91 protein-coding genes, 1 tRNA gene and 1 pseudogene (1 of these 93 running past the window's edge) are annotated in these 100,834 nt (G+C 67.5%); 56 read left to right on the top strand and 37 right to left on the bottom strand.

Annotated elements, in window-relative coordinates:
* Positions 1-75: 75 nt before the first annotated feature.
* The 4 genes from ACJH71_RS19730 to ACJH71_RS19715 all read right to left on the bottom strand — a co-directional run bounded on the left by ACJH71_RS19730 (position 76) and on the right by ACJH71_RS19715 (position 3,573).
* On the bottom strand, positions 76-549 hold the full coding sequence (locus ACJH71_RS19730) for a hypothetical protein (RefSeq protein ID WP_406759666.1): 474 nt from the start codon (positions 547-549) through the stop codon (positions 76-78).
* A gap of 2 nt (positions 550-551) precedes the next feature.
* Positions 552-2,435 (bottom strand): glycohydrolase toxin TNT-related protein, encoded by a 1,884-nt coding sequence (locus ACJH71_RS19725; protein WP_406759675.1) that lies wholly within the window; start codon positions 2,433-2,435, stop codon positions 552-554.
* Positions 2,417-2,731 (bottom strand): DUF2563 family protein, encoded by a 315-nt coding sequence (locus ACJH71_RS19720; protein WP_406759665.1) that lies wholly within the window; start codon positions 2,729-2,731, stop codon positions 2,417-2,419. Before ACJH71_RS19720 ends, ACJH71_RS19725 begins: the two co-directional genes overlap by 19 nt.
* 116 nt (positions 2,732-2,847) lie before the next feature.
* On the bottom strand, positions 2,848-3,573 hold the full coding sequence (locus ACJH71_RS19715) for an acetoacetate decarboxylase family protein (protein WP_406759664.1): 726 nt from the start codon (positions 3,571-3,573) through the stop codon (positions 2,848-2,850).
* A 42-nt stretch (positions 3,574-3,615) separates the two neighbouring features.
* Here ACJH71_RS19715 and ACJH71_RS19710 point away from each other — a divergent pair, with 42 nt between their 5' ends.
* Entirely contained in the window at positions 3,616-4,833 is a 1,218-nt protein-coding gene (locus ACJH71_RS19710) for a cytochrome P450 (protein WP_406759674.1), read from the top strand.
* 21 nt (positions 4,834-4,854) lie between these two features.
* On the opposite strand, the gene ACJH71_RS19705 is transcribed toward ACJH71_RS19710, so the two are convergent.
* From ACJH71_RS19705 to ACJH71_RS19695, 3 genes are all read right to left on the bottom strand, one after another.
* Positions 4,855-5,730, bottom strand: coding sequence for a hypothetical protein (locus ACJH71_RS19705; RefSeq protein ID WP_406759663.1), 876 nt, complete (start codon positions 5,728-5,730; stop codon positions 4,855-4,857).
* An 80-nt stretch (positions 5,731-5,810) separates the two neighbouring features.
* Entirely contained in the window at positions 5,811-6,815 is a 1,005-nt protein-coding gene (locus ACJH71_RS19700; RefSeq protein ID WP_406759662.1) for an NAD-dependent epimerase/dehydratase family protein, read from the bottom strand.
* Positions 6,815-7,615, bottom strand: coding sequence for a crotonase/enoyl-CoA hydratase family protein (locus tag ACJH71_RS19695; RefSeq protein WP_406759661.1), 801 nt, complete (start codon positions 7,613-7,615; stop codon positions 6,815-6,817). Before ACJH71_RS19695 ends, ACJH71_RS19700 begins: the two co-directional genes overlap by 1 nt.
* A 69-nt stretch (positions 7,616-7,684) precedes the next feature.
* On the opposite strand from ACJH71_RS19695, the gene ACJH71_RS19690 reads away from it, so the two are divergent.
* Positions 7,685-9,337 (top strand): acyl-CoA synthetase, encoded by a 1,653-nt coding sequence (locus tag ACJH71_RS19690; RefSeq protein WP_406759660.1) that lies wholly within the window; start codon positions 7,685-7,687, stop codon positions 9,335-9,337.
* Between the two features lie 62 nt (positions 9,338-9,399).
* A complete protein-coding gene (locus tag ACJH71_RS19685) occupies positions 9,400-10,815 on the top strand; it encodes a WS/DGAT/MGAT family O-acyltransferase (RefSeq protein ID WP_406759659.1) in 1,416 nt (471 codons plus the stop codon).
* Positions 10,816-10,818: 3 nt separating this feature from the next.
* On the opposite strand, the gene ACJH71_RS19680 is transcribed toward ACJH71_RS19685, so the two are convergent.
* Positions 10,819-12,372: a succinic semialdehyde dehydrogenase gene (locus ACJH71_RS19680; protein WP_406759658.1), complete on the bottom strand. Its 1,554-nt coding sequence runs from the start codon at positions 12,370-12,372 to the stop codon at positions 10,819-10,821.
* Positions 12,373-12,414: 42 nt separating this feature from the next.
* A complete protein-coding gene (locus ACJH71_RS19675; RefSeq protein ID WP_406759673.1) occupies positions 12,415-13,164 on the bottom strand; it encodes a hypothetical protein in 750 nt (249 codons plus the stop codon).
* 160 nt (positions 13,165-13,324) lie between these two features.
* Between ACJH71_RS19675 and ACJH71_RS19670 the strand changes: the two genes are divergently transcribed.
* Positions 13,325-13,759 carry a DUF6636 domain-containing protein gene (locus ACJH71_RS19670; RefSeq protein ID WP_406759657.1) on the top strand — a complete coding sequence of 145 codons (435 nt, stop codon included), beginning with the start codon at positions 13,325-13,327 and terminating at the stop codon, positions 13,757-13,759.
* A 52-nt stretch (positions 13,760-13,811) separates the two neighbouring features.
* The gene (locus ACJH71_RS19665; RefSeq protein WP_406759656.1) at positions 13,812-14,306 is read left to right on the top strand and encodes an RICIN domain-containing protein; all 495 of its coding nucleotides are present in this window, start codon (positions 13,812-13,814) and stop codon (positions 14,304-14,306) included.
* Between the two features lie 28 nt (positions 14,307-14,334).
* On the opposite strand, the gene fadD17 is transcribed toward ACJH71_RS19665, so the two are convergent.
* On the bottom strand, positions 14,335-15,852 hold the full coding sequence (gene fadD17 / locus ACJH71_RS19660; RefSeq protein ID WP_406759655.1) for a long-chain-fatty-acid--CoA ligase FadD17: 1,518 nt from the start codon (positions 15,850-15,852) through the stop codon (positions 14,335-14,337).
* A 29-nt stretch (positions 15,853-15,881) separates the two neighbouring features.
* Between fadD17 and ACJH71_RS19655 the strand changes: the two genes are divergently transcribed.
* Positions 15,882-16,391, top strand: coding sequence for a nuclear transport factor 2 family protein (locus tag ACJH71_RS19655; RefSeq protein ID WP_406759654.1), 510 nt, complete (start codon positions 15,882-15,884; stop codon positions 16,389-16,391).
* A gap of 8 nt (positions 16,392-16,399) precedes the next feature.
* Here the strand turns inward: ACJH71_RS19655 and ACJH71_RS19650 are convergent, their stop codons facing one another.
* The gene (locus ACJH71_RS19650; protein WP_406759653.1) at positions 16,400-17,497 is read right to left on the bottom strand and encodes an acyl-CoA dehydrogenase family protein; all 1,098 of its coding nucleotides are present in this window, start codon (positions 17,495-17,497) and stop codon (positions 16,400-16,402) included.
* A 34-nt stretch (positions 17,498-17,531) separates the two neighbouring features.
* Complete coding sequence (locus ACJH71_RS19645) at positions 17,532-18,710, bottom strand: acyl-CoA dehydrogenase family protein (protein WP_406759652.1); 1,179 nt, start codon at positions 18,708-18,710, stop codon at positions 17,532-17,534.
* Positions 18,711-18,903: 193 nt separating this feature from the next.
* Between ACJH71_RS19645 and ACJH71_RS19640 the strand changes: the two genes are divergently transcribed.
* The 13 genes from ACJH71_RS19640 to ACJH71_RS19580 all read left to right on the top strand — a co-directional run bounded on the left by ACJH71_RS19640 (position 18,904) and on the right by ACJH71_RS19580 (position 31,157).
* A complete protein-coding gene (locus ACJH71_RS19640; RefSeq protein ID WP_024442226.1) occupies positions 18,904-19,098 on the top strand; it encodes a ferredoxin in 195 nt (64 codons plus the stop codon).
* A 79-nt stretch (positions 19,099-19,177) separates the two neighbouring features.
* Positions 19,178-20,089 (top strand): 3-oxoacyl-ACP reductase, encoded by a 912-nt coding sequence (locus ACJH71_RS19635; RefSeq protein ID WP_406759651.1) that lies wholly within the window; start codon positions 19,178-19,180, stop codon positions 20,087-20,089.
* A gap of 240 nt (positions 20,090-20,329) precedes the next feature.
* The gene (locus ACJH71_RS19630; RefSeq protein ID WP_046286802.1) at positions 20,330-21,094 is read left to right on the top strand and encodes an ABC transporter permease; all 765 of its coding nucleotides are present in this window, start codon (positions 20,330-20,332) and stop codon (positions 21,092-21,094) included.
* A complete protein-coding gene (locus tag ACJH71_RS19625) occupies positions 21,091-21,933 on the top strand; it encodes an MlaE family ABC transporter permease (RefSeq protein WP_406759650.1) in 843 nt (280 codons plus the stop codon). Before ACJH71_RS19630 ends, ACJH71_RS19625 begins: the two co-directional genes overlap by 4 nt.
* 12 nt (positions 21,934-21,945) lie before the next feature.
* On the top strand, positions 21,946-23,145 hold the full coding sequence (locus tag ACJH71_RS19620; protein WP_406759649.1) for an MCE family protein: 1,200 nt from the start codon (positions 21,946-21,948) through the stop codon (positions 23,143-23,145).
* Positions 23,145-24,182, top strand: a complete 1,038-nt coding sequence (locus ACJH71_RS19615) for a virulence factor Mce family protein (protein WP_406759648.1) — start codon at positions 23,145-23,147, stop codon at positions 24,180-24,182. Before ACJH71_RS19620 ends, ACJH71_RS19615 begins: the two co-directional genes overlap by 1 nt.
* Positions 24,142-25,227, top strand: a complete 1,086-nt coding sequence (locus ACJH71_RS19610) for a virulence factor Mce family protein (protein ID WP_406759647.1) — start codon at positions 24,142-24,144, stop codon at positions 25,225-25,227. Before ACJH71_RS19615 ends, ACJH71_RS19610 begins: the two co-directional genes overlap by 41 nt.
* A complete protein-coding gene (locus ACJH71_RS19605; protein ID WP_406759646.1) occupies positions 25,224-26,558 on the top strand; it encodes an MCE family protein in 1,335 nt (444 codons plus the stop codon). Before ACJH71_RS19610 ends, ACJH71_RS19605 begins: the two co-directional genes overlap by 4 nt.
* Positions 26,555-27,742, top strand: coding sequence for an MCE family protein (locus ACJH71_RS19600; RefSeq protein ID WP_406759645.1), 1,188 nt, complete (start codon positions 26,555-26,557; stop codon positions 27,740-27,742). The genes ACJH71_RS19605 and ACJH71_RS19600 overlap by 4 nt, the downstream gene beginning before the upstream one ends.
* Before the next feature lie 6 nt (positions 27,743-27,748).
* On the top strand, positions 27,749-29,446 hold the full coding sequence (locus tag ACJH71_RS19595; RefSeq protein ID WP_406759644.1) for an MCE family protein: 1,698 nt from the start codon (positions 27,749-27,751) through the stop codon (positions 29,444-29,446).
* The gene (locus ACJH71_RS19590; protein ID WP_406759643.1) at positions 29,443-30,114 is read left to right on the top strand and encodes a mammalian cell entry protein; all 672 of its coding nucleotides are present in this window, start codon (positions 29,443-29,445) and stop codon (positions 30,112-30,114) included. Before ACJH71_RS19595 ends, ACJH71_RS19590 begins: the two co-directional genes overlap by 4 nt.
* Positions 30,093-30,599 (top strand): mammalian cell entry protein, encoded by a 507-nt coding sequence (locus ACJH71_RS19585; protein WP_406759642.1) that lies wholly within the window; start codon positions 30,093-30,095, stop codon positions 30,597-30,599. Before ACJH71_RS19590 ends, ACJH71_RS19585 begins: the two co-directional genes overlap by 22 nt.
* 18 nt (positions 30,600-30,617) lie before the next feature.
* The gene (locus tag ACJH71_RS19580; protein WP_406759641.1) at positions 30,618-31,157 is read left to right on the top strand and encodes a hypothetical protein; all 540 of its coding nucleotides are present in this window, start codon (positions 30,618-30,620) and stop codon (positions 31,155-31,157) included.
* 56 nt (positions 31,158-31,213) lie between these two features.
* On the opposite strand, the gene ACJH71_RS19575 is transcribed toward ACJH71_RS19580, so the two are convergent.
* The gene (locus ACJH71_RS19575; RefSeq protein ID WP_406759640.1) at positions 31,214-32,698 is read right to left on the bottom strand and encodes a trehalose-6-phosphate synthase; all 1,485 of its coding nucleotides are present in this window, start codon (positions 32,696-32,698) and stop codon (positions 31,214-31,216) included.
* A complete protein-coding gene (locus ACJH71_RS19570) occupies positions 32,699-32,872 on the bottom strand; it encodes a hypothetical protein (protein WP_109403096.1) in 174 nt (57 codons plus the stop codon).
* Between the two features lie 99 nt (positions 32,873-32,971).
* Between ACJH71_RS19570 and ACJH71_RS19565 the strand changes: the two genes are divergently transcribed.
* The gene (locus tag ACJH71_RS19565; protein WP_406759639.1) at positions 32,972-33,904 is read left to right on the top strand and encodes an enoyl-CoA hydratase; all 933 of its coding nucleotides are present in this window, start codon (positions 32,972-32,974) and stop codon (positions 33,902-33,904) included.
* Positions 33,905-33,995: 91 nt separating this feature from the next.
* Complete coding sequence (locus ACJH71_RS19560) at positions 33,996-34,817, top strand: SDR family oxidoreductase (RefSeq protein WP_406759638.1); 822 nt, start codon at positions 33,996-33,998, stop codon at positions 34,815-34,817.
* 6 nt (positions 34,818-34,823) lie between these two features.
* Here ACJH71_RS19560 and ACJH71_RS19555 read toward each other — a convergent pair whose 3' ends face one another.
* Positions 34,824-35,699, bottom strand: coding sequence for an NAD(P)-dependent oxidoreductase (locus ACJH71_RS19555; RefSeq protein ID WP_406759672.1), 876 nt, complete (start codon positions 35,697-35,699; stop codon positions 34,824-34,826).
* A gap of 61 nt (positions 35,700-35,760) precedes the next feature.
* Between ACJH71_RS19555 and ACJH71_RS19550 the strand changes: the two genes are divergently transcribed.
* The 3 genes from ACJH71_RS19550 to ACJH71_RS19540 all read left to right on the top strand — a co-directional run bounded on the left by ACJH71_RS19550 (position 35,761) and on the right by ACJH71_RS19540 (position 38,637).
* Entirely contained in the window at positions 35,761-36,615 is an 855-nt protein-coding gene (locus tag ACJH71_RS19550) for an SDR family oxidoreductase (RefSeq protein ID WP_406759637.1), read from the top strand.
* 205 nt (positions 36,616-36,820) lie between these two features.
* Positions 36,821-37,408, top strand: a complete 588-nt coding sequence (locus ACJH71_RS19545) for a TetR/AcrR family transcriptional regulator (RefSeq protein ID WP_406759636.1) — start codon at positions 36,821-36,823, stop codon at positions 37,406-37,408.
* Positions 37,405-38,637, top strand: coding sequence for an NADH:flavin oxidoreductase (locus tag ACJH71_RS19540; protein ID WP_406759635.1), 1,233 nt, complete (start codon positions 37,405-37,407; stop codon positions 38,635-38,637). Before ACJH71_RS19545 ends, ACJH71_RS19540 begins: the two co-directional genes overlap by 4 nt.
* Before the next feature lie 90 nt (positions 38,638-38,727).
* Here ACJH71_RS19540 and ACJH71_RS19535 read toward each other — a convergent pair whose 3' ends face one another.
* Positions 38,728-40,401, bottom strand: coding sequence for a flavin-containing monooxygenase (locus ACJH71_RS19535; protein ID WP_406759634.1), 1,674 nt, complete (start codon positions 40,399-40,401; stop codon positions 38,728-38,730).
* A gap of 100 nt (positions 40,402-40,501) precedes the next feature.
* Between ACJH71_RS19535 and ACJH71_RS19530 the strand changes: the two genes are divergently transcribed.
* Complete coding sequence (locus ACJH71_RS19530) at positions 40,502-41,278, top strand: SDR family oxidoreductase (protein WP_406759633.1); 777 nt, start codon at positions 40,502-40,504, stop codon at positions 41,276-41,278.
* A gap of 23 nt (positions 41,279-41,301) precedes the next feature.
* Positions 41,302-42,123 carry an IclR family transcriptional regulator gene (locus ACJH71_RS19525; RefSeq protein ID WP_406759632.1) on the top strand — a complete coding sequence of 274 codons (822 nt, stop codon included), beginning with the start codon at positions 41,302-41,304 and terminating at the stop codon, positions 42,121-42,123.
* Positions 42,124-42,128: 5 nt separating this feature from the next.
* On the opposite strand, the gene ACJH71_RS19520 is transcribed toward ACJH71_RS19525, so the two are convergent.
* The gene (locus ACJH71_RS19520) at positions 42,129-43,220 is read right to left on the bottom strand and encodes an acyl-CoA dehydrogenase family protein (RefSeq protein WP_406759631.1); all 1,092 of its coding nucleotides are present in this window, start codon (positions 43,218-43,220) and stop codon (positions 42,129-42,131) included.
* Positions 43,221-43,289: 69 nt separating this feature from the next.
* Here ACJH71_RS19520 and ACJH71_RS19515 point away from each other — a divergent pair, with 69 nt between their 5' ends.
* Complete coding sequence (locus ACJH71_RS19515; protein ID WP_406759630.1) at positions 43,290-44,156, top strand: hypothetical protein; 867 nt, start codon at positions 43,290-43,292, stop codon at positions 44,154-44,156.
* Here the strand turns inward: ACJH71_RS19515 and ACJH71_RS19510 are convergent.
* Positions 44,073-45,524 carry a wax ester/triacylglycerol synthase family O-acyltransferase gene (locus tag ACJH71_RS19510; protein ID WP_406759629.1) on the bottom strand — a complete coding sequence of 484 codons (1,452 nt, stop codon included), beginning with the start codon at positions 45,522-45,524 and terminating at the stop codon, positions 44,073-44,075. The two genes, ACJH71_RS19515 and ACJH71_RS19510, sit on opposite strands and share 84 nt — an antisense overlap.
* A gap of 134 nt (positions 45,525-45,658) precedes the next feature.
* On the opposite strand from ACJH71_RS19510, the gene ACJH71_RS19505 reads away from it, so the two are divergent.
* Genes ACJH71_RS19505 through ACJH71_RS19490 form a run of 4 tightly spaced genes read left to right on the top strand, consistent with a single transcriptional unit; the run spans position 45,659 to position 49,141 of the window.
* A complete protein-coding gene (locus tag ACJH71_RS19505) occupies positions 45,659-46,624 on the top strand; it encodes an alpha/beta hydrolase (RefSeq protein ID WP_406759628.1) in 966 nt (321 codons plus the stop codon).
* Positions 46,615-47,469, top strand: coding sequence for an SDR family NAD(P)-dependent oxidoreductase (locus ACJH71_RS19500; protein ID WP_406759627.1), 855 nt, complete (start codon positions 46,615-46,617; stop codon positions 47,467-47,469). The genes ACJH71_RS19505 and ACJH71_RS19500 overlap by 10 nt, the downstream gene beginning before the upstream one ends.
* Positions 47,469-48,224 carry a glucose 1-dehydrogenase gene (locus ACJH71_RS19495; RefSeq protein WP_406759626.1) on the top strand — a complete coding sequence of 252 codons (756 nt, stop codon included), beginning with the start codon at positions 47,469-47,471 and terminating at the stop codon, positions 48,222-48,224. The genes ACJH71_RS19500 and ACJH71_RS19495 overlap by 1 nt, the downstream gene beginning before the upstream one ends.
* Positions 48,225-48,280: 56 nt before the next feature.
* Positions 48,281-49,141, top strand: a complete 861-nt coding sequence (locus tag ACJH71_RS19490; RefSeq protein ID WP_406759625.1) for an alpha/beta fold hydrolase — start codon at positions 48,281-48,283, stop codon at positions 49,139-49,141.
* A 35-nt stretch (positions 49,142-49,176) separates the two neighbouring features.
* Here the strand turns inward: ACJH71_RS19490 and ACJH71_RS19485 are convergent, their stop codons facing one another.
* Positions 49,177-50,430 (bottom strand): hypothetical protein, encoded by a 1,254-nt coding sequence (locus tag ACJH71_RS19485; protein WP_406759624.1) that lies wholly within the window; start codon positions 50,428-50,430, stop codon positions 49,177-49,179.
* A gap of 428 nt (positions 50,431-50,858) precedes the next feature.
* Here ACJH71_RS19485 and ACJH71_RS19480 point away from each other — a divergent pair.
* Positions 50,859-50,934: transfer RNA gene (locus tag ACJH71_RS19480), tRNA-Thr, on the top strand.
* A gap of 46 nt (positions 50,935-50,980) precedes the next feature.
* A pseudogene (locus ACJH71_RS19475) lies at positions 50,981-51,387 on the top strand (HNH endonuclease).
* Between the two features lie 47 nt (positions 51,388-51,434).
* Here ACJH71_RS19475 and ACJH71_RS19470 read toward each other — a convergent pair.
* On the bottom strand, positions 51,435-52,178 hold the full coding sequence (locus tag ACJH71_RS19470) for a hypothetical protein (protein WP_406759623.1): 744 nt from the start codon (positions 52,176-52,178) through the stop codon (positions 51,435-51,437).
* A gap of 108 nt (positions 52,179-52,286) precedes the next feature.
* Between ACJH71_RS19470 and ACJH71_RS19465 the strand changes: the two genes are divergently transcribed.
* Both ACJH71_RS19465 and ACJH71_RS19460 read left to right on the top strand, forming a co-directional pair.
* The gene (locus ACJH71_RS19465; RefSeq protein ID WP_406759622.1) at positions 52,287-53,006 is read left to right on the top strand and encodes a response regulator transcription factor; all 720 of its coding nucleotides are present in this window, start codon (positions 52,287-52,289) and stop codon (positions 53,004-53,006) included.
* Between the two features lie 63 nt (positions 53,007-53,069).
* Positions 53,070-54,533 carry a sensor histidine kinase gene (locus ACJH71_RS19460; RefSeq protein ID WP_406759621.1) on the top strand — a complete coding sequence of 488 codons (1,464 nt, stop codon included), beginning with the start codon at positions 53,070-53,072 and terminating at the stop codon, positions 54,531-54,533.
* A 3-nt stretch (positions 54,534-54,536) separates the two neighbouring features.
* On the opposite strand, the gene ACJH71_RS19455 is transcribed toward ACJH71_RS19460, so the two are convergent.
* On the bottom strand, positions 54,537-54,941 hold the full coding sequence (locus ACJH71_RS19455; RefSeq protein WP_406759620.1) for an HIT family protein: 405 nt from the start codon (positions 54,939-54,941) through the stop codon (positions 54,537-54,539).
* Positions 54,942-55,091: 150 nt separating this feature from the next.
* Between ACJH71_RS19455 and ACJH71_RS19450 the strand changes: the two genes are divergently transcribed.
* Positions 55,092-55,583 carry a YceI family protein gene (locus ACJH71_RS19450; RefSeq protein WP_406759619.1) on the top strand — a complete coding sequence of 164 codons (492 nt, stop codon included), beginning with the start codon at positions 55,092-55,094 and terminating at the stop codon, positions 55,581-55,583.
* Between the two features lie 74 nt (positions 55,584-55,657).
* Here ACJH71_RS19450 and ACJH71_RS19445 read toward each other — a convergent pair whose 3' ends face one another.
* The 10 genes from ACJH71_RS19445 to ACJH71_RS19400 form a co-directional block, all read right to left on the bottom strand.
* Positions 55,658-56,785 carry an NDMA-dependent alcohol dehydrogenase gene (locus tag ACJH71_RS19445; RefSeq protein WP_406759618.1) on the bottom strand — a complete coding sequence of 376 codons (1,128 nt, stop codon included), beginning with the start codon at positions 56,783-56,785 and terminating at the stop codon, positions 55,658-55,660.
* A 143-nt stretch (positions 56,786-56,928) separates the two neighbouring features.
* Positions 56,929-58,170 carry a cytochrome P450 gene (locus ACJH71_RS19440; protein WP_406759617.1) on the bottom strand — a complete coding sequence of 414 codons (1,242 nt, stop codon included), beginning with the start codon at positions 58,168-58,170 and terminating at the stop codon, positions 56,929-56,931.
* 78 nt (positions 58,171-58,248) lie between these two features.
* On the bottom strand, positions 58,249-58,989 hold the full coding sequence (locus tag ACJH71_RS19435; protein WP_406759616.1) for a glucose 1-dehydrogenase: 741 nt from the start codon (positions 58,987-58,989) through the stop codon (positions 58,249-58,251).
* A 47-nt stretch (positions 58,990-59,036) separates the two neighbouring features.
* Positions 59,037-60,119, bottom strand: coding sequence for a diacylglycerol kinase (locus tag ACJH71_RS19430; protein WP_406759615.1), 1,083 nt, complete (start codon positions 60,117-60,119; stop codon positions 59,037-59,039).
* Positions 60,120-60,144: 25 nt separating this feature from the next.
* The gene (locus ACJH71_RS19425; RefSeq protein ID WP_406759614.1) at positions 60,145-60,690 is read right to left on the bottom strand and encodes a nuclear transport factor 2 family protein; all 546 of its coding nucleotides are present in this window, start codon (positions 60,688-60,690) and stop codon (positions 60,145-60,147) included.
* A gap of 3 nt (positions 60,691-60,693) precedes the next feature.
* Entirely contained in the window at positions 60,694-60,903 is a 210-nt protein-coding gene (locus ACJH71_RS19420; protein WP_406759613.1) for a ferredoxin, read from the bottom strand.
* 19 nt (positions 60,904-60,922) lie between these two features.
* Complete coding sequence (locus tag ACJH71_RS19415) at positions 60,923-62,278, bottom strand: cytochrome P450 (RefSeq protein ID WP_406759612.1); 1,356 nt, start codon at positions 62,276-62,278, stop codon at positions 60,923-60,925.
* Entirely contained in the window at positions 62,275-63,102 is an 828-nt protein-coding gene (locus ACJH71_RS19410; protein WP_406759611.1) for an SDR family oxidoreductase, read from the bottom strand. Before ACJH71_RS19410 ends, ACJH71_RS19415 begins: the two co-directional genes overlap by 4 nt.
* Positions 63,103-64,320, bottom strand: a complete 1,218-nt coding sequence (locus tag ACJH71_RS19405) for a cytochrome P450 (RefSeq protein ID WP_406759610.1) — start codon at positions 64,318-64,320, stop codon at positions 63,103-63,105.
* Positions 64,317-64,910 carry a TetR family transcriptional regulator gene (locus ACJH71_RS19400; protein WP_406759671.1) on the bottom strand — a complete coding sequence of 198 codons (594 nt, stop codon included), beginning with the start codon at positions 64,908-64,910 and terminating at the stop codon, positions 64,317-64,319. Before ACJH71_RS19400 ends, ACJH71_RS19405 begins: the two co-directional genes overlap by 4 nt.
* Positions 64,911-65,136: 226 nt before the next feature.
* On the opposite strand from ACJH71_RS19400, the gene ACJH71_RS19395 reads away from it, so the two are divergent.
* The 8 genes from ACJH71_RS19395 to ACJH71_RS19360 all read left to right on the top strand — a co-directional run bounded on the left by ACJH71_RS19395 (position 65,137) and on the right by ACJH71_RS19360 (position 80,573).
* A complete protein-coding gene (locus tag ACJH71_RS19395) occupies positions 65,137-66,606 on the top strand; it encodes an aldehyde dehydrogenase (protein ID WP_406759609.1) in 1,470 nt (489 codons plus the stop codon).
* Between the two features lie 31 nt (positions 66,607-66,637).
* Positions 66,638-67,390, top strand: coding sequence for an SDR family oxidoreductase (locus ACJH71_RS19390; protein ID WP_406759608.1), 753 nt, complete (start codon positions 66,638-66,640; stop codon positions 67,388-67,390).
* Positions 67,387-68,277, top strand: a complete 891-nt coding sequence (locus ACJH71_RS19385) for an NAD(P)-dependent oxidoreductase (RefSeq protein WP_406759607.1) — start codon at positions 67,387-67,389, stop codon at positions 68,275-68,277. The genes ACJH71_RS19390 and ACJH71_RS19385 overlap by 4 nt, the downstream gene beginning before the upstream one ends.
* Complete coding sequence (locus ACJH71_RS19380; RefSeq protein ID WP_046286453.1) at positions 68,277-68,702, top strand: carboxymuconolactone decarboxylase family protein; 426 nt, start codon at positions 68,277-68,279, stop codon at positions 68,700-68,702. Before ACJH71_RS19385 ends, ACJH71_RS19380 begins: the two co-directional genes overlap by 1 nt.
* The gene (locus ACJH71_RS19375) at positions 68,699-69,574 is read left to right on the top strand and encodes an SDR family NAD(P)-dependent oxidoreductase (RefSeq protein WP_406759606.1); all 876 of its coding nucleotides are present in this window, start codon (positions 68,699-68,701) and stop codon (positions 69,572-69,574) included. The genes ACJH71_RS19380 and ACJH71_RS19375 overlap by 4 nt, the downstream gene beginning before the upstream one ends.
* A gap of 679 nt (positions 69,575-70,253) precedes the next feature.
* Complete coding sequence (locus ACJH71_RS19370) at positions 70,254-78,548, top strand: PE family protein (protein WP_406759605.1); 8,295 nt, start codon at positions 70,254-70,256, stop codon at positions 78,546-78,548.
* A 129-nt stretch (positions 78,549-78,677) separates the two neighbouring features.
* Entirely contained in the window at positions 78,678-79,946 is a 1,269-nt protein-coding gene (gene purD, locus ACJH71_RS19365; protein ID WP_406759604.1) for a phosphoribosylamine--glycine ligase, read from the top strand.
* Between the two features lie 30 nt (positions 79,947-79,976).
* A complete protein-coding gene (locus tag ACJH71_RS19360; protein ID WP_406759603.1) occupies positions 79,977-80,573 on the top strand; it encodes a hypothetical protein in 597 nt (198 codons plus the stop codon).
* Positions 80,574-80,591: 18 nt separating this feature from the next.
* Here the strand turns inward: ACJH71_RS19360 and ACJH71_RS19355 are convergent, their stop codons facing one another.
* Complete coding sequence (locus ACJH71_RS19355; protein ID WP_406759602.1) at positions 80,592-82,364, bottom strand: hypothetical protein; 1,773 nt, start codon at positions 82,362-82,364, stop codon at positions 80,592-80,594.
* A 261-nt stretch (positions 82,365-82,625) separates the two neighbouring features.
* Positions 82,626-83,468 (bottom strand): alpha/beta hydrolase-fold protein, encoded by an 843-nt coding sequence (locus ACJH71_RS19350; RefSeq protein WP_406759601.1) that lies wholly within the window; start codon positions 83,466-83,468, stop codon positions 82,626-82,628.
* A 78-nt stretch (positions 83,469-83,546) separates the two neighbouring features.
* Between ACJH71_RS19350 and ACJH71_RS19345 the strand changes: the two genes are divergently transcribed.
* From ACJH71_RS19345 to pntB, 3 genes are all read left to right on the top strand, one after another.
* The gene (locus ACJH71_RS19345) at positions 83,547-84,164 is read left to right on the top strand and encodes a TetR/AcrR family transcriptional regulator (RefSeq protein ID WP_406759670.1); all 618 of its coding nucleotides are present in this window, start codon (positions 83,547-83,549) and stop codon (positions 84,162-84,164) included.
* Positions 84,165-84,302: 138 nt separating this feature from the next.
* Positions 84,303-85,826 (top strand): Re/Si-specific NAD(P)(+) transhydrogenase subunit alpha, encoded by a 1,524-nt coding sequence (locus tag ACJH71_RS19340; protein WP_406759600.1) that lies wholly within the window; start codon positions 84,303-84,305, stop codon positions 85,824-85,826.
* Positions 85,827-85,861: 35 nt separating this feature from the next.
* Entirely contained in the window at positions 85,862-87,283 is a 1,422-nt protein-coding gene (gene pntB / locus ACJH71_RS19335) for a Re/Si-specific NAD(P)(+) transhydrogenase subunit beta (protein WP_406759599.1), read from the top strand.
* Between the two features lie 54 nt (positions 87,284-87,337).
* On the opposite strand, the gene ACJH71_RS19330 is transcribed toward pntB, so the two are convergent.
* Positions 87,338-88,009, bottom strand: coding sequence for a TetR/AcrR family transcriptional regulator (locus ACJH71_RS19330; protein WP_406759598.1), 672 nt, complete (start codon positions 88,007-88,009; stop codon positions 87,338-87,340).
* Between the two features lie 78 nt (positions 88,010-88,087).
* On the opposite strand from ACJH71_RS19330, the gene ACJH71_RS19325 reads away from it, so the two are divergent.
* Genes ACJH71_RS19325 through ACJH71_RS19315 form a run of 3 tightly spaced genes read left to right on the top strand, consistent with a single transcriptional unit; the run spans position 88,088 to position 91,323 of the window.
* A complete protein-coding gene (locus tag ACJH71_RS19325) occupies positions 88,088-88,669 on the top strand; it encodes a hypothetical protein (RefSeq protein WP_406759597.1) in 582 nt (193 codons plus the stop codon).
* 6 nt (positions 88,670-88,675) lie between these two features.
* The gene (gene purB / locus ACJH71_RS19320) at positions 88,676-90,094 is read left to right on the top strand and encodes an adenylosuccinate lyase (protein WP_406759596.1); all 1,419 of its coding nucleotides are present in this window, start codon (positions 88,676-88,678) and stop codon (positions 90,092-90,094) included.
* A gap of 5 nt (positions 90,095-90,099) precedes the next feature.
* Positions 90,100-91,323: a cytochrome P450 gene (locus ACJH71_RS19315; RefSeq protein WP_406759595.1), complete on the top strand. Its 1,224-nt coding sequence runs from the start codon at positions 90,100-90,102 to the stop codon at positions 91,321-91,323.
* 42 nt (positions 91,324-91,365) lie between these two features.
* Here ACJH71_RS19315 and ACJH71_RS19310 read toward each other — a convergent pair whose 3' ends face one another.
* Together ACJH71_RS19310 and ACJH71_RS19305 are read right to left on the bottom strand one after the other, a co-directional pair.
* Entirely contained in the window at positions 91,366-92,223 is an 858-nt protein-coding gene (locus tag ACJH71_RS19310) for a type IV toxin-antitoxin system AbiEi family antitoxin domain-containing protein (RefSeq protein WP_406759594.1), read from the bottom strand.
* Positions 92,224-92,273: 50 nt separating this feature from the next.
* Positions 92,274-92,909: a hypothetical protein gene (locus ACJH71_RS19305; protein ID WP_406759593.1), complete on the bottom strand. Its 636-nt coding sequence runs from the start codon at positions 92,907-92,909 to the stop codon at positions 92,274-92,276.
* Positions 92,910-92,949: 40 nt separating this feature from the next.
* Here ACJH71_RS19305 and ACJH71_RS19300 point away from each other — a divergent pair, with 40 nt between their 5' ends.
* The 6 genes from ACJH71_RS19300 to ACJH71_RS19275 all read left to right on the top strand — a co-directional run bounded on the left by ACJH71_RS19300 (position 92,950) and on the right by ACJH71_RS19275 (position 100,252).
* On the top strand, positions 92,950-93,846 hold the full coding sequence (locus ACJH71_RS19300; protein ID WP_406759592.1) for a phosphoribosylaminoimidazolesuccinocarboxamide synthase: 897 nt from the start codon (positions 92,950-92,952) through the stop codon (positions 93,844-93,846).
* Positions 93,843-95,960: a S9 family peptidase gene (locus tag ACJH71_RS19295; RefSeq protein WP_406759591.1), complete on the top strand. Its 2,118-nt coding sequence runs from the start codon at positions 93,843-93,845 to the stop codon at positions 95,958-95,960. The genes ACJH71_RS19300 and ACJH71_RS19295 overlap by 4 nt, the downstream gene beginning before the upstream one ends.
* A 10-nt stretch (positions 95,961-95,970) precedes the next feature.
* Positions 95,971-96,459, top strand: coding sequence for a glutathione peroxidase (locus ACJH71_RS19290; protein WP_406759590.1), 489 nt, complete (start codon positions 95,971-95,973; stop codon positions 96,457-96,459).
* Positions 96,459-97,802 carry a DUF2254 domain-containing protein gene (locus ACJH71_RS19285; protein WP_406759589.1) on the top strand — a complete coding sequence of 448 codons (1,344 nt, stop codon included), beginning with the start codon at positions 96,459-96,461 and terminating at the stop codon, positions 97,800-97,802. The genes ACJH71_RS19290 and ACJH71_RS19285 overlap by 1 nt, the downstream gene beginning before the upstream one ends.
* Positions 97,803-97,863: 61 nt before the next feature.
* Complete coding sequence (locus ACJH71_RS19280) at positions 97,864-98,577, top strand: DUF2334 domain-containing protein (protein WP_406759588.1); 714 nt, start codon at positions 97,864-97,866, stop codon at positions 98,575-98,577.
* Between the two features lie 19 nt (positions 98,578-98,596).
* Positions 98,597-100,252, top strand: coding sequence for an FAD-binding dehydrogenase (locus tag ACJH71_RS19275; RefSeq protein WP_406759587.1), 1,656 nt, complete (start codon positions 98,597-98,599; stop codon positions 100,250-100,252).
* Positions 100,253-100,342: 90 nt separating this feature from the next.
* On the opposite strand, the gene ACJH71_RS19270 is transcribed toward ACJH71_RS19275, so the two are convergent.
* Positions 100,343-100,834, bottom strand: the 3' portion of a protein-coding gene (locus tag ACJH71_RS19270) for an MBL fold metallo-hydrolase (RefSeq protein WP_406759586.1). It continues 147 nt past the right edge of the window; only the last 492 of its 639 coding nucleotides appear in the window; the start codon falls outside the window, past its right edge — the gene reads right to left on this strand; its stop codon occupies positions 100,343-100,345.

Below are 100,834 nucleotides of genomic sequence, written 5' to 3'. Positions count from 1 at the left end.
ATCGGCAACACTCCGCGATCGGCAAGATTCCGCCCATCACCAGGTTGACCAACCTGCCTGGGCAGTACAGCTAGGTCAGGCGATGCCCTCACTTACGAGCTGCTCGACCTCATCTACGGACCTAGTCATTAGATGACTGAAAATCGTTGCATTCACTACGGATAATATGGCGCGGTCGCCGTTCGAACGGATTTCATAGCCGCGATCGACGCGGGTGACTTTGATCCCGGGAGCGTAACCCAGGCGATAGAGGTCTGTTCCCAAAGGCCCGGAGGCAAGGCTTGGGCGCGCTGCTGTTCCCCAATCCCAGATCAGGTACTTCTCCGCCAGATCGAGGCTCGAGAATCGAGCGTCGCCGTCCGTTCGCTTACCGCGATCGTCGACTATGTCCGTTACCCACCAGGGACTCTCGTTGCGGAGATGGACCGAATAGCCGTTGGACTTGAATGCGATATGACAGTCGTCGCAAGTAGTCGAAATCGATACGTCTCCGCCGCTGAACATCGGAGCCCAGCGTTGCCAGTGTTGGATCAGACGCGAGAAATCCATGACTACTTTTGCCTCCTGAGGAATCCCGACCGGATCAGCTCTTCGACGCTGCCGGTATCTCCGAACTCATCGATTATTCGAAATTGTGTCCCACCGCCGGGTTGGTGGAACCATGGTGCGGTTTGCGACTGCTCGATATGCCAACCGGGTGGCAGGGCGGTGGGATCGTTGACGACATATCGCAGGTAGGGCATCGTCGCGCTTTCCGGCGGGAGTGACAACTCGGCAAAGGGCGTACCTTCCGGAGCCATGTAACCGCCGTATTCAGATCCGAATCGCCCGAGCTCGGTTCCCGCGGTCAAGTCGGCGTCGGGGATGACGGTGCCCGGTATTGCGTACGGCTTGCTGGCCAGGCTGTCGTCAGGGTAGATCAAGCGGCCGGCGGAGTCGGTGAATTGTGGTCCCGGTTCGATGGGGTGGTAGCCCTCGAACAAGGGTGAATCAGTTGGTAATGGATGTACCTCGGTTGCTGGGGCCGGCACGTGTGGCCCGCTGTGTGGGACGTGTTCGTGCGTAAGCACCGCTGGGCCTTGATCGGCAGTCGTCAGCGGCGGCGGAATGTGGTCGCCACCGGTGGTAACCGGAGCGTGCGCACCCGAGTGGTGGATGGCGAGATCGTCGGCGGCGGCCTGCGCGCGGATTTCGGCCTGGGTGATCGCGCGCGGCAGCACGTTGTCGGCGCTCAGTCCGACAGCGGTACCGCCGCTGGTTTCGAGGGCTTCGCGGGCGAACAGGGACCGCATGCCTTGCCAGCCGGCTTCTACGCCGGCCTTGCCGGCGGTGACCGCGGGCCCGGCGCCCACCGCGGTGAAGATGACGTTCTGCAGCAGCGCGTCGTCGGGGGTGACGCGGCCCGGGTCGAGGAACCGGGAGCCGGCCAGCTTGCCGTCCTGATAGCTGAAGTAGGCGCCACTGCCGGCGTCGGCGCCTTGGTCGTAGACCTCGCCGGTGCCGTTTTTGAGGGTGCCGGTCACCACCATCTTTTGGCCCTCGAGGGTGTAGGCGAATGACACGGCGCCGCCGGGACCCAGGTGCACCGAGGCGGGATCGATGGTCGAGTAGTCGGGGATCTTGCCCAGGTCATCGAGGGCATCGGCGAGGTTCTTCTTCAATGCCGGCAGCTGCGTCATCGCCTCCTGGGCCGCGTCGCTGCCCGCACCCTGCTGGTACGCCTTGGCCGTGGCGTCGTCGAGGGCTTTTTGGGCGGCCCGGACCCGGGCCATTGCATCGAGCACCGCCTGGTCGTTGGCGCGCAACAGCTCCTCGAACGCGAACTGGTCGCCCGGCGTGCTCGGGGCGGGACTGAGGGGGCCACCCAGCGGTGCGCTGGCGTAGCCGTGGGAGAGCAGCTTGGTTGTCGAAACCTGAAGTATTCCGGCGTAGTCGTCGCGGAGCTTCTCGATCTGATGCAAGATGCCGGCGGTGTCGTCGATCGCGACCTGTTCCAACTCGGCGGTATCGAGGTGCGCCTGCTGGTACATGCCGATGCGGTTGTCGATGTCTTGCAGCTGGATCTCCAGCGCATGGATCTTCCCGGCCGCGGACTTCTGGGCCTCGGCCAGCGCGGCGGCGATCATTTCCAGGTCGGTGCCGATAGCCGTGAGCTGGGTTTGCTGCAGGTGCAAGGTGTCGGTGGCGCGTTGCACTTCCGCCGAGTCGTTGATCGGGTGCTCGCCGTTCTCCCGGTTCCAGGCCGCCTGGAAGCGTTGGCGGGCTTGGGCGAACGCCGCGCTGGACTCGGCGGTACACGCGCCGGCGTTGTGGAAGGCCTGCGCGAGTTCGTCGACAGCGGCCGGGTTACCGCTTCGCAGGGTGTTGTTGACCTGCCACGGGTCGCCGCCCGCGGCATCGATGAGCAGCGGCAGGCTTATGTAGCGGAGTTGCACCACACTGCACGAAGTTCGGCCGCGTTGTGCTGATCCATACCGATAAATGCCCGCCGGGCGTGATGTGCCTTGTCGGCGACATCGGCCAAGACGCGGCGTTGATCGTTGAGGGTTGTGACGTGGTCGCTATGGCGGGTCGAGATCGCCTGGTGGAAGGCGTCGGCGGCGCCGAAACTGCCGAAGATTCCCGCCGCCACCGCAGTCTGGTCCAACGACGCCGCGCCCGCCTGGGCGTGGTCCGCAGCGCTGTGAGAATGGGTTGCCCCGTCCTTCAGCATCGCCGGATCGACGAACATCGTGACTCCTTTACTGCGTCAGCTGGGAATCAACGTTGACAGCCGGTCGTGCGGGCGTCAATTCACCGAGGAGAATGGCCGAAGTTCGTGGATCAGCCCCGGCCGTGCTTGGACGGTTAGCTGCCGATCACCTGCGCGTCGCCGAAGGTCATCTCGACCCGGCCCACGGTCGACGACATCATCGGCCGCTTGGGCAGACCCAGCGCGGCCAGCTCGCGGGCGTAAGGGTGGGTGCCCAGCCGCAGCGTGGTACCGCCGAGCGACCCGCGCACTTTCGAAATTCGCATCTCCCAAGGCACTTGGCGGGTAACGCCGTCGAGGTGGCTGAATGCTTGCAGCACCCGGGGCTTGGACGTGAACAGCCCCGGAACCGGCAGCCCGCGACCGAATTCCATGGTAGCGATGTGCTGGCCGTCAGCGGCGACATCGAAACCCAACTGCCGTCCGTCGCGAACGGCGAAGTCCGCCATGATCTTCGGGAATCCCCAGATGGTGCGCCCGGCCTCGAGGGTGAACTCCTGGTCGACCGGCAGGTGGTGGATGAACGCGCCGGCCGAGCCCAATGCCCGCCAGCCGCTGGCCTCGGTCCCCGGCGGGTTGACCATCACCGCGGTCCCGAACTCCAGGTACTTGCCCAGGTCGCCGTCTATGTAGCGGGCCAGCATCAGATTGACCACGGCGCGTCCCGGCTGCTGCTGGAAGACCTGCAGGCCGCTGTAGTCGATCATCGCCTGCGCGGCGTCCGCAGGGACCGAAAACATTGCGGAATGTACATCCGCGTGACGGATGCGGACCGGCATGGTAAGCACAGTGCCAGCGATGGTGTGCTGTGAAAGAGCCATGGCTCCCACTGTAATCCGGGGAGGACGTCAATGACCGAGGTAATGGCCGATGCGAAGCCGGCCACCAAGCCGGACGTCGATCTGACCGACGGCACGTTTTACGCCGACGGGGGTGCTCGTGGCGCCTACGGTTGGATGCGGATCAACGAGCCGGTGTTCCGGGACCGCAACGGGCTGGCCGCGGCGGCCACCTACCAAGCGGTGATCGACGCCGAACGCACGCCCGAAGTGTTCTCCAACGCCGGCGGCATCCGTCCCGACCAACCGGGCTTCCCATACATGATCGACATGGACGACCCCGCGCACCTGTTGCGCCGCAAGCTGGTCAACGCCGGATTCACCCGCAAACGCGTGCATGCCCAGCTGCCGTCCATCGAGACGTTGTGCGACACCCTCATCGACGCGGTGTGCGAGCGCGGTGAATGCGACTTCGTCCGCGACATCGCCGCCCCGCTTCCGATGGCGGTGATCGGTGACATGCTCGGGGTGCTGCCCGAAGAACGATCGATGCTGCTGCGGTGGTCAGACGACCTGGTGGCCGGGCTGAGCTCACACCTGGATCCGGAATCGGCGACGGCTCAGGCGGTCATGGCGGCGTTCGCCGGCTGGACCGAATTCACCAGGAACACCATCACGAAACGTCGGGCCGAGCCCACCGACGACCTGTTCTCCGTGCTGGTCAACGCCGAGGTGGACGGCGCCGTGATGACCGACGACGAGATCATCTTCGAGACCCTGCTGATCCTGATCGGCGGCGACGAGACCACCCGTCACACGCTATCCGGTGGCACGGCGCAGCTACTGCGCCACCTCGATCAGTGGGAGTTGCTGCAGCGCGAACCCGATCGGTTGCCGGTGGCGATCGAGGAGATGCTGCGGTGGACCTCGCCGGTGAAGAACATGTGCCGCACCCTGACCCGCGACACCGAGTTCCACGGCACGCAGCTGCGCGAGGGCGAGAAGATGCTGCTGCTGTTCGAGTCGGCCAACTTCGACGAGTCGGTGTTCGACGAGCCGGAACGCTTCGATGTCACCCGCGACCCCAACAGCCATGTGGCATTCGGTTTCGGCACGCACTTCTGCCTGGGCAACCAGCTGGCCCGGCTGGAATTGCGGCTGATGACACAGCGGATCCTGCAGCGCCTGCCGGATCTGCGGCTGGCGTCCGGCGACGCGTTGCCGCTGCGCCCGGCGAACTTCGTCAGCGGCCTGGAATCGATGCCGGTGGTGTTCACCCCGAGCAAACCGGTGCTGGCGTAGTCATCTTCGCCGAGCGTGTAATCAGGCCGGATATTTCGCGGAAATCTCGGGCTCAGTACACGTTCGGCGCGCCCAGGCATCGCTGACTCGGCCGATGATCCCGGCTTCGGTGTCTTCGACAGTGATCCGGATATCGATCCAGCCGAGTTGGGTCATGGTTTCGTGGCGCCTGATGCCCTTGTTGAATGCCGCACGCGTGATCCGGTGGTGCTCGCCTTCGTAGTCGACACCGACTTTGATGTCCTCCCAACCCATGTCCGCTACCGCAGCAAGCTGGCCGTACTCGTCGTAGACCGGAATCTGGGTTTGCGGCTGGGGAAATCCGGCGCGGATCAGCAACAGCCGCAACCACGTTTCTCGCGGCGACTCGGCGCCGGCGTCAACGAGTGATAGCGCCATCCGTGCACGGCGGATCCCTCGGCGGCCCCGGTAGCGCTCGGCCAGTACCTCGACCTCGGCCATCGTGAGGCGGGTCGCGCGGGCCAGTGCGTCGATGGCCGCGACTGATTTCCCGACTGGGTAGCGGCAGGCCAGGTCCAACGCGGTGCGTGCGGGGGTGGTGACCGGCATACCGGCGATCAGCTGGACTTCATCGGCTTGGAATCGGTCGGACCAGGTCCTGACGCCCCCGGGCGGGCGCCGGCAGTCGAAGAGCAACTCGGCCGGAGCGCGGTCCTCGACCCACCTGGCACCGTGCAGCGCGGCAGCGGATTGGCCGGCGATCACCCCGCGCCGCCGGGACCACAGCCATGCGGCGCGTGCCCGCGACACGGCGGTGAGCTCCGGCCCGGTCGGGACGTAGACGTCCGGATGGATCGCGGTGAATCGGCTCCGCAAGGCGTACGGCGTCAGCCGCCCGGTCCGCACGGCTTCGCTGCCCAAGAACGGTGTCACCATGGCGGGAGTCTGCCAACGACCACCGACACGAACGCCGAACGTGCACTGGTTGCGAAAATCCGGCCGGATTCTCGCAGTGGTTACACGTTCGGCGAAAAGGGCGGGGAGGCGAGGCTGGCCCGCAGCGACTCGATGATCGCCTCGATCGGCGACCGCCACGCCAGACCCAGATCGGCCAGCGTGGCCGAGTCATCGGTCGGGGTGGCCGAGGTCAGCAGCCAGGCCGCCTCGTAGCTCAGTGACTCGGGCAGCGGCAGCAGCTTGCTGGCCAGGTCGCTGACCCGGCCGATGCCCTTGAAAACGCTGGGGGCCACCCGGATTCGGCGTACCGGCTTGCCCAGACCCTGTTCCACCGCGGCGATCATGTCGTCGAAGCTGACCATGATTCCGCCGCACAGATAGCGATGCGGACCGCGACCGGGCCGCATCAGCGCCTCGTGCACCCGGCCGATGTCGCGGACGTCGACCATCGCCATGCCGCCGCGCACCACCGGCGCCACCCGATACTTGACGATCGGCGCCCAGCCCCGTTCGGTGACGCCGGGCGCGGTGTGAAACGCCGGGCCGACCACGCTGGAGGGATACGTGACCACGACCGGTGCGCCCTCGTCCTGCAGCCGGCGGGCCACCCGCTCGCCGTAGGCCTTGGTGCGCGCATACGCGCTGCGCCCCGGCACGGTCGGCGAATCCGGGCCGATGATCCCGTTCGGCGGCGGGAACAGCGCGCTGTAGGAACTGACCGACACCACCGGGTCCAGACCTGCGGCCACGGCGCGGGTCAGGATCGCTTCGGTGGCGTAGGCGTTGATGTCCCACATCAACTTTTCCTGGCGGTCGTTGGTGCCGACCACCCCGGCGGCATGCAGCACCGAGTCGCAGCCGTCCAACAGCGCAGCCACCACCGCGGTGTCGCGGATGTCGCCGTCGAGCACTTCGAGTGCGCCGAATTCGCGCAACCGGGGAATGACCGGCTCGTCACCGCAGCCCGGGGCGACCAGCAGCCGAACCGAATGCCCGGCTTCCAGCAGTGTCTTGACCGTGTGGGCGCCGAGGTAGCCGGTGCCGCCGGTGACTGCGACCCGCATCAGCGGTTCTTGAACTCCGGCTTGCGCTTCTCGGCGAACGCCCGCGGCCCTTCCTTGGCGTCCTCGCTCAAGAACACCTTGATGCCGATCTTGGTGTCGATCTGGAATGCGTCGTTCTCGTGCAGGCCCTCGGTCTCGTGGATGGTGCGCAGCATCGCCTGCACCGCCAGCGGACCGTTGTTGTTGATCTGCTCGGCGATCTCCAGCGCCTTGTCCAGCGCGGAACCGTCCGGCACCACGTGGCCGATCAGGCCCATCTCCAGCGCCTCGGCGGCGGTGATGTGCCGACCGGTGAACAGCAGGTCACAGGCCATGGTGTAGGGAATCTGGCGCACCAGCCGCACCGCGGAGCCGCCCATCGGGTACAGGCTCCACTTGGCCTCGGAGATGCCGAACTTGGCGCTTTCGCCGGCGATGCGGATGTCGGTGCCCTGCAGGATCTCGGTGCCCCCGGCGATGGCCGGGCCTTCCACCGCGGCGATCAACGGCTTGGTCAGCCGGCGGCCCTTGAGCAGGCCGTCGATACGCGACGGGTCGTAGCTGCCGTCTTTGAACGAGTCGCCCGGCGCCTTCTTGTTGGCTGCCTTGAGGTCCATTCCCGCGCAGAAATAACCACCGGCGCCGGTCAGGATGCACGAGCGGATCTCGTCGTCGTTGTCGACGCGGTCCCAGGCCTCGACCATGATCGCCAGCATTTCGCCGGAAAGAGCGTTGCGGGCCTCGGGACGGTTCAGCGTGACGATCAGCGTGTGTCCGCGCTGCTCAACGAGGGCGTGGGGCTGTTCTGACGACTCGCTCACCGGCGTCCGCCTTTCCGGGTTGGGACCTCGACTTGAAATCGAAATGTAACACGTTCTAGTTTGTGTGTTGTGGCTCTCAACATCGCCGACTTAGCCGAACACGCCATCGACGCCGTACCGGATCGGGTTGCCCTGATCTGTGGGCCTGACGAGCTGACCTACGGGCAGCTCGAGGAGAAGGCCAACCGGCTGGCCCATTACCTGATCAGTCAGGGCGTCAAGAAGGACGACAAGGTCGGCCTGTACTGCCGCAATCGCAACGAGATCGTCGTCGCGATGCTCGGCATCATCAAGGCCGGCGCCATCTTGGTCAACGTCAACTTCCGCTATGTCGAGGGGGAGCTGCGCTACCTGTTCGACAACTCGGACATGGTCGCGGTGGTGCACGAGCGCCAGTACGCCGACCGGGTGGCCAACGTGCTGCCCGACACCCCGCACGTCAAGACCATCCTGGTGGTCGAGGACGGCAGCGATCTGGACTACCAGCGCTACGGCGGCGTGGAGTTCGAGGCCGCACTGGCGCAGAGTTCGCCGGAGCGGGACTTCGGACCGCGCAGCGCCGACGACATCTACCTGCTCTACACCGGCGGCACCACCGGCTTCCCTAAGGGCGTGATGTGGCGCCACGAGGACATCTACCGGGTGCTGTTCGGCGGAACCGACTTCGCCACCGGCGAACCGATCGCCGACGAGTACGACCTGGCCAAGCTGGCCGTCGCCAACCCGCCGATGGTCCGGCACCCGATCCCGCCGATGATCCACGGCGCCACCCAGTCGGCCACCTGGATGTCGCTGTTCAGCGGCCAAACCGTGGTCCTGGCACCGGAATTCGATGCCGACGCGGTGTGGCGCACCATCCACGACCACAAGGTCAATCTGCTGTTCTTCACCGGGGACGCGATGGCGCGCCCGCTGCTGGATGCGCTGCTGGCCCATCAGGACGCCGGTAACGAGTACGACCTGTCGTCGCTGTTCCTGCTGGCATCCACCGCGGCGCTGTTCAGCCCGAGCATCAAGGAACGGCTGCTGGAGCTGCTGCCCAACCGGATCATCACCGACTCCATCGGGTCCAGCGAGACCGGTTTCGGCGGCACCAGCATCGTCGCCAAGGGCGAAGCGCACACCGGCGGCCCGCGGGTCACGATCGACAAGACCACCGTGGTGCTCGACGACGACGGCAACGAGGTCCAGCCCGGGTCGGGCGTGCGGGGCATCATCGCCAAGCGCGGTCACATCCCGGTCGGCTACTACAAGGACGAGAAGAAGACCGCCGAGACGTTCCGCACCATCAACGGGGTGCGCTACGCGATCCCCGGCGACTTCGCGCAGGTCGAGGCCGACGGCAGCGTGACCATGCTGGGCCGCGGGTCGGTGTCGATCAACTCCGGTGGCGAGAAGATCTACCCCGAAGAGGTCGAGGCGGCCCTCAAGACCCACCCCGACGTCTTCGACGCCCTGGTGGTCGGGGTGCCCGATGCCCGCTACGGCCAGCATGTGGCCGCGGTGGTTCAGGCGCGCGGCGACGCACGGCCTTCGCTGGAGGAGATCAACGCCTGCGCCCGTACCGAGATCGCCGGCTACAAGGTGCCCCGCAGCCTGTGGTTCGTCGACGAGGTCAAGCGCTCCCCGGCCGGCAAGCCCGACTACCGCTGGGCCAAAGAGCAGACCGAAGCCCGTCCCGCCGACGAGGTGCACGCCAAGCACGTGGCGGCAGAGAGCTAACTCACCGAATTTTTGGTGCAGAGCTGCCCTCGACGGAACGCTTTGCGGGCTAGTCTCTGTCGATGCAGCGACTTTCGGGCGTCGACGCGGCGTTCTGGTCTGCCGAAACGGCGGGCTGGCACATGCACATCGGTGGGTTGGCGATCTGCGACACCACCAATGCGCCGAACTACAGCTTTGAGCGGGTTCGCCAGCTGCTGATCGAGCGATTACCGCAACTGCCGCAGCTGCGCTGGCGGGTCAGCCCTTCGCCGATGGGCCTGGACCGGCCGTGGTTCGTCGAAGACGAGCATCTCGACATCGACTTCCACCTGCGGCGTATCGGCGTTCCCGCGCCGGGCGGGCGGCGCGAGGTCGAAGAGCTGGTGGGCCGCCTGATGTCCTACAAGCTGGACCGTTCCCGACCGTTGTGGGAGATGTGGGTCATCGAAGGCGTAAGCGGCGGCCGGGTCGCGACGCTGACCAAGATGCATCACGCGATCGTCGACGGTGTCTCTGGTGCAGGACTGTTCGAGATCATGCTGGACATCACGCCGGAGCCGCGGCCGCCGCTACCGGAGACGATCGGGTCGTCGAACGGATCCGTCATCCCCAGCTACGAGCGCCGGGTCGTCGAGGAATTGGTCAACGTCGCGGTCAAGACGCCGTACCGCATCGGCCGGCTGCTGCAGCAGACCGTCCGCCAGCAGATCGCCACTGTCGGATTGGGACTTCCCCGCAAACCACCGCGCTACTTCGACGCCCCGGTAACTCGTTTCAACGCCAGCGTGTCGCCGCACCGGCGGATCAGCGCCGCCCGGGTCGAGTTGGCCCGGATCAAGGCCGTCAAGGACGCCTACGGGGTCAAGCTCAACGATGTAGTGCTCGCCATGGTCGCCGGCGCAGTTCGGCAGTATCTCGGCGAGCGCGGCGAGCTGCCGGACAAGCCACTCGTCGCCCAGATCCCGGTGTCGACCCGCACCGAAGAGAGCCAGGGCGAGGTCGGCAACAAGGTCAGCTCGATGACGGTGTCGATGGCGACCGACATCGAGGGAGCAGCCCAGCGGCTCAAATCGATTCACGCCAGCACTCAGAGTGCCAAGCAGATGGCGAAGGCGTTGTCGGCGCACCAGATCATGGGCCTGACCGACACCACCCCGCCGGGGCTGCTGCAGCTGGCCGCCCGTGCCTACACCGCGACCGGGCTGTCGAACCGGCTGGCCCCGATCAACCTCGTCGTCTCCAACGTGCCGGGTCCGCCGATTCCGATCTACATGGCCGGAGCGGAACTGGAGTCACTGGTGCCGCTCGGCCCGCCGGTCATGGACGTGGCGCTGAACATCACCTGCTTCTCCTACCGCGACCACCTCGACTTCGGATTCGTGACCACCCCGGAAATCGCCGAGGACATCCACAAGATGGCCGACGGGATCGAGCCGGCGCTGGCCGAGTTGGAGCGCGACATCGACCGGGGGAAGAACCGCACCGGCCGACGCTGATCGCTAACGCCCGGGCAGTGCCTGCACCACGCGGATCATCGGGGTCAGCATCTTTTGCCACAGCGGGCCGGAAATCCCCAGCGGCGGGTCCAGATTCAGGATCCGGGCGGTGGAGACCGTCTGCGATTCGGTGTACTTGAGGATCCCGTCGGCACCGTGGCGGCGGCCAACCCCGGAGGCCTTCATGCCGCCCATCGGCGCGGCGACGCTCCCGAAGGCCAGGGCGTAACCCTCGTCGACATTGACCGTGCCGGACTTGATCCGTGCGGCGATGGCCTCACCCTGGGACTTGCTGGCGGCCCACACGCTGGCGTTCAGCCCGTATTCGGTGTCGTTGGCCTTGGCGATGGCCTCTTCGACGCTGTCGACGGGGTAGATGGAGACGACCGGGCCGAACGTCTCGTTGCGCCCGCACTCCATCTCGTCGGTGACATCGGTCAGCACGGTCGGCTCGTAGAACAGCGGCCCGATGTCGGGGCGGGCATTTCCGCCGGCGATGACCTTGGCGCCCTTGGCCTTCGCGTCGTCGACGTGGTTGGAGATGGTCTTGATCTGGTCTTCGGAGATCAAGCTGCCCATGTCGGCGGTGAAGTCGTAGGTGGCCGAGAGCTGCATGGCGCGCACCTGCTCGGCGAACTTCGCGGCGAACTCGTCCGCGACGTCGCGCTCGACGTAGATCCGTTCGATCGAGATGCACAACTGCCCGGCGTTGGAGAAGCAGGCGCGGGTGGCGGCCTTGGCGACCTCCGACAGGTTGGCGCCCTTGGTGACGATCATCGGGTTCTTGCCGCCCAGTTCGGCGGAGAAGCCGATCAGCCGGGAACCGCACTGCTCGGCCAGGGTGCGACCGGTGGCGCTGGAGCCGGTGAACATCAGGTAGTCGCACTGCTGCACGATCGAGGTCCCGACCACCGACCCCGGGCCGGGCACCACCGCGAACAGGTCGCGCGGCAGGCCGGCCTGATACAGCAGTTCGGCGTTGGCCAGCGTGCAGTACGGGGTCTGGCTGTCCGGCTTGACCACCACCGCGTTGCCCGCCAGCAGTGCGGGGATGGCGTCGGAGATCGACAGCGTCATCGGGTAGTTCCACGGCGCGATCACGCCCACCACGCCCTTGGGGTGGTGGTTGACCACGGTCTTGACGACGGCGGGCAGTAGCCCCGGTACCCGCTTGGAGGCCAGCAACTTGGTGGCCTGGCGCGCGTAGTAGCGCGCGTTGAGCATGATGTCCAGGATCTCCTCCTGGGCAGCCGAACGTGCCTTGCCGGTCTCGGCCTGGCAGACGTCCATCAGGAAGTCCCGGTTGGCGATCACCAGATCGCGGTAGCGCTCGATGATCGCGCTGCGCTCCTTGACACCGCGCGCCGCCCAGATGCGCTGGGCCGCGCGGGCCTTGGCGAATGCCGCCGTCACGTCCTCGGCGTTGCCGACCGGGATGGTGGTCAGCGGCTTGCCGGTGAAGACCTCGTCGATGGTCTTCGACTGCCGCGCGTCGATGTCATCGATGGCGGACAGTTGGCGCAGCCGGTCGAAGTCTGCGGCGGATGGGGCGGGCATGGTGAACTCCTACTGGCGGGTAACACGTGGTTAGCGGCCAACCTACCCCGCGCAGCGGCCACCCGGTAGCTCGGCGGCATGGGCGCTGAGCCACTGGGTCATCTGGTTGAGCGCCGCGATCCCGGATCCGAAGCTGCCGTCTTTGGGCTCGGCGGCCAGCGCCACCGCAAGCGACCCGGCCGGCGTGCCGACGACGCCGAACTGGCGCACCAGATACCCGCCGCCCTGGCCGGGACCCCAGCCGCCCTTGGTCGGCGCGCCGATGCTGGCCAGCCCCCAGCGCTGGTCGGGCACGGTGTTACGCATCAAGCTGTAGACGGGCGCAGCGACGGCCATGCACGGCAGGTGGGCGGCGAACACCGCTTGGCGGGCCAGTGGCCACTGGGTCTGGCCGAAGGCGCTGAACTCTGGACGCAGCCGTCGGGATTCGACCGCGGTGCCCGCGTCGCCGCCGGCCCGCAGGACGGCCTGCACCTGCTGGGCGGCCTGGGGCGCCGGACCCAGCGCGGACCACAGCTGCTCGGCGGCGTCGTTGTCGGACGCCGTGACGGCCTTGGCGGCCAGGTCCTGGGCGTTCGGGCGGTTGGCGTGCAGCGCCGCGATCGCCAGCGGGACCTTGATGGTCGACCAGGCGACGCCGTTCTGCAGGGAACCGAGCGTGCCCACCTGGTTCTGGCCGACTGGGGCGTAGGCGATGCCCACGTTGCCCGGAATGGTGTTGGCCAGCTGCGCGAAGCTGGCCTGTAAGGGCTCGGCGGCGGCGGGGGAGGCCAGGGCCAGGGGGAGGGCCATGACGGCGGCCAGGACTGCGACGAGCAAGCGGCGGGCAGCAGGCATTGATTCAGTATTGCGCGCCGCGTGGCCGGAACGGGGGCGGCGCGGCGGGCGGCCGCTGAGGTGAATCATCGGACGAAATCGCGTACTTTTTCCCGCACGCGGCTATCGTCGCGGCATGCGACCTTCCGTCGGCGCAATCGCGGTAGCAACCGCGGCTCTGACCTTCGTGATTATCGGCGGTGCCCCTGCGGCCACCGCCCAGCCGGACATGCACTTCTTCGAGTCCCCCAGCGGAAACATCGCATGCCTGGCGGATTCGGACTCGGTTCGCTGCGACATTCAGGACCGTGATTGGTCGCCGCCGCCGCGACCGTCGGACTGTGCCAGCCAGACCGGATACGGACAGGGCGTCGTGCTCGAGGTCCACGGCAAACCCAAGTTCGTCTGCGGCGGCGACACCACCTTCGGAGGTGACGCCCGAGTCCTGCAATACGGCGATCGTGACGCGACGACCGCCTACACCTGTGTCAGCGAGAAGTCCGGTATCCGCTGCGAAAACCGTGATGACCACGGATTCGCGATCAGTCGTGAGTCCTACGAACTGTTCTGATCGCGATGGGTTGCGGCGCACGATGGCCGGCGCCAAACAGAGGGAGCGAACGATGCATCGGCTGCAGCGGGTGGGCGGAGTCGGTCGGGTTTTTGCCGTGGTCGCCGCGGTGCTGTGCGTCGCGGTGGGGATCGCTGGAGTGGCGGCCGCCGACGACACCGTCCGACTGAACAGTCGGCTGGGCGATTTCTGTCTCGACGCTCCCGGAGCGGACTATTTCACCGCGGTGGTGATCAACCCCTGCGAGGACTCTGACTCCCAGCGCTGGTATCGCAACGGCCGGCAGCTGCAGAACGTCGCCTTTCCCGGCGGATGCCTGATCAATCCGGCGGTCAATGTGAATCCGTCGGGCGAAGGTATGTTCGCGCACCTCGGTCCATGTGTCGCAATGGCGCCCCAGAACTGGAACGTCGACCCGAACGGCCAGGTGAAAAACGACACGGGTTGGTACTGCCTCACAGTCCTCGGCGGGCCAGGGCCGGGAACGTGGGTCTCCGCCCGCTACTGCAACGGCGATCCGAACCAAGGCTGGGACGTCATCTCCTGACCCGGCTGGCAGGGGTGTCGGGCTGCCGCTACCGGGGGATCGGGAACACCGGATCGGCGCACTCGGTGCCCTCGGCGGTCAACACCCGCTTGAGCACCTTGAACGTCTCGGTGCGCGGCAATTCCTCGGCCACCCGCACATACGACGGCCACTGCTTGGGGCCCAGGTCGGGCTGCTCGGCCAGGAATGCGCGGAAGTCGCCGGCGTCGAACGAGGCCCCTCGGGCCAGGACCAGCGCGGCCATCACCTGATCACCCACCGCGGGGTCCGGGATGGGATACACCGCGACCTGCGCGACGGCATTGTGGCGCAGCAGGATCCGCTCGATCGGTGCGGTGCCCAAGTTCTCGCCGTCCACCCGCATCCAGTCGCCGAGCCGGCCGGCGAAGTAGGCGTAGCCGGCCTCGTCCCGATAGGCCAGATCGCCGGAGTGGTAGATCCCGCCGGCCATCCGCTGCGCCTCGGCCTCGGGATCGCGGTAGTAGCCGCGGAATTGGCCACGCCCACTGGCATTCACCAACTCGCCGACCACCCCGGGCGGGCACTGCACGCCGGTCTCGACGTCGATGATGGTGTTCCCGTCGATCAGCGGCCCCAGCGCGCCGGCCGGGGTGTCCGGGGTACGCCCGATCGCCACCCCGCCCTCGGTCGAACCGAAGGCGTCGATCACCGTGCACCCGAACCGAGCCGCGAAGCGCTCCAGGTCCCGGGGTGCACCCTCGTTGCCGTACAGCAGCCGCAGCGGGTTGTCGGCGTCGTCGGGCTGTGCCGGAGTGGCCAGCACGTACGACAGCGGTTTGCCCACGTAGTTGGCGTAGGTGGCGCCGAAACGGCGCACGTCGGGAATGAACCCCGAAGCGGAGAACTTGCGGCGCAACGCGATCGACGCGCCGGCGGCCACCGCCACCGACCAGCCCGCCATCACCGCGTTGGAGTGAAACAGCGGCATCGACAGATAGCAGACATCCGAGGTCCCCAGGCTGAACCGCTGCGAGAGCATCAGCCCCGGGAACGCCGCCTTCCACTGGGTGCAGCGCACCGCCTTCGGGTCACCGCTGGTGCCCGAGGTGAAGATCAGCATGAACAGCTCGTCGGGGCCGGCCTCCCGGAAGCTCACCGGTGTGCCGTCATAGCCCGCCAATTCCGATTGCCACGAGGGCGATTCGACATCGATCATGCCGGGAACCATGACGTCGGCGGTGTTGTCGGCCAGCACCAGCTGGCAATCCGCATGGGCTACGTCGCGCTCCAGGGCTGCGCCCCGGCGGGTGGGGTTCAAGCCCACCGGCACGATGCCGGTCAGTGCCGCCGCCACCAGCATCATCGAGAAGAACGGCGTATTGCCCAGCAACACACCGACATGCGGTGGTTTGTCCGGATCGAGCCGGGCCTGCAGCGCGGCACCGAGCCGGGCGCCCGCAGCGATGTGGTCTCGCCAGCTGACGAAGGTGTCCTCGTAGAACACACCGCGATCGTCCACCTCGGCCAGGGCGGCCAGCATCGCTGTGACGGTGGACTGTTCGTCAATTTGGGTGGGTGCTGACATGGTGATCAGATTAGTGTTGCAATAGAGCGGTGACTGATTCGCAGGCTTTCGACGCCATAGCAGCTCTGAAAAATATCGTCGACATCGACGAGATCAAGCAGGTCAAGTACCGCTACATGCGGGCATTGGACACCAAGCACTGGGACGACTTCGCGGCCACCCTGGCCGAGGACGTCACCGCCGCCTACGGCCAGTCGATGGGCAAAAAGCAGACCTTCGCCGACCGTGACTCGCTGGTGGAGTTCATGCGGAACTCGCTTCCCGGCAACATCATCACCGAGCACCGGGTGAACCACCCCGAGATCTCCCTCACCGGCCCGGACACCGCCACCGGTATCTGGTACCTGCAGGACCGGGTGATCGTGCCCGACGTCAACCTGATGCTGATCGGGGCAGGTTTCTATCACGACACCTACCGCCGCACCTCCGACGGCTGGAAGCTCAGCCACACCGGCTACCAGCGCACCTACGACGCCACCATCGCCCTGACAGACCTGCCCGGGTTCAACGTGACGTTCGGTGAAGCGCTGAACCGCTAGCCAACCAACTACGCCGGGGTTTCGGCCAGTTCGCGGCCGATCGCCAGCAGCTGTCCGGTGGCGCCGCCAAGTGCGAACTCAGTCTGCTTGGCGGCAAGGAAGTAGCGGTGGATCGGGTGGTCGATGTCGATGCCGACCCCGCCGTGAATGTGGACGATGCTGTGCGCCACCCGGTGACCGGCCTCGGCCGCCCAGAATGCGGCGGTGGCCACCTGGGTGGTGGCCGGCAGACCCTCACTGATCCGCCACGCCGCCTGGGTCAGCGTCAGGCGCAGCCCCTTGACGTCGATGTAGCCGTCGGCCAGCCGCTGCGACACCGCCTGGAAGCTGCCGATCGGCTTGTCGAACTGCTCGCGTTCGCGGGCGTATTCGGCGGTCAGGGCCAGGCCGCGCTCCAGTACGCCCAGCTGGTAGGCGCTGTGGCCCAGGGCCGCCACGCTGATCAGGTGCTCGAGTACGTCGGCGCCGCCGACCAGGCGACCGGCCTCCACCGTGACCCCGGACAGCTCCAGGTGGCCAACGCTGCCCCGTCCGGTGGTGGCCAGCGAGGTCACCGTCACGCCAGGGTCGGAGGCGGCGACCAGGAACACCGCTGCGCCGGAATCGGTTTCGGCCGCCACCAGGAAGGCGTCAGCGATCGAAGCGAAACCGACCTGGGTGCGGGTGCCGGTGAGGCGGTAGCCGCCGTCGGCCGTTGCCGCCCGGACCGGGCCCTCGCCCATGTCGCCGTCGAGGGCGACGGTGAGGACCTTCTCGCCGGCCACGGCCGGGACGCCCCAGGCCTGCTGCAGCTCGGCCGAACCGAACTTGGCCAGCGTCTCGGCGGCCAGCGCCACCGACTCCAGGTAGGGCACCGCGGCCAGTTGACGGCCGAGTGCGGTCAGGATCGCCGTCTGCTCGAGCACGCCGAAACCACCGCCGCCCAGCGACTCGCTCGCCGCACTGGAAACGACGTCGGCGTCGATCAGCTTGCGCCACAGCTCGGTGTCGAAACGCTGCTCCAACGCGTCGAGCTCACGCTGGCGCTCCGGCGTGCACACCGCGTCCACGATGGTGCCGACCAGACCAGAGAGATCGTCAGATGCTTCGGTAGTGGTGAAGTCCATGGGTACTTGCCTCCAAAGTCCTTGGGGTAATAGGTCAGCGGTTACGGGGCAGGCCCAGAGCGACCATGCCGATGATGTCGCGCTGCACCTCGTTGGTGCCGCCGCCGAAGGTCAGGATCAAGCAGGCCCGGTGCATCCGCTCCACCCGGCCGCGCAGCAGTGCGCCGGGGGAGTCCTGGCGCACGGTCGCGGCGGTGCCGAGCACCTCCATCAGCAGGCGGTATGCCTCGGTGGCCAACTCGGTGCCGAACACCTTCGCCGCCGAGGCGTCCGCCGGGGACGGCGCGGCCTTGTCAGTTGAGGCCAGCTCCCAGTTGATCAGCTTGAGCACTTCGGCCTTGGCCAGCACCCGGGCCAGGTTGAGCTGGACCCACTGCGAGTCGATGATCCGGTTGCCGTGGGCGTCCTTGGTGTTCTGTGCCCATTCGCGGACCTCTTCGAGAGCCAGCAGGATCGGCTGCGCCGAGACCAGGGCAACGCGCTCGTGGTTGAGCTGGTTGGTCACCAGCTTCCAGCCCGCGTGCTCTTCGCCGACCAGGCTGGTCACCGGCACCCGCACGTCCTGGTAGTAGGTAGCGCTGGTGTCCGGGCCGGCCATGGTGTGGACCGGGGTCCAGGAGAATCCTTCGGCAGTGGTGGGCACGATCAGCATCGAGATGCCGCGGTGCTTCTTGGCTTCCGGGTTCGTCCGGGCCGCCAGCCACACGTAGTCGGCGTAGGCGATCAGCGATGTCCACATCTTCTGGCCGTTGATCACGTAGTCGTCGCCGTCACGGACCGCGGTGGTGCGCAGCGAGGCCAGGTCGGTGCCGGCGCCCGGCTCGGAGTAGCCGATCGCGAAGTGCAGCTCGCCGGCGGCGATCTTGGGCAGGAAGAACTTCTTCTGCTCTTCGGTGCCGAACGCCATGATCGTCGGCGCGACGCTGTTGATGGTCAGGAACGGCACCGGGGCACCGGCGATCGCGGCCTCGTCGGTGAAGATCAGCTGCTCCATCGGCGAACGTGCCTGGCCGCCGTACTCCTTCGGCCAGCTCAGCGTCAGCCAACCGTCGTGCCCCATCTGAGCCACGGTCTCGCGGTAGACGTTGCCGGTGCCGTACTCGCCCTGGGTCGAGCTGAGGGCTTCACGACGCTCCGGCGTCATCAGCGTGGTGAAGTAGGACCTCAGTTCGCTGCGCAGCTCTTCTTGGGCCGGCGTGTAGCTGATCTGCATCGGGGGAGTCCTTCGCTGGTGATCGGTGTCACGATAAGATTCTGGTTCGACAGCCCGTTGTAACACGTTCTAGTCCCGGGGTCCAACGGCCCTAGCGGCTCGTGTGGGAACGCTGTCGGATCGTATGGTGACACTAGTGGATGACGGCGGCCGGAAACGCTCGGTCGGCGCAGGGCTTTTACAGGAGAATGTCATGCGAGTTGAGGTAGATCTGGATCGTTGCGAGGGCAACGCGATTTGCGTCGGAATCGACCCCGACCTGTTCGATCTGAACGATGACGAGCAGGCAGAGGTGAAACTCGCCCCGGTCCCCGCCGACCGCGAAGCCCACGCTGAGCAGGCCATCGCCGAGTGCCCGCGGGCCGCGCTGCGCCGCGTCGACGACTAGCCTCCCCCTATCAACGACTAGAGGTATTCATAACCGCCGGTGACGATGAGTGCGCCGGTGACGCAAAGGAGCGGCGTACATGACTGACAACGCGATCGATCTGACCGGCAAGGTCGCAGTGGTGACCGGTGCAGCCGCCGGCCTGGGCCGAGCTGAGGCGATCGGGTTGGCCCGCTCCGGGGCGACGGTGGTCGTGAACGACATCGCTCCGGCGCTGGAGTCCTCCGACGTCATCGAGGAGATCGCCGCGGCCGGCGGTAAGGGCGTGCCGGTGGCCGGTGACATCAGCCAGCGGTCCACCGCCGACGAGCTCGTCAGCACCGCCGACGGGCTGGGCGGGCTGAACATCGTCGTCAACAACGCCGGGATCACCCGCGACCGGATGTTGTTCAACATGTCCGACGACGACTTCGACGCCGTGATCGCGGTGCACCTTCGTGGACACTTCCTCTTGACCCGCAATGCGGCGGCCTACTGGCGGCAGAAGGCCAAGGACGCCGATGGAAGCGTGTACGGCCGCATCATCAACACCTCGTCCGAGGCCGGCCTGATGGGTCCGGTCGGCCAGGCCAACTATGGCGCGGCCAAGGCGGGGATCACCGCGCTGACGCTCTCGGCCAGCCGGGCGCTGAGCCGCTACGGCGTCTCTGCCAACGCGATCTGCCCGCGGGCCCGCACCGCGATGACCGCCGATGTGTTCGGTGAGGCCCCGGAAGGCGCTGCGGGAGATGTCGATCCTTTGTCCCCCGAGCACGTGGTGACCTTGGTCCGGTTCCTGGCATCCCCGGCCTCGGCCGCGGTCAACGGTCAGGTTTTCGTGGTCTACGGACCTGAGGTAACCCTGATGGCCGCGCCGACCGTGGAACGTAAGTTCAGCGCCGATGGGCAGGCGTGGGACCCGGCCGGACTGTCCGACACGCTGGCCAATTACTTCGCCGGCCGCGATCCGGCGCGGACTTTCTCGGCGTCCGAACTGATGTCCGGCGATTAGAACAAAATTAGAACGCGTTATAGCGAGGCGTGGGTCACAATATGCTGTGACCAGGGCGGATATCTCAGGAATCTCGCTGAAACGTGTCCTTTGACACTGAGAACGTGTTCTAGTTAGTATGATCCGGCTCACGTGAGGCGGCGTCTGAATTGCACGAATGACGCCGATCGCACGAGGTTGCCGGATACAGTTTTGCGACCACCGATGCCCCGGAAGCCCGACCTGAGGGAAGGACGTGTCTTGATCGAACAACTCACGGTTCCGGCTCGGGCCGTGGGCGGGTTCGTCGAGATGTCCCTGGAGACGTTCCGGGCCATGTTTCGCAGGCCTTTCCAGTACCGCGAATTCCTCGACCAGACCTGGATGATCGCCCGGGTGTCGCTGCTGCCGACGGTGCTGGTCGCGATCCCGTTCACCGTGCTGGTGGCGTTCACCCTCAATATTCTGCTGCGCGAGATCGGCGCTGCCGACCTGTCCGGCGCCGGTACCGCGTTCGGCACCATCACCCAGCTGGGCCCGGTGGTGACCGTGCTTGTGGTGGCCGGCGCGGGTGCGACCGCCATCTGCGCGGACCTGGGTGCCCGCACCATCCGTGAAGAGATCGACGCGATGCGGGTGCTCGGTATTGACCCGATCCAACGGCTGGTGGTGCCCCGGGCCCTCGCGTCGACGTTCGTCGCATTGCTGCTCAACGGGCTGGTGTGTGCGATCGGTCTGGTCGGCGGCTATGTGTTCTCGGTCTTTCTGCAGGGCGTCAACCCCGGCGCCTTCATCAACGGGTTGACCGTGCTCACCGGGCTCGGCGAGCTGGTGATGGCTGAGATCAAGGCGCTGCTGTTCGGCACGGCAGCCGGCCTGATCGGCTGTTACCGCGGACTGACCGCCAAGGGCGGCCCTCAGGGCGTAGGCAACGCGGTCAATGAGACCGTCGTCTATGCCTTTATTTGTCTGTTCGTCATCAACGTCGTCATGACCGCGATCAGCGTCCGGGTGTTGGTGAAATGAGTTACGACGCCACGTTGCGATTCCGGCGGCTGTTCCGCGGCCTGCCCAAGGCCGTCGACAACTTCGGCGAGCAGGCGTTGTTCTACGCCGAATCGATCCGATACGTCCCCAACGCGCTGACCCGCTATCGCAAGGAAACCGTCCGGCTGATCGCCGAGATCACCATGGGAACCGGCGCGCTGGCCATCATCGGCGGCACGGTCGGGGTGGCCACCTTCCTCACCCTGGCCTCCGGTGGCGTGATCGCGGTGCAGGGCTTCTCCTCCCTGGGCAACATCGGCATCGAGGCGTTGACCGGCTTCTTGTCGGCGTTCCTCAACGTGCGGATCGTGGCGCCGGTGGTTGCCGGGATCGCATTGGCCGCCACCATCGGGGCCGGCACCACCGCCCAGCTCGGCGCCATGCGCGTCGCCGAAGAGATCGACGCCGTCGAATCGATGGCGGTACATGCGGTGTCCTATCTGGTGTCCACGCGTTTGGTGGCGGGTCTGATCGCGATCATCCCGCTGTATTCCCTGTCGGTGCTGGCCGCGTTCTTCGCTGCCCGGTCCACCACGGTGTTCATCAACTCGCAGTCACCGGGCCTGTACGACCACTACTTCGACACCTTCTTGATCCCCACAGATCTACTGTGGTCCTTCCTGCAGGCGATCATCATGTCGATCGCGGTGATGCTGGTACACACCAACTACGGCTTCAACGCGGCCGGCGGCCCCGTCGGCGTGGGCATCGCGGTCGGTCAGGCCGTGCGTACCTCACTGGTCGTCGTCGTCGTCATTACGCTGTTCGTTTCACTTGCCGTCTACGGCGGCTCCGGCAACTTCAACCTCTCGGGATAGCAGGGATCAAGCGTGGACACGGGATCGAGGCGTACCCAGGTACGGATTGCTGCGGCAGTCCTCGGTGCGATCTTGCTTGCCGCCACCGTGTTCACCTACCTGTCCTACGTGTCGGTCTTCAGCTCCACCGACAAGGTCACCGTCACCTCACCGCGCGCCGGCCTGGTGATGGAGCAGGATGCCAAGGTCAAGTACCGCGGGATCCAGGTCGGCAAGGTCAAGTCGATCAAGTACCAGGGCGACCAGGCCAAGCTCCTCCTGTCTATCGACAGCTCCGCGATGCATCAGATCCCGTCGAACGCAGCGGTTCACATTGCCGGCAATACCATCTTCGGGGCCAAGTCGGTGGAGTTCATTCCGCCGCCGGTGCCTTCGGGTGCGACGCTGCGCAACGGCGCGAACGTTCAGGCGTCCGACGTGCAGCTGGAAGTCAACACGCTGTTCCAGAAGCTGACTAACCTGCTGGACAAGATCGACCCGGTTCAGCTCAACGGGTCGGTCAGCGCGCTGGCCGAAGGATTGCGGGGCAACGGCGACAACTTGGGCGGGTTGCTGTCCGGGCTGAACAGCTACCTCGGAAAGTTCAATCCGAAACTGCCCCAGCTGCAGTCGGGCTTCGCCAAGACCGCGATCGTCGGCAATATCTACGGAGATGCCGCCCCGGACCTTGCGACGACCTTCGACAACATCCCGACGATCAGCAAGACGCTGGTTGACCAGCGGGAGAACCTGAGCAAGGCGCTGCTGGCAACGACCGGACTGGCCAACAATGGCTACGACACCTTCGCTCCAGCGGCCGACGATTTCATCGCCGGTGTCCAGCGCTTCCGCGCCACGAGCAGCCTGTTGGCCGAGTACTCCCCGGAGTTCGGCTGCCTGTTCAAGGGAATTCAGAAGGCCCTCGAGCGTTTCGGCCCGTCGCTGGGTGGCACCAAGCCGGCGCTGTACGTGCAGTCCAGCTTCATCCCGGGCGCACCGGCCTACACCTACCCGGAGAGCCTGCCGGTGGCCAACGCGACTGGCGGACCGAACTGTCGTGGCTTGCCGGACATCCCCAGTAAGCAGTACGGGGGCTCCTGGTTCCGGTCACCGTTCCTGGTGACCGACAGCGCCTACATCCCGTTCCAGCCCAACACCGAGGTGCAGTTCGACGCTCCCTCCACCGCGCAGTTCCTCTTCAACGGCGCCTTCGCGGAACGGGATGAATACTGATGAACTCGCGCGGCACGCTGATCAAGGTCACCGTCTTCACCATCGCGATGCTGCTGGTGTCGGCCGGTCTGGTGGTGGTGTTCGGCGAGTTCCGGTTCACCTCGAATCACACCTACCACGCGGATTTCTCCAACGCCTCCCGGCTCAAAGGCGGCGAGGACGTGCGTATCGCCGGCATCCCGGTGGGCACGGTGAAACGCGTTGAACTGACGCCGGACAACACCGTCAATGTCACCTTCGACCTCGACAAGCGCTACCAGCTCTATGACTCGACCCGTGCGGTGATCCGGTACGAGAACCTTGTCGGTGACCGGTACCTGGAGATCGCCTCCGGGGCCGGCGACTTGCGCAAGCTGCCGCCCGGCAGCACGATCGCACGCGACCACACCCAGCCGGCCCTGGACCTGGATGCCCTGCTGGGCGGGATGCGTCCGGTGCTCAAGGGCCTGGACGGCAAGAAGATCAACGAGATCAGCAGCGCGCTCATCGAGCTGCTGCAGGGTCAGGGTGGTGCGCTGTCGCAGATGCTGGCCAGCACCAGTTCGTTCACCACCACGCTGGCCTCCCGCGACCAGCTGATCGGCGACGTGATCAACAACCTGAACACGGTGCTGACCACCGTCGATGACAAGAGCGAACAGTTCGACGCCACTGTCGATCGGCTGCAGCAGCTGATCAGCGGCCTGGCGCAGGGCAAGGATGCGATTGCCGGGGCGATCGGACCACTGTCGTCGGTCGAGAACGACCTCGCCGACACCCTGCGCCGCACCCGGCGGCCGCTGCAAGGCGTGATCGAGAACGCACGGCCGCTGGCTACCGTTCTGGACAAGCGCAAGCAAGAGCTGAACGACGTCATCGACCCGTTGGAGGAGAACTACCTGCGGCTCAATGCGTTGGGCGCCTACGGCTCGTTCTTCAACATCAACTACTGCACGGTCGCGCTGAAATTCAATGGCCCCGCCGGCAGCGACATCACGCTGCCCATGGGCGGCCAGAATGACACGAGCAAGGGGAGGTGCTCTCCTGTCAAAAATTGACGGCGTAAACCCGGTTCGCACGGGTCTGCTGGGCATCGCGTTGGTGGCGTGCCTGGTGTTGGTGTCGTTCGGTTACACCAGCCTGCCGTTCTGGCCGCAGGGCAAGACGTATCACGGTTATTTCGCCGATGCCGGTGGCATCATCCCGGGCAACGACGTGACGGTGTCCGGGATCCGGGTGGGCAAGGTCAAGTCGGTAGCACTGGCTGGGGCCAGCGCGAAGGTGGACTTCACCGTCGACCGCAACGTCCGGGTGGGGGACCAGTCGCTGGCCGCCATCCGCACCGACACGGTGCTGGGTGAGAAGGCACTGTCGGTCACTCCCGCCGGTGCCGGCTCGGTCACCGTGATCCCGCTCGAACGCACTCGGGCGCCGTACACGCTCAACAACGCGCTGCAAGACCTGGGCGGCGACGCTCGTGATCTCGACAAGCCACGATTCGAAGAGGCCCTGCAGGTGCTCACCGACTCGATGCGCGACGCGACCCCGCAACTGCGGGGAGCCCTGGACGGCGTCACCGCCCTGTCGCGCAGCATCAACCGCCGCGACGAGGCGTTGGGTCAGCTGCTGACTCACGCCAAGGTGGTTACCGGTGTGCTCAATCAGCGTGCCGACCAAGTCAACCGGCTGGTGCTCGACGGCAACCAGTTGTTTGCTGCCCTCGATGAGCGCCGGCAGGCCCTTGGCGCGCTGATCAGCGGTATCGACGATGTTTCGCAGCAGCTTTCCGGATTCGTGACCGATAACGAGAAAGAGATCGGTCCGACCCTGAACAAGCTCAACCTGGTGTTGGACAACATGATCGAGCGCAAGGACCGGATCGCGGGAGCACTCGAGAGGCTGCCCGGATACGCCACCACGCTCGGCGAGGTGGTGGCCTCGGGTCCGGGCTTCCAGATCAACCTGTATGGCCTACCGCCGCCCACCATGTCGGAGGTCATGGTCGACATGTTCTTCCAGCCCGGCAAGCTCCCCGACAGCCTGGCCGACTACCTGCGCGGGATGATCTCCGAGCGCACGATCATTAAGCCGAAGTCACCATGACGCGCCGAACTTCACGCCTCCTCCTCGCCGGGCTGCTGGCCGTACTGCTGGCCGGCGCCGCATACGTGGTGCTGCCCGCGCAGCGCAGTTACCGCATCACCGGCTACTTCGCGTCGGCGGTGGGCCTCTACCCGGGCGACGACGTTCGGGTGGTTGGGGTCCCTGTGGGGCGCATCGAGTCCATCGAGCCGCGCGCCGAGAACGTCAAGATCACCATGACGGTGAACAAGGACGTGCCGTTGCCCGCCGACGTGCGTGCCGTGCTGATGGCGCCGAATATCGTGTCGGCGCGCGTCATTCAGCTGGCCCCGGCATACACCGAAGGTGAGAAGCTGGCCAACGGTGCGGTGCTGGGCGAAGACCGCACCGCGGTCCCGGTCGAATGGGACGAGGTCAAGCAGGAGCTGACCCAGCTCAGTGCACAGTTGGGACCCGAGCAGGGCAAGCTCAATGGCGCGCTGAGCGCATTCGTCAACCAGGCCGCCGACACCTTCGACGGCAAGGGCGACTCCTTCCGCAACGCCCTGCGCGAACTGTCGGCCACCACCGGCCGGCTCGGGGACTCGCGCACCGACCTGTTCGGGACCGTCAAGAACCTGCAGGTGCTGGTCGACGCCCTGTCGGGCAGCAACGAACAGATCGTGCAGTTCACCGATCACGTCGCCGGGGTGTCGGCGGTGTTGGCAGACAGCTCCAAGGACCTGGATGTCACACTGGGCACCCTGAACCAGGCGTTGCGTGATGTTCGGGGCTTCTTGCACAACAACAACGACGCATTGATCGCACAAGTCAACAAGCTCTCGGAGTTCACCAAGACACTGTCGGATCAAAGCGAGAACTTCGAGCAGGTCCTGCACATCACTCCGCACGGCCTGGTCAACTTCTACAACATCTACAACCCGGCTCAGGGCACGCTCGCCGGCCTGCTCTCGCTGCCCGACTTCGCCAACCCGGTGCAGTTCATCTGTGGCGGTGTCTTCGACATCGGTTCGGTGCCGGACAACTTCAAGCGGGCGGAGATCTGCAAGGAGCGGATGGGGCCGGTCATGCGCCGCTGGTCGATGAACTTCCTCCCGTTCTTGTTCCACCCGATCAACTCGATCACCGCATACAAGGGCCAGATCATCTACGACACCCCGGCCACAGAGGCAAAGGCGCAGACCCCGGTGCCCTACCTGAAATGGCTGCCCGCGCCGGGCGTCACGCCGCCGAGCACCGAGGATGTCGCGGCACTGTTCTTGCCGCCGCCTGCGCCGGGGCAGCTGGGCAAGGCGCCCGGCCCGACGGGGCCGGCGCAACCCGGTGCCGGCGCACCACGGGAGGGCGGATGAGCGTGAGGTCTCTTCCCGGCGCGCTGCGACGGGTCGGCAGGCGAGGTGCGGTGCTCGGCGCCGGTGCGCTGGTGCTGTCCGGTTGTCAGTTCGGCGGGCTGAACTCGCTGAACATGCCGGGAACCGCGGGCCACGGCCGCGGCTCCTACAGCATCACGGTGCAGCTGCCGGATGTCACTACGCTGCCACAGAACTCACCGGTGATGGTCGACGACGTCACCGTCGGCAGCGTCTCCGGCATTCGGGCCGTACAACAGCCCGACGGTAGCTTCTATGCCGCGGTCAGGCTGTCGCTAGATGGCAATGTGCATCTGCCTGCCAACGCCACCGCGAAAGTGGCCCAGACTTCGTTGCTGGGTTCCCAGCACATCGAGCTCGCCGAGCCGACCGACCAATCTCCGGTTGGCAGACTCGTCGCTGGCGATGAGATTCCGCTCAGCCGTACCGGGCGCTACCCCAGCACCGAAGAGGTGTTGTCGTCACTGGGTGTGGTGGTGAACCAGGGCAATCTCGGTGCGGTGCAAGACATCACCGAAGAGGCCTATGCCGCCGTCGCCGGTCGGGCCGGCACTTTTGCCGAGCTGGTGCCCCGGTTGGCCGAGCTCACCGCGTCGCTGGATCACCAGGCGCGCGACATCGTCGCGGCCGCCGAGGGTCTGAACCGGGTCGGGGCGACCCTGGCCCGCAGTGCGCCCAGCCTGGCGCGGGCGCTGGACACTATGCCCGCGGCACTGGCGGTGCTCAACGACAACCGCAGCAATATCGTCGATGCGTTCGGCGCGCTGCAGCGGTTGGCCGTGGTCGGATCACGGATCTTGTCCGAGACCAAGGAAGACTTCACGGCCGACATCAAGGACCTGTACCCGGTCATCAAGGCGTTCGCCGACAACGCCAACGAATTGGTGACGGCGTTCCCGTTCATCCCGACCTTCCCGTTCCCGTCGATGTACCTGCGCAATGCGGTGCGCGGCGACTTCCTCAACGTCTATGTCACCTTCGACATGACACTGCGGCGGTTCGGTGAAACGGTCTTCACCACGGGCGGTTTCGACCCGAACATGCCGCACATGCATGACGTCCTGAACCCACCCGACTTCTTGATCGGTCAGATGGCGAACCTGTCCGGACAGGCTGCCGACCCGTTCAAGATCCCGCCCGGCACGGCTCCCCACTATGAGGAATGACCTGCGATGCTGACCCGCCTCGTTCGTATCCAACTCGGGATCTTCGCCGTGGTCACAGTGCTGGCCGTCGGTGCGATCTCGATCCTGTACCTGCACGCCCCGAGCCGGATGGGCATCGGGACCTACAAGGTGACGGCCGACTTCATCGGCGGCGGGGGTATCTACAAGAGCGCCAACGTCACCTATCGCGGCGTGACCGTGGGCCGGGTGGGCGACGTCCACCTCACCGATCATGGTGTCGACGCCGAGATGCGGCTCAACAGCAGCACTAAGATTCCGGGCAATGTCACCGCCACCGTCAAGAGCATGTCCGCGATCGGTGAGCAGTACATCGACCTGGTCCCGCCGGCAGAGACCACGGCAGTCGCGGCGCTCCGTAACGGCGCGCGCATCGGCCAGGATCGGACCGCGATCGGCCAGGACATCGCCGGACTGCTCGACCAGGCGCAGTCGCTGGTCAACAGTGTCTCGAACAGCCGCCTTCGTGATCTGCTGCGTAGCGCGTTCGAGGGGTTCAACGGCTCCGGGCAGGAGCTGGCTCGGATGATCGCCTCGTCGCGGCAGCTGATCGACGAGGCCAATGACAACTTCGACGCGACTTCGAAGCTGGTCGACCAGGTCGAGCCCTTCTTGGATGCCCAGATCCGCGGTGGCGATGGCATCAAGAAGCTGGCCCGGTCGCTGGCGGCGGTCACCACAGAGGTGCGCAACGCCGACCCGCAGCTCCGCGAGGTGCTGCAGGTTCTGCCCAGCGTCGCCGACGAGGCCAACACCACGTTCGACGGAATCCGCGCCTCCTTCCCGACATTGGCGGCCAGCATCGCCAACTTCGGGCGGGTCGGGGTCATCTATCGCAATTCCATCGAACAGGCGCTGGTGGTGTTCCCTGCGCTGATGGCGGCGCTGATCACCGTGGCCGGCGGTGTGCCGATGGAAGAAGGCGTGAAGCTGGACTTCAAGATCGACATGCACGACCCGCCGCCGTGCACGGTCGGCTTCCTGCCCTTCACCGAGATGCGAACACCGGCCGACGAGACCGTCCGCGAGTTGCCCAAGGACCTGTACTGCAAAGCCGCGCAGAATGACCCGTCTGCCGTCCGCGGCGCGCGCAACTACCCCTGCATGGAATACCCGGGTAAGCGGGCGCCGACCATCCAGCTCTGCCGAGACCCGCAGGGCTACGTCCCAGTCGGCAGCAACACCTGGCGCGGACCGCCCGTCCCGTACGACACTCCCATTACCGATCCGCGGATGCTGACGCCGATGAACAAGTTCCCCTACATCCCGCCGTCGACGGATTACGACCCGGGCCCGCCGGTCGTGGCGCTGCCGCCGGGTGTGCCCGCGGGCCCCGGTCCGGCGCCCAACCCGCCGTTCCCGCTGCCGTACCCGCCGAATCAGCTCGGACCCAACCCGCCGGCGCCGTGGCCGTATTACGCGCCGCCGGACCAGAACCTGCCGACTGGCCCCGGGGGCAATGGTGGCCTGCCCGCCTACGGTCGTGACCCCGCGCCGGCACCGGCTCCCGGTCCGGCTCCGGGTCCGCTGCCCGCCGAGGCCAACGGCGTCGCGTACAGCACCTACGACCGGTCCGGAAAGTTCGTGGATCCGGCCGGCAACAGCGGAGTGTTCGTCTCCGGCTCGGACAAGTGGCTGCCCGCGGAGAACTGGGCTGACCTGATGCTCGCGCCGAGGCAGACGTGAGCGGATCCGACGACGCGAAGGTCCGGCGCCGGGCCTCGCGGGCTGCGGGTCCAGCGGGTGATGCCGCCGAAACAACGCCGGCCACGGTACGGATTCCGGCACCCAGCCGCGCCGCGGTGCGGGCGGTTCGACCGGCGGGACCGCCGCCGCGCCGGCGGCCCAACGCCCGCAAGACCGCGCAAGTGGCGGGAGCTGCCGGGCTGGCGGCATCCATCCTGCTGGGCGGGTTGGTCGGTGCGCTCGCGGTGCAACACCGGCATGCCGACATGGCGCAGCAGCGGGACCAGCGATTCGTCGACGCCGCGGTCCAGACCGTGCTGAACATGTACACCTATACGCCCGACACCATCAGCGACCAAGTGGACCTGTTCGTGGCGGGCACCAGCGGCCCGCTGCGCGACACGATGGCAGCGAACGCGGAGAACCTCAAGGCGCTGCTGCGGGAGACCAAGCACAGCTCCGAGGCCGTCATCAACGCCGCGGCTCTCGAAAGCGTCGACAACATCGCCGCCAACGCGTCGGTGCTGGTGGCCATGCGCGCCACCGCCACCGATGTCGATGGCGTCAACAAGCCGTCGCAGCCCTATGCCTTGCGGGTGGTCGTGCACGAAGACGATGCGGGCAATATGTCCGCTTACGATCTCAAATGGCCGGACGGCAGTCGATGACGCGCCGGTGGATATGGCTCGCGGTCCTGGTCGGGCTGATTGGCGCGTTCGTGGGGTTGGGTGCCGCGGCGGGATCGCTGTACTGGAGCCGGGTCGAGGCGCGGGGTGAACAATCGGCCCGCACCGAGTTGGTCCAACTGGCGAAGGACGAGATCCCCAAAGTGCTCGGCTACGAGTACAAGACGGTGGAAGGCAGCCTGACCGAGACCTACCCGATGTTCACCGGCGACTACCGCCGCGAATTCGAGGCCCGGGTGGTCAACGACATCATTCCGCAGGCTCGCGCGCAGCAGTTGGTGAACCAGGTGGACGTCGTCGGCATCGCCGCCATGCCGTCGCATCGGACGTCCGGCTCGGTGTTGGTGTTCGTCAACCGCACCGTGACGGGCAAGTCCAAGGAGAAGTACTACGAGGGCAGTCGCCTACGGGTGGACTTCCGCAAGATCGACCGCAAGTGGCTGATCAGCAATATCGTGCCGATCTAGCTGAAAGGAATGAGCGCCATGGGGAAACTCGTTCGTGGTCTGGTCGCCTTGGCTGCGGCGATGACGGCGGCCACCGGGCTGGCAGTTGAAGCCGGCGCCGACGACGATGCGATTCCGGAAGGCACAGTCGAGGGCGTCTACACCTACAACGACGGTGCGAAGACCGCGACCTGGACGATCTATCCGCTGTGCGTCCCGACCGTCGGTGACGGCCGAGTGCCACTGCACCTGGCCGTGGGCTGCAAGCTGCAGGTCGAAAGCAACGGGCCGCCCGGACAGGCCGGGGCCTACCGGCTGTCGAACGGCCAGTGGACCTACAAGACGCCGCTGCTGGCGGGCACCCGATGCTCCGATGGCAGCACCGCCGGCAGTGACGAGATGTACCAGTTCGACACGTCTCTGCACGGTACCTACACCACGGCGCACAATGCGGTGTGTGGGCTGCAGCCCGGGTTGAGCAAGCGCGCTTTCACGCTGACGTTCGTCTCGCCGCTGCCGAACCCGGTCATCCACTACCCGCTGAACTGCCAGGACAACCCGCAGCACCTGTGTAGCTAGCGTCGATCGCAAGCGCGGCGCCAGCCGGGCGTAGCGGGTCGGCGCCGTCGGCTGAGCTACTCCGCGGAGTCGGCCAGCGCGCCGAGGAACGATCGGGCCCAGCGGTCCACGTCGTGGGCCAGCACCTGACGGCGTAGCGCACGCATCCGTCGGCGGCCTTCCTCGGGGGTCTGGTTGACCGCTGCCTCGATGACGTCCTTGACGCACTCCAGGTCGTGCGGATTGACCAGGTAAGCCTGGCGCAATTCCGCTGCCGCACCGGTGAATTCGCTCAGGACCAAGGCGCCGCCCAGGTCGCTGCGGCAGGCCACGTATTCCTTGGCGACCAGATTCATCCCGTCGCGCAGCGGGGTGACCAGCATGACATCGCTGGCCACGAAGAAAGCGATCAGCTCGTCGCGGGGGACCGGGCGATGCAGGTAGTGTACCACCGGATGGCCGACCTCGCTGTACTCGCCGTTGATATGGCCGACTTGACGTTCGATGTCGTCGCGCAGGATCTGGTAGCTCTCCACCCGTTCCCGGCTCGGAGTCGCCAGCTGCACCAGCACGGTGTCGTCCCGCTTGGCGCGTCCCTCGGCCAGCAGCTCGTTGAACGCCTTGAGTCGGACGTCGATGCCCTTGGTGTAGTCCAGCCGGTCCACGCCGAGCAGCACCTTGCGGGGATGGCCCAGTTCGGCGCGAATCTCCTTGGCGCGCCGACGGATCCCGCGTTCCCGGGCCTTGCGGTCCAGTTCGCCTGAGTCGATCGAGATGGGGAAGGCGCCGACCCGTACGGTGCGATCGGTCAGCCGCACCTCGCCGAACCGGCTGCGCACCCCGACTGAGCCTCGCGAGGTGACGGCGCCGGCCAGGTTGCGGGCCAAGAACAGGAAATTCTGGGCGCCGCCGGCCAGGTGAAAGCCGACCAGGTCGGCGCCGAGCAGTCCGTCGACGATCTCGGCGCGCCACGGCAGCTGCATGAACAGCTCCACCGGCGGGAACGGGATGTGCAGGAAGAAGCCGATGGTCAGATCGGGGCGCAGATCCCGCAGCATCTTGGGTACCAGCTGCAGCTGATAGTCCTGGACCCAGACCGTGGCGCCCGGCGCGGCGGCCCGCGACGCGGCTTCGGCGAAGCGGCGGTTGACATCGACGTAGCGGTCCCACCACTGCCGGTGGTAGATCGGTTTGACGATCACGTCGTGATAGAGCGGCCACAGGGTGGCGTTGGAGAAGCCCTCGTAGTATTCGGCGATGTCGGTGGTGTCCAGCGGAACCGGATGCAGCCGCAGATCCTCGATGTCGATCGGCCCGTCGGGCGCATCGAGGCTGCCGGGCCAGCCGACCCAGGCGCCGCGGCGCTTACGCAGCAGAGGCTCTAGTGCGGTGACCAATCCGCCGGGGCTGCGCTTCCACGCCGTCGTACCGTCCGGGAGCACCTCGATGTCGATCGGCAGCCGGTTGGCCACTACGACGAAATCGGACTCTCCCGGTTCATGCGGCGGTTCCAGTTTCGGCTCTCCTTCGTCGAGCCTCGCTGAACCGACGGCCTCCGGCATCTACGCCCCGTTCTTGTCGGGTGTCGCGGGCCCGATCCCCAGCATGGACAGGAACACCCGACATTCGTCGGCGTCCTCGGCATACGCGGCGACCACTCGCCGGGCCTGGCGCGCGGTGCTGTCGGCCAGCGGTTCCACGTCCTCGATGTCGGCGTGTTCGGATTTAGCAGGCATGCATTGACTCTAGCGAAGTGCGCGCTGTGTCACACCTGGCTCGGGCAGCTCAGGCCGGCCGCCGTAGCCTGTGATGCGAAGACGACGAGGGCGGAGGCAATGGTCACATCGGACACCGCATCGGAGCAGGCTGGCGATACTTCGGATCGCCTGGTCGACTACGAATTGCTCGACGACGGGCGCATCGCCCGGATCTGGCTGAACCGCCCCGACGTGCACAACGCGCAGAATCGCACCCTGCTGGTGCAGCTCGATGAAGCGTTCGGCCGCGCCGAGGCCGATGACACCGTCCGGGTGGTGATCCTGGCCGCGCGCGGCAAGAACTTCTCTGCCGGCCACGACCTGGGTTCGGAGGCCACGTTGCTCGAGCGGCGCCCCGGTCCGGCGCAGCACCCGACGTTCCAATCGCACGGCGCCACCCGCGAGCCGGTCGTGGAGAAGACGTATCTGCAGGAGTGGCACTTCTTCTTCCAGAACACTTGCCGGTGGCGGGACCTGCGCAAGATCACCATCGCGCAGGTGCAGGGCAACGCCATCTCTGCCGGGCTGATGTTGATCTGGGCCTGCGACCTGATCGTGGCCGCCGAGAATGCTCGGTTCTCCGACGTGGTCGGGGTGCGCCTCGGCATGCCGGGTGTGGAGTACTACGCCCACCCGTGGGAATTCGGCCCCCGCAAGGCCAAGGAGCTGCTGCTGACCGGGGACTCGCTGGACGCCGACGAGGCGCACCGGCTGGGCATGGTGTCGAAGGTGTTCCCCACCGATGAGCTGGCGGACAAGACGCTGGAGTTCGCCCGACGTATCGCGAAGCTGCCCACCATGGCCGCGCTGTTGATCAAGGACTCGGTGAACGGAGCCGCCGACGCGATGGGCTTCACCGAGGCGTTGCGGCACGGCTTCCACATCCATCAGCTGGGTCACGCGCACTGGTCGGCTCACAACGAGAACCGGGCCCCGTTGGGGTTGCCGCCCGATGTCGAGGACTGGCGCACCGCCCGGCCCACCGCCGTGGCCCGCCGCGATCAACCCTGAGCTGAGCGCCTTGCGTCGTTCGGCGGGGACGCCGGCCTGAGGCATGGTTCCATAGGTAGAACGTGTTTCAGTTTCGATGTGAGGGGTCGGTGTGCAGCTTTCCTTTGAAGACCGCAGCTACCTGGTCACCGGCGGTGGCAGCGGCATCGGCAAGGCCGTGGCCGCCGCGCTGGCGGCCGCCGGGGCCGATGTCCTGATCGTTGGGCGAGACGCCGATCGATTGGCGAAGGTGGCTGCCGAGCTGGGCGACACCGTCCGTCACCTGCCGACCGACGTCACCGACGAGGACAGCGTGATCGCCGCCGTCGATGCCGCCGTGGCCAAGAACGGCCGGCTACACGGCGTGGTGCACTGCGCCGGCGGGTCGCTGACCATCGGGCCGATCACCCAGATCGACTCGGAGCTTTGGCGGCGCACCGTCGACCTCAACGTCAACGGCACCCTGTATGTGCTCAAGCACGCCGGTCGGGCGCTGGTGCGGGGCGGCGGGGGCTCGTTCGTCGGGATCTCCTCGATCGCGGCCAGCAACACCCACCGCTGGTTCGGCGCCTACGGCCCGACCAAGTCGGCGCTGGACCACATGATGCAGCTGGCCGCCGACGAGCTGGGTGCCTCCTGGGTGCGGGTCAACAGCATCCGCCCGGGCCTGACCCGCACCGAGCTGGTCGCCCCGATCCTGGACTCGCCAGAGCTCAGTGAGGACTACCGCGTCTCGACGCCGCTGCCGCGGCCCGGCGAGGCCGAAGATGTCGCCAACCTGGCGCTGTTCCTACTCAGCGACGCGGCCGGCTACATCACCGGTCAGGTCATCAACGTCGACGGCGGGCAGATGCTGCGCCGCGGTCCGGACTTCTCCTCGATGCTGGAGCCGGCGTTCGGGGCCGACGGGCTGCGCGGAGTGGTCGAAGGCTAGCGGCCGTTAGAGCCCCGCGTCGCGCCCGGCCAGGGTGGTGATCGCCGACCAGTCCAGCTGTCCGCCGCCGTTGGCCAGCAGCGCCAGGAAACGGTCGCGCAGCAGGCTGCCCAGCGGCAGCGGCACGGTCAGTTCCTCGGCGGCCTGCAACGCCAACCGGACGTCCTTGAGCCCGAGGGTGGCGGCGAAACCGGCCGGCTCGAAGCTCTTGCGGGCGATCAGGTCGCCGTAGGTGGCATACGCCGGGGCGTTGAACAGCGTCGAGGTGAGGATGTCGACGTAGCCCGCCGGGTCCACGCCGGCTTTCTCCACCAGCGCGATGGCCTCACCGAGCGACTCGATGACGGTGGCGAGCAGAAAGTTGCCGGACAGCTTCACCAGGTTGGCGGTGTACGGCTGCTCGGACACCACAAAGGTGCGCTGGCCGATCGCGTCGAAAAGCGGCGACACCAGATTCAGTGCCGCCGGCGCGCCCGCCGCGATCACGAAAAGCTTTGCCGCAGCGGCGGCGTCAGGCCGGCCGAAGACGGGTGCGGCGATATAGGACTGCCCTGCTTCCGCGTGCGCGGCGGTGAGCCGTTGGGCGAGCGCCACGCTGATGGTGCTCGACGAGATGTGGGTGCCGCCCGGTGGCAACGACGCCACAATCCCGTCCGGGCCGAACGCGACGTTCTCGACGGCCTCGTCGTCGGCCAGCATCGTCTGCACCACGTCGCCGCGGCAGGTGTCGGCCACCGTGCGTGCCGGCGTGGTGCCCTGCTGTGCCAGGGCGGCCACCTTGGCCGGTGACCGGTTGTAGGCGGTGACAGAATGACCCGCCTTGAGCAGATTGGCGGCCATGCCGCTGCCCATGTTCCCGAGTCCGATGAATCCGATGTGCATGGTGTCCACCATGCCCTGTAAGCCTGTATGACGAAGCGCAACGGATTGAGGAGGACGTGTCGTGGGTGTTTACGCGGTGACCGGGTCGGCATCCGGTATGGGACGCCAGGCGGCGGACAAGTTGCGGGCGGCCGGCCACACCGTGATCGGGGTCGATCTGCGCGACGCCGACGTCGTCGCGGACCTGTCCGGCCCGACCGGACGCTCCGCTGCCGCCGGGCAGGTGCTGGCCCAGTGTGGGGGCCGCCTCGATGGTGCCGTCCTGGCGGCGGGGCAGGGCCCGAAGCCGGGACCGAGCATGCCCCGGACCATCTTCGAGGTGAATTTCCGCGGGGTGGTGGACCTGTTGGAGGCGTGGCGACCGGCGCTGGCCGCCGCTGAGCGCGCCAAAGTGGTGGTGATCGGCAGCAATTCGTCGACCACCATCCCCGCTGTTCCACGTCGCGCGGTGCGCGCCCTGCTGGCCGGCAAGACGGCGCGGGCGGTGCGAACGGTCAAGCTGCTGGGCCCCGCGGCGCCGTCGATGGCCTACGGGGCATCGAAGATCGCGGTGACCCGCTGGGCACGCCGGCACGCGGTGACTCCGGCGTGGGCCGCGGCCGGTATCCGGCTCAACGTGCTGGCGCCCGGCGCGATCCAGACTCCATTGCTCGATGAGTTGTTGGCGATACCGCAGCAGGCCAAAGCTGTTCAGTCGTTCCCAGTGCCGGTCGGCGGCTACGGGAATCCCGCACTGTTGGCCGACTGGATGCTGTTCATGCTTTCGGATGCCGCCGACTTCCTTTGCGGCAGCGTCATCTTCGTCGATGGGGGCACGGACGCCTACTTCCGCAGCGATGACTGGCCACGCAGTCTCGGTATCTCGGGGGTGCCTCGCTACTTGCTGCGGATGAGGTCGTTTCGGGCGCCGTCGTAGAGCCGGCCGTAGCCGTCAGGCCGGCTCGACGGTTACCTGCTCCGAGCCCGTCAGGGGCGAGTTAATGCAAACGGGCAGCTCGACACTCCGCCGGGCGTTCCATTGCAGCCGAACTCAAACGAGCCGAGTGAGATCAGATCGGGACGACAGTCCGCATCGTCAATCAGTGATTGAATCATTGATTGAATCGTGATTTGATACTGCGATGACGCCCACCGGGATACCTACTCGCGAGCATCTGCTGAACGTCACCGAGCGACTGCTGCTGGAATCGGGGTACGACTCGGTTTCGGTCCGCGCGGTCTGCGCCGCCGCGGGGGTGAATCCGGCGGCGGTGCACTACCACTTCGGTTCGAAGGTCGGATTGGTCTCGGCGTTGTTGGAGACCCGGCTGGGACCGCTGTGGGCGGACGCACTGCCTGAAGTCGTGGCTGACTGCGAGATGCCGATCGAGAACGCGGTGCGGATCGTGGTGGAGCCGATAATGGCTCTGGCCGCTGATCCGGCCGGCCGGCTGTACCTGCACCTCTTGGCGCGTCTGCTGTTGGCCCGCGCTGAACTGAACTGGACAAAAGGGTGGTTCACGGTGACGCCGTGGGCGCACATGCTGTGCCGACAGGTGGCCGAACTGAGTGAGAAGGACGCCGCGCAGCGCTGGATGCTCGCGTTCGAGTTGATTTTCGGGCAATTCGGCGATCCCCTCGCCGGCGACCGTCGACTCACCGATCGACAGGTGGACAACCTGCGGGACTTCGTCGTAGCGGGCCTCTCGGCACCCGTGGTGCGACGGTGAGCGGCGAAGCGGCCGATGTCTTCGGTCGAGCCGAGCTCGGGCCGATCTCGTTGCGAAACCGCATCATCAAGGCGGCAACCTTCGAAGGGCGCACGCCCGCCGGGAAGGTCACCGACGACTTGATCGATTTTCACCGTACTGTGGCGGCCGGCGGCGTCGGGATGACGACCGTAGCCTATTGCGCCGTGTCCGCGGAGGGGCGAACCGAACGCGACCAGATCGTCATGACGCCTGAGGCTGTCGACGGCCTGCAGCGCCTGACCGATGCTGTCCATGCCGAGGGGGCAGCAGCGTGTGCCCAGCTCGGACACGCCGGACCCGTCGCCAACGCCAAGTCCAACGGTGTGCCCGCGGTCTCGCCGAGCAGACTGTTCAGTCCACTCGCAATGGCTCCCACCCGCCGTCCCGATTCCGAGGATCTGCGCCGAATAGTCGCCGACCACGCAATGGCGGCCAAGGTGGCGGCTGCTTCCGGATTTGATGCCGTTGAGCTTCATTTTGGGCACAACTACCTGGTCAGCTCTTTTTTCAGTCCACTGCTGAACCGACGGCGCGACGGCTACGGTGGCAACCTCGCCAATCGTGCGCGGTTGGCCCGAGAGATCGCCGTGGCGGTCCGAGCAGAGGTCGGTGATCGCGTTGCCCTCACCGCGAAACTCAATATGGAAGACGGGTTCCCGGGTGGCCTGCGCATCGAAGAGGGCCTGCAGATAGGTAGATGGTTGCAGGATGACGGTGCGCTGGACGCGCTTGAGCTGACAGTGGGTAGCTCGCTGCTCAATCCGATGTACTACTTCCGTGGACGGGCTCCTCGGGCCGAGTTCGCCGGCGTCTTCCCCCGGCCGTTGAACTGGCTGTTGGCGACGGTGGGCCGGGCGTTTTTGCGCGAATACCCTTACCAAGAGCTCTATCTGCTCGACCTGGCCCGTCAGTTCCGGTATGAGCTGACGATCCCGCTAATCCTTCTCGGCGGCATCACCAACCGTCGCAGCATGGATCTGGCCATGAAGGAGGGCTTCGACTTCGTGGCGGTGGCCCGAGCTCTTCTGCGGGACCCAGGCCTGGTGAGGAGGGTCAATGCTGACCCGGAAAGTCCTTCGGTGTGCACGCACTGCAACCGCTGCATGGTGACGATCTTTGACCGGACCCGATGCGTTCTGCGGCCTACCGGAACGGTCGAGCCGCTGTCCTCCGGTGGTGATCTCCTCGACATTGAACCACTCTCTTAAGAGGCGTTTCAACAGCTCGGCTCGGGTTCTTGGGTAACGCGTCGACGAAGAACAACTGCTGGGGCTCGATTTCGCGACCGGCCCCTTGTCTCAAGGCATCTGCCCTGAATTGCCCCGCGATGGTGGGGCCTCAAAAGAGGCGCTGCGTTGCGGTTCAGGAGTCCGGGCGCCGTCGACGACGTCGAATCCCTTGTAGCCCGCGGCCGCCACGTCGGAGATGATGGCGCCGTAGGTGCCGAAGCCGCCGACGAACGGCATGAAAACGCGCGGCCGCCCGGTGATGTTGGCGCCCAGATACCACGAATTCGCCTGCGTCATCAGGGTGTCCGCGGCGCGCTGGGCGCACTCGGCGCCCCAGTCCGCGGCCGCGTCGGGGCGGGCCTCCAAGGCGGCGGCGCCGTGCGCATCCAGGTATGCGATGGCCTCGGCAACCCAGTCGACGTGCAGTTCGGAATGCAACACCATGTTGGCCAGCACCGACGGGCTGCCCGGGCCGGTCATGTTGAACAGGTTCGGGAATCCGGGAACGCTCAACCCGAGGTAGGTGAGGGGTCCACCGGCCCAGGCGTCGTTGAGTGTCACGCCGTCGCGCCCGACGATGTCGATCTTGGCGACCGACCCGGTCATGGCGTCGAAGCCGGTCGCGAAGACCAGGACGTCCAGATCGTGGTGTGCCGCGGTGGTGCAGATGCCGTGTTCGTCGATCCGCTCGATCGGGGTGGCGCGCAGGTTCACCAGATGCACGTGGTCGCGGTTGAAGGTCTCAAAGTAGTTGTCGTCGGTGCAGATCCGCTTGGCGCCGATCGGATGGTCCGTGGGAATCAGCAGTTCGGCTGTCGCCGGGTCATCGACGATCGCGCGGATCTTGTTCTCCCAGAACTTCCGTGCCGTGTCGTTGGCCGCCAGGGTGACCAGCTGATCGGGGAAGGTCTTGGAGAACAGCACCCCACCGAGCTGCCAGCGTCGCTCGTAGGCGGCGTCGCGCTCCTCGGCGCTCAGCTCAAGCGCCGAGGACGGGTGCGGCTCGTGCGGTGAGCCTCCGCCGCTGGCCCGCGACAGCCGCCGGCGTTCGGCGTAGCCGGCCTTTTGTGCTGTGCGAGTGGCCTCGTCCAGCGGCCCGTTGCCGGCCGGAATGCTGTAGTTGGCGGTGCGCTGAAACACCTCCAACCGGCTGGCCTGCGCGGCGATCGGCGGGATCACCTGAATACCCGAGGAACCGGTGCCGATCACCCCGACTCGCTTGCCGGTGAAATCCACGCCGCCGTGCGGCCAGTGCGCCGTGTGATAGGTCTCGCCGGCGAACGACTCCAGTCCCTCAATCGCCGGGACATTGGCGTTGGACAGTGGCCCGACCGCGAGCACACAGAACCGGGCGTTCACCTCCTCGTCCGCGGCCGTGCGGACCTGCCAGGCCAACGTTGTCTCGTCGAGGACCATGCTGGTCACCCGCGTCCCGAACGAGATGTCGCGTCGCAGATCGAAGCGGTCGGCGACGTGATTGAGGTAGCGCAGGATCTCCGGTCCGGTGGCGTACTTCTCGGTCCAGTCCCAGTCCTGCTGTAGCTGGGAGTCGAAGGAGTAGGAGTAGTCCACGCTTTCGACGTCGCAGCGGGCGCCGGGGTAGCGGTTCCAGTACCAGACCCCGCCCACCCCGTCGGCCGCTTCGAACACCCGCACCTTCAGCCCGTCACCGCGCAGGCGGTGCAGCGCGTAGAGGCCGGCGAAGCCCGCGCCGACCACCACCACGTCCACGTTCGTCTCCATGACCGGCGACCTTAGGAACCCTGGGCTTCGCCCCACACCGGCTGTCTCGCTGGGTGGGACTGGCTGTGACGTGGGGCGCCCGTGCCCCGAAGCTATGGCCATGCTCACCAACACGGCCCGGCTGGCCGGCAAAGTCGTCCTGATCACCGGCGGTGCGCGCGGCCTGGGCGCCGCGTTCGCCCGGCACATCGTCGACGGCGGCGGCCGGGTGGTGATCGGCGACCTCCTCGACGACGACGGGGCAACGCTGGCCACCGAACTCGGCGACGCCGCGCGCTATGTCCACCTCGACGTCACCGACCCGGCCGACTGGGAAGCCGCGGTGCGGTCGGCGATCACCGAGTTCGACGGGCTGACCGGGCTGGTCAACAACGCCGGGGTGGCCACCGGGCAACTCGTCGAGCACGAGCCCGTCGCGCACTTCCGCAGTGTGCTGGAGGTCAACCTGGTGGGCGTGTTCAACGGCATCCAGGCCGTCATCGCGCCGCTGCGAGCCGCCGGCGGAGGTTCCATCGTCAACATCTCGTCGGCCGCCGGGCTGATGGGCCTGGCGCTGACCGCCGGGTACGGCGCATCCAAGTGGGGGGTACGCGGCCTGTCGAAGATCGCGGCGGTCGAACTGGCCGGCGAGAAGATCCGGGTCAACTCGGTGCATCCCGGCATGACCTACACCCCGATGACCGCGCAGGTCGGCATCGCGCCCGGAGAGGGGCAGTACCCGAACACCCCGATGGGCCGCGTCGGCCTGCCCGAGGAGACCACCGGGGCGGTCGGCTTCCTGCTGTCCGATGAGGCCGCCTACATCACCGGCGCGGAGATCGCCGTCGACGGCGGCTGGACCGCGGGGCCCACCGTGAAATACGTGATGGGGCAGTGACGCCGCGGGGATAATGCGCTCGTATGGATGCCACGTCGATGGTGGCGCGAGTGGCGCTGATCACCAACCTGTTCGACGAGCCCGGCAAACGGCTGCGGCTCGACCAGGTGGTGGCCCGCACCGGGCTGCCGCGTTCGTCGGTGCACCGAATCCTGACCCAGCTGGAGTCGGCCGGGCTGGTGCGGCATCGGCCGGACGGCTACGGCATGGCCTCCTCACCGCTGCCGGTGTCGCAGATCGTCGACCACGCCGAACTGCGCGGCGTAGCCTCGCCGACCCTGGCCCGCCTGCACTCGGACACCCGGCTGGTGGTGCATCTGGGGGTGCTGCTCGGCGCCGACGTGGTCTATCTCGACAAGGTCGCCGGCGACGGTGGCACGCTGGTACCGACCCGGGTGGCCGGCCGTACTCCGGCGTACGCCAGCGCATTGGGCAAGGCGCTGCTGGCGCGATTGCCGGCCGAGGATGTCGATGCGCTCGTCGGCGACCGGCTGGCCAAACGCACTCGGGCCACCATCGGTGACCGGGCCACGCTGCACCGCGAACTGGCCCGGATCCGCAGCCGGCACGGGCTGGCCTACGACACCGAGGAACTGGCGGTGGGCTTGTCCAGTGTCGCCGCGCCGATTCGGGCGGGCGACGGCGTGATCGCCGGGCTGTCGCTGACGGGCGCGGTACCGATGCACCGGCTGCAGCGCACCGCGCCGTTCGTCATGCGCGCCGCGGGCCGGATCTCCCACGAGTTGAGCGGTTCCGCCCCCGCCGACGGCCAACAGCGCGAGGCCGAGACCGACAGCATGCTTTCCCGGGTGTTGCGCACCATCTCCGCCGACGCGTGGGTCTGAACGCCTCACAGGATGAGGTCGTCGACGGGCAGCCCAAAGGCGAACTGTCCCACCGCCGTCAGCACCCGCTCCACGTCATTGGCGGCGTGTAGCCGCGCGGTCTGCAGGTCGCGCCAGACCCGGTCCAGTCGGGCGTCCGCAGTGGCGCCGGCCTGCGCGACGCAGCGCTCGACCGCCTGCATCGCCCGCTCGAACGCCAGCACCTGATCGCGGCGGGCCCGCAGCATCAGCTCGGCGTCGGGGACGCTGCCCGACCGGGCACGCTCGCCGAGCTCGGCCAGGTTGCGCCGGATCTGCAGCCTGGACACCTCCAGCCCCGCGGCCGCCATGGCCAATTCGCCCAGCGGGTTCGTCATCTGTTCGCGATGCGCGTCGAGCACTCCCGCGGCGGCGCCGAGCAGTGGCGCGGTGCCGGCGTGGGTGTACAGCGTGGGCTGGGGGAGCCGATACAGCGGTGCGAGCGCGGCCCGTTGCGCGTCACTGACCCAGCCGAAGCAGTGCTGGGCCGGTACCGGAGCGCCGGACACCACCACGTCGTGTGCGCCGATCCCGCGCAGCCCCAGGCTGTTCCAGGTCGGCTCGACCGTGTAGTGCTCGCGGGGCACCAACGCCACCGTGAAGTCCTCCGCGGCGCCGTCCACCCCGACCACCAGTGCCCCGGCGATCAGCCAGGAGGCGTGCTGCACCCCGGCGCAGCGGCTCCACCGCCCCGACAGTCGAAAACCGTCGCCGGCTCGCTCCAGGCGGCCGGTGGGGGCGTAGGCCGAACAGATCAGTGCGCCCGGATCGGCGCCCCAGACATCTCGCTGGGCCGCACCGTCGAACAGGGCCAGGTGCCAGGAGTTGACCGCCAGCGCGGCGGCCAGCCATCCGGTCGAGGTGCAGGCCGCCGATATCTCGGTGACCACCGCCAGGTAGCTGTCGGGATCGGTCTGCCGACCGCCGAAGCCGCCGGGTTGCAGCAGCGCGAACACGCCCGCATCGCTCAGGCCCGCGACGGTGTCGGATGGCACCGCGCCGGCCCGGTCGACACTGTCGGCGGCCGCGGCGATCGCCGGCAACAACGGCCGAACCGCCGCCAACACGCCCTCGGCCATGCGCACCGCCCTTCGTGTCGTGGATAGCATTCATTGTGGCGCCGGCCGCACGTCCGCGAGGAGAATTCCATGGCAGCCTGGCAGATGTTGCAGCCCAACCGATTCGGCGGCCAATCCATGCCGGTCGGGGAATTCATCGCTGCCGTGGCGGCCGCAGCCGCACAGGACGGGTCCGCCGGCTGGCGTTGCGCGATGGCCAACGCGGCGGCCTACTGGGCCGGCGCGCTGCCCGATCATGCCGGTACCGACATCTGGGGCGGCGACGACGGAGCCCGGGTCGCGATCGGTCGAGGACCGGGCGGCCGGTTGGAGCGAGGGCGGTTGACCGGACAGTGGAGCGACATCACCGGCGCCGATCTCGCGGACTGGTTGCTGTTGGCAGCAGATGACGACCGTCTGGTACTGGTGTCGCGCGCCGACATCGCGGCGGTAGCGCCCACCGAACCTGGTGGGCTGCCCGAGGCCGGGCTCGCCGAGCTGACGGTGACGGCCTTGCCCGTCGCCGACGAGCGGGTCTTTCCGGCGCGCAATGACAGTGCCGCCGTGATCACCGGCGCAGCGGCGTCCGCCGCGGTGGCCGGTGCCGCCGACGGACTGTGGCGGGCGCACATCGCCCAGGTCCAGGAGAAGCTGGCCGCCTCCTACGGCAGCGCGGAGACGGCCGATCTGGCGGTGTCGACCCGGCAGGCGGCCCGGGCCGCCGCCGATATCGACGCCGCCACGCTGCAGGTCGTCGCGTCGCTGACGCAGGACCCGCCGACCGCGGCGCGTGCTCAGCGTCAGGCCGCCGTGCGGGCCCGCGACGCCGCCGACCGCGTGCTGGGCAGCAGCCGCGGCCACGCGCTGGACGCCTCAGACCCGGTCGCTCGCCTGTGGCGTGATGTCCACACCGGATGCCGGCTGGCACTGCGACTGCTCGACGACCTCGACCGCTGAGGCTGCGCTCGCCAGCTCGGCCAGTGCCGCAGGCAGGCCGTCGGCGATCTGCCAGGGGTCGGGCAGGTGCGCCCCACAGCTGAGCACCCCGATCGTCAGCTGGCCTTCGTAGCTCCACCCGGTGAAGTTCAACCCCATCGGGAACACCAGCGGACCTGACGAGATCAACCGCTCAACCGGCGCACCGCTAAAGTAAAGCTGTTGCGGCCCTCGCATATTCGACGCAATCAGGCTGAACGTCGGTCGGTGTGTGGTCCGCTCACCGATCAGCGGCAAGGCGCGCGAATAGAACCAGAACAGCGGCCAGTACTCCATCCAGTCGTGCTGCAGCCACAGGTCGCGTTCGGACTGGACTTCGCGGGCGGTGCGGGTCGCCGCGGCGATCGCGGTCAGCCGCTCGAGCGGATCGGCGACATCGGTGGCCAGCGCGACGTTCCACCGGGCCACCTTGTTGCCCCAGGGGTCGCCCTCGGGCGGGCGCATCGACACCGGCACCACCGCGGTGAGTGCTTCCTCGGTCAGCTCGCCGTGCCGGTCCAGGTAAGCGCGCAACGCGCCGCTGCACACGGCGAGGAACACGTCGTTGACCGTCACTCCGTAGGTACGAGCGACGTCCTTGATGACGGTCATGTCGCAGCCGCGGAAGGCGAAGTGTCGCTGCGCGGTCAGTGGCGCGTTGAAGCGGGCGCCGGGCGCGGCGAACGCGGCGGCATACCCCGGCTTGCCGTCGCGGCGGCGCCGCAGAATGACCCGGCTCACCGCGACGGTGCGGGCCACCACCCGCGGCAGGCCGACCACCGCGGCGAGCTGATGGCGCGCCACCATCGGAAGCCACTGCCACGGCGCCGGCCGCCGCTCGTCGCGCGGGGGAGTCGGCGGGGGCGTGTCCGTGCCGCACAGTGCCTCCAGGATGCGCAGCGAGGCCGTGCCGTCGGCGACGGCGTGGTGAATCTTCCAGATCAGCGCGATCCTGCCGTCGGCCAGGCCGTCAACGTAGAACAGCTGCCAGGCCGGGCGGCTGCGGTCGAGGCGGTCGTGGAAGATCGCGTCGATCGCCAGCGCCAGTTCGTGGTCACCCCCGGGAGTGGTGAGGGTGAGCCGCCGTACGTGGTGGTCGATGTCGATGCGCGGCCGGGCCACCCACCAGGGTCGGCCGAGCCGGAGCCGGGGCATCAGCAGCTGCCACTGCAGCGGCTCGACCCGGTCGACCAGGCCCGGGACCAGCGCCTTGACCGCCTCGAACGTGAGTGGCCGTTGTCCGTGTTGTCCCTGGCTCGGGTCGAGCACCATCACCTTGATCGTGTGCTGCGGTTGCGCGGCGTTCTCCCACGCCAGAAAGCTGTTGTCCTCGCCGGTCAGACGCCGCATTGTCGCTCCACTCGCTCTAGCCGTGATGTGGTCCGGTTCACTTGTATGCCTGCGGTGTGCCCGGCCCGACACGTTGTCTCGCACAGTGAGACATTGGGATTTGCCGGCGGCGCCGGCGCCCTACGTTGCGCTGCGTGAGCGATATCGCCTCGATGCAGACCGAGCTGGCCGACCGGATGACCGCGGCCTTCGCATCCATCGCGGCCGGGGACGGCAACGCGGTCCAGGTGCGGGCCAGCCTGAAGGCGAGCCGCCGACCGGCCAGACCCGTGCCGGTGGGCTGGGTCGATGAGCGTCACATTCCCGGCCCCGCCGGCCCGATGCAGGTGCGCATCTACTTCCCCCTCGACCCCGGCACCCCCCGGGAGCACCTGCCGGTGCTGGTCTACTTCCACGGCGGCGGCTTCGTACTGTGCGACCTCGACTCGCACGACTCCTGCTGTCGCCGGCTCGCCAATGGCGCCGGAGCGATCGTGGTGTCCGTCGATTACCGGCTGGCTCCCGAAGCGCCGTTCCCCGCCGCGATCGACGACGCCTGGGCGGCCACGCAGTGGGTGGCGGGTCATCTGGCCGAACTCGGCGGCGATCCGGCGCGGTTGGTGATCGCCGGTGACAGCGCCGGAGGCAACCTCGCCGCGGTGGTGGCCATGCTCGCCCGGGATCATGGCGGTCCGGCGATCGCGTTCCAGTTGCTTATCTATCCCGTTGTCGATCAGCGACGCAAGCAGGCGTCGGCGTCCGGTCCCCGGCCGGGCCCCAACGGGACCCTCACCGCGGCCCACATGCAGTGGTTCACCGAGCAATACCTGGGCCGTGACGGCGACCGGACCGATGTGCTGGCCTCACCGATCCTCGGTGACTTCACCGGCCTACCGCCGGCCCACGTCGTCACCGGCGCGCTGGACCCGCTGTGTGCCGAGGGCGAGGAGTACGCCCAGCGGCTTCAGGACGCCGGCGTGGCGGCCAGCGTCACGCGCTACGCGCAGGGCTTCCACGGCTTCTTCAATCTGGCGGACCACCTGCCCTTCGCGGCCCAAGCCAGCGACGACGTCTGCGCGGTGCTCCGCGCGGCCCTACCGGAAGGATCACCATGCAACTGAGGAACGCTCGGGTTTGGATGCGGCGGTCCAGCTTCGGCTCTCCTCCGTCGAGCCTCGCTAACCGCCGGGTCTTGATCACCGGCGCCAGCCGTGGTCTGGGCAGGAGCATTGCCCAGGTGGTGGCCGAGCGCGGAGCCGACGTCGCGCTGGTGGCGCGCGATGGTGCGGCACTGGAGATCCTGGCCAAGGAACTCGACGGCAAGGCGTATCCGGCCGACCTCTCCGATCCGGCGGCGGTGGAGGCGCTGATCGGCCGGGTCGAAGCCGACGGCCCGGTGGACGTGCTGATCAACAACGCCGGCGTCGACCATGTCGGCCGGTTTCACGAGGCGACCCCTGCGCAGGTACGTAACCTGCTGCAGATCAACCTGGGAGCGCCGATGGAACTGTGCCGCCAGGTGATACCGGGCATGGTGGCGCGTGGTCGCGGCCATATCGTCAACGTGTCGTCGATGGGCGCCATCTCGCAGGGGCCCGGCCTGACTCTGTACGGGGCGTCGAAGGCCGGGCTGAGCCACTTCACCGCCGGCATTCGCGGTGAGTTGCGGGGCAAGCCGGTCGGCACCACGCTGGTGCAGATCGGCGAGGTCAAGACGGACATGATCGACCACATCCGGGCGTTCGGGCCGGCCCGGCGCACCATTGAGCGATCCATTCGGTGGCGGATGATTCCCCGCGAATCCCTTGACCCGGTGGCGGTTTCGGAGGCCATCGCGGGGGCGGTCGAGCGCAACCGCCGGCATGTCATCATGCCGCGCAACATCGTGGCGATGGCCAAGTTCACCGAGTTCCCCCGGCGGGTTTCCGAACTGATGTTGACCGGTATCGATCAGGACCGCGACTGATGGCCGGAATGGACCTTACCGGCAAGGTCGCGATCATCACCGGGGCCGCACGCGGGCAGGGCGCGGCCGAGGCCCGGTTGTTCACCGCGCTGGGTGCTCGGGTGGTGCTGACCGATGTGCTGGAGGACGGCGAGCGCGTCGCCACCGAACTCGGGGCGCGGTTCGTGCGGCACGACGTCGGGGACGAGGCCGGGTGGGAGACCGTGGTCGAGATGGCGGTCAGCGAGTTCGGGAGGCTGGACGTCCTGGTCAACAACGCCGCGATCTGCCAGTCGGTTCCGCTCCTTGAGCAGTCCGCCGCGGGTTTCAAGGCGATGCTGCGGGTCAACCTCATCGGCGCGTTTCTGGGCGTCAAGGCGGTGGCCGAGCCGATGCGGGCCAGCGGTGGAGGGTCGGTGATCAATGTGTCATCGCAGGCCGGGTTGCAGGGCCTGGCCGGCTACAGCGCCTACGGGGCGTCGAAGTGGGGGCTGCGTGGCATGACCAAGGTCGCCGCAATCGAGTTGGGGCCCTATGGGATTCGTGTCAACTCGGTGCATCCCGGCATGATCGACACCCCGATGGTCGCGCACCTGGGCATCCAGCCCGGCCCGGGTGGGCATCCGGGAGCACCGCTGACCCGCATCGGGTTGCCCTCCGAAGTCGCCGATGTGGTCGCCTTCCTGGCCTCGGATGCCTCGGCGTATGTGACCGGAGCCGAACTGGCCGTCGACGGCGGGGCGAGCGCAGGCAAGATCCCTACCCCGACACCGTGACCGGCAACGTCCGGCGTTAGCGTGTCTAAAGAGTTTCGGGATCTTTGAGGAGACACATGCCGGCCGAGTTGAGTCACGACGAGACCCTGCGCGAGGTCACCACCGAGCAAGGGGTGCTGCGCTACCACGAAGCCGGGGACGGGCCGACGCTGCTGATGCTGCACGGCTCCGGTCCGGGCGTGACCGGATGGCGCAACTACCGTGGCCTGCTGCCCGCGTTCGCCGAGCACTTCCGCTGCCTGGTGCTGGAGTTCCCCGGGTTCGGGGTCAGCGACGACTTCGGTGGGCATCCCATGGTGACCGCGTTCGGCGCGGTGCCGGCGTTCGTCGAAGCCCTCGGCCTGGACAAGTTCAGCATCGTGGGCAACTCGATGGGCGGCGGTGTCGGGATCGGCTATGCGATCGGCAACCCCGACAAGGTGAGCAAGCTGGTGACCATCGGCGGCATCGGCACCAACCTGCTCAGTCCGGGACCGGCCGAGGGCATCCGGTTGCTGCAGGACTTTGTCGACAACCCGAGCCGCGACGCGCTGGTTCGGTGGCTGCACTCGATGGTCTACGACCCGTCGGTGGTCACCGAAGAACTCATCGAGGAGCGGTGGGCACTGGCCACCGACCCCGATACCTTGGCCAGCGCCCGGCGGATGTACGGCAAGGAAGCCTTCACGAACATGGTGAAGATGATGCAGGCGTCCAAGGGCCCGCTGCCGTGGGCGATGATGCACCGGCTCAAGACACCGACGCTGGTCACCTGGGGCCGCGACGACCGGGTCAGCCCGCTGGACATGGCGCTGATCCCGATGCGGACCATCCCGGACGCCGAGGTGCACGTGTTCCCCAACTGCGGGCACTGGACCATGATCGAGGCCAAGGACGCCTTCACCCGCGTGGTGCTGGAGTACCTGACGCGCGACTGACGCGGGTAGTCCAGCCTCCCCGGGGCAGCCGGTCTTTAGAAGCTGAAGCTGAACAGGGCGTGGTCGTAGAGGCCGAGCCCGTTGAGCAGGTCGTCGATGGTTGCGTCGTCGACGCCGACGTTGGTGAGCAGATCGTTCAGGCTGTCGTTGAGCAGGCTCAGCCCTGAACCGTTCAGTCCGGCGATCAGGGCGTCCAGGCTGGTGCTCGAGAGGCCGAGGGAATCGAGCATGCCGCCCACCGTGGCACCCAACGGGATCAGGCCGGAGCCCAGCAGATCGCCCAGGGTGGTGGTGTCCAGGCCCAGCCCGCCCAGCAGGCTGTCGACCGACATGTTCAGCGGGAGCGTGGGCAGCAGCTGGCCGAGGGTGGCGTTGTCCAGGCCCAGGACGTCGAGTGCGCTGCTGAGATCGATGCTGCCGATACCGGCGGCCGGGTCGGTCAGCAGAGTCGCCAGGCCGGGGAAGATGGCGGCGTCGCTGAGTCCGGCGACCTCCAGCAGCCCTCCCAGGGTGGTGATGTTGTTGAGGCCCGGGATCACCCCAACCCACTCCAGCAGGGTGTTGAGGAAGATGGCGTTCCCGCCGAGGTCGGTGAGGATCGTGCTGAGTTGAACGTTGCTCATGCCCAGCCCATTCACCACGTCACCGAACGTGACGTCGTTCAGGCCCGGCACGGCGGCGCCCAGGGCGGTCAGGATCGGCGCCAGGTCTTTCATCTCCATGTCGCCGAAGCCCAGGCCGGTCACCAACTGGTCCAGGGTGACGCCGCTCAGGCCCAGCCCGTTGACCAGGCCGAGGGCCAGGGCGCCGACGTTCTGGCCGCCCAGGCCCAGGCCGTCGACCAGGCTGCCGAGCGTGACACCGTCCAGGCCGAGCCCGTCGACCAGTCCGTTGAGCAGGCCGGCCAGCCCGACGTCGGCGAGTCCGAGACCACCGACCAGGGTCCCCACCGTGGTGTGGCCCAGGCCCAAGCCGTCGACCAGGCCGGGAAGCAAGGTACTGAGCTGGTCGTCGCCCAGGCCCAGGAAGTTGACGATCTGCGCCAGCGTCACGTGCCCGAGGCCGAACATGTCGGCCATCGGGCCGAGGGGGAACAGGCCGACGGTGCCGTCGTCGATGACGATGAAGCCCAAGTTGGTGGCGTCGGCAGCGGACGCGGCGACCGCGGTGAGTTCGACCGCCCGGTTCTGGAGGGCCGGGAGTTGCGGCGCTGCCGGTGCGACGGCGACGAGAGCGGCGCAGGTAACCGCGAGGCTGCCGGTGATAAACGGATTCCGCGTGAGCTGCATAGTTGTTCTCCCCCAAGTCGAATGAACTGACTACAACCTGAGACCCTATACGGGTTTTCGTAAGAAAAAGCGCAGGAAACGTGAACTGGGATTCCTGGCCCCCCACTCGTGGGTGGTCCGCGCGTTTGCTGTACCAGCGTCCGATGTGGGCCAGAACCGACCAGGCAAAACCGGCTGATCGCGGTCTCCGGGGGTTGCCACCGCGCGCGCCTAAGATGGATCGGCGAGCGCCGTCTGCGGTCTGGAGCCCCCTGTCAGGATTGAACTGACGCGGGCTTGTTTACCAAAGCGCTCGTTCCGCACCCTTCTGCTGACTGGAGGACGCTGGCAGCACCGCTCGCGCATCCGCCGGCTTGAGTTGGCGGGAGCGGGCGGCTCGGACGGCATCACCCCGTCGTACAATCGCCATGGCTCATTGGGCCAGCCCGGCCGCGTTAGCTCAGTTGGTAGAGCGTCGCTCTTGTAAAGCGGATGTCGAGAGTTCGAGTCTCTCACGCGGCTCCATTCGGCGGCGCCGTTCTTGTCGGTACTGGTGGATAGCGTCTGTCTCATGACAGTGACCTGTCTCGGGTGCGGCGTCGATTTGAAGGCCGTCGGCTAAGGGTGTTCTGCAGCAATGCATGTCAACAGTCACTCCGCCGACGCTTGCTCTTGGAGGCCTGGCTCGACACCGGAGTCTGTGGTCGCACGTCATACCTCGGCAACTATGTCCGGGACTACTTGAGTGAGCAGCAGGGCGGCTGCTGTGCGATCTGCCGCATCGAGGGCACGTGGAACGGTGTGACTTTGACGCTGATCATCGACCACATTGATGGAGATGCAAACAACAATCGTCGTGAGAATCTGCGCCTCGTTTGTCCCAACTGTGACAGCCAGCTGCCGACGTACAAGGCGAGGAATCGCGGCAGGGGGCACTACTACCGGCGACAGCGGTACGCCGATGGCCGGTCCTATTGAGGCTTCGGCCTTCTAAGTCGGGGCGTAGCGGGCTGCCGCCAGCGGGCTCAATTCTGCGGATCGGTCGGGTCCTGGTCGATCACCCGTTGGGAGCGCACCGTTCGGGTCGACGAGCGGCGGCTGGATCGGCGGGGCAGCAACGGAATCCGCTCGGCGATGTTGCTCAGCGGATTGACCACCATGGTCAGCGCGATCACCGCCTCCTGCAGGGTCTCGATCGCCGGCTCCAGAGCCTCCATCCCGGGGGCCAGTCGGCTCAGGGTGTCGGCGACACCGGCGAGCTGCTCCAGGGGTCCGTTACGGGCGGTCAGCTTGTCGATCAGTCCGCCCTCGGACAGCAGCCGGTCGGCCAGGCCGTCTTCGGCCAGCAGTCGTTCGATCAGCCCGTCTTCGTCGGTCAGTTGATCCACCAGGCCGCCGGGCTGCAAGGCCCGCTGCAGCCCGCCACCCTCGGCGGTGAGCCGGTCGATGACTCCGCCTGGCCCGGTCAACTGGTCCACCAGGCCGCCCGGTGCCAGCAGGCGGTCGGCCGGCCCACCCGGCGCCAGCGCACGCCCCAGGGGCGCGTCGTCGTCCATCAACTTGGCCAGCCGGTTGGCCCGGGCAATGGTGTCGTCCAGGCCCAGCATGTGCGCCATCGAGCTGTTCGGGCCCTGTTTTCCGGCGTCTCCGAGGGCCTGGCGAGCCAGTCCGAGCGCCGTCGTGGCCACGCCCAGACTGGCGTCGGCGATCGACAGGCCGATGCGCGCCGGGGCGGTGGACACGGCAATCAGCTGCTTGACCAGGCTCACCAGGCCAGTCTAGGGGGCATTCGGAGCGGGCATCGGCTAGTTTGATTGACAGTAAACATGCAGCCGATATCCAGGTGGTTTTCACCGGACCGCGAGGGAATTGACGCTATGGGAGCAACAGCCGCGCATGACGCTGCACCGGAGGCCCGCGTTCTGGTCGTCGATGACGAAACGAACATCGTGGAACTGCTGTCGGTCAGCCTCAAATTCCAGGGTTTCGAGGTCTACACCGCCTCCAGCGGACCGGCGGCGCTGGACCGCGCGCGCGAGGTCCGGCCGGACGCGGTGATCCTTGACGTGATGATGCCGGGCATGGACGGATTCGGGGTGCTGCGCCGGCTACGTGCCGACGGCATCGACGCCCCCGCGCTGTTCTTGACCGCCCGCGACTCGCTGCAGGACAAGATCACCGGGCTGACCCTCGGCGGCGACGACTACGTGACCAAGCCGTTCAGCCTGGAAGAGGTGGTGGCGCGGCTACGGGTCATCCTGCGCCGGGCGGGCAAGGGCGCCCAGGAACCGCGCAACTCGCGGCTGGCGTTCGCCGACATCGAACTCGACGAGGACACCCACGAAGTGTGGAAGTCCGGCCAACCGGTGTCGTTGTCGCCCACCGAGTTCACGCTGCTGCGGTACTTCGTGATCAACGCCGGCACGGTACTGAGCAAGCCGAAGATCCTCGACCACGTCTGGCGCTATGACTTCGGCGGCGACGTCAACGTGGTGGAGTCCTATGTCTCCTACCTACGGCGCAAGATCGACACCGGCGAGAAGCGCCTGCTGCACACGCTGCGCGGAGTCGGTTATGTGCTGCGCGAGCCGCGATGAACGCGAGCCGCGACCACCGACGGTGGCCCGTGAAGGCCGGAAACGGGTTGTAGGTCGAAATATATGGGGACGGTCAAACCCCTTCGGGACATCTTGCCGCTGAAAGTCAGCCTGGTCGCTGCCACCCTCGCCATGGTGGCCATCGGGTTGCTGGCACAGGGGTATGCCGTGACCACGATTCTGCGGCACCGTCTGATCGGCAGGATCGACGCCACGCTCATCGATGCCGCCCACGGCTGGGCACTGGAACAACGGGGGCGGGTGCCGTCGCGAGAGGGGGAGGACCCCAATCCCGGTCGGCCGCCGACGAGCTTCTACGTCCGCGACGTCGACCCCGATGGCAGCATCTGGACCGTCGTCAACGACCAGAACGCCGAGCCGCTGCTGCCGCCGGACAACGACGTGGGATCGGTGCCGATCACGATTGGCTCCGTCGACGGGTCGGGCGTGCAGTGGCGGGCGCTGTCGGTGCACGGCGAGAACGGCCGACTGATCACCGTGGCCAGGGATCTATCCGATCCCCGGGCCACCCTGCGCTATCTGGCCTGGTGGCGGGTGACGATCGGCGTCGGGGTGCTGCTGGTGCTGGGCGCCGCAGGTTATGTGGTGGTCAACCGCAGCCTGCGTCCGTTGGCCGAAGTCGAACGGACCGCGGCGGCGATTGCTGCCGGCCAGTTGGACAGTCGTGTGCCCGAACGCGATTCACGTACTGAAGTCGGACGGCTCACGTTGGCGCTCAACGGCATGCTGGCGCAGATCCAGGAGGCAGTGGCCTCCTCGGCGGAATCGGCGGAGAGCGCGCGCATCTCCGAGGAACGCATGCGGCGGTTCATCACCGATGCCAGCCACGAACTGCGCACCCCCCTGACCACGATTCGTGGCTTCGCCGAGCTGTACCGGCAGGGGGCGGCCCGCGATGTGGAGTTGCTGATGTCGCGTATCGAAAGTGAAGCGCGCCGGATGGGCCTGCTCGTCGAGGACCTGCTGCTGCTGGCCAGAACCGACGCGCAGCGTCCCCTGGAGCGGCACTGGGTCGACCTGTTGGTGTTGGCCACCGACGCTGTGCACGACGCACGGGCCATCGCGCCGAATCGGGCCGTGGAGCTCGAGGTGTTCGACGGTCCGGGAACTCCGGAGGTGCTTGGCGACGAAGCGCGGCTGCGGCAGGTGCTGAGCAATCTGGTCTCCAACGCGCTGCAGCACACCCCGGACGGGACTGCGATCACCGTGCGGGTCGGCACCGAGGGCGACGACGCGATCCTCGAGGTCATCGACCAGGGCGCCGGTATGAGCGAGCAGGACGTGGAGCGGGTCTTCGAGCGGTTCTTCCGGACCGATTCGTCGCGGGCACGGGCCAGTGGCGGCACCGGATTGGGGCTGTCGATCGTCGACTCCCTGACCCGCGCGCATCACGGCACGGTGACCGTCAGCTCGCCGCCGGGCCAAGGCTGCACGTTCCGGGTCTCGCTACCGCGACTTTCCGACACCTCGGCCCGGGCGGCCGAGTTGCCCGCTGAGATCGTCTGAGTCTCAGCCCAGTTCGGCCAGTGCGGCCTTGATCTTGGCCTGCGCCTCGTCGAGTGATTCCGCCGACGGATTGCGATCTACGCCGGCGAAACCGAAGTCGGACAGGCTGCGGGTCGGGAAGACATGGACGTGCAGGTGGGGAACCTCTAGGCCGGCGATGATCATGCCGGCCCGCTCGGTGTCGAACGCTCGGCACACCGCTTTGCCGATCTTCTGTGCCACCGCCATCACCTGGGCGAAGGCGGCGCCATCGATGTCTTGCCACTGGTCGATCTCGGCGCGGGGCACCACCAGCGTGTGGCCCTGGGTCATCGGCTCGATGGTCAAGAAGGCGACGACGTCGTCGTCCTCGTGGACGAATCGACCCGGCAGCTCCCGGTTGATGATTTTGGTGAACACGGTGGTCATGGGATCAGCATATGCGCCGAGTGCCAGATTAAACGGCCGCTGCTGCGTATTATCGAGGACGAGCTGATACCCATCGTGCGGGCTTGCCACGCCGGAGGCGGAGGAGATGAGATGTCATCTGTCGCAACATTTCTCAGCAGTCCTAAGGCAGTGGGGAATTGGAATCTGGATCCCGGGCAATCAAGCATCCGATTCGAGAACGGAACCATGTGGGGCGCGCTGAAGGTCCGCGGCGCGTTTACCGAATTCAGCGGCAGCGGCGAGATCAAGAACGACAAAACGGTGTCCGGCAGGGTCGATATCAAGGCCGCCTCGATCAACACCGGCCTGGGCACCCGTGACCACGACCTGCGCCGATCGAACTTCTTCAACACCGACCATTACCCCGACATCACCGTCGTGGTCACCGGTGGGGAGCCGGCCGGAGGCGATGTCGCTCGGCTGGAGGCCGAACTGACCGTCAAGGGCATCACCGGGCCGTTGCCACTGAAAGTCGAGGTGACCCCGATCGAAGACGGCGGAGTGCGGCTGACCACCGAGGCGACCGTCACCCGCAAGCAGTTCGCGGTGGAAGGGAACTTCCTGGGCATGGTCGGCAACCGGACCAGGCTCAGGGCCAGTCTGGTCTTTCGGCCCGCCTAGTACTCCGTTGACTCTGCGCTGAGGGCGGGTGCTTCTCGCACTTCTTCGCCCTCAGCGCAGAGTCAACTGATGATTTATCGGTCGGCGTCGGTGTAGCGGATGATGCCGCGAATGTTCTTGCCGTCCAGCATGTCCTGGTAGCCCTCGTTGATCTGCTCCAGCTTGTACTGGCGGGTCACCATGTCGTCCAGGTTCAGCTTGCCGACCTTGTACATCGACAGCAGCTGCGGGATGTCGTACTGCGGGTTTCCGCCGCCGAAGATGGTGCCCTGCAGGTTCTTCTGCAACAACGTCAGCATCGCCAGGTTGAGCGTGACCTGGTTGTCCAGCATGGACCCCATCGCGGTGAGCACGCAGGTGCCGCCCTTGGCGGTCAAGATCATGTAGTTGTCGACGTCGGCGCCGTGTACCTCGCCGACGGTGACGATCACCTTGCGGGCCATCAGGCCGGCGGTGACCTCCATCATGCCGCCCATCGCGGCGAAGATGTCGGGGTAGACGTGGGTGGCACCGAACTTCAGCGCCTGGTCGCGCTTCCAGTCAACCGGGTCGATGACGAAGATGTTGCGGGCACCGGCGTTGACCGCGCCCTGCAGTGCCGACATGCCCACCCCGCCGACGCCGACGATCGCGACGTCTTCACCCGGGCGGATGTCCGCGCTGCGGACGGCCGAGCCGTAGCCGGTGGTGACACCGCAGCCCACCAGGCAGGCCACCTCGAACGGAATCGACGGGTCGATCTTCACCACCGAAGACTTGTGCACCACCATCCACGGCGAGAAAGTGCCCAACAGCGTCATCGGGTAGACGCCTTCGCCGCGAGCGGTGACGCGGAAGGTGCCGTCACTGACCGCCACGCCGCTGAGCAGTCCGGCGCCCAGATCGCACAGGTTGCGCAGTCCGGACTGACAGGTCGGACACGTGCCACAGGACGGGATGAAGGACAGCACCACGTGGTCGCCGGGGGCGATGTCTTCCACCCCGGGGCCGACCTCGGTGACGATGCCGGCGCCCTCGTGTCCACCGAGGACCGGGAAGCCGGCCATGGGGATGCTGCCAGTCATCAGGTGGTGGTCGGAGTGGCACATACCGGCCGCCTCCATCTGAATCTTGACCTCGTCTTTCTGGGGGTCACCGATCTCGATCTCCTCAACCGACCACGGCTTGTTGAACTCCCAGAGCAACGCACCCTTTGTCTTCACCGCGAACCTGCTTTCCTTTTGAATTTCCGGACGTCCGGCAGTCCCCTGCTCGGAGCCTATAACCGACTACGGGGCGGCGGGAAGGTTCGTTCGAACCCCTTCGAGCCCCTGGGCCCGCACCGCCGAGTCGCGCCGCCGACGGCCTAGCCGTGGTAGGCGACCTGCAGATCCTTGACCCCGTTGATCCAGCCGGAACGCAGTCGCTGCGGCTCGGCCAGCTTCGCGATATCCGGGAGCTGATTGGCGATTTCGTCGAAGATCAGCCGGATCTCCATCCGGGCCAAGTTGGCACCGATGCAGTAGTGGGTGCCCTGCCCGCCGAACGCCAGGTGCGGGTTGGGATCGCGCAGGATGTCGAAACTGAACGGCCGGTCGAAGACCTCTTCGTCGTAGTTTGCCGAGCTGTAGAACAGTCCGACCCGCTGCCCTTTGCCGATGGCCACCCCGCCGAGTTCGGTGTCGATTTTCGCGGTGCGCTGGAAACAGTGCACCGGGGTCGCCCAGCGCACGATCTCGTCGACGGCGGTCTCGGGCCGCTGCCGCTTGTAGAGCTCCCACTGATCGGGGTTCTCGGCGAAGGCGTTGATGCCGTGCGTCATGGCGTTGCGGGTGGTCTCGTTGCCCGCCACCGCCAGCAGGATGACGAAGAACGCGAACTCGGTCTCGCCGAGGGATTCGCCGTCGATGTCGGCCTGGACCAATCGGGTGACGATGTCATCGGCCGGACAGCGCCGCCGCTCCTCGGCCATGGTGTAGGCGTAGCCCATCAACTCGGCGTTGGCCATCGCCGGATCGGAATCGAAATCCGGGTCATCGGTGTTCATGATCGAGTTGGTCCAGTGAAACAGCTTCTCCCGATCGGCCTCGGGAACCCCGAGCAGATCGGCGATCGCCAACAGCGGCAGTCGCATCGCGATGTCGTCGACGAAATTGCCGCTGTCCTTCTCGGCCGCCGCGGCGACGATCTCGCGGGCCGACTGGGCCAGCTTCTCCTCCAGCGCACCCACGGAGCGGGGCGTGAACAGCCGTGACACCAGCTTGCGCAGCCGGGTGTGCTCGGGCGGGTCGTGGTTGATCAACAACGCCTTGGTCAGATCCAACTGGTCGGCGGTGATGCCGTCGGGCAGGCGCATGACCGCGCCCTTGGCATTGGTCGACCACACGTCGTTGTCGCGCGAGATCTCTTTGATGTGTTGGTGTTTGCTGATGACCCAGTAGCCGCCGTCATCGAAGATGTTGCTGTGTGCGGCCTGTTCGTTCCACCAGATCGGCGCTGTCTTGCGCAGTTCGGCGAACTCGGTGATCGGCATGCCGTGGAGCAGGACGTCCGGATCGGTGAAGTCGAAACCAGAACCGAACGGACAAGCTGATTGCGTTGATGTCAAGACGAACACCTTTGGTTTGTCACTGGAGCGCTAACCTCGCCCGGGCATACACATGATGGCTAGGTGTATGACCGAGTGTCAACCATTTTTGTGCGGAACATCGGTGACCAGACCGCCGTCCATGACGAACTCCGAACCCGTGGCGTAGGAGGACTCGTCGCTGGCCAAGAACAGCACGAAGGTGGCGACTTCGTCGGACGTACCGGGCCGGCCCAGCGGGATCGTCACCATGTCCTCGGGCAGATGCTCGGTCATCGGCGTGCGGATGAAACCGGGGTGCAGCGAGTTGACCCGGATGTTGTGGCGGGCCAGCTCGAGAGCGGCGGATTTGGTCAGTCCACGCACCGCCCATTTCGAGGCCACGTACGGGTGCACCATCGGCGCACCGCGCAGGCCCTCGATCGAGGACACATTGATGATGGACCCGCCGCCGGCGGCGATCATCGAATCGATGGACGCGCGCATGCCCAGGAATGTGCCGTTGAGGTTCACGTCAATGACGTTGTGCCACTGGTCCAGATCGAATTTGCGCAGTGGCCCCAGCGCGACGGTCCCGGCGTTGTTGACCAACACGTTCAGCTTCCCGAACGTCTCGACCGCGACGCTCACCGCGGCAGCCCACTGCTCGGGGTCCCGGACGTCGAGATGCACATAGCGCGCGGCGTCACCCAGCTCAGCCGCGAGCGCTGCGCCCTCTTCGTCCAGCACGTCGCCGATCACCACTTTGGCGCCCTCGCCGACCAGCATCCGGGCATCGGCCGCACCCATACCGCGTGCACCCCCGCTGATCAGAGCTACCTTGCCGTCTACACGTCCCATGCGCATTCCGCCTTTCAGTCCTCGGTGGTGGTGGTTGTCTTCGTGTCTCAGTCGGTGGTTGTCGCGATGACGGCGGGTGCGCCGACCAATGGCAGGTCGAGGGTGGTGACGATTCCGGGCGGTGCCGCGACGACGGCGGGAATCGCGTTGACCACCCGGCCAACACCGACGGCGATCGCGGCGTAGTTGTGATCGCCATGCCGGCTGGTCGGGCAGATGTCGACGGCGTAGGACGGTTCGCCGGTGATCTCGACCCGATAGGAGCCGCCCGGCTGTGCCGGCTGCGCCCAGTCCGGGCGCAGGTCGCTGCGCAGCCGGGTGACGTGCTCGACCACGATCAGCGGCTTGCCGTCCACGATGCCGTTGATCTCGAACTTGAGTGCGGCGACACCGCCTTGGGGAATGTGCCCGGCCGCGATATCGAACGCCTCCGGAGCGGGTTCGCGCTCCGAGGAGTCGGTGATGGCATCCAGGGTCACGCCCAATCCGGCGGCCAGCTCGCGGATCGTGGCGCCCCACGCGATGCTCAAGATGCCGGGCTGCAGCAGCATCGGCACGTTGTCGAGCGAATTGCCGAAGCCCATCACATCGAACATGACTTCGGCGCCGTCGTAGGTCGCGTAGTCGGCGATCTCAAGGCAACGGATCTGCTCAATGTTCTGGCATGTGCTGGCGAAGGCCAGCGGCACCATATCGGTGATGAATCCGGGATCGACACCGTTGACGTAGACGCTCGAATTGCCCTGCCGGGCTGCGTCTTCGATAGGCGCGATGAATTTGTCCGGGATGACGCCCCAGGGATACTGCAGCACCCCCGGGGCGGTCCCGATGACATTGATACCGGCGGCCAGCAACCGGCAGACGTCCTTGAGCGCGTCGGGCAGCCGGGTATCGCCCATCGCGCAGTAGACCGCGGCCTCGGGCTTGGCGCCGATGATCGCCTCGAAGTCGTCGGTGGCGGCGATGCCGGTGTGGACGTCGAGACCGGCTAGCTCGCCGGCATCTTGGCCCACCTTGGCTGCTGTCGAGACCCACACCCCGGTGAGCTCGTAGGCGGGATTAGTGATCAGCCCGCGCAGGGCGATGCGCCCGGCGTTGCCGGTGCCGATCAGGGCGACACGTATGGCCACGAGTTCTCCTGGAGTGGGTTGTGTTCTACCAGAGTGGAACCGGAGAAGTTCCCAGCGGGAAGTAGCCGGGGAGCTTCTCGCCGGCCAGGCTGCGCTCGATACGCTTCTGCATTCCGGCTGAGAGCTTGCCTGCGGTCATCAGATCCAGGTAGAGCTTCTGGACGTGACCGAAGTCGAAGAAGTCACGCTGCCACTCGATCTTCGCGTCGGCGTTGAGTCGAAACCAGCTGCCGCCGATGCCGTAGATCTCCGACTCGGCGCCGTCGGCGTCTGTCGCGACCTGCTTCCAGAATCCGACGATCTCGCCCTGCTTGTCGTCGATGATCACCCTTTGATACGGGTACTGCCAGTTGTCCAGCCCCTCCATCTCCAGACCCAGCGCGATGTCGCGGATCTCGTCGATCCCGACGCACATGACGTCCTCTTTGGGGCCGATGTTCCATCCGTAGGTCGCGTCATCGGCGTAGAAGTCAGCCAGCGGCCGCCAGTCACCGGCCGCTTCGGCATCGCGATTGACCTGCAGCCAACGCTCGACCCATTCTTCGAGTTGTTCGCGGGGAAATGACGTCATAGTTCAATCCTGTTTCTCTTCAATGGACAACGCTCGGGTGGGGCAGGACCGCACGGCTGCCTGGATCTGGCGGCGGTCTTCGTCTGGTGGTTCGGAGTCGAGGATCTCGACCTTGCCGTGCTTGGGCACCTGGAAGTAGTCGGGCGCCTCCAGCTCGCACATGGCGTGGCCCTGGCACAAGTCCAGGTCCACCTTCACTGTGTAGCTACCCATTTCAGCGCTCCCTCGGCCTCTACTTGTTGCGCCGGCGGTAGCGCACCTTGGCGGGGCGAGCCAGTTGCACCACCATCTTGGAATGGTCGTTGCGGTAGGTCTCCGGCGGCTGCGACATCTCGAACTCGTACTCGCGCAGCAGAACCGAGAAGATCGCCTTGATCTGCATGGTGGCGAACGCCGCCCCCACGCAGCGGTGCCGACCAGCCCCGAACGGGATCCACGTCCAGCGGTGGATGACGTCTTCCTCGCGCGGTTCGTTGTAGCGCTCCGGCACGAAGTCATTGGGCTCGGGGAAGTTCTCCGGTATCCGGTTGGAGACCGCCGGCGAAGCCGCCACCATGTCGCCTTCGTGGATCGGGTAGCCACAGACCTCGAATTCACCCTTGGCCACCCGCATCAGAATGATCAGCGGCGGATGCATGCGCAGGGTCTCTTTGAGCACGTTCTCCAGGTTCGGGATCTGGCGCAGCGCATGGAAACTCACCTCGCCCCCGTCGGCGTAGAGCTCGTCGAGTTCGGAGATCACCGCGGCATGGGCCTCGGGGTGGCGCAGCATCTCGATCAGCGTCCACGCGCTGGTTCCCGAGCTGGTGTGATGCCCGGCGAACATCATCGAGATGATGATCCCGGTGATTTCGTCGGCGGAAAACCGCGGGTTGCCGTTCTCGTCCGGGATCGACACCATGACGTCGATCATGTCCCGGCGCTTCTTGTCGGACTCCGGGTTGGCGAGCCGGCCGTTCATGATGCCCTGCACCAGTTCGACCAGCTTGACGCGCGCCTCGTCACGGCGACGGAAGCTCTCGATCGGCAGGTACGGGTCGACGTAGCACAGCGGGTCGGTGCCGTTCTCCAGTTCGTAGTAGAGCTGGGCGAACCGGTTGTCGAGTTCTTCACGGAACTTTCGCCCGATCAGGCACGCCGTCGAGGTGTAGATGGTCAGCTCGGCGAAGAACTCCAGCAGATCGATCTCGCCTTCGTCGCCCCAGTCGGCGATCATCTGGCGCACTTCATGCTCGATGGTGCTGGCGTGGCGCTTCATATGCTCGCCGCGAAGTGCGGTGTTGTGCAACATCTCCGCGCGCCGCTCCGGCGGGGCGTCGAACACCACACCGTTGCCGAAGATAGGGGTCATGAACGGATAGGCCGCGGCCTGGTCGAGTTCGTCGTCGGTGGAGCGGAAGAAGAACTCGTTGGCTTCGGCGCCGGTCAGCAGCACGACCTTGCGGCCGGCCAGGTCGAACCAGCCGACGTCGCCGCATTCGTCGCGCACGCGCTGCATCAACGCGATCGGATCGGTGCGGAACTCTTCGAGGTGGCCGTGCTCGGCCTCGCCCCCGGAGACCCGGGGAACCTCAGTGGTGACGGTCATGACGGCATTCCTTCCTCACCCAGTTGCAGGTTCTGGCGATCGGAGGCGGTGTCGCGCAGCGGGGCCTCGGGCTGCACCTCCATGTCGACGATGTGTGCGCCGCGCGGGGTTTCGGCAACAAACGCGATGGCGCGAGCCAGATCTTGCGGCCGAAGGAAGTAGCTGTGCCGAGCCTGACCCCACTTGGCCCAGTCCTCCAGCATCGGCCCCACCTGCTCGGCGGACAGCTTCCAGCCCATCTCGGTCAGGGTCGGGCCGGGGTGGACGATGGAAGCGCGTACCCCGGTGCCCTCCAACTCCATCCGCAGGTTGTGCACCATCGCGACCAGCGCGGCTTTGGCCGCGCCGTAGGCGCCCATGTGCGGACGCTGCTGCAACGCAACATCGGATCCGACGAAGATCACGTCGCCGCGCTGGCGGGCGACCATGTCCGGAAGAACCGCGGTGGCCAAACGATTGGCGCCGATCAGGTGTACTTGAATCTGGTCGTTGAACGCCTCGGTGGACAGCTCGTGGATGCGGCCGGGATTCATGTCGCCGGCACCGGAGACCAGTAGCTCGATCTCTCCCAGTGCGTCGACGCTTTGCGCCACAAATGATTTGACGGAATCAGCGTCGGTCACATCGAGTGGGAACGCCACCGCCTCGCCGCCATTCTCGCGGATCTTGGCGACCAGATCGGCGAGCCTATCCGCACGCCTGGCGCCCAAGGCTACCGGGAATCCGCGGCCCGCCAACTCTTCTGCGGTGGCAGCGCCGATACCCGAGGATGCGCCCGTGACGATGGCGGGCCGCCGGTCCGGGGATGGGTCGAAACGTGGCATTTATGCCTCCTTGACGGTGATCGGGAGGTCGGCGAAGCCGCGCACGTTGGATGAATGCACCCGCACGGCCTTGGCCTCGTCGACCTGGTAGTCGCTGATCCGGCTGAAAAGTTCGTCGAGCGCCACCCGGGCCTCCATCCGGGCCAGGTGTGCGCCGAGGCAGAAGTGGGCGCCGCTGCCGAAACTGAGCAGCTTGGAGCCGATGTCGCGGCCGATCCGGAAGGCGTCGGGGTCGTCGAAGACCCGCTCGTCACGATTTCCGGAACCGGGCAGCAGCAGCACCACCGAGTCGGCCGGAATGGTGGTGCCGTGCAGCGTGTAGTCCTCGGCGACCGTGCGCGCCAAGATCTGGCTGGGCGTGTCGTAGCGCAGTGTCTCCTCGACCCACAGCGGAATCAGCGAGCGGTCGGCGTAGAGCGGCGTCAGCTGGTCACGGTTGCGGTGGCCCCAGTAGATGGAACTGCCCAGCAGCTTGGTGGTGGTCTCATTGCCGGCGATCACCATCAGGAACAAGAAGGCCAGGATCTCCTGGTCGCCGAGCCGGTCGCCGTCGACCTCGGTCTCCAGTAGCGCTGAGGTGAGGTTGTCGGCCGGATTCTTCTTGAAATCGGCGATCATCTCGTTGTAGTAGGTCATCAAATCCATCGATGCCTGGATCGCTGACTGCGGGACGTCGGTCACCCCGTCTTCGCGGTGCAGCACCCCGTCGGCGAGTTCCCGGATCCGGGCCCGATCGGCCTCCGGGACGCCCATCAGCTCGGAGATGACGTCCATCGGCAGCTTGCCGGCGAAATCGTTGATGAAGTCGAACGAGCAGGTGCCGTCGGAGCCGGGCTGGATCGCGTTGTCCAGATGCTGACGCGCCAGCCGAATAACCTGCGGTTCGAGCTCGCGGATCCGGCGCGGGGTGAAGCCCCTGGACACCAGGGTGCGCAGTCGAAGGTGCTGCGGATCGTCCATCGCCAGAAACGACATCACCAGCTGGGCATGGGGGCCGCGGGAGACCGGGTCCAGGGAAACCCCGTCCCGATTGGAGAGCGCTTCGCTGTTGCGGAACCCGTGCAGCACATCCTGATGGCGCGAGATCGCCCAGAAGTCGAGCTCTTCGTTGCGATAGACCGGGGCCTCGTCGCGCAGGCGCCGGTAATACGGGAACGGGTCCTCGTGAAAGTCGTAGTCGTACGGGTTGAGGACGGGTGGTGCCGTCTGCAGGCTCATCGCGGTGCTCCTGATTCGAGGATCAGGCTGACGACGTAGGCCAGCCGATCGGTGATCTGGTGGTAGGTGAAGGCGCCGCTGCCGGCGTTGACCAGAGCGCCGAAGAAGGTCATCTCCAGGGCAGAGACCTTCTGGGCATCCGCGTCCGGACCGAACGCCGAGGTGATGCGGCGGTGGATCTCCGCGCCGATCCGATCGCGCACCGTGCGGACCGCCGGGTCGCTGTTTCCGCTGAGCAGCGCTGCCGTGCAGGCCGCCGCGACTTCGGGTTCGTCGGCGACCACCAGTGCCAGGTGCCGCAGCGCCTGGTTGACCCGACTCGGCATCGGCTCGTTGACGTCGGTGAAGTACGGGACCTGACGAACCAGGTCCAGATACACCTCGGCGATCAGATGGTTCTTGGAGGAGAAATAGGTGTAGGCGGTGGCCGGGGCAACCTTGGCGCGGGCCGCGACCGCGCGGACAGTCAGGTCTGCATAGGACTTCTCCCGCAGCATCTCGACGCCGGCGCTCAGCACCTTGCGGAAGGTCTCCTCCTGGCGCCGATTGCGGGTTGCGGGCGTGGCACCCGCAGTTGCGGGGTCAGCCAAGGCAGCGTTCGTCGATGTGACTGCCGCCACCGATTCGCTGGACACGTGTCCAACGTAGCTGAAGGTGGATTTGTTAGGCAAGTCCCCTGGGAAACAACGGTTTCAGGCTCAGAGGGTTGCGGGGGCGCCAACTCTGGGTCTAGGGTTCGAGCCGGTGATAACGGACATGTGTCCATTTTCGCAGTGTTTCTTCACGGGGACTGCGACCAAGCTGCGGGAGTGACTGATGGCGCTACTGGCTGACGGCGTAAGCCGGCTGCTGATCGACGGCAAGCTGACCTCGGGCGGAGCCGGCGGCTTTGCCACCGTCAACCCGGCCACCGAAGAGGTGCTCGGTGAGGCGGCCAATGCCGACGCCGCCGACATGGATCGCGCTATCGGTGCGGCGCGCCGGGCGTTCGACGAGACCGACTGGTCGACCAACACCGCATTGCGGGTGCGCTGCATACGTCAGTTGCGTGAGGCGATGCTCGAGCATGTCGAGGAGCTTCGCGATCTGACCATCGCCGACGTGGGCGCGCCCCGGATGCTGACCGCCGGCGCGCAGCTGGAGGGGCCGATCAACGACCTCAGTTTCGCCGCGGACACCGCCGAAAACTACGAGTGGACACAGGATCTCGGTCAGGCCGCGCCGATGGGCATCCCCACTCGCCGCTCGGTGGTGCGGGAGGCGGTGGGCGTCGTCGGCGCCATCACCCCGTGGAACTTCCCGCACCAGATCAACCTGGCCAAGCTGGGCCCCGCACTGGCCGCCGGCAACACCGTGGTGCTCAAGCCCGCCCCCGACACGCCATGGGTCGCTGCGGTGCTCGGCGAGCTGATCGCGGAGAACACCGACATTCCACCGGGCGTGGTCAACATCGTCACCTCGACCGACCACGCGCTGGGCGCCACACTCGCCAAAGACCCTCGGGTGGACTTGGTTTCGTTCACCGGCTCCACCGCCACCGGCCGCAGCGTGATGGCGGACGCCGCCGCCACCATCAAGAAGGTGTTCCTGGAGCTGGGTGGCAAGTCCGCCTTCCTGGTGCTCGACGACGCCGACCTGGCCGCGGCCTGCTCGGTCGCGGGATTCTCGGTCTGCCTGCACGCCGGGCAGGGCTGCGCGATCACCACGCGACTGGTGGTGCCCCGGGCCCGCTACGACGAGGCGGTCGCTATCGCAGCAGGCACCATGGGCTCGATCAAGGCCGGTGACCCGTCGAAGCCCGGCACCATCTGCGGCCCAGTGATCTCCGCGCGCCAGCGTGACCGGGTGCAGAGCTATCTGGATCTGGCGATCGACGAGGGCGGCACGTTTGCCTGCGGCGGCGGTCGCCCAGCGGATCAGCCCGCCGGGTTCTTCATCGAACCCACCGTGATCGCCGGGCTGACCAACGAGGCGCGGGTGGCTCGCGAGGAGATCTTCGGCCCCGTGCTCACCGTGATCCCGCATGACGGCGACGACGACGCGGTGCGCATCGCCAACGACTCGCCCTACGGGTTGTCCGCCACCGTCTACGGTGCCGACGCCGAGCGGGCGGCGGGGGTAGCGGCCCGACTGCGGGCCGGCACCGTCAACGTCAACGGCGGGGTCTGGTACTCCGCGGATATGCCGTTCGGTGGCTACAAGCAGTCCGGCAATGGCCGCGAGATGGGCGTCGCCGGGTTCGAGGAGTACCTGGAAATCAAAGCCATTGCGACAGCAGCGAACTAACGACTAGTACCGGATCAAGGAGAACAAGCAGATGGGCCAATTCGACGACAAGGTGGCTATCGTCACCGGCTCTGGTGGCGGTATCGGGCAGGCCTACGCCCAGGCCCTCGCCGCCGACGGCGCCGCGGTGGTGGTCGCTGACATCAACATCGACGGCGCGAAGACCGTGGCCGACCAGATCGTTGCCGACGGCGGCAAGGCGATCGCGGTACGCGTCGACGTCTCCGACCTGGAATCGGCGCAGGCCATGGCGGATGCGGCCGTGGCCGAGTTCGGCGGAATCGACTACCTGGTCAACAACGCCGCGATCTTCGGCGGGATGAAGCTCGACGGCCTGCTGACCGTGCCGTGGGACTACTACGAGAACTTCATGCGGGTGAATCTGGACGGCGCACTGATCTGCACGCGGGCCGTCTACGAGCACATGGCCAAGCGGGGCGGCGGCGCGATCGTCAACCAGTCCTCCACCGCGGCATGGGTGTACTCGAACTTCTACGGTTTGGCCAAGGTCGGCGTCAACGGCCTGACCCAGCAGCTCTCCCGTGAACTGGGCTGGCGCAACATCCGGATCAACGCGATCGCACCCGGCCCGATCGACACCGAGGCCAACCGGGTCACCACCCCACAGGCCATCGTCAAGCAGATGGTGCAGCAGCTGCCGCTGGCCCGGATGGGCACGCCGGAGGATCTCGTCCCGATGTGCCTGTTCCTGCTGTCGGACCAAGCGTCGTGGATCACCGGCCAGATCTTCAACGTCGACGGCGGACAGATCATCCGCTCATGAGCAGCCCGGAACAGCAGCCCCGTCTTGGCTACATCGGCCTCGGCAATATGGGTGCGCCGATGGCCAAGCGTCTGGTCGACTGGCCCGGCGGCGTAACGATTTTCGACCTGCGGACCGAAGCGATGACGCCACTGGCCGAGGCCGGGGCCAGCGTTGCGGGCAGCGTCGCCGAGGTCGGGGCGAACGCCGACATCATCAGCATCACGGTGCTCGACGACGCCCAGGTCCGACAGGTGGTCGCCGAGCTGGTGCCCGCCGCGAAGCCGGGCACCGTCATCGCGATCCACTCGACGATCGCCGACACGACGGCCGCCGAGCTGGCCGAGGAACTCAAGCCGCAGGGCATTCACGTCATCGACGCGCCGGTCAGCGGTGGTGCCGGGGCGGCCGAGAAGGGCCAACTGGCCACCATGGTCGGTGCCGATCGCGCGGTCTACGAGCAGATCAAGCCGGCATTCAAGCAGTGGGCATCGTTGGTGATCCACGCCGGGGAGCCCGGCGCTGGAACCCGAATGAAGCTGGCGCGCAACATGTTGACGTTCACTGCCTACGCGGCGGCCGGCGAAGCCATGAAATTGGCCGAGGCGGCCGGACTCGATCTGCAGGCGCTGGGCCGGGTGGTGCGCCACACCGATGCGCTCACCGGCGGCCCCGGCGCGATCATGCTGCTGGACTCGACCGCACCGCTGCCGGCGGACCACTTCCTGTACAACGCCTTCACCCACACCCGGGGACTCGGCGAGAAAGACCTCAGTCTCGCACTGGGATTGGGACAGGCCACCGGGGTCGACCTTCCGCTCGCCCAGGTGGCGCTCGCCGAACTCGCCGCCGGTCTGGGCGTGCCGCACAGCGAGGACTCCGCTTTTCAAGAACCGGGAGAGATCTGATGGACGAACTGCGCCGTACCGGGCTGGCCAAGATGAACGAGGTCTACGCCTGGGACATGCCCGATATGCCGGGTGAGTACTTCGCGCTCACCGCCGACCACCTGTTCGGCCGGATCTGGAGCCGCCCGGGGCTTTCCATGCGCGACAAGCGCCTGATGACGCTGACGGTGGTCACCGCGGTGGGGGAGAAGGACCTGGCCGAGATCCAGGTCAACGCCGCCCTGCACAACGGCGAGCTGACCGAGGACGAACTGCGCGAGATGGCCATCTTCATCACCCACTACGTCGGCTTCCCGCGCGGATCCGGGCTGAACGCCGTGGTGGAGAAGGTGATTGCCAAGCGCAACAAGGCCGCTGCCGCGGGCAAGGGCGAGGACAAGAAAGCCAACGTCGCAGCCGTGCTGGATAAGCAGAAGGGCGAGTGACGCAGAACCTGCTCGTCGCGCGGGGCGCCGTTGTGGTCGGCGGCAGCCGCGGCATCGGCCGAGCGGTGGCGCAGCTGCTGGCGGGCTGCGGTGCCGGAGTGGTGGTGAACGGCCGGGACCCGGGGGCGGTGCAGGACACCACCGAAGCGATCACCGCAGCGGGTGGGCGGGCCGTCGGCCTGGCCGGCGCGGCCCATGTCGAGGCGACCGCCGTGGCGCTGGTCCAGGCCTGTCGGGAGGAATACGGCAGCGTCGACGTGCTGATCAACTGCGCCGGCGTCGCCGAACCCCGCGGCTCCTCGATCCTGTCGGTGTCCACCGAGCAGTTCCACGATCTGCTCGACGCACATTTGGGCACGGCCTTTCAGACCTGCCGGGCGGCCGCGCCGATCATGGCCCAGCAGCGCCGAGGCTCGATCGTCAACAGCGGCTCGGTGGCATTTCTGGGCGATTACGGCGGCACCGGATATCCCGCCGGCAAGGGCGCGATCAACGGCCTGACCGTGGCGGTGGCCGCGGAGCTCGCGCCCTACGGGGTGCGGGCGAACGTCGTCTGTCCTGGCGCGAAGACCCGGTTGTCCACCGGAGACGACTATGAGAAACACATCCGAGACCTGAACGCCAGAGGCCTGTTGGATGAGATCAGCATGCAGGCTTCGCTGGATCCAGCCCCCGCCGATTACGTCGCCCCGCTGTACGCCTACCTGGCCAGCGATCTGTCCGCCGGGGTGAGCGGATCGGTGTTCCTGGCCTCGGGTGGCTTCCTGGGCCGCTTCGAACGCCCGGTTCCCGCGGTACTCGGATACCGCGATCACCAGCGCTTTTCGCCCTGGACCGTCGACGAACTGCACGCCATGGTGGCGAGCCGCTGACACGACGGGACGTCACTTCTTGACGCCGTCGCCACGAATGTGCAGCGGCTTTCGTCGGCCGTCACATCTGGGGTGACTCGTTCTTCGCTTATCAGGCGGGGTCGCCTGGTCCAGTGCGTAGCTCGACCCGTCGGGATCTGAGAGTCAGGTGTGGCGGCGCGCGGGCGTGCTAGTCGGTGACGTCGGCAGACCCGATCCTCGCTTCTTGGGCTGGAACGCCGCCGGAAAGCCCGCGGTGGCGAAGATGGCACTCGGGTGGACGAAAGTCGCGTACGGATTACCCTAGGCCCCCTAGGGCAGTCCGGATTGGTCGGTCGCCGAAGGGCTGCGACCCCTTTTCTTGGCCGAAATTGACGTTTCCGTTAGTAAGCCTATGAGTGATTTCACTTTTTTAGTCCATAGTGATGGACTTCATTTCTAAAGTGAATGCGACCAGGCGTTTTATGACTGTTTCGGTCGTATGTTGTCCACGACAAGACACTTCTCTCCATTTTTGAGTGGCGGGCCCTGCTACTCGCCGGTAGCTTCCGTCTTCGCGGAATCTGTCCGCTTCCTCAGGTTGAGGACACGCCGGTCCGAGAGCAGGTAAGACGTGACTCGTCAGCACAACAGCAAGGCCCTTGGCCGTTCGAAGGGCCGGCAGATGTGCGGCGACGTTGTTCGTTCGTCCGGTCCGCGCGTGGGGCATCGCGTAGCTGCTGCGTCGAGTGTCGTGGCCGCGTTTTTGGGGTTTGGGGTGGGGCCGGCGCCGGTGGCGTCGGCGGATGGTCTTGATGTGTTGGATCCGGTGTTTTGGTCGGAGTTGACCGATCCGGGTTCGGTGTTGTGGGCGGGGTGGGGTGAGCCGGGTGCTGCGGATGCGGGCAACTTCTTGTTTGATGCTTTTGAGCAGTTCGATCTGGCGGTGGCGTCGTTCTATCACGATGACTTGTATCTGCCGCTGTATGACCTGACGCAGGACTTCATTGCTGGTAATCAGCAGTTTTTGGACTTGATCAACCAGCCGTTTGTGGACTTGTTCGGTCGGGAGTTGATCGGTAACGGTGTCGATGGGTTCACCGGGTCCAATGACACGATCTTCGGCTCCACCGGATGGTTTGGAAACCTCGGTGATGGCGGCTTCTTGTTCGGCGATGGTGGTGCCGGTGCTGCGGGCGTGGCCGGGATTGCTGGTGGTGTCGGTGGTGTTGGTGGCGCTGCGGGCATGTTCGGCAATGGCGGCACCGGTGGTGTCGGTGTTGAGGGCGGCGATGGTGGCGCTGGTGGTGTGGGTGGGTGGTTGTTCGGTGATGGCGGCGCCGGTGGTGCCGGCGGGGCATCACTGGATGCGTTGATTGCTGGCGGCAATGGTGGTGCCGGCGGTGATGTGATCAGCCTGCTGGGCTTCGGTGGTGCTGGTGGTGCTGGTGGTGCTGGTGGTGCGGGCGCGGTCGGTGCCACCGGTCTAGCTGGTTTCGAGGGCGCTTTGGGTGCGCTCAATGGTTCCTCGGGCGCCGATGGCCTCGCTGGTGGGGTGGGTGGCAATGGTGGCGCTGGTGGTGCGGCCGGCTTCGTGCTCGGTCTGGGCGGCTTGGGGGGTGCTGGTGGTGCTGGCGGCACTGGTGGCACTGGTGGTGCCGGTGGTGCCGGCGCGGTCAGCATCGATGATCTGGGCGGCAATGGTGGCGTCGGTGGGGTCGGTGGCGATGGCGGTGTCGGTGGCCGTGGTGGTGTCGGTGGTGTCGGTGGGCACTTCGGTGCTGCCGGCAATGGTGGTGTGGGCGGTAATGCGGGCTTAGCCGGCGATGGTGGCGCTGGTGGCCTCGGTGGTGACGGTCTCCTCGGTGGCGGCGATGGTGGCGATGGCGGCGCGGGCGGTGCGATCGGCACCATTGCCGGCGCCGGTGGGGCCGCGGGTGAGAAGTTCATGTCCTGGATGTGGGGCAATGCCGGACGCCCGGGCGCCGATGGTCTGGTCCCGACCGGGAACAGTGGCAATGGTGGGGTCGGCGGTAACGGCGGCAACGGCACCGGCACCTTGACTAACGGCCAGGGCGCCGCGGGCGGCAATGGTGGGGCCGGCGGTGATGGCGGTGCGCACGGCAACGGCGCCACCGGTGGCCTCGGCGGGGATGGCTTCACCGGCCTGACCGGCGCCAATGCCACGGCTGCTGGTGGTTCCGGGGTTTCTGGTGGCACTGGTGGTGCTGGTGGCAATGGTGGTGCGGGCGGCTCCGGTGGTGCGGTGGGCGGCAACGCCGGCAATGGTGGTGCCGGTGGTAAGGGCGCAGCCGGTGGCGCTGGTGGTGCCGGTGCCGAGGGCGCCACGGGTTCCTTTGCTGATGGTGGTGATGGCAATGGTGGCGCTGGTGGTGATGCCGGCAATGGTGGTGCCGGTGGCCAGGGCGGCACCGGTGGTGCCGCGGGAACCGCGGCGCACGGCACCGCAGGCACTGCAGGTGCCGGCGGGGCCGCCGGTGATGGTGGCAACGCCGGGACCGCGGGTGCCGGTGGCCAAGGTGCGGCCGGCAGCGCCGCGCATCCCGATGCCGGCAATGGTGGTGCCGGCGGCAAGGGTGGGGACTTTGGTGCCGGCGGTGTCGGCGGAACCAACGGTGATGGCAGTGGCCAGGCCACCGATGGCCTTGATGGGTCGGCCACGGTGGGTGGCAATGGTGGGGCCGGTGGGGATGGCTTCTTGGGCACCAATGGTGTCGCCGAGGCGATCAATGGCACCGGTGGTGGCCACGGCGGCAATGGTGGCGACGGTGGCGCCGGGGGCCTGACCGCCGATGGGTCCCACGCCGCCCAAGGCGCCGGTGGTGCTGGTGGTGATGGTGGCGCCGGCGGTAACGGCTTCAACGGCTACAACGGCGATGGCCCGGGCGGTGATGGCACCCATGCCGGTGATGGTGGCGCCGGCGGTAACGGCGGCCAGGGTGGGCACGGCTCGATCGACGGTGCTCACGGTGTTGGTGGCTTGGGCGGTAACGGCGGTAACGGGGGTAACGGCGCCGACGGTGGCGACGGCGCTGGTGGCGATGGCGAGCATGCGGGCGGGTATGCCGGCCAGGACGGTGGCCATGGTGGCAACGCCGGCAAGGGTGGTGCCGGCGGCGACAGTGGTAACGGCACTACCTCCGCCAGCGGCAGCGATGGCCTCGCCGGGATCGGCGGCAACGGTGGTAACGGTGGCACCGGCCTCGACGGGGTCAATGGCACCGCCGAAAACCCCGACGGCACCGCGGGTGCCGCCGGTGGGGCCGGCGGCAAGGGTGGTCAGGGTGGTCTAGAGGCCGACGGCACCACGGCGGCCACGACGGGCAATGGTGGCGCCGGTGGCTCCGGTGGCCGTGGTGGTAGCGGCTTCAACGGGACTAATGGTGATGAGCCGGGCTCGGCGGGCACCCGCGGCGGCAATGGTGGCGCTGGTGGTGCTGGTGGTGTCGGCGGCGCCGGCACGGTCGAGGGTGCTCACGGTGCTGGTGGGGTCGGCGGTAACGCCGGCAACGGTGGCAACGGCGCCGCCGGCGCGAACGGCGCCAACGGCAACGCTGAGCACACCGCCGGCCATGCCGGTGGTGATGGTGGCGCGGGCGGTAACGCCGGTGTTGGTGGTTCCGGTGGTGACAGCGGTGGCGGCACCACGGCGGCGAACGGCAGTGACGGCGCGGCCGGTAAGGGCGGTGCCGGTGGCCTCGGTGGTACCGGCCTCGACGGTGTGAACGGCAACGCAACCAACCCCGATGGCACTGCGGGTGGTGCTGGCGGTGCTGGCGGTAACGGCGGCGCCGGGGGTGTTGAAGCTGATGGGGTCACGCGGGCTGCTGATGGTGCCGGTGGAGCTGGTGGCGGTGGTGGCCGCGGCGGCAGCGGCTTCAACGGCACTAATGGGGCCACCCCGGGTGCTGATGGCACCCGCGGTGGCAATGGTGGCGCCGGTGGCGCTGGGGGAGTCGGCGGGACCGGCTCGAGCACCGGTGCCCACGGTATTGGTGGGGTTGGTGGGAACGCCGGCAACGGCGGCACCGGCGCTGATGGTGCCGATGGCGCAGGCGGCACTGCGCAGCACACCGGCGGTTATGCCGGACAAGACGGCGGCAAGGGCGGCAACGCCGGCACCGGCGGCGCCGGCGGCGACAGCGGTAACGGCACCACCGCCGCAGCAGGCAGCGACGGCACTGCCGGCAAGGGCGGCAACGGCGGGGCGGGCGGCACCGGACTCGACGGCACCAACGGCACCAACGGCGCAATCGATGGCACCGCTGGTGGCAATGGCGGTGCTGGTGGCAACGGCGGCCAAGGCGGCCTACAGGCAGACGGTGTTACCCGCGCCTCTGATGGTGATGGGGGCAATGGTGGCGCCGGCGGTCGCGGCGGTCACGGCCTCAACGGTGGCAACGGCACCAATGGCGGTGCCGGTTCCAATGGTGGGGCTGGTTCTGACGGTGGCGACGGGACTGCGGGTTCGCTCGATGGTGGTGCTGGTGACCGCGGTGGCGATGGCACCGATGGCAGTCGTGGTGGCAATGGTGGTGTCGGTGGTTCTGGTGGTGTTGGCGGTACTGGTGCCCACGATGGTGTTGCCGGTGCTGGTGGCGTGGGTGGTAACGCGGGCAGTGGTGGCAACGGTGGCGATGGTGGTGCCGGTGGTCACGGCGGTGATGGTTTTGAGCAGTCCGGTGTGGGTCTTGCTGGCGGCAATGGTGGCGCTGGTGGTGCTGGTGGCGATGGTGGTGCCGGGGGTGTGGCGGGCACTGCGGGCGCTGGTGGTGTCGGGGGTGATGGCACGCGGGCTGCTGATGGTGCGGCGGGCACCGATGGTTTGGCGGGCTTGGGTGGTGTTGGTGGCAATGCCGGCAGTGGTGCCGATGGCACCGATGGGGCCGCGGGCCGTGATGGTCTGAGCAACGGCAACACCTCGATTGATGGTGAGGCCGGTGGCGCTGGTGGCGCTGGTGGTAACGCCGGTGTTGGTGGTGTGGGTGGTTCGGGTCGTGGTGGTCAGGCCGCTACCGGCAGTGATGGCACCGCCGGCAAGGGCGGCAACGGCGGGGCGGGCGGCACCGGACTCGACGGCACAAACGGCACCAACGGCGCAATCGATGGCACCGCTGGTGGTGCCGGCGGTGCTGGTGGCAACGGCGGCCAAGGCGGCCTACAGGCAGACGGTGTTACCCGCGCCTCTGATGGTGATGGGGGCAATGGTGGCGCCGGCGGTCGCGGCGGTCACGGCCTCAACGGTGGCAACGGCAGCAATGGCGATGCCGGTTCGAACGGCGCTACTGGGACCGCCGGCTCGACCAATGGTGGTGCTGGTGACCGCGGTGGCGATGGCACCGATGGCAGTCGTGGTGGCAATGGTGGTGTCGGTGGTTCTGGTGGTGTTGGCGGTACTGGTGCCCGTGATGGTGTTGCCGGTGCTGGTGGCGTGGGTGGTAACGCGGGCAGTGGTGGCAATGGTGGCGATGGTGGTGCCGGTGGTCACGGCGGTAGTGGTGTTGGTCAGTCTGGTGCTGGTCTTGCTGGCGGCAATGGTGGCGCTGGTGGTGCTGGTGGCGATGGTGGTGCCGGGGGTGTGGCGGGCACTGCGGGCGCTGGTGGTGTCGGGGGTGATGGCACGCGGGCTGCTGATGGTGCGGCGGGCACCGATGGTTTGGCGGGTGTTGGTGGTGTTGGTGGCGATGCCGGCAGTGGTGCCGATGGCACTGATGGGGCCGCGGGCCGTGATGGTCTGAGCAACGGCAATACCTCGGTTGATGGTGAGGCCGGTGGCGCTGGTGGCGCTGGTGGTAACGCCGGTGTTGGTGGTGTGGGTGGTTCGGGTCGTGGTGGTCAGGCCGCTACCGGCAGTGATGGCACCGCCGGCAAGGGCGGCAATGGTGGTGCCGGCGGCCGCGGCGCCGATGGTGTTGATGGCAGCCAGGCGACCGCGCCGGGTGGCAACGGCGGCGCCGGGACCAACGGCGGCAACGGCGGCAACGGCGGTGCGGCCGGTAACGGCGGCCGGAACGCCGATGGCAGCGCCAGCGGGTTCAACGGCACCCAGGGCAACGGCGGTGACGGCGGTGCCGGCGGTGATGGCGGCGCCGGCTACCAGGGCCTCAATGGAGTCAACCTCGGCGATAACGGTCAAGAAGGCGGCAGGGGCGGCGCAGCAGGGTCCGGCGGTCATGGGGGGACCGGTGCAGTCGGCGGCGCCGGCGGTAACGGCGGCAACGGCGGCCAAGGCGGCAATGGTGGCGAAGGCCGCGACGGCTACGACGCAGCCGGCGATGGAAACGCCGAGGCGGGTGCCCACGGCGGCAACGCCGGCGACGGCGGCAACGGCGGCGCCGGCGGTGCCGGTGGTACGGGCGGCAACGGTGGAGCTTCCACGGCAGCCGGCGGCGTGGCAGGCGCCAACGGTAACGGCGGCAATGGTGGTCACGGCGGCGCCGCCGGCACCCCCGGCGATGGCGGCGATGGGAAGACCGGTGACGCCGCTCACCTCGCGGGCGGTAACGGCGGCAATGGCGGCAACGCCGGTGCGGCCGGCGCGGGTGGAGAGCGTGGCGCGGCCGGGACCGGCGGCAGCGCAGGTACTGGCAATGCGGGCCAAGAGGGAATTGCCGGTAGCGGTGTGACCGGTGTCGTCGGCAACGGCGGCAACGGTGGCAACGGCTACGACGCCGGCAGTGACGACCACGCTGCAGCGAGCACCAACGGCGGTAACGGTGGTGCTGGCGGCAACGGCGGTGACCGCGGCAACGGCGGTAACGGTGGCCACGGTGGCGATGGGACCACGGGTGCTCAGGGCGCAGACGGCCAGAACCCAGGGGCGTCAGGCAACACCGGCGGCACCGGTGGATCCGGCGGCCAGGGTGGCGCGGGCGGAGCGAGCGGCACCCAAGCCGGCAATGCGGGGTCCGGAGGAAACGGCGGTCACGGAGCTACCGGTGGCGCCGGCGGCAAGGGCAATGACGGAGCTACCGGCAGCTTCGCCAACGGCGGGACCGGCAACGGCGGCAACGGCGGCAACGGCGGAGCCGGCGGCCAGGGCGGCAACGGGGGCGACGGCGGTGCGGCGGGCGCACTGAATAACGGCAGCGGCAGCGCCGGAGCGCAAGGCACGGGTGGCAATGCCGGCAGCGGGGGTAACGGCGCCAACCCCGGCGACGGCGGCAACGGTGCATCCGGAATCGCCACCCACACCACCGGCGGCAACGGCGGAAACGGCGGCAACGTCGGGTACGGTGGCGCCGCAGGTACGGCGGGAGCCGGATCGAACGGCAGTGGCCAGGCCGGTACCTCCGGCAGCGCCCCCACCGGAGTCATTGTCGGAAACGGCGGCGATGGCGGCGCTGGCTACACCCCGGCTCCTCCCGCCACCACCGGCCAGACCGCGGCCAACGGTGGTGCCGGCGGCAACGGCGGCAACGGCGGCGATCACGGCAACGGCGGCACCGGTGGCACGGGCGGTAACGGAGCCGACGGCGCGGACGCCACCGCTATGCAGTCCGGCGGTGGCCGTGGCGGCAACGGCGGTAACGGTGGCAACGGCGGGAAGGGCGGCCTGGGCGGTTCGGTCATAGGCTCGGACGGCGGGGTCGGTGATGGCGGCAACGGCGGTGCCGGCGGCGCGGGCGCCACTGGCGAGTTCGGGGTCAACAACGGTTACGGCGGCACCGGTGGCACCGGTGGTAACGGCGGCAGTGCCGGAGGAGCCGCCGGACAGGTCGGCAACGGCGGTACTGGTGGTACCGGTGGCGATGGCGCTGACGGCGTGCGCGGCTACAACGGTGGCACCGGAGCTCAGGGCGGCAACGGCGGAACCGGTGGATTGGCCGGCACTGTCGGCCACGGCGGGGTGGCCGGCAACGGCGGCGACGGTGGAGCGGGCGGAACCGGCGCGGCCGGCGCCGTGACGTACGACAACGGCCAAGGCGGCAGGGGTGGAACCGGTGGTCTCGGAGGCAACGCTGGCAACGGCACCGGTACCGCAGGCAACGGCGGAGTCGGCGGCGAGGGTGGCGCCGGCGCCCACGGCCAAGTCGGCTACAACAACGGCTACGGCGGCAACGGCGGAAGCGGCGGGACCGGGGGGCTGGCCGGCACGGTGGGCTCTGCGGGCCAGGTGGGCAACGGCGGCACCGGTGGGGCCGGTGGAGACGGAGCGGACGGCCAAGTCGGCTACAACAACGGCTACGGCGGCAACGGTGGTAACGGCGGCTCCGGAGGAAGCGCCGCGAACAGCACTGGCCAAGCCGGCGCCGGCGGCAACGGCGGTAACGGTGGTCGTGGCGACAACGGTCAGCTGGGCCACAACAACGGCTACGGCGGTAACGGCGGTAACGGCGGCAACGGCGGGCAGAACGGGTCGGTCGGCACGGTCGGACCGATCGTCAGCAGTGGCGGCAATGCCGGTGACGGAGGCAACGGTGCTGACAGCACCTCGACCGCCAACAACAGCTACGGCGGAAACGGTGGCAGTGGCGGTAGCGGTGGCAATGCCGGCGCCGCCACTGGACAGGCCGGTTCCGGAGGGAACGGCGGTACCGGTGGAAACGGCCGGGCCGGCCGGATCGACGCCAACAACGGCTATGGCGGCAACGGCGGGCGCGGAGGTAACGGCGGTAACGCCGGAAGCGTCGGCACCGGTGGCATCGGCGGCAACGGGGCCTACGGCGGCGACGGCGGAGCGGGTGCGAACGGCGACATCTATCGCAATAACGGCAGCGGCGGCATCGGCGGCGCCGGTGGTGCCGGTGGTGACGCGGGCACCAGCAGCCCGGGCGCTTCAGATGGCCGGGGTGAGACTACGCAGGGCAGCCAAAACGGCGATGGCGGCAACGGCGGCGTTGGCGGTAACGGTGCCAACGGAGTCTTCGAAGTCAACGGTGGCAGCCCCGGAGTGGGCGGCGCGGGCGGTACGGCCGGCGCCGCTGGGACGGGTGGCTCTGGCGGCCAGGCCGGTTCTGGCGGCCAGGCTGGCGCATCGGGCGCCCCGGCCTGACCCGCTTACCGGGTCGGGCAGCACGCGGCAGAGGTATGCAGCGCCATCCGCAGGGATTGACGCTATATATCCTTTGTCTCGCGCCTTGCCGACGATGAAGCGAGGCGAACTCAGAGAGGAGTAGCGCCCATGCGCGTCCTGGTGATCGGTTCCGGCGCCCGGGAACATGCGTTACTTCTAGCCCTTCGCAACGACCCCAAGGTCGATCACGTGGTGATCGCCCCCGGTAACGCCGGTACCGCGGCGGTGGCCGAGCAACGAGACATCGACATCACCTCGGCGTCGGCCGTCACCGCCCTGGCCCGCGACGTCGAGGCCGACCTGGTGGTGGTCGGGCCGGAGGTGCCGCTGGTCCTGGGCGTGGCAGATGCGGTGCGTGCCGCCGGTATCGCCTGCTTCGGGCCGTCGCAGGACGCCGCTCGCATCGAAGGCTCCAAGGCGTTCGCCAAGGACGTGATGGCCGCCGCCGGCGTGCGCACCGCCCGCTCGGAGATCGTCGACAGCCCCGCTGACCTGGACGCCGCCCTGACCCGCTTCGGTCCTGATGCCGGGGAGGCGGCCTGGGTGGTCAAGGACGACGGGCTGGCCGCGGGCAAGGGCGTCGTCGTGACTGCAGATCGGGCAGCGGCCCGGGCGCACGCTGCCGGGCTGCTCGACAGCGGGCATCCGGTGCTGCTGGAATCCTTCCTGGACGGACCCGAACTGTCCCTGTTCTGTGTCGTCGACGGCGCCACCGTGGTGCCGTTGTTGCCGGCGCAGGACTTCAAGCGGGTCGGCGACGGCGACAGCGGACCCAACACCGGCGGCATGGGCGCATACGCCCCGCTGCCGTGGCTGTCCCGGGAGGCCGCGGCCGGCATCGTCACCGACGTCGTCGAACCCGTCGCGGCCGAACTGCTCCGACGGGGCAGCCGGTTCACCGGCTTGTTGTATGCCGGTCTGGCGATGACGTCGACCGGGCCGGCGGTGGTCGAATTCAATTGCCGCTTCGGCGATCCGGAGACCCAGGCGGTGCTGGCACTGTTGGAGTCGCCGCTCGGACAGTTGCTGCATGCCGCCGCCACCGGCGGACTGAGCGAGTTCGGTGTGTTGCGCTGGCGGGATGCCGCCGCGGTGACCGTGGTGCTGGCCGCCGAGAACTATCCCGGTCGGCCGCGTGTCGGTGACGTGATCGTGGGCGCCGAGGCCGACGGGGTGTTGCACGCCGGCACCGCGCGCCGTGACGACGGGGCGGTGGTGTCCTCGGGCGGGCGCGTGCTGTCGGTGGTGGGCGTGGGAGACGACCTCAATGCCGCGCGTGCCGACGCCTATCGGATCCTCGATTCAATTCGCTTGCCGGGAAGTCACTTCCGCAGCGACATCGGCGCGGCTGCCGCCGAGGGGAAGATCCAGATCTGACCGGATAGGGCTACCGCTATCCTTGGTGGCATGGCTGACCAAACTGAACCGGAGTCCACCGAATCCGAAACGCAGGATCGCCCGGCGAAAAGTACCGGCACGACGAAGCGGCGGTCAGCTCCCCTTCCGGCCCCGGCCCCGGCGCAGTCGAGCACCGGCCCCCTGCTGATCGCCGCGGCGGTCGGACTGGTCGCCGGGCTCATCGGTGGTGCGGCGGTGGCCGGCCTGTGGCACCCGGGTGGTTCGTCCTCGAGTGGTTCGACCAAGTTCAGCGGTGAGCAGGTCAACGACGCGAAGAAGGACGTGTGCGGCGCGGTCGTGCTTGCTCGTCAAGCGGTGGCCAACAACATGCACATGAAGAACCCGGACCCGGAGAACCCCATCGCCCAGCTCGCGGTGGCGGCCAACGCCCGGTTGTCGCTGACTGCGGGTGCGGCATATCTGCGTGGCCGGCTCGAAGCGGACCCCGCGACGCCGGAAGACATCGTGGAAACCACCCAGAAGATGGCCGGTGCGCTGGAGCGTCTGAACCTCAGCTACCTTGTCGGGCAACCGAATACGGAGCGCGAGCAGCTGGGGCATGACCTCGATGCGCACATCACCGCGCTGGGCAAGCTCTGCCAGTAACCCCGTTGGGGCTAGCGCTCACAGCCCGAACAGGGCCAGCGGGTCCATGGCGGACATGGCGCCGGCGTCGTCCAGGCCGTTAAAGGCGTCGCCCGGGTCCAGTGGGTTGGCGGCGGAGAACATGCCGAACAACGAGCTCAGATCGACGTTGCCGAACGGCGTCACCAGGGTGTCGGTGACGGTGCCATCGTCACCGGGGGTGGCGATGTAGATGTTCTGCCAGCCGCCGCCGAAGTTCAGGACGTCGTAGACCGTTCCTGCCGCCGGCAGCAGCGAGGCGTCCACCCCTTCGGCAGCGGCGACGCTCGCCACGGTGAACTCGGTGTTGGCCATCCCCAACAGGTTCGACACATTCACGCCGGTGGTGATGCTCCCGAGGTCGGTGGGGCTTGATCCGGAGTCGTCGTAGACAGTGAAGACCTGCGGGGCGAAGTCGATCGGTGCACCTCCACCAATGCCGACCGAGGCACCGCCGAGGGCCAGCAGCGGCCCGACACCGAACAGCGCCGGCACGATGTTGAAGCCCTCTTCCGATCCGGTCAGGCCGAGCGTCGGGTCGAAGACGTACCCACCGAGGCTGAAGGCGTCCTCGCCGAGGCTGCTGTCGCCGACCTGCAGTCCGGTGAACGCGTCACCCGGGTCGAGCGGGTTGGCGGCGTTGATGCCGCCGAACAGCGCGTCCAGGTTCATGTTGCCGAACGGCGTGACCAAGGTGTCGTGGACTGTGCCGGGGGTGACGGTGCCGTCGACGGTGACGTCCGGCGTCGCCGTGTAGACATTCACCCATCCGCCGCCGAGGTTCAAGGCGTCGTAGACCGATCCCAGTACCGGTAGCTGCGAGTCCTCCACGCCGTCGGCTGCGGTGACACCCTGGACGATCAACTGGGTGTTGGTCATGCCCAGCAGATTCGCCACGTCCACCGCGGTCTTGACGCTGCCGAGCTCGCTGCCGCCGCTTCCGTAGACGTCAAAGTCCTGGGGTGCGAAGGCTTGTGGCTGGGTTCCGGGATACCCCAGGCTGAACACCAGTTGGCCGCCGCCGAGGTTCAACAGGGGCGGCAAGCTGGCGAGAGAGTCGACCGGGGTGAAGCCCTCGGTCACCGTGCCGTCATCCCCGGTGCTGAATGGGTTGAACGTGAATCCGCCGATGGTGAAGGCGTCGACGCCGATACTGCTGTCGCCGGCCTGCAGCGGCGTGAACGCGTCGCCCGGCTGTAGCGGGTTGGCGGCGTTCATATCGGCGAACAGCGAGCTCAGGTCGGTGTTGCCGAACGGCGTCACCAGGGTGTCGGTGACGGTGCCGTTCGCTCCCGGGGTGGCGACATAGACGTTGTAGAAGCCATTGCCCAGGTTCAGTACGTCGTAGACCGTTCCCTTCACGGGTAGTGCCGAGGCCTCGACTCCATCGGCGGGGGTGGTGTCGAGGACGGTGAACGCGGTGTTGGACAGGCCCAGCAGGTTCGCGACGGTTTCGTTGGTGCTGATGCTGCCGAGCGATTCGGTGCCGTTGTACAAATCGAAGGTCTGCGGGGCGAGGTCCAAGCTGGTGGGCCCAAGGCTCACCGACCCGCCGCCGAGACCCAACAGCGGCGGAGCCAAGCTGAGCGGACCGACCGGGTCGAAGCCCTTGGCGCCGGATGAGGTGATGGGGTCGAAGATGGTGCCGTCGATGGTGAAGGCGTTGTCACCGGGGGCGGCAGCGCCCAACGCGGCCTGCATGAGTGCTGCGGTGATCAGCCCACCGCTGGCGGTGGCCGCAACGGCGGCAGTCTGAATTCGTCGATTTGTCATCACAAGGCCTTCCAATTCGTTCGGTTGGACTGGCATTTGGTGCGACCCAGAATCAGTTGAGTTACTGGTGAGTACTTTTTGACGCTACCGCGGGTGTTCTTCATCACACAAGGTTTTGTCGGGCTCATATACCGGACAAATTCGACGATTTCGGAGACAATGCGGCCGAAATACGGGACACTCACCCAGATTCGCGGTAAACCCCGCGCGCGGCCTTCCGCTTCTTGTTCGTGCAGCGGTGTTCGCCAGACTGAAGAACTTCTAGGCAGTCAGCAGTGGGGCAAGCCAGGTCAACTCGGCGGGCAGCTGAGAACTCCAGTACGACCCGTCGTGCCCGCCGGGGGAGAAGCTGCCCGCCGGGGGGCTGGGCAACTGGGCGATGAAGGCCTGGGTCGCCGAATAGAACGGGTCGCCGTTTCCGCAGTCCACCCGGATCGGGATCGAGCCCAATGCCGCCATCCCGAACACCGAGTTGGCCGAGAAGTCCGATGCGCCGTCGAACGCGCCCGGCGCCGTCGCTCCGGGTGACAGCCACAGTGCGGGGCTGACCGCGCAGATCGCCGCGGTTCGGCGCGGGCCGAGCCGGCCCCCCAGCAACAGTGCGCCGTAGCCGCCCATCGACCAGCCGATGAATCCCACCCGGGAGGTGTCCAGGCCCTGTTCGGCCAGCAGGGGCAGCAACTCGTCGGTCACCATTGCGCCGGAGTCTTCACCGGAGGCGCGGTGGTGCCAGTAGCTCCCGCCGCCGTCGACGGCGACCACCGCGAACGGGGGCAGGCCCGCGTCGACGGCCTCGGCTAGGCCCTGCTCCACGCCGCCGGCCATCACGGTCGCGGCATCACTTCCCTTGCCGTGCAGCGCGATCAGTGGACGCAAAGCGCCGGTCTGGCCGGGCGGGCGGGCGATCGCCCAGTTGGTGGTGATTCCCCCGCGTGCCGCCGAGGTGAACGAGCCTGTCGTCATCGTTGGCGCGGCCTGCGCCGGGGCGGCCTGCGTGGGGCGCGCCTCGAGCAGTGAGCTCGTCCCCAGTGCGCCCGCGGTACCCATCGCGGCTCCGAGGCGTAGCACCGTCCGTCGGCTCAACTCTGGCATGGCGGCCATCATGCCAGCGGGTGCTGTTTGTCCGAAAAGGCGGAAACGCATGATGCGGCGCTACCCGGGCTGGCAGCATCTCTAGGCGTGATGACAGCAGTGACGCCCAAGGGCGAACGACGGCGGTATGCGCTGATCAGCGCCGCCGCCGAGCTGCTGCGCGAGGGCGGTTTCGACGCCGTGCGGCATCGTGCCGTGGCGCACCGAGCCGGTCTGCCGCTGGCATCGACGACCTATTACTTCTCGTCACTTGAAGACCTCATCGCGCACGCCGTGGAACACATCGGGATGTTGGAGGTCGCACAGTTGCGAGCGCGCATCACCGAGCTGTCCCGGCGCCGACGCAGTGCCGAGACCACGGCGGACATCTTGGTGGAGCTGTTGGTGGGGGAGGGCAGCGACGAGCAGATCGACGAGCAGCTCATCTCCCGCTATGAGCGCTATATCGTCTGTTCTCGCCACCCGGCGCTGCGCGGCATTCAGCGCCGGGTCCTGCATCAACGGTCCGATGCGGTTGCTGAAGCGGTCGAACGCTCCGGTCGGATCGCGCGGGTCGAGATGGCATATGCCCTGGTCTGCATGGTGGACGGCGCGGTGATGGCGGCACTGGTCGATGATCTGCAGGGGCCGCGGGTGGCCGCCCGGGCCGCGGTCGTCGACGTCATCGATATGCTCGCCCCACTGGATCAGCGGGCAGTGTCGGCCTGAGAGCCGCACACGGTATGCTGCCTCGATCCCTTTGTCGCTCCTTAGCTACTGGCGGGTAACAAAGGGGCCGGAGACGCTTGGAGAACGCCCGTCAGCGCCTGAAGACGGCCAAGAGATGCGAATGTGGAGAGCTACGTCATGAATATCGGTGTCCTATCCGAGGCGCAGCCCGGTGAGACGCGTGTGTCGGCGACGCCGACGACGGTCGCTGCACTGACCAAGCTCGGTTACGACGTCGTAGTGGATGCCGGTGCGGGCGAAGCGTCGTCCTTTTCCGACGCGGCGTTCACCGAGGCCGGCGCCACCATCGGCGATGCGCGTGCCGCCGACATCGTGTTCGGTGTCAACGCCCCGTCGGCTGAGCAGCTGGACGGCATGAAGCCGGGCGCGACGCTGGTCAGCCTGCTGGCTCCGGCGCTGAACCCGGACCGGGTGGAGGACCTGGCTCGCCGGCCCATCACGGCGCTGTCGATGGACGCGGTACCCCGGATCTCGCGCGCGCAGTCGCTGGACGTGCTGAGCTCGATGGCCAACATCGCCGGCTACCGCGCCGTGATCGAGGCTGCCCACGTCTTCGGCCGATTCTTCACCGGCCAGGTGACCGCCGCGGGCAAGGTGCCGCCGGCCAAGGTGCTGGTGGTGGGCGCCGGGGTTGCGGGCTTGGCCGCGATCGGTGCCGCCGGCAGCCTGGGTGCCATCGTGCGGGCGACCGACCCGCGGCCCGAGGTGGCCGACCAGGTGCGCTCGCTCGGCGGGGAATACCTGTCGATCGAATCGACCGAGACCGAGGTGTCGGCCACTGGCTACGCCAAAGAGATGAGCGACGACTACAAGGTCCGCGAGGCAGCGCTCTACGCCGAGCAGAGTGCCGACGTCGACATCATCATCACCACCGCGCTCATCCCGGGTAAGCCCGCGCCGCGGATCATCACCGCCGAGATGGTCGCGTCGATGAAACCGGGCAGCGTGATCGTCGACATGGCCGCGGCCAACGGCGGCAACGTTGAGGGCACCGTCAAGGACCAGGCCGTCGTCACCGCCAACGGGGTGACGATCATCGGCTACACCGACCTGGCCGGCCGGCTGCCCGCGCAGGCGTCGCAGCTCTACGGCACCAACCTGGTCAACCTGATGAAGTTGATGACTCCCGGCAAGGACGGCCAGCTGGTGCTGGACTTCGACGACGTGGTGCAGCGGTCGATGACCGTGGTGCGTGACGGTGCGTCGACCTGGCCGCCGCCCCCGGTGCAGGTCTCGGCGGCTCCGGCCAAGGTCGCCGAAGCCCCGGTGGTCACGCAGAAAGCCAAGGAACCGATGTCGGCCGGACGCCGGCTGGGCGTGGTGGTGTCCGCGGCGGCAGTGCTGTTCGCACTGGTCGCGATGGCGCCGGCGGCACTGCAGGTGCACCTGATCGTCTTTGCGTTGGCGATCGTGATCGGTTACTACGTGATCGGCCATGTGCACCACGCGCTGCACACGCCGCTGATGTCGGTGACCAATGCGATCTCCGGAATCATCGTGGTGGGCGCGCTGCTGCAGATCGGCCACGGCGACCCGGCCATCACGAGTTTGGCCGCCGCGGCGATCCTGCTGGCCAGCATCAACATCTTCGGTGGTTTCGCGGTGACCCGCCGCATGCTCGCCATGTTCTCCCGCAGCTAGGCGCTGCGCACCCCGACTTGGAGTAGACCCCGCTTATGTTTTCAGTTGAGACCGCCGCCTCGGCGGCATACATCGTCGCGGCGCTGCTGTTCATCCTGGCTCTGGCCGGGCTGAGCAAGCACGAGACGTCCAAGGCCGGCAACAGCTTCGGCATCCTCGGGATGGCGGTTGCGCTCGCCGCGACGATCACCCTGGCGGTCCATCACGACATCAATCAGGTCGGCCTGGCGCTGCTGATCGGGGCCACCGTGGTGGGTGCGGCGATCGGGTTGTGGCGCGCCAAGGTGGTCGAGATGACCGGCATGCCCGAGCTGATCGCGCTGCTGCACTCGTTCGTCGGTCTGGCCGCCGTGTTGGTCGGCTGGAACGGCTACCTGCACGTAGAAAACAGCCCGTGCAGCGCCGACGCCCGCGAACTGGCCGCCCAGGGGCTGTTCGGCATCCACTCCGCCGAGGTGTTCATCGGGGTGTTCATCGGTGCGGTGACCTTCACCGGCTCGATCGTGGCCAACCTCAAGCTCTCGGGGCGGATGAAGTCCAACCCGCTGATGCTGCCGGGCAAGAACTTCCTCAACATCGGCGCGCTGGTCGCGTTCGTCGCTTTGACGGTGTGGTTCGTCAACGAGCCCAAGCTGTGGCTGCTGATCGTGGTGACCCTGCTGGCGCTCGCGCTGGGCTGGCACCTGGTGGCATCCATCGGAGGCGGCGACATGCCGGTGGTGGTCTCCATGCTCAACAGCTACTCCGGCTGGGCGGCGGCGGCCTCGGGCTTCCTGCTCTCCAACGACCTGCTGATCATCACCGGCGCGCTGGTCGGCTCCTCGGGTGCCTACCTGTCCTACATCATGTGCAAGGCGATGAACCGCTCGTTCATCTCGGTGATCGCCGGCGGGTTCGGGATCGAGGCCGGACCGGCCGAGGACAAGGACTACGGCGAGCACCGGGAGATCACCGCCGAGGGCGTGGCCGAGATGTTGGGCGGCGCCGACTCGGTGATCATCACCCCCGGCTACGGCATGGCCGTCGCACAGGCCCAGTACGGGGTCGCCGAGCTCACCCGCAAGCTGCGCGACCGCGGCGTCAACGTGCGGTTCGGCATTCACCCGGTCGCCGGCCGGCTGCCCGGCCACATGAACGTGCTGCTGGCAGAGGCCAAGGTGCCCTACGACATCGTGCTGGAGATGGACGAGATCAACGACGACTTCGGTGACACGTCGGTGGTGCTGGTGATCGGCGCCAACGACACCGTCAACCCGGCGGCCGCCGAAGACCCGTCCAGCCCGATCGCGGGCATGCCGGTGCTGACCGTGTGGGACGCCGACAACGTGATCGTCTTCAAGCGCTCCATGGCTTCCGGCTACGCGGGTGTGCAGAACCCGCTGTTCTTCCGGCCGAACTCCGCCATGTTGTTCGGTGACGCCAAGGACCGGGTCGAAGACATCCTGCACGCGCTGTAGGGCCCGCGGCGATCGCAAGCGCGGCGGAGCCCGACCACCACCGCGACGCCTCGGCTAGGGCGTTTTCGGTCGGGCGAAACCCAATCGTTTGGTTTCGCCCGCCGGCTGCGGCTGCTCGCGATGCAGGCCGTTGAGCAAGGCGAACAGCACCGGCTCGATCTCGCTGACCGCGTGTGCGGGATCGGCGGCGGCGGCGATGATGGGCCCGGTCTTGCTGAGCAGCGCGTAGAGCAACTCCGCGGTGACGCCAACGGGCACCGCCTCGATCTCGCCGGCCTCGATCAGCTCGCCGAGTACCGCGCGCAGCAATGGAAGCGCCAGTTCCTCATCGACGATCTGCTTGCGGTCCCAGCCCAAGGCGCTGGCCGATTCCCGTAGCAACACCCGTGCGTCGTGATTGTCGACGTAGCAGCGCAGCACCGCGCTGATGGCCAACAGCGCCTGTTCCCACGGGCTGGCGTCGCCAGGCATTGACTCCAGGGCGCCCGGTAGTACGGCCTGCATGACATCGGCCTGGCTGAGCCGGAAGACCTCGGCGAAGATCGCCTGCTTGTCGCGAAAGTGATGGTAGACGGCGCCCTTGCTGGAGTGCGATGCCTGCGCGATCTCATCGACCGAGGTCGCTTCGAAGCCCTTGGCAACGAAAAGTGTCCGGGCGGCGTCGAGCACCGCGGTCCGCGTGAGCTCAGCGTGCATGTCCCGCCGGGTTGGCCTCCCGTTACTCATCGGCAAAAGGGTACTCACCGACCGGCAGTCTGTGTCAGACTACGAGCCTGTCCGTTTTTCTCGACATGTGGAGTCGCCATGTTGACCGTTGGCCGCGCCAACGAGAGTAATGCCACGTTGGCGCATCATGAGTGGCCGCCGGCAGCTCGCATAGCGGTCGAGGTCTTCCTTGAGTTCATGCGCAACAAGCGAGTGCGCCCCTGCGACATCGCCACCCGCTGCCGCACCCGATCCCTCACCCGGCATGTCCCCGTCGGGCCGCGCCGAGAGATCGTGCGTTCCTTCGACCTCGCGCCGCCCTTCTGGCCGGTCACCGTCGACCCCTATGGCGGCCTGCTGGCCGGTTACGGAATCGACCGGGACGGCGCGTGCGTCCGCTACACCCAGAATCCCTACCCGCTCACCAGCCGGGCTGACGACATGACGGTCCAGCGGGTGCAGTTCGCGCAGGGGTGTCACCACGTGATGCGCCGTGCCACCCGAGCCAACCCCGCCTTCATCTGCGAACCGGTGCCCCCATGGCGTGCCGTCCAGGTCGTCCGGGAGCACCTCATCGATGCCGCGATCTCGCTGTCCGAAGGTCGAGGCCCGGTCATGCTGGGAGCGGCGCCTGCTGTCCAGGCCGGTCAGACTCCGCCGGACGGGACGACCGTAAGCTAGCTGCTCGTGAGCATCCCCAATGTGCTGGCCACCCGTTACGCCAGCACCGCGATGACAGACATCTGGTCCCCGCAGGCCAAGATCGTCGCTGAACGGCGGCTGTGGCTGGCGGTACTGCGCGCCCAGTCCGAGCTTGGTGTGCCGGTCCCCGCGCAGGCGATCGCCGACTACGAGGCCGTCCTCGGTGACGTCGACCTGGCGTCGATCGCAGCCCGCGAGCGGGTGACCCGCCACGACGTCAAGGCACGTATCGAGGAGTTCAACGCCCTCGCCGGTCACGAGCACATCCACAAGGGCATGACCAGCCGGGACCTGACCGAAAATGTCGAGCAGCTGCAGATCCGCCAGTCCCTGCAGCTGATCCACGACCACGGGGTGGCGGTCGCGGTGCGCCTGGTCAACCACGCGGTGGCCTACCGCGACCTGGTGATGGCCGGGCGCAGCCACAATGTCGCCGCGCAGGCCACCACGTTGGGGAAGCGGTTCGCCTCGGCTGCCGAGGAAACCCTGCTCGCGCTGCGGCGCGTCCGTGAGCTGATCGATCGCTATCCGCTGCGCGGCATCAAGGGGCCGATGGGCACCGCGCAGGACATGCTGGATCTGTTCGACGGTGACACCGCCAAACTGGCGCATTTGGAGCGCCTCGTCGCAGATTTTCTGGGATTTTCCGCGGTGCTGACCAGCGTCGGGCAGGTTTATCCCCGCTCGCTGGACCACGACGTGGTCTCCGCGCTGGTTCAGCTGGGCGCCGGACCCTCCTCGCTGGCGCAGACGATCCGGCTGATGGCCGGCCACGAACTGGTCACCGAGGGCTTCGCGCCCGGCCAGGTGGGCTCGTCGGCGATGCCGCACAAGATGAACACCCGCAGCTGCGAGCGGGTCAACGGCCTGCAGGTGGTGTTGCGCGGCTACGGGTCGATGGCGGCCGAACTGGCCGGCGCTCAGTGGAACGAAGGCGACGTTTTCTGCTCGGTGGTACGTCGCGTCGCACTGCCCGACGCCTTCTTCGCCATCGACGGGCAGACCGAGACCTTCTTGACCGTGCTCGACGAGTTCGGGGCCTACCCGGCGGTGATCACCCGTGAACTGGACCGCTACCTGCCGTTCCTTGCCACCACCAAGGTGTTGATCGCCGCGGTGCGTGCCGGGGTCGGCCGCGAAGCCGCTCACGAGGTGATCAAGGAACACGCGGTGGCCGTCGCGCTGGCGATGCGGGAGCGGGGCGCCGAACCCGACCTGCTGGACCGGCTGGCCGCCGACGAACGGCTGCCGCTGGACCGGGCCGCGCTGGATGCGGCCGTCGCCGACCGGCAGGCGTTCACCGGTGCGGCCGCCGACCAGGTCGACCGAGTGGCGGCAGAGGTGGCCGAACTCGTCGAACGGTATCCGGCCGGGGCTGCCTACAGCCCGGGCGCGATCCTGTAGCCGTCATGGAGGTCCAGGGGCTCGCGAGCATCGACTTCACCGATCTGGACAACTTCGCCGACGGCTTCCCGCACCAGCTGTTCGCGCTGCACCGCCGCGTCGCCCCGGTGTTCTGGCACGAGCCCACCGCACACACACCGGACGGCGACGGCTTCTGGTCGGTGGCCACGCACGCCGAAACGCTCGAAGTGCTGCGCGACGCGCAGACCTATTCGTCGGTCACCGGCGGGGACCGGCCGTTCGGCGGCACCGTGCTGCAGGACCTACCGATCGCGGGCCAGCTGCTGAACATGATGGACGACCCGCGCCACGCGCAGGTCCGACGGCTGGTCAGCTCCGGACTGACTCCGCGGATGATCCGCCGCGTCGAAACCGACCTGCGCCACCGGGCCCGGACCCTGCTCGACGCCGTCGAGCCCGGGGTTCCCTTTGATTTCCTGGTCGACATCGCCGCCGAGATACCGATGCAGATGATCTGCATCCTGCTGGGCGTACCCGAGGCCGACCGGCATTGGCTGTTCGAGGCGATCGAGCCCAGCTTCGACTTCCGCGGCTCGCGCAAGGCGGTGGTGTCGCGACTGTCCATCGAGGACGCCGGCAACCGGGTCTACACCTTCGGGCGGGAGTTGATCGCGGCCAAGCGTGCCGAGCCCGCCGACGACATGCTGTCGGTGGTGGCCAACTCGACCGACCCCGAGCTCAGTGATCTCGAGGTGTATCTGTTCTTCCAATTGCTGTTCAGTGCCGGCGCCGAGACCACCCGCAACGCCATCGCCGGCGGGCTGCTGGCGCTGGCTCAGCACCCCGGCCAATACCGTTTGCTGCGCGGCGATTTCGGCCTGCTGCCCACCGCCATCGAGGAGATCCTGCGCTGGACCTCACCGGCGCCGTCGAAGCGGCGCACCGCCACCCGGCGCGCAGTGCTGGGCGGGCGGACCATCGACGCTGGCCAGAAGGTGCTGGTGTGGGAAGGATCGGCCAACCGCGATCAGACGGTTTTCGACCGCGCCGACCAATTCGACATCACCCGTAAACCCAATCCGCACATCGGTTTTGGACACGGCGCGCATTTCTGTTTGGGCGCCCATCTGGCCCGGTTGGAACTGCGGGTACTCTACGAGGAGCTGCTGGGCCGGTTCGGCGAATTGGCGGTGGTGGCGCCGGTGGAGTGGACGCGCAGCAACCGCCACACCGGGATGAGACACATGATGGTGGAACTGCGGCCCTAGATCCGCTGCGATTTCGGCGCGGTTTTACCCGCTCAGCGGGCACTATCGCGCCGAAATCGCCCACCGGATCTCGGTGATGACCCGATCCGGGGCAGTGACTAAGTCCAGCCAGGTGAACCGGAGCACGGTCCACCCCCGCAGCACGATCTGGTTCTGCCGCACTCGGTCACCTTCGAATTCATCCGGGCCGCTGTGATACGCCCAGCCGTCAACTTCGATCGCAACTGCGATTTCTGGAAAGGCAACGTCAATCTTGTAGCCGCCCAGTCGATAGTTCGCCACCCATCCAGTGATGCCGGCATCGCGCAACAGTTGGACCAGCATTCGCTCGGCCTGTGAACGCGCGCCGCTCTCTGCCGCCTGCAGCATCCGACGGGCCGCCGGGGAACCCTGCCGGCCCGCGTTTCGCAGCTGGGCCCGCCACAGGTGGGGTAGTTCAGTGTGGCGCTGCAGGGCGGTATCCATCACCTTGGGGCCCCCGCCACGACGGGCAGCGGCCTCGACCGTCGTCAGGGCGAGCCCGGTAACCAGCAGCCCCCTGCGCTCGACCACATCCTCGGGAAAGAGGTCTCGGCGCCTGAGTCGGGTGCCTCGATGAGCCCGCCCATGTGAATCGCGAGGAACGGTAACCTCGACCAAATTCGGTGCGGCGGTGGCCAGCTGGTGCCACCAGGCCGCCGCCAATCCGCTGGCGACGGCGTCAATTCCGTAGCTCCACACCGCTGCTCGGATGCGCGCGGCGGTGGTGAACGGACGATCGTCGGCAAAGTACACGCCGGGCCCGCAGCGCCGCCAGCGTCCAGATTGGAGTCGGCGGCCGATGGCGGAGCTGGAGAGGCCGCACTCCAAGGCCTGCGAGCGGGTGATCACACCGTCGTGACGCCGTAGATAGTTGTCCACATAGGTCGGACGTAGCCCGACCGGCCCGGGTTCCGTGCGATTTCCCCCGCTCAGCGTGCCGGTCCGCGCCGAGATCGCCGGGCCACGCCCGCGGAATGCAGCTCGAGGAGGGCCAATCCTCCGATCACCGCGGGGTCGGCATGGCGCCAGGCCCCGGCGGGGTCGGGACTGATCGCGGTCAGCTTCCCCAAAGGACGATTGGTCAGCGCGCGCAGCGCCAGAAGTTGCTGCCCGGCCATGGTGGCGTACAAACCCAGCACCGCTCGTTTGCGCAAGAAGAACCGCAGTCGCAAGACCAGCCACGGCATCGCCACCGCCAGAATCGGCGGGGCCGCGACCGCGAACGCGAGCACGTAGGCCAGCCAGCCGGCCGTGGTGTTCAGATTGTGGCCCGCCCCGGCGATGTCGACGGCGGCATGGCCCGCCGCGGTGAGCGGCTTGCTCACGGCGTCGCCGACCAGCGGGATACGGTCCGCGCTCTTGCCTGCCGACGTCAAACTGTCGGCCACACCGTTGGCGCCGCGCTCGAACTGCTGCCCGACACCGGCGATGGTAGTGACCGCGCCATGGACGGCGAGCGCGACGAGTACCCACAAGAAGGTCCACGCCGCGACGACGAGGTCGCTGAACAGTTGGGCCAGTAGGCGGCCGGGGGAGGTGGCGTAGGGCAGCAACCGGGAGGTCATCATCCGATCCCAGCACAGTGCCTACCGCTAAGCTGGCCGAATGCCGCGACCTGCGCTCTCCGATTACCAGCACCTGGCCAGCGGCAAAGTCCGCGAACTTTACCGGATCGATGATCAGCATCTGCTGTTCGTCGCGACCGACCGGATCTCGGCGTTCGACTACATCCTCGACAGCGAGATCCCGGACAAGGGCCGCATCCTGACCGCGATGAGTGTGTTCTTCTTCGACCTCGTCGAGGCCCCCAATCACCTGGCCGGGCCGCCCGACGACCCGCGTATCCCCGATGAGGTGCTCGGCCGCGCGCTGGTCGTGCGCCAGCTGAAGATGATGCCGGTGGAGTGTGTGGCTCGCGGCTACCTGACCGGCTCGGGCCTGCTGGACTACCAGCGCAGCGGTGCCGTGTGCGGCATCCCGTTGCCGCCCGGACTGGTGGAAGCCAGCAAGTTCCTCAACCCGCTGTTCACCCCGGCGACCAAAGCCGAGATCGGCGAACACGATGAGAACATCTCGTTCGCGCAGGTGATCGACCTGGTGGGTCCGGTGCGGGCCGGCCAGTTGCGCGACCGCACCCTGGCGACCTATGTGCAAGCGGCCGACCACGCGCTGACCAAGGGAATCATCATCGCCGACACCAAGTTCGAGTTCGGGATCGACGAACACGACAACCTGGTGTTGGCCGACGAGGTGTTCACCCCCGACTCGTCGCGCTACTGGCCGGCCGACCACTACCGCGCCGGGGTCGTGCAGCAGAGCTTCGACAAACAGTTCGTCCGCAACTGGCTGACCGGTCCGGAATCCGGTTGGGACCGGGCTTCAGACCAGCCGCCCCCGGCGCTGCCCGACGACATCATCGCCGCGACGCGCGCCCGTTATATCGAGGCCTACGAACGCATTTCGGGTCTGTCCTTCGACGACTGGGTCGGCCCCGCAGCATGACCGACGTATCGCAGGATCTCCCGGGTCCACCTTCGGCAAAGCGCGTAGCCAGCACTCGCACGCACCACGGGGACGTCTTCGTCGATTCTTATGAGTGGCTGCGTGACAAGTCTGATCCCGCGGTGATCGCCCACCTGGAAGCCGAGAACGCGTACACCGACGCCACCACGGCACATCTGGAACCCTTGCGGCAGGACATTTTCGACGAGATCAAGGCTCGCACCAAGGAAACCGACCTGTCGGTGCCCGCTCGCCGCGGCGACTGGTGGTACTACGCGCGCACCTTCGAGGGAAGGCAGTACGGCGTCCACTGCCGCTGCCCGGTCAGCAGCCCCGATGACTGGGACCCGCCGCAGCTCGAAGAGGCCACCGAGATCCCGGGCGAGCAGGTGTTGCTCGACCAGAATGCCGAGGCCGAAGGGCACGACTTCTTCGCGCTCGGTGCCGCCAGCGTCAGCCCGGACAGTCGCGTCCTGGCCTACTCCGTCGATGTCGTCGGAGATGAGCGATACACCCTGCGGTTCAAGGATTTATCCACTGGCGAGCTGCTTGCCGACGAGATCGCCGGGATCGGCGCCGGGGTGACTTGGGCGACCGACAATCAGACCGTCTACTACACGACCGTCGACGAAGCCTGGCGCCCGGACACCGTGTGGCGCCACCGAATCGGCAACCCCGCGGACTCCGCCGAGCAGGTCTACCACGAGGCCGACGAACGATACTGGCTGTCGGTGGGACGCACCCGCAGCGATGCCTACGTGTTGATCGCGGCCGGTTCGTCGATCACCACCGAGGTGCGCTACGCCGACGCGGCCGACTCGCACGCCGCGTTCACCGTGGTGCTGCCTCGCCGCGAAGGCGTCGAATACTCCGTCGAGCACGCCATCATCGGCGGCCAGGACCAATTCCTGATGCTGCACAACGACGGTGCGGTCAACTTCACCTTGGTGCAGGCCCCGGTGAGCGATCCGGCCGCGCAGCAGACTCTGATCGCCGGACGCGACGACGTGCGGCTCGACGCGGTGGATGCCTTCGCGCATCACCTCGTGGTCGGATACCGCGCCGAGGGCCTGCCCCGCATCCAGCTGTGGCCGATCGGCGCCGATGGTGATCTCCAACCGCCGCAGGAGATCACGTTCGACACCGAGCTGACGTCGTCGGGTCTGGCAACCAATCCGAACTGGGACGCCCCGAAGCTGCGGGTAGGTGCGACGTCGTTCATCACCCCGGTGCGGGTCTACGACATCGACCTAGCGACCGGTGAACGCACCCTGTTGCGCGAACAACCGGTACTGGGCGAATACCGCAGCACCGACTACGTCGAATATCGCGACTGGGCCTATGCCGAGGACGGCACCCGGGTGCCGGTGTCGATTGTGCACCGAGCCGGAATCGAAATGCCCGCTCCCACATTGCTTTACGGCTACGGTGCCTACGAGGCGTGTGAGGATCCGCAGTTCTCGATCGCTCGGTTGTCGTTGCTGGATCGGGGGATGGTGTTCGCCGTAGCCCACGTTCGCGGCGGCGGCGAGATGGGCCGGCTGTGGTACGAGCGCGGCAAGCTGCTGGAGAAGAAGAACAGCTTCACCGACTTCGTCGCCGTGGGCCGTCACCTGATCGATGCAGGGGTGTGCCGGCCCGGGCATCTGGTGGCGATGGGCGGCAGCGCCGGCGGCCTGCTGATGGGGGCGGTGACTAACCTGGCGCCGGATCTGTTCGCCGGGGTGGTGGCACAGGTCCCGTTCGTCGACCCGCTGACCACGATCTTGGACCCGTCGCTGCCGCTGACCGTCATCGAGTGGGACGAATGGGGAAACCCGTTGGACGACAAGGACGTCTACTTCTACATGAAGTCCTACTCGCCGTACGAGAACATCGCCAGCCGGGAATACCCGCCGATCCTGGCGATGACCTCGCTGAATGACACCCGGGTGTACTACGTCGAACCGGCGAAGTGGATCGCGGCGCTGCGGCATACCAAGACCGACATCAATCCGGTGTTGCTGAAAACCGAGATGAACGCCGGCCACGGCGGTATCTCCGGGCGCTACGAACGCTGGAAGGAGATCGCGTTCTCCTACGCCTGGCTGCTGGCGGTTGTCGGCTGCGGGTAACGTCGCGGCCATGAGCCTCGTCGATATCCCGCTGACCACCCTTGACGGCCGTGCCACCTCGCTGGCCGACTACGCCGACCGTGCGGTCCTGGTCGTCAACGTCGCGTCCAAATGCGGACTCACCCCGCAGTACGGCGCGCTGGAGAAGCTCGCGCAAGACTACGGCGACCGCGGGCTGACCGTGCTGGGCGTGCCCTGCAACCAGTTCATGGGCCAGGAGCCCGGAACGGCCGAGGAGATCGCGACCTTCTGCTCCACCACCTACGGGGTGACCTTTCCGCTGCTGGCCAAGACCGATGTCAACGGCGCGGACCGCCATCCGCTGTATGCGGAGCTGACCCAGACCGCCGACGCCGAGGGCGCCGCCGGTGACGTGCAGTGGAACTTCGAGAAGTTCCTGCTCGCCCCCGGTGCCAGCGTGGTCAACCGCTTCCGCCCGACCACGGTGCCGGATGCACCCGAGGTGATCGCCGCCATCGAAGCCGTCCTGCCTGGCTGATGCATACCCGGTCGGAACGCTTCCCCAGCGTGCGGGCGGCGGCGCTGGCCTACCGGTTCCGGGAGAGCCTGTTCGCGCTGCCATTGGTGATCGTGTTCGGCGGAATGGCGCTCGCCGTCATCACCCGGGTGGCGGACCGCAACATCGGCCCGTCGCCGCGCTTCCTGCTGAAGATGGACAGCGGTGTGGCCACCACGCTGCTGTCCACCATCGCCGGCGCGACCATCACCACCGCGGGAGTCATCTTCTCGCTGACCATCGTCAGCCTGCAGCTGGCAAGTTCGCAGCTGTCGCCCCGAGTCATGCGGTGGTTCATCCGAGACCGGCTCAGCCAGGTGGTCATCGGCCTGCTGGTCGCGTCGTTCGTGTACTGCGTGCTGAGCCTGCCCGACCTCGATGGGTCGTCGCCGGTCCCCGCGCCGCCGCTGACGGTGACGGTCGCGGTCGTACTGACAATCGCGACGGTCATCACGATCATCGCCCACGTCGACCACCTGGCCCACCGGCTGGAGGTCGGGCAGGTGGTGCGCGAGATCGCGGCCGAGGGCTCCATGGTGATCGACGCCGTCGCGGCCGCCGCCGCCCACGAGCGACCCGCCCACGAGGCGGACATGGAGGTTCCCCCGGACGCACTGCGGCTGACCTCGCCCGGCAACGGCTGGGTCAGTCAGGTCAACCCCCAGCGGCTGCTGGCCGCGATCCCGGCCGGCACCACAATCCGGTTGGACACCCGCGTCGGTGCCTACATCCACCTCGGCCAGCCGCTGGTCACCATCTGGCCGGTGCCGGCCAATCCGGATCGGGTGCGGGACAAGCTGTCCCGGGCGGTCGTCGTCAGTGACAGCCGCACCATGCAGGAAGACGTCGACTTCGCCTTCCGGCAGCTGGTCGATATCGGGCTGCGTGCACTCAGCTCGGCGATCAACGACCCGACCACGGCGGTGGAGGCCACGCTGCGGGTGGGCAGCCTGCTGCGCCGCGTGCTGACGGTGCCGCCGCGACCGCGGGCGGTGGCCGGACCGGATGGTCGAATACTGTTGCGGCCCTGGGATCTCGACCCCAAGGAATACATCGGGCACGGTTTCGACCAACTTCGCCAGGTTGCGCCCAGTCAGCCCCTGGTAGCAGCGGCGATCCTGCGGGTGCTGCGGATGCTGGTCGCTCACGTCAAGGAATACGGCCGGCCCGAGCACCTGCCCGCCCTGCGGGAGCAGACCGACCTGCTGCTGGAATCGCTGGAGATGACGCCGGGTCTGCACCCCCGTGATCTGGCCCGCCTCAAGGCGATCGCCGCGGACACCACCGATCCGGCCGACCACAGTCGCCGCCGGGCGACTCCGTAGCGCTATCTGACGTCTTCCTCGATGTCACCGACAGGTCACCTGCGCTGGTCACACTGATGTGGTGACCGGACAACTGATCGTCTCCGTCTCCGGAATCGGGGCGCACACCCGGGCCGACGCCGAGGCCTTCTGCGCGCAGCTGGACGCCCGCGGCGTACCGGTGTCGCTGCTGGTGGCGCCCCGGCTGGGGGGCGACTACCGCCTCGACCGCGATCCGGACACCGTCGACTGGCTGACGCAGCGGCGCGCCGACGGCGCGGCGATCGTGCTGCACGGCTTCGACGAGGCCGCCACCAAGAAGCGCCGCGGCGAGTTCGCCACGCTGCCGGCCCATGAGGCCAATCTGCGGCTACTCGGCGCCGACCGCGTACTGGAGCATCTTGGACTACGCACCCGGCTGTTCGCCGCGCCCGGCTGGACCGTTTCGCCGGGCACCATCAAAGCTTTGCCGCACAACGGTTTCCGGCTTCTGGGCGGTTTGCATGGCGTCACCGACCTGGTGCTGGGTCATACCGTGCGGGCCCGGGTGGTCGGCGTCGGGGCCGGATTTCTCGCTGCGCCCTGGTGGTGCCGGATGGTGGTGGCCACCAGTGAGCGCATCGCTCGTCGTGACGGCCTGGTGCGGCTGTCGGTAGGCGCGCGACAGCTGAACAAGCCGGGAGTGGCCGAGGCCATGCTGGACGCGGTGGACACGGCGTTGGGCCACGGTTGCCGGCGGGAGCGCTACCGGTGGCCGCTCGCACCGGTCGACGTGGCCTCGGAGTTGAGCGCCTGAGTCGTTACCCTGGGACGCCATGAGCGGTAAGGCGGACGCTGACGCGATCGTCGTCGGGGCAGGTCTGGCGGGCCTGGTGGCGGCCTGCGAGCTGGTGGACCGCGGCCAGCGCGTTCTCATCGTCGACCAGGAGAACAGCGCCAATCTGGGCGGACAGGCGTTCTGGTCCTTCGGCGGGCTGTTCTTCGTCGACAGCCCCGAGCAGCGCCGGCTCGGGGTACGTGACAGCCACGAACTGGCGCTACAGGATTGGCTGGGCACCGCCGGGTTCGACCGGGCGTGCGACCACTGGCCGCGCCAATGGGCGCACGCCTACGTGGACTTCGCCTCGGGTGAGAAGCGCAGTTGGCTGCGTGCCCGCGGACTGAAAGTGTTTCCGCTGGTGGGCTGGGCCGAACGTGGCGGTTACGGCGCCACCGGGCCCGGCAATTCGGTGCCCCGATTCCACATCACCTGGGGCACCGGACCGGCCCTGGTGGAGATCTTCGCGGGCCGGCTGCGAGGCCGTTCGCGGGTCCGATACGCCTTCCGGCACCAGGTCGACGAGCTGATCGTCGAGGGCGGCCGAGTGACCGGGGTGCGGGGCAGTGTGCTGGAGCCCTCGGCCGCCGAGCGCGGCGTGGCGTCATCGCGGAACACGGTGGGACAGTTCGAGTTCCGTGCCCCTGCGGTACTGGTTACCAGCGGCGGTATCGGCGGCAATCTCGATCTGGTGCGCCAGAACTGGCCGGAGCGGATGGGCCGGGTGCCCGCGCAGCTGCTGGCCGGGGTGCCCGCACACGTCGACGGCCGGATGATCGGGATCACCGAGGCGGCCGGCGGCCGGGTGATCAACCGGGACCGGATGTGGCACTACACCGAGGGCATCACCAACCACGACCCGATCTGGCCGGGCCACGGCATCCGGATCATCCCCGGACCGTCGCCGCTGTGGCTCGACGCCGCCGGCGTACGGCTGCCCGGGCCGCTGTATCCCGGATTCGACACCCTGGGCACGCTCGAGCACATCGCTCGCTCCGGTCAGGACTACACCTGGTTCGTGCTGAACCGGCGGATCATCGAGAAGGAATTCGCGCTGTCGGGCCAGGAGCAGAATCCCGACCTGACCAGCCGCAGTCTGCGTCAGCTGGCCGCGTCGCGCGCCCGGTCCGGGCCGCCCCCGCCGGTACAGGCGTTCATCGATCGCGGGGTGGATTTCGTGCACGCCTCGTCGCTGCGTGACCTGGTAGCCGCCATGAACGACCTGCCCGATGTGGTGCCGTTGGAGTACGCGACGGTCGAGGCCGAGGTCACCGCGCGCGATCGTGAAGTGGCGAACCGATTCAGCAAGGACGGTCAGGTCACCGCGATCCGCGGCGCCCGGGCCTATCTGGGCGACCGGATCGGCCGGGTGGTGGCCCCGCACCGGCTGACCGATCCGTCCGCCGGTCCGCTGATCGCGGTCAAGCTGCACATCCTGACCCGGAAGACGTTGGGTGGCTTGGAAACCGACCTGGACTCCCGGGTGCTGGGCGCGAACGGCAAGCCGATCGACGGGCTGTACGCCGCCGGCGAGGTGGCCGGTTTCGGGGGCGGCGGCGTGCACGGCTACCGGGCACTGGAGGGGACATTCCTGGGCGGGTGCATCTTCTCCGGCCGGGCTGCCGGGCGGGGCGCCGCCAGCGACATCGCCTGACCCCGGTTTCCCGCGAGCGTGCGCAGTTGTACGGCGTAGGCGGCGTGTCGCGGCACAAACGCGCCCTCTCGCGCAAGGGGTGCGACGCGGCTAAAACGTGACGGAGCTTTCCTCGGGAAGCACCTGGAAGTCGGCGCGTCCCATCTCGGCCAGGCGGCCGTGATAGATCCCGCGGGCCTCGGCGGCGATGATGCCCTGGTGGATCGGCACCGCGGCCCGCGGCGCGACCGCGCGCAGGTACTCGACCGCCTCGGAGATCTTCATCCACGGCGCCGCCGCCGGGGTGGCCAGCACGTCCACCGGTTCGCCGGGCACGAACAGCGCGTCACCGGGGTGCATCAACCGGGCCGGATGGCCGTCGTCGCCGATCAGGTAGGAGATGTTGTCGATCATCGGCAACTCCGGGTGGATCACCGCGTGCTGCCCGCCCACTCCGCGCACCCGCAGCGGCCCGACGTCGAAGGCGTCCCCGACGTGCACCGGCTGCCAGGGCGGGCCCAGCTGGGCGGCGGTCTGCGGGTCGGCGTAGAGCGCGGCACCCGGGTTGGCGTCGATCAGGGCCGGCAGCCGCGCCACGTCGGC

The sequence above is a fragment of the Mycobacterium sp. SMC-15 genome (assembly GCF_045310925.1).
In the GTDB taxonomy this organism is placed as follows: Bacteria; Actinomycetota; Actinomycetes; order Mycobacteriales; family Mycobacteriaceae; genus Mycobacterium.
The sequence above is the reverse complement of the archived record's forward strand: the minus strand, read 5'-3'. Positions and strand labels throughout refer to the sequence as shown.

Excerpts from the sequence above, each read along its gene's own strand:
- ACJH71_RS19405 (WP_406759610.1), bottom strand. The coding sequence starts at position 64,320 with ATGAGCCTGCAGACGGCACCACCCGTCCTCAACCCGTACGACTACGAC.
- ACJH71_RS19615 (WP_406759648.1), top strand. The coding sequence starts at position 23,145 with ATGAACTCGCGCGGCACGCTGATCAAGGTCACCGTCTTCACCATCGCG.
- ACJH71_RS19555 (WP_406759672.1), bottom strand. The coding sequence starts at position 35,699 with ATGCACATCGGATTCATCGGACTCGGGAACATGGGCAGCGGCATGGCC.
- ACJH71_RS19390 (WP_406759608.1), top strand. The coding sequence starts at position 66,638 with ATGGGCCAATTCGACGACAAGGTGGCTATCGTCACCGGCTCTGGTGGC.
- ACJH71_RS19625 (WP_406759650.1), top strand. The coding sequence starts at position 21,091 with ATGAGTTACGACGCCACGTTGCGATTCCGGCGGCTGTTCCGCGGCCTG.
- ACJH71_RS19300 (WP_406759592.1), top strand. The coding sequence starts at position 92,950 with ATGCCGCGACCTGCGCTCTCCGATTACCAGCACCTGGCCAGCGGCAAA.
- ACJH71_RS19415 (WP_406759612.1), bottom strand. The coding sequence starts at position 62,278 with ATGACCGTCACCACTGAGGTTCCCCGGGTCTCCGGGGGCGAGGCCGAG.
- ACJH71_RS19305 (WP_406759593.1), bottom strand. The coding sequence starts at position 92,909 with ATGACCTCCCGGTTGCTGCCCTACGCCACCTCCCCCGGCCGCCTACTG.
- ACJH71_RS19385 (WP_406759607.1), top strand. The coding sequence starts at position 67,387 with ATGAGCAGCCCGGAACAGCAGCCCCGTCTTGGCTACATCGGCCTCGGC.
- ACJH71_RS19490 (WP_406759625.1), top strand. The coding sequence starts at position 48,281 with ATGCCGGCCGAGTTGAGTCACGACGAGACCCTGCGCGAGGTCACCACC.
- ACJH71_RS19530 (WP_406759633.1), top strand. The coding sequence starts at position 40,502 with ATGCTCACCAACACGGCCCGGCTGGCCGGCAAAGTCGTCCTGATCACC.
- ACJH71_RS19635 (WP_406759651.1), top strand. The coding sequence starts at position 19,178 with ATGACTGACAACGCGATCGATCTGACCGGCAAGGTCGCAGTGGTGACC.
- ACJH71_RS19410 (WP_406759611.1), bottom strand. The coding sequence starts at position 63,102 with ATGCCACGTTTCGACCCATCCCCGGACCGGCGGCCCGCCATCGTCACG.
- ACJH71_RS19455 (WP_406759620.1), bottom strand. The coding sequence starts at position 54,941 with ATGACCACCGTGTTCACCAAAATCATCAACCGGGAGCTGCCGGGTCGA.
- ACJH71_RS19580 (WP_406759641.1), top strand. The coding sequence starts at position 30,618 with ATGGGGAAACTCGTTCGTGGTCTGGTCGCCTTGGCTGCGGCGATGACG.
- ACJH71_RS19500 (WP_406759627.1), top strand. The coding sequence starts at position 46,615 with ATGCAACTGAGGAACGCTCGGGTTTGGATGCGGCGGTCCAGCTTCGGC.
- ACJH71_RS19380 (WP_046286453.1), top strand. The coding sequence starts at position 68,277 with ATGGACGAACTGCGCCGTACCGGGCTGGCCAAGATGAACGAGGTCTAC.
- ACJH71_RS19610 (WP_406759647.1), top strand. The coding sequence starts at position 24,142 with ATGACACGAGCAAGGGGAGGTGCTCTCCTGTCAAAAATTGACGGCGTA.
- ACJH71_RS19710 (WP_406759674.1), top strand. The coding sequence starts at position 3,616 with ATGGCCGATGCGAAGCCGGCCACCAAGCCGGACGTCGATCTGACCGAC.
- ACJH71_RS19345 (WP_406759670.1), top strand. The coding sequence starts at position 83,547 with ATGACAGCAGTGACGCCCAAGGGCGAACGACGGCGGTATGCGCTGATC.
- ACJH71_RS19665 (WP_406759656.1), top strand. The coding sequence starts at position 13,812 with ATGCATCGGCTGCAGCGGGTGGGCGGAGTCGGTCGGGTTTTTGCCGTG.
- ACJH71_RS19355 (WP_406759602.1), bottom strand. The coding sequence starts at position 82,364 with ATGACAAATCGACGAATTCAGACTGCCGCCGTTGCGGCCACCGCCAGC.
- ACJH71_RS19545 (WP_406759636.1), top strand. The coding sequence starts at position 36,821 with ATGACGCCCACCGGGATACCTACTCGCGAGCATCTGCTGAACGTCACC.
- ACJH71_RS19510 (WP_406759629.1), bottom strand. The coding sequence starts at position 45,524 with ATGCGGCGTCTGACCGGCGAGGACAACAGCTTTCTGGCGTGGGAGAAC.
- ACJH71_RS19700 (WP_406759662.1), bottom strand. The coding sequence starts at position 6,815 with ATGCGGGTCGCAGTCACCGGCGGCACCGGCTACCTCGGCGCCCACACG.
- ACJH71_RS19515 (WP_406759630.1), top strand. The coding sequence starts at position 43,290 with ATGGCAGCCTGGCAGATGTTGCAGCCCAACCGATTCGGCGGCCAATCC.
- ACJH71_RS19535 (WP_406759634.1), bottom strand. The coding sequence starts at position 40,401 with ATGGAGACGAACGTGGACGTGGTGGTGGTCGGCGCGGGCTTCGCCGGC.
- ACJH71_RS19645 (WP_406759652.1), bottom strand. The coding sequence starts at position 18,710 with ATGCAGATCAGCTACACGCCGGCCCAAGAAGAGCTGCGCAGCGAACTG.
- purD (WP_406759604.1), top strand. The coding sequence starts at position 78,678 with ATGCGCGTCCTGGTGATCGGTTCCGGCGCCCGGGAACATGCGTTACTT.
- pntB (WP_406759599.1), top strand. The coding sequence starts at position 85,862 with ATGTTTTCAGTTGAGACCGCCGCCTCGGCGGCATACATCGTCGCGGCG.
- ACJH71_RS19360 (WP_406759603.1), top strand. The coding sequence starts at position 79,977 with ATGGCTGACCAAACTGAACCGGAGTCCACCGAATCCGAAACGCAGGAT.
- ACJH71_RS19685 (WP_406759659.1), top strand. The coding sequence starts at position 9,400 with ATGCAGCGACTTTCGGGCGTCGACGCGGCGTTCTGGTCTGCCGAAACG.
- ACJH71_RS19595 (WP_406759644.1), top strand. The coding sequence starts at position 27,749 with ATGCTGACCCGCCTCGTTCGTATCCAACTCGGGATCTTCGCCGTGGTC.
- ACJH71_RS19340 (WP_406759600.1), top strand. The coding sequence starts at position 84,303 with ATGAATATCGGTGTCCTATCCGAGGCGCAGCCCGGTGAGACGCGTGTG.
- ACJH71_RS19670 (WP_406759657.1), top strand. The coding sequence starts at position 13,325 with ATGCGACCTTCCGTCGGCGCAATCGCGGTAGCAACCGCGGCTCTGACC.
- ACJH71_RS19495 (WP_406759626.1), top strand. The coding sequence starts at position 47,469 with ATGGCCGGAATGGACCTTACCGGCAAGGTCGCGATCATCACCGGGGCC.
- ACJH71_RS19640 (WP_024442226.1), top strand. The coding sequence starts at position 18,904 with ATGCGAGTTGAGGTAGATCTGGATCGTTGCGAGGGCAACGCGATTTGC.
- ACJH71_RS19350 (WP_406759601.1), bottom strand. The coding sequence starts at position 83,468 with ATGATGGCCGCCATGCCAGAGTTGAGCCGACGGACGGTGCTACGCCTC.
- ACJH71_RS19325 (WP_406759597.1), top strand. The coding sequence starts at position 88,088 with ATGTTGACCGTTGGCCGCGCCAACGAGAGTAATGCCACGTTGGCGCAT.
- ACJH71_RS19575 (WP_406759640.1), bottom strand. The coding sequence starts at position 32,698 with ATGCCGGAGGCCGTCGGTTCAGCGAGGCTCGACGAAGGAGAGCCGAAA.
- ACJH71_RS19600 (WP_406759645.1), top strand. The coding sequence starts at position 26,555 with ATGAGCGTGAGGTCTCTTCCCGGCGCGCTGCGACGGGTCGGCAGGCGA.
- ACJH71_RS19720 (WP_406759665.1), bottom strand. The coding sequence starts at position 2,731 with ATGTTCGTCGATCCGGCGATGCTGAAGGACGGGGCAACCCATTCTCAC.
- ACJH71_RS19605 (WP_406759646.1), top strand. The coding sequence starts at position 25,224 with ATGACGCGCCGAACTTCACGCCTCCTCCTCGCCGGGCTGCTGGCCGTA.
- ACJH71_RS19395 (WP_406759609.1), top strand. The coding sequence starts at position 65,137 with ATGGCGCTACTGGCTGACGGCGTAAGCCGGCTGCTGATCGACGGCAAG.
- ACJH71_RS19585 (WP_406759642.1), top strand. The coding sequence starts at position 30,093 with ATGGCCGGACGGCAGTCGATGACGCGCCGGTGGATATGGCTCGCGGTC.
- ACJH71_RS19275 (WP_406759587.1), top strand. The coding sequence starts at position 98,597 with ATGAGCGGTAAGGCGGACGCTGACGCGATCGTCGTCGGGGCAGGTCTG.
- ACJH71_RS19650 (WP_406759653.1), bottom strand. The coding sequence starts at position 17,497 with ATGGACTTCACCACTACCGAAGCATCTGACGATCTCTCTGGTCTGGTC.
- ACJH71_RS19290 (WP_406759590.1), top strand. The coding sequence starts at position 95,971 with ATGAGCCTCGTCGATATCCCGCTGACCACCCTTGACGGCCGTGCCACC.
- ACJH71_RS19285 (WP_406759589.1), top strand. The coding sequence starts at position 96,459 with ATGCATACCCGGTCGGAACGCTTCCCCAGCGTGCGGGCGGCGGCGCTG.
- ACJH71_RS19570 (WP_109403096.1), bottom strand. The coding sequence starts at position 32,872 with ATGCCTGCTAAATCCGAACACGCCGACATCGAGGACGTGGAACCGCTG.
- ACJH71_RS19460 (WP_406759621.1), top strand. The coding sequence starts at position 53,070 with ATGGGGACGGTCAAACCCCTTCGGGACATCTTGCCGCTGAAAGTCAGC.
- ACJH71_RS19680 (WP_406759658.1), bottom strand. The coding sequence starts at position 12,372 with ATGCCCGCCCCATCCGCCGCAGACTTCGACCGGCTGCGCCAACTGTCC.
- ACJH71_RS19465 (WP_406759622.1), top strand. The coding sequence starts at position 52,287 with ATGGGAGCAACAGCCGCGCATGACGCTGCACCGGAGGCCCGCGTTCTG.
- ACJH71_RS19420 (WP_406759613.1), bottom strand. The coding sequence starts at position 60,903 with ATGGGTAGCTACACAGTGAAGGTGGACCTGGACTTGTGCCAGGGCCAC.
- ACJH71_RS19705 (WP_406759663.1), bottom strand. The coding sequence starts at position 5,730 with ATGGTGACACCGTTCTTGGGCAGCGAAGCCGTGCGGACCGGGCGGCTG.
- ACJH71_RS19565 (WP_406759639.1), top strand. The coding sequence starts at position 32,972 with ATGGTCACATCGGACACCGCATCGGAGCAGGCTGGCGATACTTCGGAT.
- ACJH71_RS19435 (WP_406759616.1), bottom strand. The coding sequence starts at position 58,989 with ATGGGACGTGTAGACGGCAAGGTAGCTCTGATCAGCGGGGGTGCACGC.
- ACJH71_RS19330 (WP_406759598.1), bottom strand. The coding sequence starts at position 88,009 with ATGAGTAACGGGAGGCCAACCCGGCGGGACATGCACGCTGAGCTCACG.
- ACJH71_RS19525 (WP_406759632.1), top strand. The coding sequence starts at position 41,302 with ATGGATGCCACGTCGATGGTGGCGCGAGTGGCGCTGATCACCAACCTG.
- ACJH71_RS19295 (WP_406759591.1), top strand. The coding sequence starts at position 93,843 with ATGACCGACGTATCGCAGGATCTCCCGGGTCCACCTTCGGCAAAGCGC.
- ACJH71_RS19485 (WP_406759624.1), bottom strand. The coding sequence starts at position 50,430 with ATGCAGCTCACGCGGAATCCGTTTATCACCGGCAGCCTCGCGGTTACC.
- ACJH71_RS19715 (WP_406759664.1), bottom strand. The coding sequence starts at position 3,573 with ATGGCTCTTTCACAGCACACCATCGCTGGCACTGTGCTTACCATGCCG.
- fadD17 (WP_406759655.1), bottom strand. The coding sequence starts at position 15,852 with ATGTCAGCACCCACCCAAATTGACGAACAGTCCACCGTCACAGCGATG.
- ACJH71_RS19425 (WP_406759614.1), bottom strand. The coding sequence starts at position 60,690 with ATGACGTCATTTCCCCGCGAACAACTCGAAGAATGGGTCGAGCGTTGG.
- ACJH71_RS19520 (WP_406759631.1), bottom strand. The coding sequence starts at position 43,220 with ATGGCCGAGGGCGTGTTGGCGGCGGTTCGGCCGTTGTTGCCGGCGATC.
- ACJH71_RS19675 (WP_406759673.1), bottom strand. The coding sequence starts at position 13,164 with ATGGCCCTCCCCCTGGCCCTGGCCTCCCCCGCCGCCGCCGAGCCCTTA.
- ACJH71_RS19315 (WP_406759595.1), top strand. The coding sequence starts at position 90,100 with ATGGAGGTCCAGGGGCTCGCGAGCATCGACTTCACCGATCTGGACAAC.
- ACJH71_RS19730 (WP_406759666.1), bottom strand. The coding sequence starts at position 549 with ATGGATTTCTCGCGTCTGATCCAACACTGGCAACGCTGGGCTCCGATG.